Origin of the sequence: Bradyrhizobium sp. JR4.3 (assembly GCF_040547695.1) — a bacterium.
In the GTDB taxonomy this organism is placed as follows: Bacteria; Pseudomonadota; Alphaproteobacteria; order Rhizobiales; family Xanthobacteraceae; genus Bradyrhizobium; species Bradyrhizobium canariense.
The window spans coordinates 281,071-390,251 of the sequence record NZ_JBEPQF010000003.1 but is presented as its reverse complement, the minus strand read 5'-3'; the positions used below and the strand labels follow the sequence as shown (position 1 = coordinate 390,251).

Here is a 109,181-nt window from a genome sequence, read left to right as displayed (position 1 = left end):
CTTGAAGACGCTCTTCAACAATCAACCGATTGTGCGGATTTCATCGGCTGCTGGGCCGATCAAGCCGCGAATGGAAGGGTGGAGCGGCGCCCTCGGATGATGCGCGAGCGGCGCGCGGCGAACTGACGCGCGCGTTCTAACATGAGGCGAGGGTCAAAAAGCAAGCATCTTGAACATCGCCCAATGAGCTCAAGATGTTAGCGTCATGGCCGCGCCCTCGCGCGATGGGGAATCCGGAATCGAGATTGCCAAGTGCTCCAGGGGAGCCCATGTCGGGTACCAGCGCTGGCGCAACAACCACAATCGCAGGTAATATAGTAGTCTATGCCGAGCCGCATCTATCTCGACTGGAATGCGACCACGCCGCTTCGTCCCGAGGCCCGAAGCGCAATGCTCGCAGCCTCCGAGCTCATCGGCAATCCCTCCTCGGTTCATGCCGAGGGGCGCGAGGCGCGACGGCTTGTCGAGGACGCGCGGGCCCTGCTTGCGACCTCCGTCGGCGCGTTGCCGCGGAACGTCGTCTTCACCTCCACGGGAACCGAAGCTAACGCGCTGGCGCTGTCGCCGGGGCTTCGGGGGCCGTCTGGCGGGCCTGTCGAGCGGCTCCTGGTCTCGGCGGTCGAGCATGCGTCGGTGCTGGCGGGCGGCCGGTTCCCGGCCGATAGGATCGGTCAGGTCAGGGTTACGCGCTCCGGCGTGATCGACCTCGACGATTTGAAGGCGCTGCTCGGCGACGGCCCGCCGGCGCTGGTCTCCATCATGGCGGCCAACAATGAGACGGGCGCGCTGCAGCCTATCGCCGAGGCCGCGGCAATCGTTCACGCGGCTGGCGGCCTCCTGCACGTCGATGCAATCCAGGCGTTTGGAAAAATCCCTTTCGATATCAAAGCTATCGGCGCAGACCTTGCGACCTTTTCTGCACACAAGATCGGCGGTCCCAAGGGTGTTGGCGCGCTGGTCGCGGCCGAGGGCGTGGCCGGGCTTGAGCCGTTGCTGCGGGGCGGCGGGCAGGAGATGAACCGGCGCGCGGGAACCGAGAATGTCGCCGGCATTGCCGGCTTCGGGGCAGCGGTGCGGGTCGCCCTTCAGGCTTTGTCGGAGGATGCAGCGCGGATGGCAAGTCTCAGAGATCGCTTGGAAAATGGCATTCGCTCCATGGCCGGCGCAACGGTCTTCTCAAGTGACGTCAAGCGGTTGCCGAATACCGTTCTGTTCACCGCCCCCGGCCTTAAGGCCGAGACCGCGGTGATCGGCTTCGACCTCGAAGGCGTCGCCGTGTCCTCAGGCTCTGCCTGTTCCTCGGGCAAGGTTCAGCCGTCCCACGTGTTGTCGGCAATGGGGTATGATCCGACCGTCGCCCAAGGAGCGGTGCGTCTTAGTCTGGGCTGGTCCACGGAGCCGGATGACATCAACAGGGCGTTAGAGGCTTGGCGAAAGCTCGGTAATACCCTACTTAAGGGATAAGCGATGAAACACGGCTTGAACGGTTCTAAGCGCGTGCTTCCCGCCAAGAAACATCGTAATAGTCGTCCGAGTTTGATGATCCACCGCGGTCCTTGAAACCGCGAGCGGAGGATAGAATGCCAGCCGTGCAAGAGACGGTCGAGCGCGTGAAGCGCATCGACGTCGATCAGTATCGTTATGGGTTTGAGACCCTGATCGAGTCCGACAAGGCCCCCAAGGGGCTGTCGGAAGAGACCGTCAAGTTCATCTCCGAGAAGAAGAACGAACCCGCCTGGATGCTCCAGTGGCGGCTCGAAGCCTATCGGCGCTGGCTGACCATGACCGAGCCGACCTGGGCGCGCGTCGATTATCCCAAGATCGACTTCCAGGACCTCTATTATTATTCGGCGCCGAAGCCGAAGAAGACGATCACCTCGCTCGACGAGATCGATCCAGAGATTCTGAAGACCTACGAGAAGCTCGGCATTCCCTTGCGGGAAGTCGCCATGCTCGAAGGCGTCGAGCCGAAGCCCGGCGAGGAAGATCCCACGCGTCGCAAGATCGCGGTCGATGCCGTCTTCGATTCGGTTTCGGTTGCGACCACCTTTAAGGCGGAGCTGAAGAAGGCCGGCGTGATCTTCATGCCGATCTCGGAGGCGATCCGCGAGCATCCCGAGCTGGTGCAGAAATATCTGGGATCCGTGGTGCCGACCTCGGACAATTTCTACGCGACGCTGAACTCGGCGGTGTTCTCCGATGGCTCGTTCGTCTACGTGCCGCCGGGCGTGCGCTGCCCGATGGAGCTGTCGACGTACTTCCGCATCAACGAGCGCAACACCGGCCAGTTCGAGCGCACGCTGATCATCGCCGACAAGGGCTCCTACGTCTCCTATCTCGAGGGCTGCACCGCGCCGCAACGCGACGAGAACCAGCTGCACGCGGCCGTGGTCGAGCTCGTCACGCATGACGACGCCGAGATCAAATATTCGACGGTGCAGAACTGGTACCCGGGCAATTCGGAAGGCAAGGGCGGCATCTACAATTTCGTCACCAAGCGTGGCGACTGCCGCGGCGACAATTCCAAAATCTCCTGGACCCAGGTCGAAACGGGTTCGGCGATCACCTGGAAGTATCCGAGCTGCATCCTGCGCGGCGACAATTCCCGTGGTGAATTCTATTCGATCGCGATCTCGAACGGCTATCAGCAGGTCGACTCGGGCACCAAGATGATCCATCTCGGCAAGAACACGTCGAGCCGCATCATCTCCAAGGGCATCGCGGCCGGCAGGTCGCAGAACACCTATCGCGGGCTCGTTACCGCGCATCGCAAGGCGACCGGCGCGCGCAACTTCACTGCCTGCGATTCGCTGCTGATCGGCGACAAATGCGGCGCGCACACCGTGCCCTACATCGAAGCCAAGAACTCGTCGGCGACGTTCGAGCACGAGGCTACCACGTCGAAGATCTCCGAGGACGTGCTGTTCTACTGCATCCAGCGCGGCCTCACGCAGGAGGAGGCGGTCGGCCTCGTGGTCAACGGCTTCGTCAAGGACGTGCTGCAGCAACTGCCGATGGAGTTCGCGGTGGAAGCGCAGAAGCTGATCTCGATCTCGCTTGAAGGATCGGTCGGCTAGCGCCGACCTCATCCTGAGGAGGCCGCGTAAGCGGCCGTCTCGAAGGATGGATACGAAAAGATTGTTGGCCTTAATCCTTCGAGACGCGCCTGCGGCGCTCCTCAGGATGAGGAGATAGATGGAAACAAGATATGGCTTTGCTCGAAGTGAAAGACCTCAAGGTTCGTGTTGAGGAACGTGAGATCCTCCACGGGCTGACGCTGACCGTGAACGAGGGCGAGATCCACGCGATCATGGGGCCGAACGGCTCCGGCAAGTCGACGCTGTCCCACGTCATCGCCGGCAAGCCGGGTTACGAGGTGACCGACGGCGAGATCCTGTTCAAGGGCGAAGACCTGCTCGCGATGGCCCCCAACGAGCGCGCCGCCAAGGGCGTGTTCCTTGCGTTCCAGTATCCGGTCGAGATCCCCGGCGTCTCCACCATGAATTTCCTGCGTACCGCACTGAACGCGCAGCGCAAGGCGCGCGGCGAGAGCGAATATTCGACGCCCGACTTTTTGAAGAAAGTCCGCGAAGTCTCGAAGTCGCTGAACATCCCGCAGGACATGCTCAAGCGCGGCGTCAATGTCGGTTTTTCCGGCGGCGAGAAGAAGCGCAACGAGGTGCTGCAGATGGCGCTGTTTGAGCCGAGCCTGTGCATCCTCGACGAGATGGATTCCGGCCTCGACATCGACGCGCTGCGCATCGCAGCCGACGGCGTCAACGCGTTGCATTCGCCCAAGCGCGCGATGGTCGTCATCACCCACTATCAGCGGCTGCTCAACTACATCGTGCCTGACGTCGTGCACGTGATGTCGAAGGGCCGTGTCGTGAAGAGCGGTGCCAAGGACCTGGCGCTGGAGCTGGAGTCGTCCGGCTACGCCCAGTACGAGGACGCGTAAGGAATTTTGCGATGAACGTTGCTGTGGCAAAGACCGGAAATGGCCGCGCGGTGAGCGATCTCTTCGCCAGCGCCGAAGGCCGTCTGCCGGGTTCGCCTTCCGTGATCGCCGTGCGCCGCGAGGCGTTCGAGACCTATGAGCGTCTCGGCCTGCCGCACCGCCGGATCGAGGAATGGAAATACACCGACCTGCGCGCGCTGGTCGGCGAGGTGTTGCCGTTGGCGGCTGCGCCCGATACGGCCGCGTTGAAGCGCGCCGCGGACGCCGTGAAGGCGCATGCCATCGCAGGCGCCCGCAAGCTGGTTCTGGTGGACGGCGTGTTCGCTGCCGATCTCTCGGACATCAAGGCGATGGCCTCCGAGGCGGGCTTTAAGACATTGCGGGAGACGCTGGAGAAGAATTCCGGTCTGTTGAAGACCGCGGCTATCGACGCGGTGATCGCGCTGAACGCGGCAATGGCGACCGATGGTGTCGTGGTTGATATCGCCGACGGCGTGCAGCTGTCCGCGCCGATCCAGATCATTCACATCGCGATCGCTGCTACGGCATCGACGTTCACCCGCTCGCAGGTCGTGGTCGGGAAAGGCGCTCGTGCCACCATCATCGAGAGCTTCGTCGCGGCCGGCGCCAAGGCCTACCAGGTCAACGATGCCGTCATCCTCGCGGTCGGCGACAACGCAGACGTCGCGCATATCCGCCTGATGGACGATTCGCCGGATGCGGTGAACATCACCTCGCAGTTCGTCACGGTCGGTGCGAACACGAAGCTCAATTTCTTCAACATGACCACCGGTGCTGCGGTCAGCCGCCTGCAAGGCTTCATCACGCTGGCGGGCGAGGGCAGCGAGCTCTCCGTTAACGGCGTGAACCTGTTGCAGAAGACCGAACATGGCGACACCACCCTGGTGGTCGACCACGCCGTGCCGAACTGCGTCAGCCGGGAAGTCTTCCGCGCCGTGATCGACGACCGTGCGCACTCGGTGTTTCAGGGCCGTATCATCGTTCGTCCCGACGCACAGAAGACCGACGGCAAGATGATGATCCGCGCGCTGCTGCTCTCGGACGAAGCGGAAGCCGACAACAAGCCCGAGCTCGAGATTTTCGCTGACGACGTCTCTTGCGGCCACGGCGCCACCGCCGGCGCGCTCGACGACAGCCTGCTGTTCTATCTGAAGGCGCGCGGCCTGCCGGAGAAGCAGGCCCAGGCGCTGCTGATCCAGGCTTTCGTCGGCGAGGCGATCGAGCAGATCGCCGACGATGATCTGCGCGAGCACGTGATCGGCATTGCCGAGCGCTGGCTGGAGCGGCGCCAATGAGCATGCATCCGGCAGTCAAGAACGGCTCTTACGACGTTGCGCGCGTGCGCGAAGATTTTCCGGCGCTGGCCATGCAGATCTACGGCAAGCCGCTGGTCTATCTCGACAACGCTGCATCTGCACAGAAGCCGAGCGCCGTGCTCGATCGCATGACGCAGGCTTATACCTCCGAATACGCCAACGTGCATCGCGGCCTGCATTACCTCGCCAATGCCGCGACCGAGGCCTATGAGGGCGGCCGCATCAAGGTGGCGCAGTTCATTAACGCGCCGCGACCTGAGGAAGTGATCTTCACCCGCAACGCGACCGAGGCGATCAACCTCGTCGCCTCGTCCTGGGGTGAGCCGAACATCAAAGAAGGCGACGAGATCGTCATCTCGATCATGGAGCACCACTCCAACATCGTGCCCTGGCATTTTCTCAGAGAACGCCATGGTGCCGTGATCAAATGGGCCCCGGTCGACGACGAGGGCAATTTCCTCATCGACGAATTCGAAAAGCTGCTGACCTCGAAGACCAGGCTGGTCGCGATCACGCAGATGTCGAACGCGCTCGGCACCATCGTTCCGGTCAAGGACGTCGTGAAGATCGCCCATGCCCGCGGCATTCCCGTGCTGGTCGACGGCAGCCAGGGCGCGGTGCATATCCCAGTCGACGTCCAGGACCTCGGCTGCGACTTCTACGTCTTCACCGGCCACAAGGTCTACGGTCCGACCGGCATCGGCGTGCTCTGGGCCAAGTACGACCACCTGGTCGCGATGCGCCCGTTTAACGGCGGCGGCGAGATGATCCGCGAGGTCTCGCGCGACGTCGTCACCTACGGCGATCCCCCGCACAAATTCGAGGCCGGCACGCCGGCGATCGTCGAGGCGGTCGGGCTTGGCGCCGCCATCGACTACGTCAATTCGATCGGCAAGGAGCGCATCGCCGCGCACGAGCACGATCTCGTCACCTACGCCCAGGACAAGCTGCGCGAGATCAACTCGCTGCGGCTGGTAGGGACGGCGCGGGGCAAGGGCCCGGTGATCTCCTTCGAGCTCAAGGGCGCGCACGCCCATGACGTCGCCACCGTGATCGACCGCCAGGGCATCGCGGTGCGCGCCGGCACCCATTGCGTGATGCCGCTTTTAGAGCGGTTCAACGTCACGGCCACATGCCGGGCGTCGTTCGGCATGTATAATACGCGAGAAGAAGTCGATCATCTGGCACAGGCGCTGTTGAAGGCGCGGGATTTGTTCGCATGAGTGACACGGCCGAAATCAAAGCCAATCCGATGGAAACCCAGTCGGCGCTGCCGCCTGAGGAGACCGAGCGTCTCACCACCGAGATCATCGCCGGGCTGAAGACCGTGTTCGACCCGGAAATCCCGGCTGACATCTACGAGCTCGGCCTGATCTACAAGGTCGAGATCAAGGACGATCGCTCGGTCGACGTGCAAATGACGCTGACGACGCCGAACTGCCCGGCTGCCGGCGAGTTGCCGACCATGGTCGAGAACGCGGTCGCCAGCGTCCCCGGCGTCGGCGTGGTCGACGTCAAGGTGGTCTGGGAGCCGGCCTGGACGCCGGAACGCATGAGCGACGAGGCCCGCCTCGTGCTCAACATGTGGTGACGCGTAACCCTGGCTTTAGATACTCGTTAGATCCTTGGCATTGAATTCGCTCGGCAACGGACCACATCATTGACATGACACAGATATCGTCGGGCTCGACACCAGCATCCACTCCGAAACCGCGGCGGCCGCGCCCACAAGTGATGCGGCTGACGGATGCTGCTGCCCAGCGCATCAACGAGCTGACCCAGCGGGCCGATTCCGAGATCGTGGGCCTGCGCGTCGGCGTCAAGAACGGCGGCTGTGCCGGTCAGTCCTACACGGTCGAATACGCCCATGATGTCCGCCCGACCGACGAGGTCGTCGAGGACAAGGGCGTCAAGATCCTGGTCGATCCGAAGGCCGTGCTGTTCCTGCTCGGCACCGAGATGGACTACAAGGCCGACAAGATGCAGGCCCAGTTCGTCTTCAACAATCCCAACCAGATCTCCGCTTGCGGCTGCGGCGAGTCGGTCGAGCTGCGCCCGGCGCAGATCGACGGGTAGTTTTTCCGTCATTGCGAGGAGCACTTGCGACGAAGCAATCCAGGCTGTCTCCGCGTCGACAGCCTGGATTGCTTCGCTTCGCTCGCAATGACGGCGGTGGTATTGGGCTGCTCGCCCCGGGAAGCCTGCCATGGACCGAGAATTCCTGATCGACCTGTTCGCCGATTTCGGCCCCGTCGCCATCCGAAAAATGTTTTCCGGCTACGGCATCTCCGCCGACGGCATCAATTTCGCGCTGTCTCTGCGTGCCGGCTTGTTCTTTCGCGCCGACGAGATGACCATCCCGGACTTTGAAGCGGAAGGCTCGAAGCCGTTCCAATACGCGACCCGCGCCAAGACCGTGGTGGTGAACTCCTATTGGGAGCTGCCCGCGCGCCTGTTCGACGATTCCGCGGAACTGGCGCAATGGGCGAGGGCCGCGCTCGCCGCCGCCCAGCGCGCCAAGGTGAAGAAGCGGCCCAAGGTCAAGAAGGCGGCGAAGAAGGTTGCGAAGAAGCCCCCGGCGAATAAACGAACAACCAAGAAGGCGGTCCGTAGGGTGGGCAAAGGCGCTTAGCGCCGTGCCCACCATCTTTCCGCGATTGCGACCTGTAATGGTGGGCACGCTTCGCTTTGCCTCACCCTACGACTTCACTCCACGGTCTTGGTCAGACCAACCCGCATGTCCGTGGCGGTGAAGACGCAGATGCCGTCGGCCAGCACGCGACCGTCGGCAATTCCGAGCACCAGCTTGCCGCGCCGGACCATCCTCATGGAGACTTCGTAGCGCACGCGTTGCGCGTTCGGCGTGACCTCGCCCGTGCACGCGACCTCGCCGACGCCGATGGCGCGGCCCTTGCCCGGGGAGCCCGACCATCCCAGCCAATAGCCGACCATCTGCCACATGGCATCCAGCCCCAGAGAGGCCGGCATCGTGGCATCGCCGCGATAGTGGCAATCGAAGAACCAATGGCCCGGCGCGATGTCGAGCTCGCCGACGATATGGCCCTTGCCGAACTCGCCGCCGTCCAGGCTGATCTCCGTGATGCGATCCATCATCAGCATCGGCGGCGCCGGTAATTGCGCATTGCCCGGGCCGAAATAGCCGCCCTCGCTCGATCTCAGCAGCTCATCCCTCGTGTAGGACGGTTGCGGCGTGTGAAAATCATGCGGGTTGGGCAAGACGACAAGTCCTCCGGATGCTCGCGGGCGGACCCCTCAAGGCGGCGAGAGAGATGTCGTTCGTCCGGTCAGAATGTCAAGCGCGGGTGGCGGTGCGTGGCTTCGGCGTCACGCCACCCGGTTGTGCGTCTCGACTGCGAATTCCGGATCGGCCTCGCAGATCACGCGGTTGCGGCCGTTGCGTTTGGCGGCGTAGAGGCAGGCATCCGCGCGTTCGATCAGCGCATCGGTGTCGTCGCCCGGCTTGAGCATGGAGACGCCGACCGAGATGGTGACGCGGCCGAGGATTTCGCCGGTGGACTTCTTCTTCAATTCCTTCGCCATCACCGCGCGGCGGATGTGATCGGCCACCGTGAGGGCCTGGCGCAGCGCGGTGTTGGGCAGCACGACCGCGAATTCCTCGCCGCCATAGCGGGCGGTGATGTCCTGGCCCTTGATGGTCTGCTTCAGCGACAGGCCGACCAGCCGCAGCACCTGGTCGCCGGTGAGATGACCGTAGGAATCGTTGAACGACTTGAAATGATCGATGTCGACCAGCAGCAGCGACAGCGGCTCACCGGAGGCGAGCGCGCCTTCCACGGCCATGTCGATCATGCGATCGAAATATTTGCGGTTGCCGAGCCCCGTCAGCGGATCGGTGAGGCTCTCTGCGCGGATCGCCTCCAGGCTCTGCTGGAGGTTGCTGATCTCGCTCTTCGACAGCGTCAGCCGGTCTTCCAGCGCCTTGTTGGTCTCGCGCATCTCGCGGGTCGAATGCAGCAGCGTCTCGACGATCGACTTGAGCTGCTCGCGGCTCTTGGCCGATGACAGCTTTTCGGTCGCGCCCGACAGGCTGGCATCGTAGGAGCCGGTCATCCCGAGCGCGTCGCCGAGTACCTTCATCACGTCGTCGATCTCGCCGATGACGCGCGCGCCGACCTTGTCGATGCGGTCGGTGGTCTTGATGTGGGAGAGGTAGGTCTCGTAGATCTGATCGAGATCGGCTTCGGTGAGCTTGCCGCTCCGCGCCAGCGTCTCGTTGATGATCTTGTTGAGTGGAGCGTTGTAGCCGGTGGCGTAGACGTACCAGATCTCGTAATTGCGGGGAATTGCCGTCTGCCGTAGCGATCGGATCTGACCGAGCGCTACCTCGGCGAACGCCATCGTGCGTTCGTGTTCGTCGAGCACCTTGACCACGGAACATACCCCACAGCGATCAGCGTGCCGGCGACCGCAGCAATACTTAAATTATGTTCGTAGGCTAACGGACGATCGTGAACGCCCCGTAAATATACGTCCACGAATGCATCCGAAAAAGTGCGCGCCAGCTTGGTTTCAACCAAAGCCGGGCGCGTATCGTGCTTCAGGCGCCGGCGGGGGAGCGAACCGGACGCAGCAGAAATGCCGGCAGATGCGAGTGGTCGCCCGGCTCGCTGTCGGCCTCGCGTTGGCGGCGCGGCTCGGGACGGCCGATCGACGGCACATGCGACGGATTGGCCTGCTGGCGCGCACCGTCACGCGGCTCGGATGCTGGCCTGGCTTCGCGCGGAGGTCTTGCCTCACGCGAAGGTCTGGCTTCACGCGAAGGTCTTGCTTCACGCGAAGGTCTTGCCTCGCGCGCGGGCTTTGCTTCGGAAGCGGGCCTTGCCTCGGGAACGGACCGTGCTTCGGCAGAAGGCTGTGCCTCGCCACGTGGTTCGCGCGGCTCATGGCTGCGTTCACGATCGCGACCGCGCTGCGGCTTGCCGCGTCCGCCGCGTGAACGTTCACGGCCGCGCTGCTCGCGCGGACGCTCGCTCGCATCGGATGCATCGGTGCGGACTTCGAAATCGCCTTCGGCGCGCGGAATGCTCTGGCCGATCAGCTTCTCGATCGCCACCATCGACTTCTGGTCGAGCGGCGTAACGAGCGAGATCGCCATGCCGGACCGGCCTGCGCGACCGGTGCGGCCGACGCGATGGACATAGTCGTCGGGATGGTGGGGAACGTCGAAATTGAAGACGTGGCTGACCTCGGGGATGTCGAGGCCGCGGGCGGCGACGTCGGACGCGACCAGGAGGGGCAGCTCGCCCTTGCGGAACTGCTCGAGTGCCGCCGTGCGGGCCGACTGGTCCATGTCGCCATGAAGCGCGCCGACGCTGAAGCCGTGCTTCTGCAGCGATTTGTGAACGACGGCGACGTCGCGTTTGCGATTGCAGAAGATGATCGCGTTCTGGAGATCCTTGGCCTCGCGCAGCAGTCGGCGAAGCAGCTCGCGCTTCTCGTGCGCCTCGCGCCCGGCCGGGACCTGGCACTGCGTAACGGTGACAGCGGTCGTGGCGGGCTTCGATACCTCGACCTTCTGCGGATTGTGCAGGAAGGTTTCGGTGATGCGCCGGATCTCCGGCGGCATGGTCGCGGTGAAGAACAGGGTCTGCCGCGTGAACGGGACGAGCTTGCAGACGCGCTCGATGTCGGGAATGAAGCCCATGTCCAGCATGCGGTCGGCTTCGTCGATGACGAGCAGCTCGACGCCGGTGAGCAGCAGGCCGCCGCGCTCCGTGTGGTCGAGCAGGCGGCCGGGAGTTGCGATCAGCACGTCGACGCCGCGCGTCAGCTTGGCATCTTGGTCGCCGAAGGAAACGCCGCCGATCAGGAGGGCGACGTTGAGTTTCTGGCCCGCGCCGTAGCGGTCGAAGTTTTCCTTCACCTGCGCCGCGAGTTCGCGGGTCGGCTCAAGGATCAGCGTGCGCGGCATGCGCGCCCGGGCGCGACCCTTTTCGAGGATGGTGAGCATCGGCAGCACGAAGGCCGCGGTCTTGCCGGTGCCGGTCTGGGCGATGCCGAGCACGTCCTTGCGAGCGAGGACGTGAGGGATCGCCTGTTCCTGAATGGGGGTGGGGGTGGTGTAACCGGTGGCCGCCACTGCGGCGAGGACTTTTTCGGATAGTCCGAGATGGGTAAAAGACATTGAGCCTCTGGTCGAAACCGCCGTTCGGAATCGAGGGTAATAAGGCTGTCGCGTTCCACCCCAAAACGGCGCGCTCTCAAAGAAGCTGGGGGTGCTGACTCACGCGAACAAAGCGCCAGGCTCAGGAATCGCTCTTCGATCTGAGCCGCGTCGCCACGGAACATAGGCGGGAATCGGCCAAAGTCAATGGAGCAGGCGCGGGAAGGCCCTAAAAAACCTGAGGTTTTCGCCCAAATAGCGGGCGAGGCTGCGGTTTTCCGCCCAATCCGGCGATCGGCCGGAACTGCCCAAACGCCGGCTAGCGCCCCTCCGGCCCCTGCGCGCGGAAGTCGCCGGGGGCCATCCCGTAGGCGGCGTTGAAGACCCGGTAATAGGTCGCGAGGCTGTCGAAGCCGCAGGAGGTCGCGATGTCGGCGATCAACCGGTCCGGGGCTTCGCGCATCAAGCGGCGGCTCTGGTTCAGGCGTTCGTCCGTCACGGTTTGCGAGAAACTCCTGGCGGCACTTTCGAACAGCATATGCAGGTGACGCACGGAGACGCCGAGCAGGTCGGCCACCATGGTCGGCGCCAGATTTGGATCTTGCAGGTGGCGCGCGATCAGGCGCCGTGCGTGCGAGAGCCGGGCGGTCCGCAGCGCGGCCTGCCCGAGGCGGCCGCTGGACCGCAGGATGCCGCGCTCGATCAACGCCAGATGGGCTAAAGCCTGGACGAGGGAAGCGGCATCGGCGGCGCCGTCGTCACCTGCGGCAACCGCACCGAGATCGGCGAAGCAGGCGCCAAGCAGGGGCGCCAGGGTGGAATCGTCGAACGTCCGGGGCGCCAGCTCGCGCATGCGCTTGTCCTGCGTGGAGAGGCCGATCACGGGAATCTTCAGGATCCGCAGGTGGAAGCCTCCTGCGCCCATCGGCGCGGTGCGATAGGGCAAGTCGGTGTGGCTGGTGGCGAAGCTGCCATTGGCGATCGTGAAGTCGCTGCCGCGCATGCCGCCGAACCAGCCGCCGCTGCCGAGCTGCTGATAGACGCAGATGCTGTCGCCCGGCGCGTGAGCGATGTCGGTCAGGCTGCGCTCGACCGTGTAGTGCGAGGCCTTCAGCTCGACGAGGCCCGCTCCGCCAAGCTGGCGCAGCGAGAATTCGCCGAAGAAGTCGGCGCGGCGTTCGCGCTCGAGTTCGGCGGTGACGCCGAACAGGCCCTTGGCGCGCACCTCGCGCCAAAAGTCGAAGCGATCGTGCGGCTCGACCTCGTCGGTGCACCAGCGATACACGGCGGCCCCTCGCTTCCAGCGGAATTGCCCACAAGAATTGATTGAGAAAAAGCAGATTCCAGCGGGATCTGCCATAGGCTAGACGACAGAACCTGAGTCCTCAGGGCTGTTGAACCAGCACTATGGCTGGGCCGACTATCACATCAGCGACGCGGTTCCCATGAACCGCTGTTCGAAGGAACCGGCGTGGGCTGTTCTTGAGGGATTTTCGATGACGCGTCGGCTTTTCAGAGTACTGGCAGCGCTTGGCCTCGCGGCCGGCCTCAGCGGTTTCGCGCTTCCCGCCTGTGCCGAGAAGCGCGTTGCGCTCGTCGTCGGCAACAACGACTACAGGAACGTTCCGAAACTGCTCAAGGCGGTCAACGACGCCCGCACCATGGGCGATACGCTAAAGCAGCTCGGCTTCTCGGTGATGGTCGCCGAAAACCAGAGCCGGCAGCAATTTTCGGAGACGCTGCTCGCGTTCGATCGGACGATCGAGCCCGGCGACACCGCGTTCTTCTTCTATGCCGGCCACGGCTTCGAAATCGCAGGCCAGAACTACCTGCTGCCGACGGACGTGCCGGCGGCCACGGAAGGGCAGGAAGAGCTGGTGCGTGACGCCTCCATCCTGGCCGATCGCATCGTCGAGCGCCTCCAGAACAAGAAGGCGCGAACCTCGATCCTGGTGTTCGACGCCTGCCGCAACAACCCGTTCGAGCGCAAGGGTACCCGCGCCGTCGCCGGTGGCGGCGGACTTGCCCCGATGGTGCAGCTGCCCGAAGGCGTGTTCTCGGTCTTCTCCGCGGGCCCGCGCCAGACCGCGCTCGACCGTCTCTCCAATGATGACGCAAATCCCAATTCGGTGTTTACGCGCACCTTCGCCAAGGAACTGCTCCAGCCCGGCGAGAACCTGGTGCAAGTGGCGCAGCGTACGCGCCGTCTCGTCAGCGAGATGGCCGACACCGTCAAGCACAGGCAGGTGCCGGTCTATTTCGATCAGATGGTCGATGACGTCTTCCTCGGCGGCGTCGCGAAGGATGCCGCCGCGCGCCCGGCCGATCCGCCGGCGCAGAAGCTCGCGGCGCTGCCACCGGTCTCGGTGCCGCGCGTGCCGAAGGAGGAGACCACCAACGCGCCGATCGCGAGCTTCTCGCGTCACAATGGCGGCTGGAGCGTGGTGTTCTCCTTTGCCGATCCGACCCTCGGCGTTTCCTGGCGCATGGCCGGCAATGGCGACTTCCGCGAAACCGGCTTCATCGATACGCTCGACCCGCGCACGCGCAAGAGAATGCCGAACCCGTCGATCGAATTGCCGCCGGACGCGCAAGCCGGCACCATCGAGGTCCGCTATGTCGACCAGTCCGGTGACATGCAGGGGCCGTTCCCGATCAGGTTCGATCCCGAAGCCGCGCTGATCCGTGACCAGCGCAAGATCCTCGACATGACCGCGACGAGCTGGCTGTCATTCCGCGAGTTCAACGGGCTGCTGGTCTACTACACGCACCTCGTGTCCTACCGCTGCGCCATCCGCGAGGTGCGCATCGGCATCGACACCGCCGTTCCGAACCAGGTCTTGAAGATGCCGGGCTGCGACATGCGCGATCCCAGCGCGATCAGCGCCGGCATGCCGCTCTACATGAAGCTCGCGCCGGCAACGCAGTTCATCTCGGTGGAGCTGACCTATCGCGACGGCAGCGTGTCGGAGATCAAGAGCTTCCGCAGCGCGAACCGCAGCAACAACTGAAGTGTCGAGCAGGCCGCGTCCGCCGTAGCTATTCGCGGCGCTTCCTGATGAAGCGCTTGACGGCCTCGATCAAGGGCGGAGTCGGCGAGAAGAACGCGCCCATCGCGATCGAGATGATGACGCGGCGCAGCAGGAACTTCTCCTACTCCTCGTACGGATAACCGTTCTGTTCGATGCGCACCGGCGCAAGCGGCGGCCTGCGCGGTGCGATCATGATCAAGACGAAAAGCACGTTGATCAGGATCCAGACGCCGAGCAGTATGAGGATTGTCTGCACTGCCATTTCCTGAATGAGTCGGAATTGGCGGCGAGGCTAACGGCCATTCACAATCGCGGCAAATGAATCTTGCTTGTTGCACTGCACAGAAACCTTGACCCGTAAATGAGGGCCCGGCCGTGAAACCCGATACCTCGCAGCATCCCCAGGGCTCTTCGTTGAAAGTGCGGTGCTGCATCGTCGGCGGCGGACCGGCCGGCATGATGCTCGGCTATCTCCTCGGGCGCGCCGGCATCGATGTTGTGGTGCTGGAGAAGCATGCGGATTTCTTCCGCGACTTCCGCGGCGACACCGTGCATCCCTCGACACTCCAGGTGATGGACGAGCTCGGCCTGATCGACGGATTTCTGAAGCTGCCGCATCAGCGCTTGCAGAAGATGGACGGCCTGTTCGGCGGTACCCCCGTTCGCATCGCCGATCTCAGCCGCCTCCGCACCAAGTACCCGTTCATCGCTTTCATGCCGCAATGGGATTTCCTGAATTTCCTGCGCGAGGCCGGCCAGCGCTTCGCTTCGCTGAAGGTGATGATGAACACGGAGGCCGTCGATCTGATCCGCCACGGCGAGACCATCGCCGGCGTGCGGGCGAACACGCCTGACGGCATCGTGGACATCGAAGCCGATCTCACCATCGCCTGTGACGGCCGGCATTCGACCGTGCGACAGCATTCCGGCCTCGAGGTCGAGGAGATCGGCGCGCCAATGGACGTGCTGTGGTTTCGCGTCGGCCGCAAGGCGAACGAGACCGAGAACGTGTTCGCGCGCGTCGAGCCCGGCAAGATGATGATCACCTTCGACCGCGGCGACTATTGGCAGTGCGCCTATGTCATCGCCAAGGGACAATACGACGCGGTGAAGGCGAGGGGATTGCAGGCGCTGCTTGACGAGGTCGTCCGCATGGCGCCGATCCTGAAGAACGGCATTGCCGACGTGAAGAGCTTCGACGATTTCAAGCTGCTGACCGTTGCGATCAACCGCCTGAAGCGCTGGACGCAGCCGGGCCTGCTTCTCATCGGCGACGCCGCCCATGCGATGTCGCCGGTCGGCGGCGTCGGCGTCAATCTCGCCGTGCAGGATGCGGTCGCGACCGCAAATTTGCTGGCGGACAAGCTGCAGCACGGCTGTCCGTCGGAGAACGAGCTCGACGCCGTGCGCCGTCGCCGCGAATTCCCGGTGAAGATGACGCAGCGAATGCAGATGATCGTGCAGAACAACATCATCAGCGGCGCCTTGCGAGGCGGCGACCGGCCGTTGAAAGTGCCGCTGATCGTGCGCCTGATCACCGCGCTGCCGTGGCTCCAGGGCATTCCGGCGCGCCTGATCGCGCTTGGCGTCCGGCCCGAGCACGTGCAGTCGAAGGCTGCGGCGGCACGGTAGCGCAAGGACCCGGTAGGGATAACGCGGCGTTAAATCGCGCTCAGGGCGTTGCCTGCGTACAACAGTTCAGATGGATTGAAGGCGCGCTGCTTGCCAATCCGGCGTCTTAACTGTCTTGATTCAAATTTGAGTAAGACCTGCGTGTGAGCGTGCACCCATCAAAGGACACGGGGTGTACCATGCGTACCAAGTTGATTGCCGCCTTCGCCTGCACGACCGCTCTGGTTTCGACGGGCGCCGCTTCCGCCGCCGATCTCGGCGCGCGCTACACGAAGGCGCCGGCCTATATGGAGTCGATGTTCAACTGGACCGGCTTCTATGTCGGCGGCCACATCGGCGGCGCATGGACCAACGAGCAGTTCATCAACAACGGGACCGGCGCGCCGTTCGGCGATCTGACCCTGGGGCAGGGCTACCGTCAGCGCAGCGCCGGCATCATGGGCGGCGCCCAGATCGGCTACAACTGGCAGGCCAACAACTACGTCTTCGGTATGGAAGGCACGATCTCCGGCCTCGACAACAAGGGCACGGTCGTGAACACGGCATTTGCTCCGGGCGGCAACGTCTTTGATTGGCGCGCCAATGTGCTTGCCACCGTCGTCGGTCGCGCGGGCTTCGCCGTGCAGAACAACCTGTTCTACATCAAAGGCGGCTATGCCGGCGTGAACAACCGTCTGTCGGTCACCGATACGGTCGGTCCGGCCACCGGTTCCGGCGGTCAAACCCATTGGGCCAACGGCTGGACCGTCGGTGCCGGCTGGGAATACGGCATCACCCGCAACTGGATCGTCGGCCTCGAATACAACTACGCAGCCTTCGCCAGCCAGACCTATCAACTTGGCGGCACGTCGGGCAACTACAGCTTCGATGCCAAGCCGCGCGACATCCAGTGGGCCGTCGTGCGCGCCAGCTACAAGTTCGACGCGCCAGTCATCGCCCGCTACTGAGTGGGTCAACGAACGACCAAGCAGCCATAAAAGACGATCACTACCCAAATTCAAAAGCCCCGGCATTGTCCGGGGCTTCTTTTTTGTGTGCAGGTTTATCGCGTACGATCTACGCCATCACCGAGAACCCGCCATCGACGGGGATCGCGGTGCCGGTGACGAAGTTAGAGGCGGACGAGGCAAGGAACACGGTAATGCCGGCGAAATCGTCGATGTCGCCCCACCGCCCCGCAGGCGTGCGTGCCAGCACCCGCTCGTGCAATCCCGATACCTGCTGCCGCGCACCGCGGGTCAGGTCAGTGTCGATCCAGCCCGGCAGGATGGCATTGACCTGGATGTTGTCGGGCGCCCATGCGTTGGCGCAGGCGCGCGTGTACTGAACGATGCCGCCCTTGCTCGCCGCGTAGGCCGTCGCGAAGCTCGCGCCGAAGATCGACATCATCGAGCCGATGTTGATCACCTTGCCGTTGCCGGACGCCTTCAGCGCCGGATAGGCCAGCTTCGAGCACAGGAAGGCGCTGGTGAGGTTGGTGTTGATCACCGTATTCCACTCGTCGAGCTCGAGCTCGTGCGGCGGCTTGCGGATGCTCATGCCGGCATTGTTGATGAGGATGTCGATGCGGCCGAGGTCCCCGACGACACGCTCGACCATCGCGGCGATGGCCGCCTTGTCGGTGACGTCGGTGGGAACACTGATCGCCTTCACGCCGCGTTGACTGAGATCGGCAACGGCGGCGGTAGATTTGGCTTCGTTGCGTCCGACCACGGCGATGTTGGCGCCGGCGTCGGCGAGGCCACGGGCCATGCCGAGCCCGATGCCGCCATTGCCTCCCGTGACGATCGCGACCTTGCCGCGGAGATCGAACCGACTGGATGTCATGCTGCTATTCCCTGGTTTCTTTTATTGGTTGCTTTGCCAGATCAGCACCAGCCCGAAGCCGGCCATGGCTGCGCCATAGCCGGCCCATTGCAACTGGTTGACCATGAAGCTCGATCGCGGCCACGCGACGGTGCCCGTGCCCTGTCCGATCCAGAGCAGCCCGACGGCAAGGGCAAACAGGCCTGCTACAAGCAGAAATCTGCGCATGCATTCCTCCCCATGGGTCCGCTTCTGTCGTGACGCGGCTTGACGATTACCGCGGCCCGAAAACTTGGCGGGAGACTAGCCGCAGCCGCGGTTGGGATACAATGGCTGCTGATGCAGGCCGCAGGGCGGATGCATGTCCACGCAAGGTCCGCTGAAGCACCGTACAACGAAAAAGCCCCGGCGATGCCGGGGCTTTGACGTCTGAAGATTAGGTCAGATCAGATCAGTACTTCGCGACGACCGGACCGGTCCAGTTGAAGCGGTAGACCAGCGAAGTCGAGATCGTCTGGTTCCAGGTGTTGGCGCGGATGTCGCGGCCCACAAGGACGTTGCCAGCATCGAACAGTTCGTTCTGGGTCTTGGCGTTGTAGAAGGCCGAGCGATATTCGGTCTTCATGAACCAGCCGGGCGACTGGATGCCGAAGATGTTCAGGTTGTTCTCGACGCCGCCGCCGACGAACCAGCCATTGCGGTTGTAGCTGTTGAGATGGATACCGGCGGGCACGCCGGCCAGGGTCATGAAGTTGGTCTGGCCGAAGTGAGCGCCCGAGTAACCGCCGTTGACGTAGGAGAGAACGTTCGGAGCGACCAGCCAGCCGAGGCGGACACCAGCGGCCCAGGAATCTTCCAGCTTCTGGTTGCCAGTGATGCCAGCGATCGGATCCTGGATGGTAGCACGGATGCTGCCGAACTGACCGTCAGCGAATACGCCGGCGACCCAGGTGCCGCTGAACTGCCAGTCGTAGCCGAGACCGACGGTGCCGAACCAGCCCGAGCCACCCTGGCGCTGATCGATCGTCAGGGGAACTGCGCCGACCGTGGTCTGCACGCGCTGGTCAGCGGCCGAGAGGCCGCCGCCGGCGCCGCCGAAGAGATAGAAGCCGGTCCAGCTGGCGACAGGCGCTGCCATCGGGGCCTTCACGTAGGGACGGGCGCCAAGGTCAGCGGCCGAGGCCGAACCGGTCATCGCGGCAACCGCGGTCAGTGCGAGCAAAATCTTCTTCATCTTAAAATCCCCAAGCTTTGGTCTGTCTGGCAGGCGCGAGCGCACTGAAGTCCGTGTCATCTGATGTCTCGGACTATACCTGCTTCTCTCCGAAATGCTGTTGCAGAGCAGGCACAGTTGCCGGGAAACGCCGCACGGCAGGGATTCCGAGTGTCGCTGTCGAAGTATGCAATAACCCTGCATTATCAAAGTGATACGCCGAATTTTGCGATTTGTATTTTGGTAACTTCTCGTTAGTGAATCCGGCTTTGTCCGAAACGGAGGCAATCCTGCATCAGCCTGACTGGGTGAGTCGTTGGCCGAGTCGCGATGCGACGAGGCAGGGAATCACCGAAATCGAGGCGGACCGTTGGCAGGATGGTCGGGCAGGATCGGCGGGCAGGATCGGCGGGAAAGAGCGGTTGTCGTCCCCAAAAACAAAAGAGCCCCGGGCTTCATGCCGGGGCTCTGGATGGGATGCGACCGGGTAGCGCCTGCGGATCAGACGTCCAGCAAATCGTCATTGGCGAATTCGGCCTTGTCCGAGATGAACGCGAAGCGCGCTTCGGCCTTGGTGCCCATCAAGCGCTCCACCGAATCCGCCGTGGTGTCGCGGTCGTCGGCGAGCAGAACCACTTTCAGCATGGTCCGCTTTGCCGGATCCATGGTGGTTTCCTTGAGCTGCGCCGGCATCATTTCGCCGAGGCCTTTGAAGCGATTGACCTCGACCTTGGCGTTGGCGTTGAACTCGCTCTTGATCAGCGCCGCCTTGTGCGCGTCATCGCGGGCGTAGACCGACTTCGTGCCGTTGGTCAGCTTGTAGAGCGGCGGTACGGCGAGGAAGAGGTGGCCTTCGTCGATCAGCCGCGGCATCTGCCGATAGAAGAAGGTGATCAGCAGCGAAGCGATGTGGGCACCGTCGACATCGGCGTCCGTCATGATGATGATGCGCTGGTAGCGCAAATCCTCTTCGCGATACTGCGCGAGCATCCCGCAGCCGATCGCCTGCACGAGGTCGGCGAGCTGCGTGTTTGCCGTCAGCTTGTCCTTGCCGGCGGACGCGACGTTGAGGATCTTGCCGCGCAGCGGCAGCACGGCCTGGGTCTTGCGGTCGCGCGCCTGCTTGGCGCTGCCGCCGGCCGAGTCACCCTCGACGATGAAGAGTTCTGAGCCTTCCAAGCCGGCATCGCTGCAATCGGCGAGCTTGCCGGGGAGGCGCAGCTTCTTGCCGGCGGTCTTGCGCGCGGTCTCCTTCTCCTGCCGGCGGCGCAGTCGCTCCTCGGCGCGGTCGACCACGAAGTCGAGCAGCCGGTTGGCCTGGTTCGGATTGCCCGACAGCCAATGGTCGAACGGATCTTTCATCGCCTGTTCGACGATGCGCTGCGCTTCGGCGGTGGCGAGACGGTCCTTGGTCTGGCCCTGGAATTCAGGCTCGCGCACGAATACCGAGAGCATCACGGCTGCGCCCACCATCACGTCTTCAGACGTAATGGACGACGCCCGCTTGCCCTGGCCGACGCGTTCGGCGTGATCCTTGAGGCCGCGCAGCAGCGCGCTGCGCAGGCCGGATTCGTGCGTGCCGCCGTCGGGCGTCGGCACGGTGTTGGTGTAGGAGGAGAGGAAGCCGTCGGCATCCGCGGTCCAGGCCACAGCCCATTCGCAGGCGCCATGCGCGCCGTTGCGGCCCGACTTGCCCGAGAAGATGTCGGGATGCACCAGCGTGTCGGCATGGATCGCGGCCGCCAGATAATCCTTGAGGCCACCGGGAAAGTGGAACGTCGCTTCCGCCGGCACGTCGTCGACGCCCTTGAGCAGTTCGGGCGCGCAATTCCAGCGGATCTCGACACCGCCGAACAGATACGCCTTCGAACGCGTCATCTTGAACAGGCGCTGCGGCTTGAACGCGGCCTTGGCACCGAAGATGTCGGTGTCCGGCTTGAAGCGCACGCGGGTTCCGCGGCGGTTGTTGATCTTGCCGAGATCCTCGAGCTTGCCCTTCGGGTGCCCGCGCTCGAACGTCATGCGATAGAGTTTCTGGCTGCGCGCGACCTCGACCTCGAGCAGCGAGGAGAGGGCGTTCACCACGGAGATGCCGACGCCGTGCAGGCCGCCCGAGGTCTCGTAGACCTTGGAGTCGAACTTGCCGCCCGAGTGCAGCGTGCACATGATGACTTCGAGCGCCGACTTCTTCGGGAATTTTGGATGCGGATCGACCGGGATGCCGCGGCCGTTGTCTGTGACCGTCAAAAAGCCGTCCGCGCTCAACTCGACTCCGATGAAGGTCGCGTGCCCCGCCAGCGCCTCGTCCATCGAGTTGTCGATAACTTCGGCGAAGAGGTGATGCAGCGCCTTCTCGTCGGTACCGCCGATATACATGCCGGGCCGGCGGCGCACCGGTTCCAGACCTTCGAGCACCTCGATGTCGGCTGCCGTGTAGTCGGCCTCGGCGCCGCCCGCGCGCGGGGCGGCCTTGGCTGCGCGGGGCTTGGGCTCATCGCCGCCGAAAAAATCGTCTTTTGCTTTGGGCTTCAACTGCTTGGACATATATCTTTATGCGCTTTGAGGGCCGCATGAGCGGCGAATCGGTTGGGCCGACTATGCCACTTCTGACCTTGAAAGGTTATCGCAGGGCGGGCCGGGCGGTGTGGTTGGGAGCCAATCCCGGCAATTTTACGCCGCAGCCCCACCAGTTCCCGGCAATGTGACGGTCCGGTCCGGTCTGGACCGGACTTTGTGACTTGATGTCACACAAGTCCTTGGCTTACCAGTCCTTTTCATCGAGCAGCACCTTCGGGCAGGGCGGAAAGGCTATTTTGAATGGAGCAGTTTGCGCACGCGCTGGCCGATTTCGTGCGCGCTCATCAGACGTGGGCAGCTCCCATCGTGTTCCTGCTCGCTTTCGGGGAGTCGCTCGCGTTCATCTCGCTGCTGATCCCGGCCTGGGGCGCGTTGGTCGCGATCGGCGCGCTGATCGGCGCGAGTGGCATCAGCTTCTATCCGGTCTGGATCGCCGGCGGCGTCGGCGCGGCGCTGGGCGACTGGGTCTCCTATTGGTTCGGCTATCGCTACAAGGAGAAGGTCGCCCAGATGTGGCCGCTCTCGCGTTACCCGGAACTCCTGCCCAAGGGTGAGGCCTTCGTGCGCAGCTGGGGCGTGCCGAGCATCTTCATCGGCCGCTTCTTCGGCCCCTTGCGTGCCTCCGTGCCGCTTGCAGCCGGCATTTTCGAGATGCCCTATTGGAGCTTCCAGGCCGCCAATTTCGTCTCGGCGCTGATCTGGTCGGCGGCGCTGCTGCTGTTCGGCGACGTGATCGCCAAGATCATGGAATGGCTCTGGCGGGTGGTGTGACAAGACGCACGGATTGGAAGGGTCGTGGAGAAACTTAAAAGTTGTTCTTTCCGAGAGTGCGGCTGGTAATTTTCACCTGCTAGTTGAGCTGCCGACCTGAGGGCCGAGCGCTCAGCATATGATCGTACGAATTTGTTCAGCTTTTCTGGCAGCATTGCTGCTCTCGTCGCCGTGCATGAAATTGCGTGCCGCCGAGTCACCGGATAGCGACGGTAGACCCGGCTGGATCGACCCGGGCTGGCGCCGAACGGTGGCCCGCGATGCCGTTAGCTTCGATGAGAACGGGCTCAGCACCGAGGTCTTCGAGTTCGAAATCAAGGCGCTCGACGAGAAGGGCGCAGCAGCCATCGCGCAGCAACGTTTTCAATACAACAGCTATTTTGACGATTTGACGTCAATCGAGCTTGCCACTCTCAAGGCAGACGGCGGCGTGGTCGCGGTGGATCAGCGCGCCATTCGCGATCAACCGGCATCGACAGATTCCTCATCGCCCTATTTCGACGAGGTGCGCGACAGGATCATCGCCTTTCCGCATGTTGCTCCCGGCGACAGCATCCGCGGGCGTCTGGTCTACAAGGCCAAGCAGCCGAGATTTCCGGGTGAGTTTGCGCGCTTTTGGAGCGAGCCGGCTAACCAGCCACCCGAGTTACTCGAAGTGACCGTTGACGGACCGGCATCCAGGCCGCTGCGGATCGCATTGCGCAACGTCGAGCACCATGAAGAGAGAGTGAACGATCGGATCATCCATCGGGTGCGTTTCCGGCAAGACGCGCCGAGACCCCGGCAGATCGACGAGGAGACTCTCGCGGGTGCAGAGCGTTTCGAGGTGAGCACGTTTGCTGACTATTCCGCTTTCGCGGCGACGCTGAACTCCCGCAACGCGCCCGTGGCGCGACCTGATGAGAGGATTACACGACTTTCGCAGGAGATCGTCGGCGACGCCATCGGCGCACGCGCGAAGATCGAGCGCATCTACAATTGGGTGGCCCGTAATATCCGCTACGTCGGCATTGGCCTCGAGGACGGCGGCTGGACGTCTCAGCCCGCCTCGGCCGTGCTTGCGTCGCGCTATGGCGACTGCAAGGCGCATGCGACACTGTTCAAGGCGCTGCTCGCCGCCCAGGGCATAGAAGCCAATCTGGTCGCGGTGAACTCGGACGCAAGGTACACGCTCACCGAAGTGGCGACGCCAAATTTTGACCACGCGATCGCTTACGTCCCGGAGATTGACCAGTACCTCGATCCGACAGCCTCTCTCTTTGCCTTCGGATCGCTGCCGCCGGAGCTTGCGGGCAAGCCGGTCCTCAACATCGACAGAGGTGTCTTGGGCCGCATCCCCATGACCGAGCCGGCGCGCTTCCGGCTGGCCGCGGAAACGGACTACGTCCTTGGCAAGGACGGGAAGCGCGAGGTCCGGTCGATCCTGTCCGGGACAGGCGTCGGTGCACAATTAGGACGCGTGGTCGCGCAGGGCTTGGATGATGCGGATCGGCGGATGGCCGCCAGCCGGCTGATCGAGCAGGCCGGCCTGACCGGCACCGGTGATTATACTTACCCCAATCCGCGCGAGCTGACGGACAACTACGCCATCACGTCAACATTTCAGATCAGCAAAGCCCTCGAAGTTGATCGGCCCACGCGCGTCAGGATGTTGCCTTTGACGGATCCAAGGCAATCGCTCTTGCGGTTGGTTGCGCGCCAGGCGAGCGGGCGGCCGTTTGTTTGTCGGCCGATGGAATACCGCGAGGCCGCTTCGCTCACGATTCCCGAAAGCACTTTCTTCTACGAAAAACCGGCGCCGGTCGTCTATTCGGCGACTTTCGAGGGCAGGACAGGCTACGGAGACGTTCACGGCCGGATTGACGTAAGTGGTACCATTGACCTCGATGGCCGAACCATTCGTTCCAACGCAGTTCTTCGCCTTACACTCGATGCGCCGGTCTGTCCGGCAGAGTTTGCTCCGGCAATCGAGAAAGGGTTCGATAAGCTTGACGAGTTCAAGTACGGGCTGATCGGCGTGACCTCGAAAGGCGGATCTTCGGTCATCGACGTCAGCGCCGACTTCAAGGACGGCGTGAGCGCATATCTTGCGCATGATTTTGAACGCGCGATGGAGCGCTTGAAGCCGCTGGCTGAAATCGGAAGCGCACGTGCGCAATTCTATCTGGGAGCGATGTACCGGAACGGAAGTGGGACTAAGCGCAATAGCGCGGAGGCCATCAAATGGTTTCGCCTGTCTGCCGAACAGGGCGATGCCTACGGCCAGGAGAATCTTGCGTACGTCTATGAGATGGGCCTGGGTACAGCTCGCGACGAGAAGCAGGCGGCCGACTGGTACGCCAAGGCAGCGGATCAGGGGAACGCTTTTAGCCAATCCCGACTTGCAGCTATGTACTGGGACGGACGCGGCGTTCCCCAAGACTTCTCTTTGGCTTTCGATCTGTTTTCGAAGGCGGCTGACCAAGGCTTGACGTTCGCGCAAACACGTCTGGGCCTCTTGCACATCAAAGGCGAAGGCGTGCCGCAGGATCTCGCCAAGGGTATATCCTTGCTGCGCAAGGCCGCTGATCAGAACGACGGGTTGGCCCAATACAATCTGGGGTGGGCGTATGAGAGCGGCACGGGCGTGCCCAAGGACACCCGGCAGGCGATCAAGTGGTACAGCAAAGCGTCCAATCTTGGAAACGGCCAGGCAAGCGCCCATTTATACGAGCTAACCCGCGCAGGTTCCTTTTGGGAGATTCTCTTCAGCCGGCTCGGCATGGCCAGGTGGTAGCGACGGCGAGTGCAGGCCAGCCGATCGAGCGCACCGGCCCCCTCTCTTGGCTACGGCAGCCCGGAATGACCGGTTCCAATACCTTGACGGCTCGCCGATATGGCCCTATAGCCCCGCGCCATGATCAACGCCGCGACCCTTTTGTTCGCCCGTCGCCGCCGCCGCTCTTTAGCGGTTTGGGCGGTCGATCGCGTTTGAGATCATCGTCTTTGCCGCTGGATCCGATCCGCGGCATTCTCTCTCCTGTCAGCGCGATCTGATCCGGCGGCCCCCAAGGAGGCCCAGCAGGAGACAACGATGTACACGCCACCCTTTTTCAAGCAAGACCGCGCCGCGAGCCTGAAATTTGCCGACACGCGCGGCTTCGGCACCGTGTGCGCCTTCGACGGCCACAAGCCGGTCGCCTCGCCAATTCCGTTCTATCTGACCTATGCCGCGGACGGCACGCCGCAGGCTGCCTTTCATATCGCCCGTCACAATCCGCTGCTAAAGCTTGCGGACGGGACGAGCTCCTGGCTGCTCGCGGTCAACGGCCCCGATGCCTACGTGTCGCCGGACTGGTACGTCTCGCCGGATCAGGTGCCGACCTGGCTGTACCAGTCGGTGCATCTCAGCGGGCCGGTGCGGCTTCTGTCGGATGACGAGCTGGCGGTGCAGATCGACACGCTCAGCGAGAAGTTCGAAAACTGGCTGTTGCCGAAGACGCCATGGACGTCGGGCAAGATGATGGCCGGCAGGCTGGAAGCGTTGAAGAAGGGAATCGTAGGGCTGGTCATGGCGGTTGAAGAGGTCGAAGGCAGCTTCAAGCTCAACCAGCACAAGTCCGACGCCGACTATACGGCGATCGCCAATGCGCTCGGCGCGCAAGCCCATGCCGACGCCAGGGAAATCTCGCAACTGATGCAGGACGTGAGGCCGGAGGCCTTCGCACCCGAAACCAACATGCTCGAAAGGAGCGCGCCATGACCTTTTCTGAAGCCAGCCTCGTTGACACCAAAAATGCCCCCAAGGCCGGCGCTGCGACAAAGCCCGCCACCGTCTTCGTCGACGGCGGCTCCGGCACCACCGGGCTCGGCATCAACGAGCGGCTGAAGCTGCAGAACGACGTGGTCGTGAAGACGATCGCCGACGACAAGCGCAAGGATCCCGCCGCGAAGAAGGCACTGATGGAGGAGGTCGACCTCGTCATCCTCTGCCTGCCGGACGATGCTGCCAGGGAAACGGTTGCGCTGATCGACAGCATGGGGCCGTCGGGGCCGAAGGTGCTGGATGCCTCGACCGCGTACCGGGTCGCGCCCGACTGGGCCTATGGCTTTCCGGAACTGACGCCGGATCAGGCTGGCAAGATCAAGGCTGCGAAGAAGGTCTCCAATCCCGGCTGCTATCCGACCGGCGCGATCGCGCTGCTGCGACCGATCGTCGATGCCGGCCTGCTGCCTGCGGACTATCCCGTCACCGTCAATGCGGTGAGCGGCTATTCCGGCGGCGGCAAGTCGATGATCGCGACTTTCGAGGACGGCAGCGCGCCGTCCTTCGAACTCTACGGCCTCGGCTTCGAACACAAGCATCTGCCGGAGATGCAGCTCTATTCGAACCTGACCCGGCGGCCGATCTTCATCCCTTCCGTCGGCAATTTCCGGCAGGGCATGCTGGTCTCGGTGCCGCTGCAGCTCGACACGCTGCCCGGCAAGCCCAGCGGCGCCGATCTCCACGCCGCGCTGGCAAAGCGTTACGCCGGCTCGAAATACGTCTCGGCGATGCCGCTTCAGAACGAAGCGACCAAGGACGGCAAGCTTGAGCCGGAAGCGCTCAACGAGACCAATATGCTCGAGCTCTACGTCTTCGCCAGCGACAAATACCACCAGGCGGTGCTGGTCGCGCGGCTCGACAATCTCGGCAAGGGTGCGTCCGGCGCGGCCGTGCAGAACATGCGACTGATGTTGGGCCTTGCCGACGAGTAGCCGATCGAGCGTTGCTCGCGAGGCCAGCCCGGCGGACGAAGCGATGCTGCAACTTTCGGCCCGGCAAGACGATCCAGTGACGCCTGAAAGGAACGCGTGATGAGCTCGAAGAAGATCGGCATTCTCGGCGCCTCCGGTTACACCGGGGCCGATGCGGTGCGCCTGTTGGCGCGGCATCCGAATGCCGAGATCGTCGCGCTCACCGCCAACACCCACGCCGGCAAGTCGATGGGCGAGGTGTTTCCGCATTTCTTCATGCTGGATTTGCCCCAACTCGTGGAATGGGAAGAGGTCGACTGGAGCAAGCTCGATGCGGTGTTCTGCGGGCTGCCGCACGGCACCACGCAGCAGATCATCGCGGCCGTGCTGAAGGCCAACCCGAAGATCAAGGTCCTCGACATGTCCGCCGATTTCCGGCTGCGCGACAAGGACACCTACGCGCAGTGGTACGGCCACGAACATCAGGCACTCGAGTTGCAGGGCGAAGCCGTTTACGGCCTGACCGAATTCTATCGGGAGAAGATTGCCGCGGCGCGGCTGGTCGCCTGTCCCGGCTGCTATCCGACGGCAGCGTTGTTGGCGCTGGTGCCGCTGGCGAAAGCAAATCTGATCGACGTCGATGACATCCTGATCGACGCCAAGTCAGGCGTCACCGGCGCCGGACGCGGCCTGAAACAGAACACGCTATTCAGCGAGGCGGGCGAGGGGATTTCGCCGTATTCGGTCGGCACGCACCGGCATGCGCCGGAGATCGAACAAGAGATCGGCGTCGCGGCGGGCGCGAGCGTGACCGTCAATTTCACGCCGCATCTCATACCGATGTCGCGGGGCGAGCTCTGCACGTCCTACGTCAAGCTCAATGGCGCGACGCCGGACGATTTGCGGGCCGCCCTCGAGAAAGCCTACGCGAACGAGCCGTTCGTGCATGTCGTCAAGAAGGGCGTGCTACCGCAGACCCAGAACGTACGCGGCTCGAACTATGTCCAGATCGGTGTCATCGCCGACCGGATCAAGAACCGCGCCATCGTGATTTCGGTGCTTGATAATCTGGTGAAGGGCTCGGCCGGTCAGGCGATCCAGAACATGAACCTGATGTTCGGATTTCCCGAGACCGCTGGACTGGAGCAGATCGCGCTGTTTCCCTGATCGGAGTGGCCGCCGTGGACCAAGGGACTCTGCAATTCTATCGGAGCAACGCCAGGTCCTATGCGGACTGGGCGAAGGCGCCCTCGACGCGGCTGCGAGGCTTTCTCGCTCTGCTGCCGTCCGGCGGCTCGATCCTCGAGCTCGGCTGTGGCGCCGGCAATCATTCGGCGGTGATGCTGGCCGAAGGTTTTTCGGTGCGCGCCACCGACGGCTCGCCTGAAATGGCCGAGATCGCGTCGCAGCGGCTCGGTCATGCCGTCGAGGCGATGCGGTTCGACCAGCTTGACGCGCACGAGGCCTATGACGGCGTCTGGGCCAGCGCCTGTCTCCTGCACGTACCGCGCGACGAACTCGCCGGCATCCTGGCGCAGATTCGTCGCGCGCTCAGGCCGTCAGGCGTGTTCTACGCCAGCTACAAGATGGGCGAGGGCGATGGCCGGGACAGTCTCGGGCGCTATTACAATTATGCGTCGCCGGAATGGCTCGAGGCGACCTACGCCAGCGCAGGTCCATGGATCACGCTGTCGTCGGACAGGAACGTGATCCAGAGCTTCGACGAGACGCCGGCGAACATGCTGCATCTCGTCGTTCGCAAGGCCTGATTTCAGACTACAAGGCCTGATCTCAAACCACCTTGAAGATCGCGACGGCCAGCACGGCCTGCGCGATGAAGCCGACGGTGAAGGCCAATGTGCGGAACACCGGGATCCCGAGCGCATAGACGATCAGATGCGCGACGCGGGACCAGAAATAGACGGCGCAAGCAAGCACCGTCCATTTCGAGGAATGGTCGATCGCGTTCAGGATCAGCACCAGCGGGGCGAACAGCACGAGGTTCTCGACGGCATTGTCATGCGCGAACATCAGACGGTTCGCCCATTCCGACTGCGGCTTGTCGGTGCGCGAGGGATTGGCCATCGCGCCACCGAGGCCGCGAATCTGGCAGCGGTTGATGGTGTAGGGAATCCAGAGGATTCCGGTCAGGACCACCGTCAGTGTCAGCCAGAACAATTCACGCGTCATAACCCGGTCCCCTCATCAATTTCTGCCGCAGGCGTGGAGCTTATACGAAAGCGCGGAAGATTCTGCTATGCGCGAACCCTGACATAGCTGCCGGGCGCGTCCTCGATCGGGGGAAACGCCTCGCTGCCGACCGTGCGGGCCGGGACTTCCTCGGGATCGAGTGCGCCCAGCCATTGCCGCCAGTCCGGCCACCACGAGCCCTTGTGCTCGACCGCGCCCTTCATCCACTCGGCGACATTGGCGGACTTCACGTTGTCGTTGGTCCAGTACTGGTATTTGTTCGAGGCGGGCGGATTGACCACGCCGGCGATGTGGCCCGAGCCGGACAATACGTATTTCACCGGACCGCCGAAGAACTGGGAGCCGTACAGCACCGATTCTGCCGGCGCGATATGGTCCTCGCGGGTTGCGAGATTGTAGATCGGCACCATGACCTTGGAGAGATCGAGCAAGGTGTTGTCCAGCACCAACGTGCCGGTCGAGAGCCGGTTCTCAAGATAGCAATTGCGCAGATAGTACGAATGGTTCGACGCGGTCATGCGCGTCGCGTCCGAATTCCAGTGCAGCAGGTCGAACGCGCTCGGCTGTTGGCCCTTGAGGTAATTGCTGATGACATAGGACCAGATCAAATCGTTGGAGCGCAGCATGTTGAAGGCCATCGCCATCTTCGAGCCTTCGAGCACGCCGGCCGCCTTCATGTCCTGCTCGAGGGATGCGATCTGCTCCTCGTCGACGAACACGAGCAAATCACCGGCATGGGTGAAGTCGACCTGTGCCGCGAAGAATGTCGCGGACGCCACACGCTGGCGGCGCTTCTCGGCGAGCCAGGCCAGCGTGGTCGCGAGCATGGTGCCGCCGACGCAATAGCCGGCGGTGTGCACCTTCATCTCGCCGGTGACCTTCTCGATCACGTCCATCGCCGTGAGCGGGCCTTCCTTCATGTAGTCTTCCCAGCTCTTGGCACCGAGCCGCTTGTCGGGATTGACCCATGAGATCACGAACACGGTGATGCCCTGATCGACGCACCACTTGATGTAGGATTTCTCCGGCTTGAGGTCGAGGATGTAGAACTTGTTGATCCAGGGCGGGATGATCAGGAGCGGCGTCCGCAGCACGTTCTCCGTCGCCGGCGCATACTGGATCAGCTGCATCATCTCGTTCTGGTAGATCACCTTGCCGGGCGTCGTCGCCATGTTCACGCCGACGACGAGATTGTCCGGATCGGACTGACGGATCTTCAGCGTGCCCTTGCCGGCGGCGATGTCCTCGGCCAGCATCTTCAGCCCGCGCGCGAGATTTTCGCCGCTGCTGGCCACCGTCGCGCGCAGCACTTCCGGATTGGTTAGCACGAAGTTGGACGGCGACATCGCGTTGGTGAGCTGCTGGACGTAGAACTCGGCCTTGCGGCGTGTCTGCGGATCGAGCCCCTCGGCGTCGCGCACAAGCTCCTGCGCAAATTTGGTAGTGAGCAGATAAAGCTGCATCACGAAATCGAAGAACTGGTTCGACTTCCATTCCGGATCGGCAAAGCGCTTGTCGCGCGGCGAGGGCGCGATCGCGGGCGGGGCGTCCTGACCGGCCATGCGGCGCGCCGCCGAGCCCCAGAGGTCGAGATAGTCCTTGGCGAGCTTGGTCTGGAGTGCGGAAGACCGCGACGTATCCGACAGCCAGTATTCGGCGACGGCGGTGAAGGTCTTGACGACCTCGGCTAGCTCGGCCGGCGGACGATCCTGCACCTCGCCGCTTTCGCGCGGCTTCAGGTACGCGGCGAGCGCCTTGCCGCCGCTCTCCATCGCCCGCGCGACATTCATCGCGAAGGCTTCCGCATCGAACTTCGTCTCGGGTTTGGGCGTATCGATCGTGGCCATACTCATGAGCAGAACAGTAACGATTCATTCCGTATTCGTCACCGCGAAGCTCGCATGTTTGGCGTTAAACACTCGCGAAGATGTGTTGCAGTGCGACAAATTTTCTTGGTTCCGTCACAATCGAGCCGCACCGCTCGGCTTGGTGGGGTATCTGGGCTATTTTCTCGCTCGCACCATTTGGGCAGCAATGGTTTGAGCTTGGGCGCGGGCTTGGGTAAGGTTGCCCGGGGCCGTGCTTTGGGACGAAGTGGGGATTTCCCTAGTGTTGGCGTTGAGGGACCTGCAAAAGTCGCGGCGGATCTGTGGCGCGCTGCTGATGGTGGCGCTCGCCCTAGGCGGCTGCTCGAGTCAGCTTGCGGATATGACGCCTTCCGATGCGCAAGCGCATCCCAGGGAGGCCGGGAGCTATCTGCCGGTGCACGATCTGCCTCCGGATCGCGATCAGGCGGTCATCCCGCCGGACCAACGCGCCAAGATCGAGGCCGAGCTTGCTGCCGCGCGCGACCGTCAGGCGGTCGCCACCAAGGACGCGAAATAGGGCCCTGCAAGGTAATCGCTGGCGCCTCCGCCTCGCCGTGCTAAAAGACCTTAGTTCAGCCGAGAGTCAGGGCGAACGACTTCAGTCAACGTCGTCGATAATTGCTCTAAGTATTTGATCTTGAGTAATTTTCGCGAAGGACGCGGGCGCCTTCCGCCTGGTCTTTATGGCCTGTCGATTCTGTCCTGACCGGTTGCCCGGAGCCGAGAGAGCCATGGAAGAGTTTTACCGCATCCGCCGCCTTCCGCCTTACGTATTCGAACAGGTCAACCGGGCCAAGGCAGCCGCGCGGAATGCCGGCGCCGACATCATCGACCTCGGCATGGGCAATCCGGACCTGCCGGCGCCGGCGCATGTGCTGGAGAAGCTGAAGGAGACGCTGGGCAAGCCGCGCACCGACCGCTACTCGGCCTCCCGCGGCATCCCCGGGCTGCGCCGGGCCCAGGCCGGCTACTACGCCCGCCGTTTCGGCGTGAAGCTCAATCCCGACACCCAGGTGGTGGCGACGCTCGGCTCCAAGGAGGGGTTTGCCAACGTGGCGCAGGCGATCACCGCGCCCGGCGACGTCATCCTCTGTCCCAATCCGAGCTACCCGATTCACGCCTTCGGCTTCTTGATGGCGGGCGGCGTGATCCGCTCGGTGCCCTCAGAGCCGACGCCGCAATTCTTCGAGGCGGTCGAGCGAGCGATCGTGCATTCGATCCCGAAGCCGCTGGCGCTCGTCGTCTGCTATCCTTCGAACCCGACCGCCTATGTTGCGAGCCTCGACTTCTACAAGGACCTGGTCGCGTTCGCGAAGAAGCACGAGATCCTGATCCTGTCCGATCTCGCTTATGCCGAGGTTTATTTCGACGAAAGCAACCCGCCGCCCTCGGTGCTCCAGGTGCCGGGCGCGATGGACGTCGCCGTCGAGTTCACCTCGATGTCGAAGACCTATTCGATGGCTGGCTGGCGCATGGGCTTCGCGGTCGGCAACGAGCGCGTGATTGCGGCACTCGGCCGCGTCAAATCCTATCTCGATTACGGTGCGTTCACGCCGATCCAGGTCGCAGCGACCGCCGCGCTGAACGGACCGGACGATTGCATCAAGGAGATGCGCGACACCTACCGCAAGCGGCGCGACGCGCTGGTGGAATCGTTCGGCCGTGCCGGCTGGGAGATCCCACCGCCGGAAGCGTCGATGTTCGCCTGGGTGCCGCTGCCGGAAGCCTTCCGCAGCGTCGGCAGCATGCAGTTCGCGACCCTGATGGTGGAGAAATCCGGTGTCGCGGTCTCGCCCGGCGTCGGCTTCGGCGAGCATGGTGAAGGATATGTCCGTATCGCCATGGTGGAAAACGAGCAACGGATCAGGCAGGCCGCGCGCGGCGTGCGCCGCTTCCTTGAAAGCGGCATCGAAACGTTGCACAACGTCGTTCCGCTCGCCACTCGGCGTTAAGTTCTCTTCCGCAGGTTTTCCAAGGCATCATGGTTGCACCCCTGAAAGTGGGCATAGCGGGGCTCGGCACCGTGGGCGCCGAAGTTGTCCGTCTGATTGAAACGCAGGCGCGCGTGCTTGCCGGCCGCAGCGGCCGCGGCATCCGCGTCGTCGCCGTCACCGCGCGCTCGAAGGCCAAGAAACGCGGCGTCGATCTGCGCGGCGTCGAGTGGGTCAAGGATCCGCTTGCCCTCGCCACGCATCCCGGCATCGACTGCTTCGTCGAGCTGATGGGGGGCTCCGGCGATCCCGCCTTGTCGGCGGTCGAGGCCGCGCTCGCTGCCGGTAAATCCGTCGTCACCGCCAACAAGGCGTTGCTGGCAAAGCACGGCCTCAAGCTGGCAAAGGCCGCCGAAAAGCACGGCGGCGCGCTGAATTTCGAGGCAGCCGTCGGCGCTGCGATCCCTGTCATCAAGACGTTACGCGAAGGCCTTGCCGGAACCGGCATCAACCGGGTCTACGGCATCCTCAACGGCACCTGCAATTACATCTTGACCCGGATGGAGCAGGAGGGCCTGTCCTTCGCCGAATGCCTGAAGGACGCGCAACGGCTCGGCTATGCCGAGGCCAATCCGTCCTTCGACGTCGACGGCCACGATACCGCGCAAAAGCTCGCCATTCTCGCCAGCCTCGCTTTCGGCACGAAAGTTGCTCAAAGCGCGGTGTATGTCGAAGGTATCTCCTCCATCGCGCCGGAAGATCTCCGTGCCGCTGACGATCTCGGTTACCGGCTCAAGCTCCTCGGCGTCGCGGTTCGCACCGCCAAGGGCATCGAGCAGCGCGTGCATCCGACCATGGTTCCGAAATCCTCGTCGATCGCACAGGTGATGGGTGTCACCAATGCGGTCACGATTGATGGCGAGGGCATCCCGCCGATCACGCTGGTCGGCCCCGGTGCCGGCGGCGCTGCGACCGCATCCGCCGTCGTGGCCGACATCGCCGACGTCGCGCGCGGCATTCGCGCCAATCCGTTCGGCCGGCCGATTTCGCAGCTGCGCGATACCAAGAAGGCGCCGATGGAGCGCCATGAGGGCGGCTACTACATCCGACTTCTGGCACGCGATTTCCCGGGCACCGCGGCTGCGATCGCGACGCGGCTTGCGGAGCAGAAGATTTCGATCGAGTCGATCGTGCAGCGCCATCCCAATGGCGGCGCTGCGCCGGCAGACGGCAAGGCGGTCCCGGTGCCCGTCATCCTCATCACCTATGCCACGCACGAGGACGCCGTGCGCCGCGCGCTCGCGGCCGTGCAGAAGGACAAGGTGATCAGTGGGCGACCCCAGGTCATCAGGATCGAGAAGAACTGAGCATGACCCGGAAAAGTGTGAAGCGGTTTTCCGGAAAGGTCATGTTCCAAGAATAAGACACGGTTCGAACGAACTGTGGGTGTTACGAGTTGATGCGACGGAGATGTCCGTCCAAAACTGTTTCGAAGGAGTGAGCCGATGTCGACCCATATTTCAGTCCCGCCGCAAGCGTTGCTCGAGCGCATTCTCACGCTGGAGATCGTGCGTGTGACGGAGCGGGCGGCGGTGTCTTCGGCGCGTCTGCGCGGGCACGGCAACGAGAAGGCGGCCGACCAGGCCGCGGTGGACGCGATGCGGCGCGAGCTCAACAAGCTCCCGATCGAGGGCACCATCGTCATTGGCGAGGGTGAGCGCGACGAGGCGCCGATGCTCTTCATCGGCGAGAAGGTCGGCATGAACGCCGGCCCGCAGGTCGACATCGCCGTCGATCCGCTCGAAGGCACCACGCTGTGCGCCAAGAACATGCCGGGCTCGATCGCCACCATGGCGATGGCCGACGGCGGCACGCTGCTGCACGCGCCCGACGTCTACATGCAGAAGCTCGCGATCGGTCCCGGCTATGACAAGGGCGTCGTCGAGCTCGATGCGACACCGGCCGAAAACGTCCACCGCCTCGCCAAGGCCAAGGGCGTCAAGCCCGACGGCATCACCGTTCTCGTGCTCGACCGGCCGCGCCATGCCAGCATCATCGAGAGCGTACGCTCGACCGGCGCCGCCGTGCGCCTGATCACCGACGGCGACGTCGCCGGCGTGATCCACTGCGCCGACCCCGACAATACCGGCGTCGACATGTATCTCGGCACCGGCGGCGCGCCGGAAGGCGTGCTCGCGGCCGTGGCGCTGCGCTGCATCGGCGGCCAGATGCAGTGCCGTCTCATCCTCGACTCCGAAGAGAAGCGCGAACGCGCCGCCAAGATGGGCGTCAACGATCCCAAGATGATCTACGGCATCGAGGACATGGCGCGCGGCGACTGCCTGTTTGCCGCCACCGGCGTCACCACGGGCTCGCTGCTGTCAGGCGTCAAATTCCGCAAGGACGGCGTGATCGAGACCGAGACGGTGGTGATGCGTTCCGTCACCGGCACCGTGCGCTACATCAAGGCCGAGCATCGCGAACTGGCGAAGTTCCATTTGGACTAGTGTCAGCGACGTCCGCCTGCGTTCGTTCGGCGAAATTAGCCGGACGTCGTCGCATACAGCACCAGGATGGACATGATCCATCGCCTGTCTACTAAGGGCTGCGCGGCGCGGCCGGCATGAACAAGAACGCATCGCGCAAGGTCAGAGCGAGTTGGAGCGCTTTTTGGAGCTCACCAACTTCCTCAGCCCAAGGCAGCAAAAAAGCCCTCGCTGACGCAATGTCTCCGCTCGCGAGCGCGCGGCGCGCATTCGTGTCCGCCTCGGCATAGGCGTCGGTCGCGAGCATTTTGGACAGCTCTTGCGATACGCCGCCATCGAGGATTTCCAGGCGAGCTTCCGATACGTAGTGATCTGGCCGCAGCTCTATCAGGTTCTCTGACTTCGCCGGATCGAAAAGCCCGACCTTGCCCAGCATGATCAGAAGCGGGTGATTTCGCGCGAGAGATGACGGAATGATCTGGTAGGTCTTGAGCCTTCCAGCTCGGTCTTGAAGAGAAAAGAACGAAATGACCGGCCCGATCCGAAAGCGCGAGTTGCGGTGGAGCACCGCAACGTGACCGATGTTCTCGTCATCGTCTTTGTACACCGTCCCGCTCTCGATGTTTTTGTCGAGGCCATTTGCAATCAAATAGGACGAAGCGTTGGCAACACGAAGCGTGACGCCGCGTTGGTCGAGTCCGTCCACCTCAAATTCGATCTCGCGTCCGATGAATGCGGACAGTCCGACCGTATAGGCTCCGACGGTCTCTCCGGAACGGAAGGGAATGATTTCCATCCACGATCCGAACGGATGATCCGGAAACGGCTCGAACGAGCGGCGTGACTGCTCGAGCCACATCTCGGGCGAGCGGCCCACATTGCCGCGCCAGACGACGCCGAGACAGCCGGGAAGTGCTTCAAGCACGGCGCCGACAAAGGCAGTCGTAAGGCGCACACTCTCGGCGAACCCAAGCGCTTTCGTTTCTGAGTTGTCTTCGGCGGAGCCCATTGTCGCGACGACGAGGTGCGCGCGGTGGCGGCCGGCGGCGTGGAAAGCCTCCGGCCATACCCAGGAGGCTCGCTGCCACAGCTGCTGATCGTAGGGCATGGGTGCGGGCATCAAGAGGATGGTCATGAGATGATCGCCGACGCGGATGAACATCGGACCGTCGGTATCGTTACTTGGTGCGACTGGGCTGCGGTCCCACCGCAAGCCAGGATGACGAACGCGTAACGTCTCGATTAAAGATGCCTCGTCCGGAAGGCGGGCATCCTCAAGCAATATACATGCAACAGGGATGGTGGTCATGACGGATGCGCTGCACCCCGACTGGTTGAGACCCGTCACTTTGTTCATCTTGCGCGTGTTTGATGTGCGGGACTAGCGCTATTGTTGCACGGAAAGGATCATGCTTTAAAGCCTTTCATCTGAGACGAAGCCAGCCGGGGCGCGGAAAATCCGCGAAGCGAAACATGACCACGACATCCGATCTCTCCGCCGTCAAAGCCCTCGTCTTCGACGTGTTCGGCACAGTCGTCGACTGGCGCACCAGCCTGATCACGGACTTCATGTGGTGGGCGAAGGGCCGCGGCATCTCCGCCGACTGGACCGCACTCGTCGACGGCTGGCGCGGCATGTACATGGCCTCGATGGATGACGTGCGCAAACATCCCGAGCGCGGCTATGTCATGCTCGATGATCTGCATCGCCGCTCGCTGGAAAAGCTGGTCGCGCAATTTTCGATTCCAGGCCTGACCGAAGCCGATCTCGATCACCTCACCAGGGGCTGGCACCGCCTGTATCCGTGGCCCGACAGTGTCGCGGGCCTGACGCGGCTGAAGACGAAATTCGTGATCTCGCCGCTGTCAAACGGCAATGTCGCGCTGCTCACCAACATGGCGAAGTTCGCAGGGCTTCCCTGGGACCTCATCATGTCGGCCGAGCTGTTCGAGCACTACAAGCCCGATCCCGAAACCTATCTCGGCGCCGCGCGCCTGCTCGGCCTCAAGCCGGAAGAGGTGATGATGGTCGCCGCCCACAACGGCGATCTCGCTGCCGCGCAGAAGAACGGGCTGAAGACGGCTTTCGTGGCGCGACCGACCGAATACGGTCCGCTCCAGAAGGTCGATTTCGAGGCCACCGGCAATTGGGACATCGTCGCCAGGGATTTTGGCGGAATCGCCGACAAGCTCGGGTGCTAAGGTGGCTGCGACTTTGCAGAGGGCCAAGGCTCAGCCTCGCAGCACGTTCCACGGGGCGAAGGCGTTGTTGACGCCCTCGAGCGCCGGTCCGAGTTGCGGCACATGCCGCAGCAGCACCGATTTCATTCCGTTGTTGTGGATCCAGTCCAGACCGAAATTGGTGTAGACTTCCGCCCGGTAGTCATCGGTGAAGAACCGGTCGCTCTTGAGACGCCGCGATGCCATCAGGATGAAAATGCGGAAGGCGGTATCGCTGAAGCCAAAACCATCCGGCAGGTCCTCGGCCAATAGTCCGACCATCAGATCAACGCGATCGACGTCGCCCTTGTAGATCGCGCGCATCTTCCTGGCCGCGCCGGGGATGCTGGTGATTTCCTCGAATGTGTTGACCCGCTTCTTGCCGACCAGTTCGCGAAACCGATTGTAGCGCGGCACGCCGCGCTCGCGATCGCGCATGATATCGATGGCGGCCACGTCCAGCAACGGCTGGCCGTCTTTCGTGAACTGGCGCAGGAAGTTGGGAAAATTGTAGAGGCGAATGGCGCCTGGATGAGCGGTGCCGAAGGAGTGGAGCAGGTTGGCGAAGCCGTGAGTCTGCATGAACTTGCGGGAGGCGGGGCCCTGCATATGGACCAAATCGCTAGGGGTAATCTCTGCGCTATCGAGCCGCCGTACATCCATCTTTTCGGGGATCAGCGGGTGCAGGCGGTACACGGCGGTGAATTCCTCCGTCATCGCGTAGGGCGCGCTGTGCTGATCCGTCGGAGAGCCGATGATACCAAAGGCGGCTTCGCTGTCCTTGCCGAGCACTGCGCGCAGCACCCGGCACGGGATCCCCGACCAGTTGGCGTGCATGCTGAAGTCCAGTGCGGGATGGCCGAGGATGCCTGGCGTCCATTCGACGGTGTGGATCTTGGCGATCAGGGCTGCGTTGATCAGGCGCGCATGCTGGAATAGCGCCTCGTCGTTCCAGGTCGGATACCGCGTCTTCAAGCCGTCGCAGATGACATTGTGCTCGCGTGCAAAGAGGTTGTGCAGCAGGCTGAGCCCCACCCACCAATTGTCATTGAAGCCGGTGAGATCGGCGCCCGGATGGACTGGATCGGCTGGAAGCATCCCATCATCGCCGACAGCGATCTTCCCATCTGCCCCGGAACGGATCTGCATCTGCCTCGCGCGGTCGCTGCCGTAGATCTGTCCGGCGTCCCACCAGTGCGAGTTGAGGTTGCGGAACGTGGGAGTCGCGCCGAGCCATGGTTCACGTGGCGTCTCGTCGCAAACGGTCCGACGGATCTTCATGCAGCCGTCGATCCGCTCATCCGCAGGCCATTCGTCGTTTGGCTTCAGCGGAATTTTGAACTCGTTTCCCGACTTAGGGGCCCCATGGCTGAACCAATTATGGGTTTCGAACTGGATCCAGGCGGCGGCCAGCAGATTGAGGCTGGTCGCGGGAATGAATTCGCGGCGCGCCAGCAATTCCTCCGAGATCACGCGCGGACTGGGTTCGAGCAGGTCGTCCAGACTGTCCGGTACACATTCGGGCAGCGCGAAATTGCGTCCGAACCGGGCGCCAGCCATCCCCATGCGCGGATGGTCGAGACTGTTGAACGAGCCGTCGGCGGAACGCCAGCGGTCATTGCCCGTGCTCCAGCGAGGCGATGTCGTGCCGTAGCCGGTATGGTGCAGATTGTGCTCACGCAGCCGGTCGCGGAACGCCGAGAGATTGGCAGCTCCGAGCAGGGTCGGCAGTTTGTCCCATGTGACAAAGAAGTTGACGGCCCGATAGACAACATCCGGGACCCATTGGAGCCGGTCACGATGGAAGACAAAACCATCGTTCTCGCGGGACATTGACGCTCCCAAACAATTCACGTCAATAAATGCGATCTGCAATTAGTAGCTGTAGTTCAATAACACCAAAATGTCCGCCTGCCAACGCCGCCGGAGACATTGCGGATTGCAATTGCTTGCCGGTCAGCCGGACAGTGGTGATCGTTCGGACGGCCCGGGCGCCGCGTGCGCCACCCGGACCTGATCCGCCGATTACAACGTCATCTGCATCGGTTCGGGATAATAGTGGAATCCTTCGCCGGCCTTGGTCGCAATTGCGGCGCGCGACAAAAGACGTCTGTTGCCGACGACCTTCGTCAGCACGATCCGACCAGTGCGATCGAATGCAATCAATGATTGTGTCGTGATTGTGTCTGCTGGCCGCGATACGGCGGGACGCATGAATCTTTTTGTGTCAGGAAGGCGTGCGCATGCCCAGGCGTTCGACGAAGCGCACGAGGTAACCATCCGGATCTTGAACGAGAAATTCCCGTTGTCCGTACTCGATAGCACCGACCCGGTACCAGGCTTCATTCGGCTGCTCGTAGAGCGGCCAGTTGTCATCGTCGAGAGCCCTCAGCATCGGATCGATGTGATCGACGGCCATCTGAAAATTGACGCCGCGTCCGAACGGGCGCTGCATTTCTGCCGTTTCCCAGCGTCCGTTCAACTCGCAGAGCATCACTTGCAGACGCCCCCGGACGAGATAGGCAAATCGCGCATCGGGGCGGTCATAAGCGATTTCGAAGCCGAGCAGGCCTCGCCAGAACGACAGGCTGTCTTGAATGCTGGTGACGCCGAGTTCGGGAACGAGATCGGCAAAGCCGCCTTGCGGCGTATTTCCGGTGCTGTCGGAGGTCGCGCGAGCGCCGGGATCGGAAAGCAGGGGCTTGGTCATTGCGGCTTGGCCTGATGGTCGTGATCGATGTGCGAGGCGGTTATGGCAGGGAAATGGTGCGACGGATAGAAGCCGAAGTGGCGAACGCCGTCTCACGCAATTCTCGGCGTGAGTTCGCTCCCTTCCGTTTCAGCAAAGCCCGCCTGCAAAACCTCTTCGCGCTTGTGGCGTAGATGCGCGCGCAGGATATGGGCGAGGCCGACGCCGTCGCGCCTCTGCAGTGCGTTCAGGATGGCATCGTGCTCCTTCACGGCGACCGCCCAGCGCTCGGGCGTCATCGGCGTGACATAACGCGCGCGCCGGATGCGCGCGGTCACCGACGCATACAGCCCTGCAAGCACCGGGTTTCCGGCCGCAGCGACGATGGCTTCGTGAATGGCGCGGTTGCCGCGATAGTACCGGATCAGGTCGCCCTCGCGATGATGATGCACCATCTCCGCATGCGCGGCGGCGATCGCGTCGATCTCGGGATCGGTGATGCGTTCGCAGGCGAGTTCGCCGGCGAGCGCTTCGAGACCCTGGCAGACCTCGAAGAGGTCGCGTATGTCCTTGTCGGTCAGTTTTGCGGCGCGCGAACCGCGATGCGGCAAAAGCTGCACGAGCCCTTCGGCGGCGAGCACCTTGAGCGCCTCGCGTAGCGGCGTGCGCGATATCTGAAGCCGCTCACACAGCTCGCGCTCGGGAATCCGCGCGCCCGGCGGGATTTCGCCGTCGAGCAGGATGGCACGGATGCGGCCGACGACTTCCTCATGGAGCATGGGTCTGAAGTCCATTTGAATGCAAAAATGAGGCTATATGCGAATTAATGCAAGTTCCAGCTTGTACATCGATCATTTTGCATTCAAAAATGTAGAAAAGCAGAAGGACATGAGGAAATGGACCAGCAGGTGGTGGCGGAAGACCTCGGTTTCGAGCGCCAGGACGGTATCGGGCGGATCACCTTCAACCGCCCGCAGGCGCGCAATGCCTTCACCTTCGCGATGTACGAGCGGCTCGCCGCGATCTGCGAGGAGATCAACGACGATCACGCGGTCAAGGTGCTGGTGCTGCGCGGGGCCGGCGACAAGGCGTTTGCCGCCGGCACCGACATCAATCAGTTCCGCGATTTCAAGTCGCCGCAGGACGCGATCGACTACGAGAACCGCATCGATCGGGTGCTGACCACGCTCGAGCAGTGCCGCGTGCCGACGATCGCGGCGATCAACGGGTTCTGCACCGGCGGCGGCGCGGGCATTGCCGCGGCCTGCGACCTCCGTATTGGCACCCAAAGCGCGAAAATCGGCTTTCCCATTGCCCGCACGCTCGGCAATTGCCTGTCGATGTCCAATGTCAGTCGTCTCACCGCGCTGATCGGCGCTGCCCGCGTCAAGGATCTCATCTTCACCGCGCGCCTCGTCGACGCGACGGAGGCGGCCAGTGTCGGGCTGCTCGGCGAGGTCGTCGAGGATCTTACCGCGCTCGACAGGCGCGCCGACGAGGTTGCCCGATTGCTTGCCAGCCACGCGCCGCTGACGCTGAATGCGACCAAACAGGCCGTGGCGCGTCTGCAAAGGCGGCTGACGCCGGACGAGGGCGAGGACCTCATCCTGATGTGCTACACGAGCCAGGATTTTCGCGAAGGGCTCGATGCTTTCCTCACCAAGCGCGCGCCGCAATGGCGCGGCCAATAGGACGCCCCGATGCAAAGCGATCGCTCGCAATCAACCTCCGGCCGTTCGGGGCCGCTTGCCGGCCTCAAGGTCATCGATCTCACCCATGTCATGGCGGGGCCGACCTGCACTTTGATGCTGGCCGACATGGGCGCCGACGTGATCAAGATCGAGAAATCGCCGAACGGTGACGACACCCGCCATTCGGTGCCGCCGAAGATTGGCGACGAGGCGGCCTCCTTCCTGATGATGAACCGCAACAAGCGTGGCATCGTGCTGGATCTGAAGACCGATGGCGGCAAGCAGGTGTTGCGGCGGCTGATCGCGGGCGCCGACGTGCTGGTCGAGAATTTTGCGCCGGGCGCCATGGAGCGCCTCGGCTTCGGCTACGACGACCTGCACAAGCAGCATCCAACGCTGATCTATTGCTCGCTGTCGGGCTTCGGCCGCACCGGACCCTACAAGCACCGCCGCGGCTTCGATCTGGTCGCCCAGGCGATGAGCGGCATCATGAGCTTTACCGGCGAACGTCCCGATGGTCCGCCCGTGAAATGCGGCCCGCCGCTGTCCGACATCACCGCCGGCCTGCTGGCGAGCATGGGCATCCTCGCGGCCTACACGCACCGTCTCAAGACCGGCGAAGGGCAGTGGGTCGAAACCTCGCTCTATGAGGCCGCGCTGGTGCAGACCTACTGGCAATCGACCATCGCGCTCGCAGCGGGCACCGCACCGCGTGCGATGGGTTCGGCCCATCCGCTCAACGCGCCGTACCAGGCCTTCGAGGCCGCGGATGGCTGGCTCGTGGTCGGCGGCGCCAACAAGAAGCACTGGCTGTTGATGCTGGAAGCGCTCGGCGCGAGCGAGCTCGCGGCCGATCCGCGTTTCATCAATGGCGCCGACCGCATGGCCAATCTGAAGGAGCTCGAAGCTGTCCTGAGCGAGCGCTTCCGCACCCGCACGCGCGCGCACTGGCTGGCGGCGCTGGACGAGAAGGGCGTGCCCTGCGGACCCGTCCACGACATGCTGGAGGCACTCAGCGATCCGCAGACGCTGGCGCGCGAGATGGTCGTCGAGGTCGAGCATTCCACGCTCGGTCCCGTGAAGACGATCGGCTTGCCGGTCAAGTTTTCGCAGACCCCAGGCAAAGTGCGCACGGGCGCGCCGGTCTACGGTGAGCATACAAGCGAGGTGCTGGTCGAGCACGGGTTCGACCAGAAGCAGATCGAAGCGCTCGAAAAAGAAGGCGCAATCGTCCTGGCATCAGGAAGACGCGAGGAACGCGTCGCCTGATCGGATGTCGAAAACAACAAGAGACAAAAATCAGCTGGAGGACATCATGGGTCGGACGTCAACACTTCTGCTCTCCGCCGCAATTGTGCTCGCCGGCACGATGCCGGCGCTCAGCGCCTGGCAGCCGCAAAAGCCGATCGAGTTCGTGGCGACCGCCGGGCCCGGCGGCGGCACCGACAATCTCGCGCGCGCGGTGCAGAACATCATCACCAAGCACAAGCTGGTGGAGCAGCCGATCGTTGTCGTCAACAAGGGGGGCGGCAGCGGCGCGGAAGGCTATGTCTACGGCAAGGCGTCCGCCGGCGATCCCTACAAGGTGATCTTCGGCACGTCGAATGCCTGGCAGCAGCCGCTCGTCTCCAAGGTCGCCTTCAACTACACCGATCTCACAGCGATCGCGGCGATGGCGCAGGACGAGTTCCTGCTCTGGGTCAAGCAGGACGCGCCCTACAAGACGGCGGGCGACTATCTGAAGGCGGCCGCCTCGGGCGAATTCAAGATGGGTGGCGCGCAGTCGAAGGATACCGACGAGGTGCTGACCCGCATGATCGAGAAAGCCGGCCACATCAAGCTGACCTACATCCCCTTCAAGAGCGGCGCAGAGACTGCCGTGCAGCTCGCCGGCGGACACCTCGACTCCCACGTCAACAATCCCAGCGAAAGTCTCGGGCAATGGCGCGGTGGAACGCAACGACCGCTTTGCGTTTTCAGCCCGAAGCGGCTGCCGCAGGGCGCCAAGGTCACCGCGACCGAAGGCTGGGGCGACGTTCCGACCTGCGTCGAGCAGGGTCTCGACATCAAGCAATATGAGCAGCCGCGGACGGTGTGGCTCCCCGGCAAGGTCACCCCGGACCAGGCCGCGTTCTATGTCGACCTCATGAAGAAGGTGCAGGCGACGCCGGACTGGAAGGACTACATCGAGAAAACCTCCCAGGTCGACACGTTCCTGACCGGCGCCGAACTCGACAAGTTCATCAAGGAGGACCTCGAGCACGTCAAGCAGGTCGCGGGCGAGCAGGGCTGGTTGGTCAAGTGAGGCGGCCGATGGCGTTCGATCGCGCAGCCGAGTTCAACCACCGTCCTCATCCTGAGGAGCCCGCCGCAGGCGGGCGTCTCGAAGGATGGCCGGGGATGGGATGTCGTCCGGAGCCGTCCTTCGAGACGCGCGCCAAAGCGCGCTCCTCAGGACGAGGACTGAGCAAACATCTGGCGCTTCGCTGGAGCGGCCCATGATCTCGCGCCGCGCCCTCGAACTTGCGACCGCCGTTCTCACCGGCAGCTTTGGTGTGGCCGTCGTCGTTTCCAGTCTCGGCAACGGCATCGGCTGGTCAAGCGCGGGCGTGGACGCCGGGACGTTTCCGTTCCTGACCGGGATCATCATCGTGCTCGGAAGTCTCTACAATCTGGTGCGCGGTTTGATGCCGGTTGCGTCACTGGCGAACGTCCCAATTGCCATCACATCGATCGAGCTACGCCGGCTTGCCGGCCTGTTCGTGCCGGCCGCGATTTTCGTGGCTGCGATCCCGTTGGCCGGGATGTACGTCGCCTCGGCGCTGTACATCTTCGCGGTGCTGGCGATCCCCAGACAACAATCCGTGCCGCGCGCGCTTGGCATGGCGGCGGCGACAGCGCTTGCGCTCTACGTCGTGTTCGAGCGCATGTTCCAGGTGAGCTTGCCGCATGGCGCGCTCGCCGCGGCATTCGGCTTCTGACGGAGAGGCCGATGGACAATCTCGGGGAACTCCTTCACGGCTTTGGCATCGCGATCACGCTGCCGCATCTGGCGCTGATGGTGATCGGCGTGCTGCTCGGCATTCTCGTCGGCGTGCTGCCTGGGCTGGGTGCTCCGAACGGGGTGTCGCTGCTGCTGCCGCTGACCTTCGGCATGCAGCCGGTCTCTGCCATCATCCTGCTCTCCAGCATGTATTGGGGCGCGTTATTCGGGGGGTCCGTGACCTCGATCCTGTTCAACATCCCGGGCGAGCCGTCGTCTGTCGCCACCACCTTCGACGGCTACCCGATGGCGCGCGACGGACGGCCGACGACGGCGCTCGCCACCGCCTTTGGCTCGGCGGCGTTCGGCGCGCTGATCGGCGTCATCCTCATCACCTTCCTCGCATCATGGGTGGCACAGGTCGCACTCGCCTTCGGGCCCGCGGAATATTTTGCAGTCTATTTCCTGGCCTTCGCCAGCTTCGTCGGCATGGGCGGGGCGGCCCCGATCAAGACCGTCGTCGCGCTGGCGATCGGCTTTGCGATCGCCGCCATCGGCATCGACACGGTCTCCGGCAGCGTGCGCCTCACCATGGGTGTCGACGAGCTCGTCAAAGGCGTGAACTTCGTCGTCGCGGTGATGGGCCTGTTCGGCATCGGCGAGCTGCTCGTCGCCGTCGAAGAAGAGTTTCATGCCCGCGCAGTCTCGTCGAAGATAGAGTGGCGCGAGGTGTTTCGTGCCGTCGTCCGCCTGCCGCGCCATAGCGTTGCGCTGCTGCGGAGCGCGGCCATCGGATGCTGGATGGGGATCACGCCGGGCGGTCCGACTGCGGCGTCGTTCATGAGCTACGGCATCGCCCGACGCTTCTCGCGCCGCGGCCGATATTTCGGCACGGGGGAGGTCGAAGGCATCATCTCGCCGGAGACGGCCGATCATGCCGCCGGCACCAGCGCGCTTTTGCCCATGCTCTCGCTCGGCATTCCCGGCTCGGCCACCGCGGCCGTCATGATGGGCGGGCTCATGATCTGGGGCCTCAATCCCGGGCCGATGCTGTTCGTCGACCAAAAGGACTTTGTCTGGGGCCTGATTGCGTCGATGTATGTCGGCAACATCGTCGCCGTTGTGCTGGTGCTGCTGACCGTGCCGGTCTTTGCGGCGCTGATGCGGATTCCCTTCGTGATCATCGCGCCGCTGATCGTGATCATCTGCGTTGTCGGCGCCTATTCGGTGTCGAACTCCTATCTCGATGTCGTCATGATGCTCGGCTTCGGAATCGTCGGCTATCTCTTCAAGAAGCTGTTCTATCCGCTGGCGCCACTCGTGCTCGCGATCGTCATCGGCGACAAGGCTGAGGACGCGTTCCGGCAGTCGATGCTGATGTCCAAGGGATCGCTCGGGATATTCTTCGCCAACAAGCTGGTGACATGCCTGATCGTGGCGGGCATCGTGCTGTTGCTGCTTCCGCTCGTGCTGCAGCTTGCGCGCTTGCTGCGCAAGCCTGCGCCGTCGATCCACGAGACGACAGTCCAGAACACAGCTCGAGAGACCGCTCGAGAGAAGGTGATCATATGACCGCAAAGCCGCTCATTGCGCTAGCAATGGGAGATCCCGCTGGCATCAGCCCGGAATTGACAGCAAAGCTCGTGGTGCAGGACGACATCCGCGCCCGCTGCCGGATCGTCGTGATCGGCGACCGCCGCATCTTCGACGATGGCGCGCGCGTTGCCGGCGTCAAGCCGGAGCTGACCATGGTGGAGCAGGGGGCCGATCTGCGCGAGGCGGTGGGCGAGACGCTGTTCGTCGATCTCGGCCACCTCGATCCCGGCGAGGTCCAGCAGGGGATCGCGAGCCTCGCCGGCGGCAAGTTCGCGCTTGCCAACTACAAGCACGCGCTCGAACTCGGCCGCGACGGCCGGGTCGATGCCGCCTGCTTTACGCCGTTCAACAAGCAGGCGATGCGGCTGGCCCGCGCCGAGTATGACGATGAGATCGCGTTCTCCGCCGAAGTGGTCGGACTCAAAACTCCCGCAAGCGAGTTCAATGTGCTGGACCGGCTCTGGAACGCCCGCGTGACGTCCCACATCCCGCTCAAGGACGTCGCCGCGCGACTGTCCGGCGAACGTATCCATCGCGCGCTCAAGCTGACTGATGCCTGCATGCGCAATGCCGGCTTCGCCCGGCCGCGCATCGCGGTCGCCGGTCTCAATCCGCATGCCGGCGACGGCGGTAATTTCGGCCGCGAGGAGATCGATGTCATCGCACCCGTGGTCGCGGCCGGCCAGCGCGAGGGCATTGCCGCCGAAGGGCCGTTCCCGGCCGACACCGTGTTCCTGCGCGCCAAAAGCGGCGCCTTCGATGCAGTGCTGACGATGTATCACGACCAGGGCCAGATCGCGATGAAGCTGATGGGCTTTGATCGCGGCGTGACGTTGCTCGGCGGCTTTCCATTTCCGATCTGCACGCCGGCGCACGGCACTGCCTACGACATCGCCGGCCAAGGCATTGCATCAGTCGGTGCCAGTCGTGCCGCGGTGTTGCTCGCCGCGGAGATGGCCGTGCGTCGCGTCGCCTGATTTCTCCGACGGGGAGGTGGGCGCCTGCTTGTGTCTGCGGTGGCCGCGCAGTTTCGGACTTTCCGGGAAGAAGTGGAAACTTCCGTCCTCGTAACGAGTTGCCGTCGCATGAACGTCTCCAATCTCGGAGTTGGAACATGGTCGACGACGACCCGCTACGAACGGCGGTGGATATTGCTTGGTCCGTTTACCGCGCCCGGCATCGCCACGTCGATGCCGCGGATAGTCGTCGCTGCCTGCTTGAGCGTCATCTGCAAGGGAGATGGAAAGCGCGCGGGAGCGATGCCGAAGAACTCACGCAATTCGGGATTGCCTTCCTCGATCGGCTTCCTGACGACGAATGTTGAGGCTCATGGAAGGGCTCGTCTGCCGGGTCGCGGCCGCAAGTGCCAGGCCGAATTGGACGCTGCTCGCGATTTCGAACCTTCTGTCCGCCGCGATCATTCTGGTCGTGCGTGCGGCGGTTTAACGGGTAGCCTCTCATGCGCATCGCTCAGATTGCTCCCCTCGCCGAAAGCGTCCCTCCGAAACTTTACGGCGGCACCGAGCGGGTAGTGGCCTGGCTGGTGGATGGGCTGGTCGAGCTCGGCCACGAGGTCACGCTGTTTGCGAGCGGCGATTCCAGGACGAATGGTGCGCTTCATCCGGTTTGGCCACGCGCGCTGCGTCTCGGGCGGAAGGGGGCGGACCCGACGGCCGCGAGCGCCATGCTGATGGAGGCGATTGCAAGGCGTGCGAAGGAGTTCGACGTGATCCACGCGCATGTCGACTGGCTGTCGTTGCCGTTGCTCAGCCGTCTCGGCGTGCCGTTCCTCACGACCATGCACGGTCGCCTCGACTTGCCTGGGCTACCCGACGTAGCCAGGCAATTCCCTGAAGCATGCTTTGTGTCGATTTCCGATCATCAGCGCCTGCCGCTTCCCGATGCGAAATGGATCGGAACCATCCAGCACGGGCTGCCGTCCAACCTGTTTCGTCCGTCCTACGAACAGGGGTCCTATTTGGCGTTTCTCGGGCGTCTCACCGCAGACAAAGGTCCGGAAGACGCCATTCGCATCGCACGTGCGGTCCAGATGCCCCTCCGCATCGCCGCGAAGGTCCCCCGCGCCGAGACAGCCTACTTCAGGAAGCACATCGAGCCCAACATCGACGGTAAGAACATCCAGCTTGTTGGTGAAGTCGATGACGCGAAGAAACAGCCCTTCCTTGCCGAAGCCGCTGCGCTGTTGTTTCCGATCGACTGGCCGGAGCCGTTTGGGCTGGTCATGATCGAAGCCATGGCATGCGGAACCCCGGTGATCGCCTATCGCTCCGGCTCTGTCCCCGAAGTCGTCGAGCACGGATTGACAGGCTTCATCGTCGAGAACGAGGAGCAGGCCGTCAGGGCAGTCGGCGAATTGGGCAAGCTGGATCGAAGGAAGGTGCGCGCCCGCTTCGAGGAGCGCTTTTCCGCGAGCCGAATGGCGAGGCAGTACGAAGACCAGTACCGCAAACTGGCTGCCGCCGCGGCTCGGGAGTTGATCACTGAACCGTCGGAAACGTGAAAGGACCCGGCGATGTCGCTCGGAAAAGCGGGGCAGATTTGCATCTTTCTGGTCTTCGCTCTGGCTGCGCCGCCGGCGTTCGCCGCGGAGATCGACGCCGCTGCCATCAAGGTCGCTGAGCCGTCGAAGAAAACCCTGTCGAACGATAAGCCGACCGCGGCGGGTGTCCGGTTGCAGGTCCTGCTGGACCGCGCGCACTTCTCGCCCGGCGAGATCGACGGCAGGTTCGGCGAGAACGCCAAAAAGGCGTTGCGGGCCTATGCCGAAGCGCGGCAGCTGCCGGTTTCGGACACCGTGACGGACGATGTCTGGACCGCGTTACGGGCGGACGACCGGCCGGTGACGATGACCTATGCCATCACCGAGCAGGACGTGGCGGGTCCTTTCCTGAAAAAGCTGCCGTCGAAGATGGAGGACATGATGGAGCTTACAAAGCTAGGCTTCACCAGTGCGCGCGAGGCCCTGGCCGAGAAATTTCACATGAGCGAGCAGCTTCTGGCCGCGCTCAACTCCGGGCGCCATTTCGATCGCGCCGGCGACACCATCGTCGTGGTGGACACATCAGGCGCAGGCGAGGGCATCTCCACCAAGGCCGACAGGATCGAGGTCGACAAGGTCAGGCAGACTGTAAAACTGTTCGACAAATCGAATGCGCTGATCGGATTTTATCCCGCGACGGTCGGCAGCGAAGAGAAGCCGTCGCCTTCAGGCACGCTCAAGGTCACGGAAGTCAGCCGAAATCCGTACTATCGCTACAATCCCGCTTATCGTTTCAAGGGCGTCCATTCCCGCAAGCCCTTCACCATCAAGCCCGGCCCGAACAATCCGGTCGGCACGGTCTGGATCAACCTGTCTGCCGAGGGCTACGGCATTCACGGCACGCCTTCGCCGGAGAAGATTTCCAAGGCGGAATCTCACGGCTGCGTGCGTCTGACCAATTGGGATGCCGAGCGCGTCGCCGGCCGTGTCTCGAAAGGCACGCCGGTGGCATTCGTGGGCAGCCCCGGATGAACGAACGCCTCGAGGTGGCAACGCCGCTCGCCGATTGTGCGCTATTTCGGGATCGGCATCGTCAGCTCCTTGTCGGCCGTATCCACCACGAAGACAGCCAGCAATTTTGCGGGTTCGGTGTCGCTGGCATTGGCGCTGACGGCATGACGGTCGCCGGGCTTTTCAGAGAAGTTCTCGCCCTTGTGAAAGACCTTGGCGGGGCCGTCATTGACCTGATTGCGGATCGCGCCTTCCAGGACAGTGGCGTAGATGAAAGCCGAGGGCGCGTGGATGTGGGCCGGTGAGGACCCTCCGGGACCATACTCGACCAGCACGCCTTTCATGCTCTTGCCCGGAACATTGGGCAGCGCCTGGTCGAACACGACCGTCACCTTGGCCGTGGGTGGCGCCGTCTCGGCGGCATGGGTCGTCAGGAATGATGCGGCATAAACAGCGGTTGCGATCAGCAATCTGCGCATGGGAATCTCCTCAAAGTCTCGCGAGCCATGTTGCGAGCGACGTTTTGCCGAGCCGCGCCTCGCCGAGAGGGTTCAGCGATGTGTCGTCGATGGGAGCGCCGTAGTACGGCGCCTTTGGGTCTCCCACCACGGGTCGAGCGTCGCCGGACGCCTTCAGGCGCCGTGCGATGAATTCGTTGAAGGGCGCCTTCTCAGGTCCTGCGATATCGATCGTGCCGTTGAGCGGCTGGCCCATCGCGACCTCCGCAAGGCGATCGGCGACGTCCTCGGCTGCGATCGGCTGAAACAATGCCGATGGAACGACGATCCGGCCCTCGGCCGCACCCATGTCACCGATGGCGCTGAGGAATTCGAAGAACTGGGTGGCGCGGACGATCGAGTAGGGGACCGGAGATGCCTTGACGATGGTCTCCTGCGCCAGCTTGGCACGAAAATAGGCGATGTCGGGCGAGCGCTCGGTCCCGACGATCGAGAGCGCCACATGATGCTTCACGGCCGCAGCCGCCTCGGTCGCAGCGAGGTTTTTGCTCGAACGCTCGAAGAATTCGAGCACGGCGGCAGGCTCCCAGGACGGCGCGTTGGCAACGTCAACCACGACATCCGCACCCGCCAGCACGGCTGCGAGGCCTTCCCCGGTCACGGCGTTCACGCCTGACTTCGGCGAAGCCGCAACAGCGTCGTGGCCTTGTTGCTTGAGCTTCGTTACGAGCTTGGATCCGATCAATCCGGTCCCGCCGATCACGACGATCTTCATGGCCTATCTCCTCGGCACGTTGCGAGCGCGAGCCTTTCAGGATCGACGGCGCCCGCGTCGCGAAAGCGATGAGGCGACTCTTACCGGGGAAATGGGGCAGGCTCTTGCCTGTAACCGGCCTGCCTTGTCCAAAAATGCTGAAGACGTCTGTCCAATCGCCGATAGATAAAGTTGCGTATCGAAATAGTCCGACGCACGGAGCGCACCGCTGACGCCGGCATCCGCCAGCGGCGCTCGCTAGATTGCAGCACGTCCGTCTCGTTGGCGTTCGGTTACAGACGGCATTCGCACCACGCAGCGGAACCCGACATGGCCGGTCGAGGTATCGACCGGCTCGGCGTGCCGCGCAGCCGGGCGATATCGGCGGCAATAGTTCGGCGCGCAAAGATGCGAGCCGCCCTTGAGGACCTTGCGCGGAATCTGGATGTCGGGGAGGCGAGGGTCGTAGCTTGTGTGCTCACCGCCGCCGCGGGGATTTTTGGGGATGCAGCAGGGCTTTGCAGCGTCGGCGGCGTGCTTCGACGACCACCAGTCGGAGGTCCACTCCCAGACGTTGCCGATCATGTCGTAGAGACCGTAGCCGTTCGGCGGGAAGGCCATGACCGGCGAGGTACGCTCGTACCCATCCTCGCCGAGATTCTGGACGGGGAAGTTGCCCTGCCAGATATTGGCCATGTGCTTGCCGCCCGGCACCAGCGCATCGCCCCAGGCGTATTCCTCCGCCTCGAGGCCGCCACGCGCGGCGAACTCCCACTCCGCCTCCGTCGGCAAGTCCTTGCCGGCCCAGTGGGCATACGCTGCCGCATCGCTAAAGGAGACGTGAACGACGGGATGGTCGTCGAGGTCCTTGATGTTGCTGCCGGGACCATAGGGATGACGCCAGTTGGCGCCGCGCAAGAATGTCCACCACTGGCTCCAATCGGTCAGATCGGTGATGCGCGGCAGCGGTGAGAACACCAGCGATCCCGCGTACAGCATCTCTGCCAGCGCGCCTGGATAATCGTTCGGATCGGGAACGATCTGCGCCTCGGTGACATGGCCGGTTGCGTTGACGAACTGCTTGAACTGTCGGTTGGTCACCGGCGTGCGGTCCATCCAGAAGCCGTCGACAGCGACGCGATGGCTCGGCGCTTCCTCCGGATAATGATGGTCGGACCCCATGCGAAAGGTTCCGCCGGGAATGAAGACCATCTCGCCGGTCTTCAAATCATCCGGCAACCACTCGCAGTGATCCAGATCCGCTCGCAACATGGTGGAAGCTCCGATACCCGCATTCCTCCCGATGCTACTGCGCTACCTCTGGCAGACTTCGACGATGGCTCCTTGCCCGGCCCATTGGACGCATTGTCTGGTCCCCCACTTTTTTGGCGCTCCGGGCAGAGGAGGACGCTGCATTGCGTCCACATCTCTTTCCTTTGCACGCACGTCTTCGAACACGCGGCAAATCCATGCCGCGTGCGCTCTGCCACCCGCAGAACGCTTCCGCTTAATATCGCTAAGGTTGCAAATGATACTCGAAGATTGGACGGCTGTGATGTGCAATTTGTGCCAGTCTGCCCGGGCAGTGAGACCTAGTGCCCCATGGCTCAGATCCTTCAGTGCAGAGGCATTTGAGAGCAAATCTTGCGACAAATTCGGCGATGACTTGCCTGAAAACGCGAAGTCAGCTTGTCGTACCCACCTCGCGTTGTAGTGGTACTTTGCTATCGCGTGCCGCAGAATTGTCGCGCTTCAGTAACACGGTACAGCCATGGGGCAATTCCTTCTGGTTGATTCGCGCAAGCTGGATGGTTTCGAAGGTCTTCAGCAGGCCGTCCACGGCTCGCATGTCGATGTGATGCAACTCGGCCGCGGTCGGTTGCGCGGAACTTTATCCCATGTCGGAATCGGCGACTTCTCGCTCAGCATTGGTGCTTTCAACGTCGGCATGCGCACGCAGCGGGTTTCCAGCGACGACAGACTGATCATCGGGATGCTGCTCGCGGCCGAAGAGCGCGTCGCCCACTGGTCGTTCGACATGCAGCTCAACGATGTGCTCGTCATTCCGCCGCGGCTCGAACATGACGGTGTTTTTCACGGCGGCTCCGCCTACGCCGCCATGCGGTTCGACCTCAACGAGGTCGCGACGCTGTTCGGCGGAGAAGCACGGCTGAGCGACCCCGACACTTGGCGCAGCCGCGGTCATTTCCGCGCGCACATCGAGACCGGCGCGATCGCCTCGCGCCGCCTGGTCCGGATCATGTCGCACCTACGCGACAACAAATATGGGCTGACGCCATCAACGGCCGATTTCTGGAAACGATCGATCGCCGAATGCATGGCTGCCAACGTCGCGTCGTCGCTGCCACCCGATGGCAACGGCTGGCTGCCTTCCGCGCGACGGCTGATTCGCAAGGTCGAGGAGTTTCTCGACGACGCGGGCACCCGTCCGGTGCACGTGTCGGAAATTTGCGCGGCGCTCGGCGTATCGCGGCGCACCCTCCACCGCGCCTTTCAGGAGGTATTCGGTCTCGGCCCGGTCACCTTCCTCAGGCACAAGCGTCTCTGCGCTGTTCATTCGATCCTGCACCAGAGCGCACCTGGCTCGACCACCGTGACAGCCGTCGCCATGCAACAGGGCTTTTACGAGCTCGGCCGGTTTTCGCAATATTACCTGGCAATGTTCGGGGAGCGTCCGTCGCAAACGCTTGGAATTGCGACGATGCAGGCCGTCGAAGACGATATCACCGGAGCCTAGCGCTCTGAGTCTGGACCGCGAACGACGCCATGATGGCATGCGTGCCGGTGTTTTGCCGGCGTGAAACGGCGAAAAAAACCGTCATGAAAACAACCAGATGGCTACTGTGCATGGGGTTGTTTTCACGGTTTTGAGTTGGATAGGCAGGCCGCCTTCAGCTTTACGCCCCGCAGACGATCACGCCATACCAGCCCAGACCCCGATAGGTCTCGTAGCCCGGGGTGGCATGGAACGCGACCAGCGTGCCCGAGCTGTCCTGATAGAAGCCGGAACGCTGGCCATTGAGCGACAGCGAGATGCGTTCGCTGAGAATGCCTTGTCCGTCGGAAGCGGCGATCACGCGAAGATTGGAATCGACCAGCAGCACGCGCGCCTTGTCGCTGTCGCCGACACGCACGCCTTGCACGATGGCGCGGGCCTGTGCCTCCCAGTCGAAATGGATGGCGAGCACCCCGATCGGCGTGCCGTTGGCCTGTCCACCGGCGCGGACGCTGGCGCAATAGGTCGCGACCTGGGCGTTGCCGAGCAGCGGCTGGTTCTCGACGTCGCCGGCGACATAGTCGTCGCCGGAGCGCAGGGTCTTGGCCTCGCGAAACCATTTGGTGTGGGCGACGTTCTGGCCGACGGCGTGAAACCGATCGGCGCGGCCGTTGGCGATGACGTTGCCATCGAGGTCGCAGAGCCAGAGGTCGAGATAGACGGTGTAGGCCCCCAAGATCACGCCGAGACGCTGCGAGGCATGGGACACGGCCGCGCCGTCGGGCGAGGCCGCGCAATCGACCAACGCGGAATCGGTCGCCCACCAGCGCACGTCGCAGGTCCGTTCATAGAGGTTGCGGTCGATCAGCTCGATGGCGTTGAGCGACAAATCGACCATGCGCTCGCCGCGCGAGCGCTGGCTCATCCGGTCGATCGAGGAGACGAGATCGCCGGTCCGTTTCGTCAATTGGCTTTCGAGCTCGCGGGCGATGGTCTCGACCTGCTGGCCGACGCCGCGGACCTCCTGCGCCACCACGGCGAAGCCTGCGCCCTGCGCGCCGGCGCGCGAGCTTTCGATCAGCGCGTTCAGTGCCAGCATCTTCATCTGGTTGGTGATCTGCTGGATCGACTTGGTCTTGTCGACCGCGATCTGGTTGACCTCCGCCGTGAGGCGGTTGATCAGCGCGGAGATGTCGGAATCATCCTCGGCGGATTCATTTGCGATCGGCTTGGCTTTGAGACCCAGCGCAGCAGACATCGGGGGCTTCCCTTGGCAATGAGGTCTGATCTGCAACGAACCCGGAACAATCACTGACAGATCGAATACAATTCTTTTTCGAAGATTCCGCCTAACGCCTGCTTAATTTGCTGTTTTGCGGAATGCTCAAATGATAGTCAGTCCGCGCAGCAAAGCGGCAATCCACCGCTTTGTGCGGCGCAGACATTGCAAATCCCGGGGGATTGCGGGCCAATCGTTCCGTCGGCCGGGCGATGCAATACCTCCGGCTCCCAGGTTCCTCAAACCGACCGCTGTTCATGACGCCGCCCGCCACCGCCTTGCCCGTCGAAGCGCCCCAGGCATTCCTGGGGGTGGCGCGCTCGCTCACCGACAAGCTCTGGCGCGACCGGCTGGATGGGCGCGGGGCGGCGAAGGCGCTTGCCATCGTGCAGCGCCACCAACTGCCCGAGCTGCTGGCGCGGGTGCTGGCGGGCCGTGGTGTCGACAGCGACGCTGTCGCAGATTTCCTCGATCCAACCATCCGCAAGCTCCTACCGGACCCGTTCACGGTGACGGAGATGGAGGCCGCCGCGAAGCGGATCGCGGATGCCGCAGGGAACGGTGAGAAGGTCGCGATCTTCGGCGATTACGATGTCGACGGCGCGACCTCGGCGGCGCTGCTGACCTGGCATCTGCGCCATTGCGGGCTCGATCCGCTGATCCACATTCCCGACCGCATCTTCGAGGGCTACGGGCCCAACACGGAAGCCGTGCGTGCGCTGGCCGAAAAGGGCGCCACGCTGCTCGTCACCGTCGATTGCGGCACCACCAGCATCGAGCCGCTCGCCGAAGCAAAACGTCTCGGCATGTCCGTCGTCGTGATCGACCATCACCAAGCCGGCACGGAGCTGCCGCTGGTCGATGCGCTGGTCAATCCGAACCGGCTCGATGATCTCTCCGGCCTCGGCCATCTCGCCGCCGTCGGCCTCGTGCTGGTGACGTTGGTCGCGGTCAATCGTGAATTACGCCAGCGCGGCTTCTGGACCGCGGAGATGCCCGAGCCGGATTTGCTCGGCATGCTGCATCACGTTGCGCTCGGCACGGTTGCCGACGTCGCGCCGCTGATCGGTCTCAACCGCGCTTTCGTCGCCAAAGGCCTGATCGCGATGCGGCGGCGCGACCATGTCGGCCACACCGCGCTGATGGACGTGGCGCGGCTCAACGGCCCGCCGGAGGCCTGGCATCTCGGATTCATGCTGGGGCCGCGCATCAATGCCGGCGGCCGCATCGGCCGCGCCGATCTCGGCGTGCGGCTGCTTCTGGAGGGTGACAGCGTCGAGGCCGCGCGGATCGCCGCCGAACTCGACCGCCTCAACAGCGAGCGCCGGATCATCGAGCAGGCGGCCGAAGCGCAGGCCGAAGCCGAGGCGCTCGCCTCGATCGGGCTCGAGGACAAGATCGGCGTGCTCGTGACGGCCTCCGAAGGCTGGCATCCCGGCGTGGTCGGTCTCGTTGCGTCCCGGTTGAAGGAGAAGTTCTCGCGGCCCGCCTTCGCGATCGCGCTGGAGCCCGGCGGCATCGGCACCGGATCCGGCCGCTCGATTGCCGGAGTCGATCTCGGCAAGGCCGTGCGCCAGGCGGTCGCCGACGGCATTCTGCTCAAGGGCGGCGGCCACGCCATGGCCGCGGGCGTCACGCTGCGCAAGGAAAAGCTCGCCGAATTTCGCGCCTACCTCGAGCATGCGTTGGCCCGCGACGTTGCCGAGGCGCGCCACGTCAACGAGCTCTACATCGACGGCGCGGTCTCCGCGCGCGCGGTGACGACCGAGCTTGCAACGACGCTCAACCGCGCCGGTCCCTTCGGCAGCGGCAATCCGGAAGTCGTGTTGGCGCTGCCGGCGCACCAGCTCGTCTATGCCGACGAGGTGGGACAGGCACATTTGAGGCTACGCTTCAAGTCGGGCGACGGCGCCATCGTCAACGGCATCGCGTTCCGTTCGATCGGACAGAAGCTCGGCAATGCGCTCGTTGCCAATCGCGGCCAGCAATTGCATGTCGCGGGATCATTGTCGCTCGATCGCTACCAAGGCGCCGAGCGTGTGCAATTCCGCGTCGTCGACGTCGCGCTACCCGACCAGGGACCATCCATGATTAGATAGGTCCGGCAAACAACAAAAAACGAATAGCAAAAAAGGGAGTGAACATGGCAGGGCAGGTTGAGGGCAAGGTCGCGCTGGTGACCGGCGGCGCCTCCGGCATCGGCGAGGCCGTCGTCGAGATGTTCGCGCGCGAGGGCGCCACCGTCATCGCCACCGACATCGACGAGCTGCGCGGCCCCGAGCTCGCCAATCGCATCACCAAGGCCGGTGGCAAGGCGATTTTCCTGGAGCAGGACGTCACCAGCGAAGAGCGCTGGATCGAGATCACAGCCAAGATCGCGAAGCGCTTTGGCCGGCTCGATATTCTCGTCTCCAACGCCGGCATCGGCATTGCCGTGCCCTCGATCGTCGACATGACGCTCAGCGATTGGCGCAAGCAGAACGCGATCAACCTCGACGGCGTCTTCCTCTCGGTCAAGCATTGCCTGCCCCTGATGCGCAAGACCGGCGGCGGCTCGATCGTCATGATGTCCTCGCTCGCGGGCCTGCGCGGCGCGCCCGGGCTGTCGGCCTATTCGGCGACCAAGGGCGGCGTGCGGCTGTTCGCAAAATCGATCGCGATGGAGTGCGCGGCGGCCTGTGACGGCATCCGCGTCAACTCCGTCCATCCCGGCATCATCGACACACCGATTTGGGGCAAGATCCCGACCGGCGCGACCGGCAACCAGGGCAATGCGCCGATCGATCCCGAGGAGCGTGCGCGCGTCGTAACGCCGCTCGGCCGCGCCGGTCAGGCTGCGGAAATTGCCTCTGGCGTGCTGTATCTGGCCTCCGATGCCTCGCGCTACGTCACCGGCAGCGAGCTCGTCATCGACGGCGGCATGAATGCCGGCGGCGTACAGCGGCGGCAATAGCCCGCCGCGCGGGCTGCGAAGGGCAGGGTGGCGCCCGCGGGGGCTGACGCGCAGGCGTCGGACCTGTACAACGCGGGCGTCTTCCGACCGACAGAGGTGTCCTTCCGCCATGGCGCACAGCCTTGACTCTTCGTCATCCACGCCAGCAACGTTTCGATCGAACCGTCCGGATCTCGCGAGCGACGCGATCCGCAGCGCGCGCGAGGATCTTGCCGCCTGCTTTAGGATGGCGGCGCGCAACGGCTTTGAGGAGGGCATCTGCAACCACTTCTCGGCCGTGGTGCCGGGCCATGACGATCTCTTCCTGGTCAACCCTTACGGCTACGCCTTCCGCGAGCTGACCGCGTCAAAACTTCTGATCTGCGACTTCCACGGCAATGTGCTCGACGGCGAGGGCGTGCCCGAGGCGACCGCGTTCTACATCCATGCCGAGATGCACAAGCGCCTGCCGCGCGCCAAGGTCGCCTTCCACACCCACATGCCCTACGCCACGGCGCTGTCGATGACCGAGGGGGATCCGCTGATCTGGGCCGGCCAGACCGCGCTCAAATTCTACGGTCGAACGGCCGTGGACCGCGACTACAACGGCCTCGCACTCGACAACCGCGAAGGCGCACGCATCGCGTCGGCCGTGGGGGATGCCGACATCATCTTCATGAAGCATCACGGCGTGATGGTGCTGGCGCCGACCATCGCGGAGGCCTGGGACGATCTTTATTATCTCGAACGCGCCGCCGAGGTGCAGGTGTTGGCGATGTCGACCGGGCGACAGGTGCTGCCGGTCGATCCCGCGATTGCGGCCGAAACCTACAGGCAGATGCGCGAGGGAGATTCCGAATCCGCGCGGCTGCATCTTGCCGCAATCCGCCGCCAGCTCGATGCGGAAGAGCCGCAGTACCGGCACTAGCGATCGCGTCGTAGCCCGGATGGAGCCATAACTAAGACCCCTGGCGCAGCTTCGCCAGCACCTTCAGCCCGCCATAGCCGTCCGCAGGCGTGATGCCCGCGCGCTGCTGAAAGTCCTTGATCGCTTTCATGGTGTCGTTGCCGACACGGCCATCGGTGCCGCCGGTATCGAAACCCGCCTTGGTCAGGCGCGTCTGCATCTCCTGCACCTCGGCGAGCGTCAATGCGCGCTCGGAGCCGGGGAATGGCTGGATGAAAGGCGGGGCGCCGAGGCAGCGGTCGCCGAGATGGCAGATCGCCAGCGCATAGTTCATCGAGGGATTGTAGCTCTTCACCGCGTTGAAATTCGGTCCCAGCAGAAATGTCGGCCCGCCTGCAACCGGCGTCCACATCTGCGCGGATGCGGAGGCTTGCGGAAACGGCTGGCCGTCGGCGCGGGTGACGCCGGCCGCCTGCCAAGCCGCATAGGTCCGGCTGCCGCTCATCTCACCGGGCGTGCGCACCTCGTAGCCCCAATGCTCGCCGCGGTGCCATTTGCCGCGATTGACGAGATATTTTGCGGTCGAGCCCAGGGCATCGTCGGGCTTGCCGAACGGCGAGACCTTGCCGTCGCCGTCATAGTCGATGCCGACATTGAGCCAGACTTCCGGCATCCATTGCGAATGCCCCATTGCGCCGGCCCAGGATCCCTGCATCTGCTCAGGCGTGCTCCAACCGTTGTCGACGATGCGCAGCGCGTTGATCAGCTCAGTTTCCCAATAGGCTTTTCGGCGCGGCTCGTTCCAGGCGAGGGCGGCGAGAGAGGGAAACACCGGCGTCATGTGGTTCTGCTGCACCAGCGGATCGCCATAGGCGGACTCGACGCCCCACAGCGCCAGCAGCGTACCGCGCTCGACGCCGAAATCGCGCTCGATGCGCGCGAGCAGCGCCTCGTTGTTCTTCAGCGCGATCTTGCCGTTGATGATGCGCCAGTCGGAGACGCGGCGATTGATGTATTGCCAGACCTGCTCGTGGAATTCGGGCTGGTTGCGCATTTGCTTGAAGACGCTCATGTCGGGCTCGACCCGCGCCATCGCGCGCTGCCATGTCGCAGCCGAGATGCCCTTGGCCATTGCACGACCGCGAAAACCCTCACGCCATTCCTCGAAGCCCGGAGGTGCGGCCAGGATGCGCGTTGGGAATGCGATGAGGGCGGCTGCGCCGAGCGTCGATCGAAGCAGAGCGCGGCGGCTGCGAGAGGATATAGAATCAGCGTGTTTCATGGATGCATTCTAGCGGGAAACATGGCGGCTGTGACCGGTTCCTGGAACTGGAGGAACAGACGCGGGCCCCGCGTTCCCCGGAACAAACTGTCGCACTCCCGCATTCCCCCAGCACCAATTTGGAGGAGAAGAAGATGAGGAAATATCTGTTTGCCGCGGCCATGGTCACCGCCATCGCTGCGCCTGCTTTTGCCGACGAAGTCGGCGTTCACGTCGGTCCGGTCGGTGCCGGCGTGACGGTCGGACAGTCTCACGAATATCGTGAGCGGGACCGCGATCGCGACCGCACCACCGTCATCAAGGAGCGTGAACCTGCCGATCGCACCACGGTGATCAAGAAGGAAGATGAATTCGGCAATCGCAGCAAGACCGTGATTCATCACGACAACGACTGATGGAGTGGGGCCCCGGCCGATGGCCGGGGCCTGCCGTCGCACGCAGTCCGTTCATCGATAATTCGGGGTGGAATGAAGATACGCGCGCATGCGGAAAGTCATGTCGTCGAACTCGACGACGGATCGCAATGGCAGATCTTTCCCGGCGATCTCGCGACCACGCTGAGCTGGAAGCCCGAAACCGACCTGCGCCTGGAGCGAAGCTGCGACCGGGTGAGTTCGCATGAGCTGGTGAATGACACCGATCAAAGCCGCGTCCGGGTGATTGCCGCGGGCGAGACCTGGCCTGATGGCGAGGTTAAGAAAGTGTTGAAGGGGAAATAGGGCGCGCGCCCGTAACGGATGTCCCGAATTTTGAGCCTGCAACTTTACGGTCGGTTTGTTTCCCTCTGTGCACAATGCGTGAATGCAGGAGCTGTTCGACATCATCCGCGCTAATCCCTGGCCGTTCGGCGCCGGGTTGTTCGTCGTCATCCTGATGATCCTGGCGGAGAACTTTGGGCGCGGTATTCAAGGCGATGGCGCCGTCAGTGACTTCTCGGATTCGGATGGTGGCGGCTGCGGCGACGGAGGAGGCGGCGACTAGGTCCCGCCAGCGGCAAGCGCGCTTCGCCTAGTCCTCCTGCAAATCGGCCGCGATGCCTGCGAGCCACCGGCGAATGCTTGCCTCGGCCTTGGCATCGAGCCCGGCGGCCAGCCGCTTCTCCAACGCGATCACCCTTTCCCGGCACGCTTTCAAAAGCGTCGCGCCGCGCGGCGTCAGTGTCCATTGCTGGATGCGGCCGTGGACGGGATGCGGCGTCATCACAATCGCACCGTCGCGTTCGAGATTGCGGATGATGACGCCGACGGTCTGGGGCGTCAGAAAGGTGAGGCGGGCAACGTCGGCGCCCGAGAGGCCCGGATAGGCGTTGAGCATGGTCAGCACCGCGAATTGCGGTGAGGTGACACCGAGATCGGCCAGCGACCGCTCCATCGTCAGACGGACCGCGGCGTGGGCTTGGCGCAGCAGATAGCCGAGATAGCCCTGCTCGCCGCGCTTGCCTTCCCCTGGGGCTGGCACGCGCACCGCCGGGGCAGACGTGGGGGCCTTCCGCCGCGGTTGCGATCTCGTGATATCGGGCGGCTTGCGCAACATGTAAGTGCTCTTATAATGTGTCAGCACTCTTACAATACCACGAGGTGAACGGCAATGTCATACGCCCGCAGCGAATACGAGGATTTCAAGAGGATCGCGCCCGACGCGTATGAGCTGGTGCTGGCGCTCGGTCAGGTCGCGGCCAAGGCCGGCCTCGACAAGCAGCTTCTCGAACTGGTCAAGCTGCGGGCATCGCAGATCAACGGCTGCGCCTTCTGCCTGCAGCATCACATCCTGCTTTCGGAGCGGATCGGCGTGCCCGTCGACAAGCTCAATTTGCTCGTGGTCTGGCGCGAGGCGCCGATCTTTTCGGTGCGGGAGCGTGCCGCGCTGGCCTGGGCCGAGGCGCTGACCTGCCTGCCCGACGGCGTCGGCGAAGACGTGTACGCCGAGGCGAGCCGTGAATTCTCCGAGACCGAGCTGACGTACCTGACCTCGGCGGTCGCCTCGATCAACATCTGGAACCGTTTCGGTGCGGCGTTTCGCTGGACGCCGGCGACGCGGCCGGTCGCAGCGAATGCGGCGGCATCCTGATTGCAACGAAGGGAGATCACGATGACAGCAATGAGTGTTTCCACCACACTGCGTCCGGCGCCATCGCGTTCGATGGCGATCGCCGTCGTCGGCGGGCTTGCCTGCGCGTTTGCGATCGGGAAGACGTTGCCGGTGACGATGGACACCATCTCCGGCGCACTCTCGCCGCTCTGCGCCACCGCCGCCGAAAGCTCGCCGCTCGACAAGGTCGAACCGATCGGCTCCTACGCGCTGCCGAACGTGCCGGGCAAGCGCGTCACGATCGTGCGCGTGTTCTACGGCCCCGGCGGGTTCTCGCGGCCGCATCGTCACGCAGGATCCGTCACCGCCTACATCACCAAAGGCGAGATCCGCTCTCAGCTCGGCGGCGGTCCGGTCGAGACGTTCGGCGTTGGCCAGTCCTTCTTCGAGCCGCCCGGCTCGACGCATCTGGTCTCGGCCAATGCCAGCACCACGGAGCCGGCGGAACTGATCGCCGTGTTTGTGGCAGACGAGGGCGCGCAGCTGACGACGTTGCTGGATTGATCCGTAGCCCGGGTGAGCGAAGCGACACCCGGGGCAGTCGTCGCGTGAGTCCCGGATGTCGCTTCGCTCATCCGGGCAACGTTACCAGCGTGCTCTCTCGTCAGCCGCCGTAGGATGCTGGATCAGGGTTGTCCGACGGGTGCTCGAACGACTTCTTCATCGACACCGGCATGGGCACGTGGAAGTTCAGGCCGCGCGGCGGCACCGGCTCCATGAACCATTTGTTGTAGATCTTCTCGATCTCCGGGCTCTTGTAGAGTTTTGCGGTCGCGCGATCGACCACCGCCTTGAACGGCGCGTCGTCCTTGCGCAGCATGATGCCGTAAGGCTCCGGATCGGAGAACGCGCCGGTGCTGATCGCGTACAGCGACGGATCCTTCGAGGAGGCGATCATCGCCGCCAGCTGGATGTCGTCCATGACGAAGGCCACGGCCCGGTCGGTCTCGACCATTAGGAACCCTTCGGGGACATCCTTCGCGTTCATCACGGTGATGTCGAGCGAGCGGGCCGCATTGGCCTTGTTGAGCTGCGTGATGTTGGTGGTGCCCGAGACGGAGACGACGGCCTTGCCCTTGAGATCGGCGATTTGGTCGAGCCTCGAAGTCTTCTTGGACACGAAGCGGCTCGCTGTGAGGAAATGCGTGTTGGTGAACCACACTTGTTTCTGGCGATCGGCGTTGTTGGTCGTCGAGCCGCATTCGAGATCGACGGTGCCGTTCGCCATCAGCGGAATGCGGCTGGACGAGGTGACCAGGTTCTCGTTGACCGCGAGCTTGTCCAGCTTCAGCTCGGCCTTGATCTCCTCGACGATCTTCATGCAGATGTCGATGGCGTAGCCGACGGTCTTCTGCTTCTCGTCGATATAGCTGAAGGGCACCGCACTGTCGCGCACGCCGAGTGTGATCGCGCCGGTGTCCTTGATCTTCTTCAAGGTCCCGCTCAATTCCTGCGCATGAGCCGGCACGCCGAGCCCGACGGCCAGAATGGCCGTTATTGTGAGACAACGCATGTGCTTCCCTTCATCCTGTTTATCCGTGGGGAGGAAAGCAATTCTGAGGCCAGACAATTTCGAGGCCAGAGAAGGCTCCGTCATAAGGAGGCCGGGCCGGTCAGGCGGTGTGCGTGCAATTCGCTGTCATAGGACCGTCATCAGACAGTTTGGTTGGCTGTCTAGATGGCGCAAGCAGCGTCAATTCTCGTCGCCGCCCGATCCCTCGCGCAGGTCCGGCTTGAGCACGTCCTCCGGCAGCGCATGTGCCACGGGCTGCGGCGTGCCGGCGATCTCCGGGCCGACCTCGCGGCCGCGGGCATGGATCAGACGCTCGTACGCCGAGACCAACGTGACGTAAGGACTGACCCAGATCCAGCCGTCGCGGGTGAACACCTGCACGTCGAAATGCAGGTGCATCGAGGTGCCGGCGGGATGATCGAGATAGTTCGAGACCACGCCGATCTTCTCACCCTCCGATACGATGCGACCATTGAGCAGGCCATCGGCGTTCAGCGCCTGCGGGTTCATATGCATGTAGCGGAAACGGATGTGCTCGGTCCGGCTGTTGATTTGCAGCGTCACGGCCTGGTCCTTGGAAGCGCGTATGACCCTCGCATCGCGCACGGCGACGATGGCGCGCTGCTTGGGATCACAGGCTTGGCGGCCTTCACCAGGCGATGGGCACTCAGCCGCGCGGATGTCCTCGCCCTGATGGCCATAACCGCCGCCGCATTGCCAGACCTCGAAACTGCGGGATTCGCAGAAATTGTCGCGCCAGGGGTAAGCGGTCGTGCTCTCCATCTTGTCGCGCTTGGCATAGGATTGCGAGTGTACGAAAGCGGGCGCCTTCTCGAGAGGAAAGCGGATCTGTGCGTAGGCCATCACGTCGGGATGGCCGCCCTGCTTGCGATAACCGGTGTTCGGGATGATGTCGCCGCTCGGCCGATAGGTGAAGTCCGGGGAACGCGCCGCGGGACGATCGAGAATGTTGGAAGCGATGTCCGTGAGCGGCCGCATGCGCTGGCCGCCCGCCACGCGCAGCGCCTTCAGGAAGCGCTCGGCGACCGGATAGGCCTCCTTGCAGGCAAGCCGCCGCGGCTTGGCGACGCTGTCGAGGCATTGGATCGACACCACATAGGCGACGCCGAAACGGGTGAAAGCGTAGCGCACATAGCCTTCCCGGATGAATTTGCGCAGGTCCGGGTAGAGCGCTGCGAGCGGTTTGACCGGCTCGCCCTTGCCGCCCGAGGGATCGGCAATGTCATAGACGAGCGCCGAACCCGTGATCTGCACCTCGACCGGTCTTGCGAAGACCCGGCTCGGCATGCCGTCTCCGGTACCAGGCTCGAACGAGAAGGTCGCGCTGTAGCCGGCGGGGCCGGCATCGAACATGTCGACGGAATTGAAGTCGGCCTGGTAGCGCGACAGCGCGACGGTCGCTGGCGCACCATTGCGCCGTGCTTCGAAATGCGCAGCAGCGTCGAACGGCAGCAGCACGGGCACGGAGCTGCGGGAGATGCCGGTGAAGAATTGCGAGGAGATCGCGTTGAGCTGCACCAGCGCCGGCATCGTGCGCGGATCATAGCGCGGCACCGAACGACGGGGCGCGAAGATGAAATCGTCCGCGACCCGGGGATGGGCGTTGATTTCGGTGCGCAGCTGATCGAGCGCCGCGCGCCAATCGACGCGCAGCGCCGTGAGCGAGGGGCTGCGGAATTCATCCGCAGTGAGCGGAGAGGCAATGAGGAGCGAAAGCGACGCCAGAAGTTGCGAGACGAAGCGGAAATTTTTCCCAACCACTGTCTCGCCCCCCGGCGGCACCTGTTGCGCTCGCTTTGGTTCCGTCAGTCCTTGGCGCGCTCGGAGTAGGAGCCGTCTTCGGTCATCACGACGATTCGGGTGCCGACGGCGATGTGCGGCGGCACCGTGGTGCGCAGGCCGTTCGAGAGCACGGCGGGCTTGTAGGACGAGGAGGCGGTCTGGCCTTTGGTCACGGGCTCGGTCTCGACCACTTCCAGCGTCACGCGCTGCGGCAGGGCGATCGATACCGGATTGGCGCCGTGCAGCGACAGCTTGACCGTCATGCTCTCCTGAAGATAGGCCGCCGCGTCGCCGATCACGTCCTTGGAGACCTGGACCTGATCATAGGTCTCCGGGTTCATGAAGTGATAGCCGTCACCATCTTCATACAGGAAGGTGTAGTTGCGCTCTTCGATCGTGGCCTTCTCGACCTGATCCGTGGTCTTGTAGCGCTCGGAGATCTTTACCCCGTCCGAGATTCGGCGCATTTCGATCTGGCTGACCGGGGTGCCCTTGCCGGGATGGATGTTCTCGGCGGTCACGACGACATATAGCTTGCCGTCTTGCTCGATCACGTTGCCCTTGCGAATAGAACTGGCGATGACTCTCAAAGCTGTATTTCCTGCTTGCTTGGCCCGGCTCGGGCCAGGACGTGGTCAAATTGATGGGGGACCTGGGGCCCCAAATCAGACCGCGGCACCCGTTTCGGGCCGCAACATACTGGTTTTGCCGTTGGATGCCAGCATTTTGCTGGCCTGCGGGACGGCCGGTTAATGGCTGGGGACAAGCCGATGTCGCCGTTCTGGTCCCCCTCGCGGCATCTCGACCGCCGGCCCTTCCTGCAGGCCAGGGGAGCAATCACCGGGGCTCTACGGGGATTTTTCGCCGAGCAGGGCTTTGTCGAGGTCGAAACCTCCGTTCTCCAGGTCTCCCCGGGCAACGAGACCCACCTGCACGCCCCCCGGACCGAGATCGTGCGACCCGACGGCAGCCGTGTGAGCCGATATTTGCGGACTTCGCCGGAATTCGCCTGCAAGAAGCTGCTGGCGGCCGGGGAGACCCGGATTTTCGAGTTCGCCCGGGTGTTCCGGGACCGCGAGCGCGGCGACCTGCATTTGCCCGAATTCACCATGCTAGAATGGTACCGGGCAGGCGCCCCCTATGACGCCATCATGGCCGACTGCGTCGTCCTCATCGGCCGCGCCGCCCAAGCGACCGGGATTGGCACCTTCGCCTTCCGCGGCCGGACCGCCGATCCCTTCGCCGAGCCTGAACTTGTGACGGTGGCCGGCGCCTTCGAGCAGTTTGCGGGAATCGACCTGCTTGCGACCATTTCCGGCGGCGAAGGCGACCGCGCCGCGCTTGCCCGGGCCGCTGCCGGCAAGGTCCGTGTGGCCGAGGACGACACCTGGTCCGACATCTTCAGCAAGGTTCTGGTCGAGCATGTCGAGCCGCATCTGGGGCAGGGCCGTTTGACCATTCTGTTCGAATACCCATCTCCAGAGGCGGCACTGGCGCGCGTGAAGGCAGGCGATCCCCGCGTTGCCGAGCGGTTCGAGGTCTATGCCTGCGGTGTCGAGCTCGCCAACGGTTTTGGCGAACTGACCGACGCCGAGGAGCAGCGCAAGCGCTTCACGCAATCCATGGTGGAGAAGCAACGCCGCTACGGCGAAGCCTATCCTCTGGACGCGGACTTTCTGGCCGCGGTCGCGGCGATGCCGGAGGCGAGCGGCGTCGCGCTCGGTTTCGACCGGCTGGTGATGCTGGCGAGCGGCGCATCGCGAATTGATCAGGTGGTCTGGACGCCACCTGCAGATGAAACGTTAAGCGAGACATGATGAAGAGCAATCTTGCGCGCACATTGCGCGAGCCGGCCGAACTTGTTGCCGAGCAGCTGGTATCAGCCACAGCGCTGCCGGTGCTCGATCGCGTTGCCGCACGCTATGCGGTTGCGATCACGCCGGCGCTGGTCGATCTGATCGACAGGTCCGATCCCGACGATCCCATCGCGCGGCAATTCGTTCCGACTGCCGCGGAGCTCGAGATGCAGCCGGGCGAGAACGCAGATCCGATCGGCGATCATCCGTACTCGCCGGTTCCCGGGATCGTGCATCGCTATCCCGACCGTGTGCTGTTCAAGCTCGTTCACGTCTGCGCGGTCTATTGCCGCTTCTGCTTCCGCCGCGAGATGGTTGGACCCGGCAAGGAGAACGCGCTCTCGGACGGCGCCTATCGCGCCGCGATCGACTACATCCGATCGCACAGCGAGATCTGGGAGGTGATCCTGACCGGGGGCGATCCCCTGATGTTGTCGCCGCGGCGGATGAGCGAGATCATGGCGGATCTTGCCGGAATCGATCACGTCAAGATCATCCGCCTTCACACCCGCGTGCCCGTGGCCGAGCCCGCGCGCATCAGCGAGGAGATGGTCGGGGCGCTCAAGGTCGAAGGCGCCACCACCTGGGTGGCGCTGCATGCCAACCATGCGCGCGAACTGACGGGGCCCGCGCGTGCCGCCTGCGCGCGGCTGGTCGATGCCGGAATTCCCATGGTAAGCCAGTCCGTGCTTTTGCGCGGCGTCAATGACAACCCGACCGCTCTGTCGGATTTGATGCGAGCTTTCGTCGAATGCCGGATCAAGCCCTATTATCTGCATCACGGCGATCTCGCGCCCGGCACGGCGCATCTGCGAACGACGCTCGCCGAGGGGCAGGATTTGATGCGGCAGCTGCGCGGACGGGTGTCGGGACTGTGTCAGCCCGACTATGTCATCGACATTCCCGGCGGCGCCGGCAAGTCGCCGGTGGGACCGAATTACGTGTTGCCGATGCAAAATACCGCACCTGATGCGGGTGATGCGGCATCGGAAACGCGCTATCGTATCGTGGATTATTGCGGCGACGTTCACCTCTATCCGCCCGAGACCTGATTGGTCGTGATGGAGATTCTGGCTCGAGGAATGGAGGGAGAGACATGAAGAAGATCATGGTGGCAGTATCGCTCGCGGTCTTGCTCGGCGGCGCGGCGGTCGCGCAGACCGGCGGCACGAAGGGATCGACATCGGGCGGCGCGGCGTCCGGATCGCTGCCGCAGGCACCCGTGGGCCATCGCCAGCCGCGCGTCGGCGACGTGCCCAGCGAGAAGAACCTGAGCGACCCGAACGATCCCCTCAGCAAGGAAAATCAGGCGCTCGACAAGAAGATCAAGAGCATCTGCCGCGGCTGCTAGGCGCCGGAGCAGCGGGCAGGGTGCGACAGCCTCACCCCGCCCGCGATCGTTCGGTCAGGCGGAGCGCTCGTGCAGCCCTGCGCGTTTGGTGTTGCGCCGGATCTCGACCGCGTCAGCGAGCTGCTTGAGCACGGTTGCCGTGGTCGCCCAGTCGATGCATCCGTCCGTGATGCTCTGGCCATAGGTGAGCGGCTTCCCCGCCACAACGTCCTGGCGTCCGGCGACGAGATTGCTCTCGACCATCACCCCCATGATGCGGTTCTCGCCGCCGGAAATCTGGCCGGCGATGTCGGCTGTCACGAGCGGCTGGTTTTCCGGCTTCTTGCTCGAATTGGCGTGGCTCGCATCGACCATCACGAGCGGTGCGACGCTCGCTTTCGCCAGATCGTTGCAGGCCGCTGCGACGCTTGCCGCATCGTAATTCGGCGTGCTGCCGCCGCGCAGGATGATGTGACAATCCTCGTTGCCCGCGGTTGAGGCGATCGCCGAGCGGCCGAGCTTGGTCACCGCCATGAAATGATGCGAATTCGAGGCCGACTTCACCGCGTCCGCCGCGATGCGCACATTGCCGTCGGTGCCGTTCTTGAACCCCACAGGGCAGGACAGCCCCGAGGCCAGCTCGCGATGGATCTGGCTTTCGGTCGTGCGCGCGCCGATCGCGGCCCAGGACACGAGGTCCGCAATGTATTGCGGCGTCGTCATGTCGAGGAATTCGGTGCCGGCGGGCAGGCCGAGATTATTCACGGCCGAGAGCACGTTGCGCGCCAGCCGCAGGCCCTTGTTGATGTCGAAGCTGCCGTCCAGATCAGGATCGTTGATCAGGCCCTTCCAGCCGACCGTGGTGCGTGGCTTCTCGAAATAGACCCGCATCACGATTTCAAGTTGATCGGCAAGCTCTTCGCGCAAGCTCGCGAGGCGCTCGGCGTATTCGAGCGCGGCCCTGGGATCATGCACCGAGCAGGGGCCGACCACGACCAGAAGCCGGTCGTCCTGGCCATTGAGGATCGCGTGGATGGCGTTGCGTGCCGCCATCACCACGCGCGTCGCGGTGAGCGTACGCGGGACTTCCCGCATCACCTCTTCAGGCGTGCTCAGTTCTTTCAGTTCGCGGATACGAAGATCGTCGGTCGTGCTCAGCACGGCGGGCTCCTTGTCATTTTGAGACCCTGCCGGCCAATAAAAAAGCCGCCAGGTCTGGCGGCTGTTCGGACTAGATGCTGCAATTTGTCAGATTGAGCGTGATCCTCCCACCGCCAGCGAGCTGTCGTAGCTAAAATACCAATAAAAGCTGGTGGTGACGGTGATCATGGCCAGTCATATAGCGCGCGATCGGCGGGTTGTCACCCCCTAAGCGAGGTGAGGGTCACGGGGCGCCTCAACTGTTGCTTTTGCGCGCCGCCAGCGCCATGCCGATCAGCGTGGCGCCACCGAACAGCAAGTTGATCCCGACGAGGATGCCGATCGCCCATTCGGCCGAGCTCGGCAATCCCGTGATCACCATGAACGAGATCGCGATGTCGACGAGGCCCGAGATCAGGAGCCACGACCAGCGGCCGCCCGGCTCGCGGCGATGCTCCAGCGCGTACATGATGGTGGCGATGCCCTCGGCGAGGAAATAGGCGCCGAGCACGATGGTCAGCGTCAGCACGGCCTGCACCGGTCGCGCCAGCAGCAGCATGCCTGCGAGCACCGCGAGCGCGGCCGAGATCAGCGACCACCAGAAGCCCGGCGTGCTGCGCGCCCAATAGGTGGCGATCAATCCGCCGATGCCGCTGATCAGGAACATCCAGCCGAGGAAGATCGCAATCGCAAGGCTTGCGAGCGGCGGCAGGATCAACGCGGCAACGCCGAGCACTGCAAGCAGGATGCCTTCGAACAGGAAGGCCTTCCAATGTGCCTTGACCGTCCGGCTCATGGCGGATTGCAGCCGGGAAAAATCCTCAGGCGATGTCATGGGCGGGCTCCGGGTCGACAGGTGTGTGCTCGATCCAGTCTAGTACGTGCACACCGCGCTTGCCATCCCGCGGCTCAGCCGCCGCCGTGCGCCGACGAAAAACCTTCGCCGCTGGTGCGGATGCGGTTGCGCCCGAGAACATAGATCGCGGTCGTGACGATCAGAAGTGCGAGGCCGAGCAGGATCGAGACCAGGCCGATCGGGATCAGGGCCAGGGTCAGATTGCGCTCGGGGTTGATGAGCCAGTGATGGATCGAGGTCAGCACGAAGGCGAGCCCGAGAAAGCCGACGCCGCCGCCCGCGAGCAGCAGCGCCCACATCCGGCGGAGCTGGCTGAGGCGCTCGCGCGCGACCTCGGTCCGGGGCGCGTGATGGCGCGCGACGCGCCGCACCAGGCGGATGGCGAAGGCGATCGAGCTGAAGCCGATCAGCAGGCTCGCGCCGCCCAACCACATCCGCAGCGTCGGATCGAGATCCGGCATGCGCTGGAGTGTGAGCAGCGGGAAGTCGAACGCCGAATGCAGGGCGAGCGGGCCTGCGAAGATCAGCAGCCGGCTGGAGAGACGGGCCCAGTCGCGATGATGGCGGTTCGCACCCAGCGCCGTGCCGGCGCGCGCGATGGTCAGATAGGCGCCGGCGATGATGCCGAGTGCGCCGTGGAACGGCACGGTCAGCACGCTGCGCAAGGCGGCCAGCGAGCGCCACATCTCGGCGTGCTGGACGAGATAGGCGAGGTTCTCGTAGGCAGCGAAGCCCAGGCCGACCGCGGCGCCATAGACCACGGTGTCCATCGGATTGGCGAATGTCCGCCGCTTGGTCGAGGCGACCAGCACGATGGCGATCACCTTGACCGCTTCCTCCGGCAGCGCGACGCCGAAGATCGAATGCATGGCCAGCGCCGCCCACGGGTTGTCCGGGGCCGCGACCATTTTGGCGAAAGGGGCGCGGGCCAGGCCCAGCAGCGAAATGCTGGCCGCGCCGAGCAGGAACGCGGTCCAGACCTGGGCCGGCGGTCCCGGGCGTTCCTCGGCGGCGATGACAAGCCACAGCATCAGCAGCGCCGGGGCGATGGCGGCCGTTCCGATGACGGTGGGTAACGCTTCAATCAGGTACATCGGCGCCGAAAATAGGTTCCCTTGAGCTGCTTATCCACATTGTCCGATGCGACCTTGTGTCATGCGCTCGCTGTCGCGTCGCTTAACAAGCGTGACAGCCTACGTTCATCAGGACGGTCGCCGAGGTGTAGAATATGGAGCGCAATCAATCGCATGACAGAATCACCTCGTCATCCCTGACAACGGTCGCGCGCCTGTCATCGGATCGCGATTGGTAAGTCAGATCAAGGCAATGTGCAGGTTTCTTCGATTCACGATGAACGTGTCGCCGCGGCAAGTCCAGAGCCGGGATTGCCCCGTCCGGGCTACGCACGTCCGGCCGACGGCCTAGTCACGCCTGGTCGCGCGGGATGGCGGCGCGGTCCGGCGGGCCCGGAGTTGCTCCACCTCCCAGAAGGCGCGGATAAGGCACGTGCCAAGGCAGAGCACGATGATCAACAGCAGGAAGGCCTGGTCGACGGCGGGGATGTGAGTCATGGCATTGATAAAGCAACCGCTATGCCACCGCGTTCCTTCCCCGGCCTGCACCACGTGCAGGGCTGCCGCTCCCAAGCCCGCTTTGACTCAATGCGTGGTGAACGGCGGCGGTGCGTCGGGCGCCACGTCGAAGGCGCCGAGATGGAATTCCTCGCCGATGGACGCGTCCCGCTCGGATTGCTGCACCATCAGCGTGAACGCTGCCTGCGGGTATTGCTTCCAGATATCGAGATCGCCGGCGGTGATGGTGAGCCAGCCGAAGGTGTACATGTAGCGACCCGGCTCGGTGACCCGGCCGACCTTGTCCCAGGTGATCTTATCGACCGTGATCTTGTCGACTGCCATTCGGTCCCCCGATCGCAAGTCTGCAAATGATGCCCGGCACGAGGCGCGGACCTTCAAAAGCTTATCTCGAAATAGGGCTGCGATAGGGCGGCGAGGCCGGCGGATCAGGCCGATTGCAGCATGGGCGAGCGGACGATCAGCCGGACGACGTCGTCCCGCGACTGCTTTTCCGCGAATTTGACAGCAAAGCCGTTTTCGAATTTGCGAATCACGCGCCCGACACAAGCGCCGACCGCAAGCGGAGTTCCCACTGGCGGATCGTATTCGCAGGATATGGCGACTCCGGCCGTGGAGACGTCGATGATGAAGCAGGCATGGGTGTTGCCGTCGGCGAGCGTCAGGAAGGTGTGCGCGACCTGCGGAACGAAGCGCGCGTCATTCCGCAGCTCCTGGACACTGGCGTCCTTCTGCTTCTTCTCGAGCCAGGTCAGCTTTTCCGACATCCAGGCGCGCCGGGCTCGCGTCATGTCGAGCTCCATCAGGAAGCCCGATTTCAGCGTCGCGCTGATGGTGCATTGGAATTCGCCAAAGTCCTGGAAGTAGGAGGTCACGCGCTCGCCGACTTTGCCGACCACGGGAACGTCGACCATCATGCGGAACGGCGAGACGCGGCTGGTGCGGCAGGCGAAGGTCCGGAGCTTGCCCTCGCAATCGTACCAACGCGGCAGCGAGTAGCTGCCACTCACGGTGACTTGCACGGCACGCTGTCTGAGGAATTCTGCGACGGACATGGGCGCCAATCGTGGTTCGGAGGGTTTCCGTAGTTCCACGGTAGCAATCAAATTCTAAGCAAATGATACCGGCGCTCACGAGCAGGGGTAAATTTTTGGTAAACATGCCGATCGGAACGGGCGGCATAGCGCCGCGATTATCAGGCCTGCGACCTCACGATCGCGTCATCCGAGGAGCACCAGCAGAGCCAGCACGCCAATGGCCATGATGAGCTTGATCGTCGCGCAGGCCAGGCTGCTCGGTCTCCTCTCAAATCCGAACCACGGCAATGCATGCTGCATCGCGCGCGTTGCGACTGCTTCGATGACGGCGAACAAAAGAGCGATTCCGGCGAGGAAGGACCATGATGCGTCCGGCAGCATCCATGTCGAGAGCGACGCGGGGACGGACGCTTTCAACGATGCCAGCAGCGCGAACCATCCGAACAGGGACACGAAGCCCTTGATGATGTCGGGCCCGATCGTGCCGGGCTCGAGGCGGATGCCGATCTTTCCAAGCGCGAGTTCGATGCGCTCGCCATCGCTGAAGAAGAGGAAGGCGCCGAGGTAGAGCGGAACGCGCGATTGAAACAGGAGCGCGATGATGCCGAACAGCACGGCGTAGCCGTACGCGTCACCGAGAATGTTCGTGCCGGCCGTATGCGACGGCGCAGCCGTGGCCCGAGGCAGCGATCTGGCGCGCGCCATGTGCTCCAGCATTCTGGCGCGGCGTTCCGGCGCGTAGGCTGCCGTGCGGTGGATCCATGGCGGCGGCGCCGGCGAGGCAATCCCGGCCTGGTCGTCCGAGGGAGATTTCTGCTGCGCCATGGGCCTGCATATCCGGTTCCGTCAGGACATTGGTCGGAGGCGAGGGGCAGGCAGGTTCATGCGGGGCGGCAGATTTCGCCGCGTCATCCAAACGGCCGGATGATGGCGCTCCCTAGCGGAATCGAACCGCTCTCTCCACCGTGAAAGGGTGGCGTCCTAACCGATAGACGAAGGGAGCAAACCCAGGGCCCCGCCGCTTTTCGCGGCACGGCCGCTGGCCGCCCGAGTCATGCCCTGCGGCTGCAGCGGGCGAACCTATAATGGCCTTTGGCGCCCTGGGCAAGCCGTTCGGGAACGGTCTTTTGGCACCGGTGGATAGCCTCCCACCCCGGATCGGTCGGGGGCGAATTCAACGGTTTCTTAGGTTCCCTGAGCTAGCGCTGGACTGGGAGAATTTGAGCCGATGCCACCGCCCAAGAAGCGCGCAGCCCGCAAGTCGCTGTCGCAGCATGCCTGGATCACACTCGACGGCGGGTTCGCGGCGCGGCAATGCCTGGTCCAGGACATCTCCGCCACGGGCGCCAAGATCACGCTGGACGAGGATGCGAGCCAGCTCCCGGGCGTGATCCGGATGGCATTCGCACGCGATGCGCGGACCGGGCGGAGCTGTCAGGTGGTGTGGCGCCGCGGCAAATCGGCCGGCATCAAGTTCATCTGATCCCCGGGGAATCGACCCCGATGGCGCGCGGCGCCTGTCCGGGCTAGAACGGCCCGCATGCGTGCGCCGCTCCTCATCCTGATCTCGTTGCTGACCATGTCCGCGGCCGCGGCGGAAGCCTTGCGTCTGCCGCCTGCGGAGCGTCCACAGGCCGGCAAGGCCTTGCCGCTCAAGGGTGCCGGCGGGAGCGCGAAAGCGGGCTCCTGCGCCGCCTATGGCCGCGGCTTCCATCTGGTCGAGAGCACCGGCACTTGCGTGAAGATCGGCGGCTCGATCAGCATCGAGACCACGGTCAGGCGCTGACGTTCATGCCGCCGGATATCATGCGGCCCGAGATCATCGTCCCGTTCGTGATGTATTGCGCGCTGCTGTGGTGGATCGGCCGCGGCCTGAGTTGGACCGCGCGGCTGGCCACCGCGGCCGTGACGCTCGTGCTGATTTTCTGCGTGCTGCTGTTCGAGCGCGGCTGGCCTTAACAAAAAACGCGAAAACAACCCCATGCACAGTAGCCGCCACCTCCCGGCGGCGCGCGGCGAAGTGCCGATTCATCGTGCTCTCAACGGAGTTTAAGCCGCGTCACCGCTCACGACATCGGCGGTGCCACAAATTGCGCAAAACCGGGCCGTTTGCCGAGTTCGGCGAGCCAGCGCGTCAGATGCGGCTGCGCGGGCCGGGTGATGCCTTCGACGCCGAGCCAGCGCCGCGCATAGGCGCCAACTGCGATGTCGGCGAGCGTGAACGCATCGCCGTCCATGAACGGGCGCGTGGAGAGCAGGCGGTCGGCGATGGCCCAGACCTCGGCGGCGGCATCGGCATTCTTCTGCAGCTGGATCATGTCGCGCTCGGCGGGCGGCGTGCGCACGAGGCCCCAGAACACCGGACGGTCGACCGGCTGCACCATCGACAGCGTCCAGTCGAGCCAGCGGTCGACGCTGGCGCGCAGCTTCGGCGCCTCGGGATAGATTTGCGTGCAGCGCCCGTGCGCAAGGCAGAGATAGCGCATGATCGAATTGGATTCCCACAGCGTGAAGTCGCCCTCGACCAGCGTCGGGATCCGCGCATTGGGGTTCATCGCGAGATAGTCGGCCTCGCGGGTCTTGCCGAAAGCCATGCCGGCGTCGATGCGCTCGTAAGCCAGGCCGAGCTCGGTGAGGCACCACAGCACTTTCTGCACGTTGACCGAATTGGCGCGGCCCCAGATCGTCAGCTTTTGGTCCGGCACATCATCCTCCCCGGGGTTTTCTTGGTGTCGTAGCCCGGATGGAGCGAAGCGCAATCCGGGGTGCTTCGGCAGCATCAATCCCGGATGACGCGTGCGCTCCATCCGACAAGCGCGGGTGATAGCGGAATCCACTGCGGCGAGCGACGCGCGATTGCGCCGATCCTCTCATGCAAAAAGGTCCGCACGCAAAAAGCTCCGCCTGAGGCGGAGCTTTCATTGCAAGGTCAAGCTGGTCAGGCGATCAGCGGCCGAAGAACAGCCACAACAAGATGATCACCGGGATCGGCACACCGAGCATCCATAACAAAATTCCGCGTCCCATCGCGTCCTCCTCCAATTGCATTGTCGAAGAGAGAACGCTGGCGGCACGGGCTTGTTCCAGCGGCGAGCCTACCAATGGCCGGTGTTGGGCATCGACGACCACGGCTCCTGCGGCGGCTTTGGGTCGCCCTTCTGCAAGATCTCGATCGAGTGCAGATCCGGCGAGCGGACGAAGGCCATGTTGCCGTCGCGCGGCGGACGGTTGATGGTGACGCCGGCCTTCATCAGCTTCTCGCAGGTGGCGTAGATGTCGTCGACCTCATAGGCGAGATGGCCGAAGAAGCGATCCTCGCCGTATTTTTCCTCGTCCCAATTCCAGGTGAGCTCGACCAGCGGCGCGCCGCGGCTCGAGGGCTGCTTCTTGAGCGCCTCGAGATCGTCCGACGAGCATAGGAACACCAGCGTGAAACGCCCCTTGTCGTTCTCGATCCGCCGCACCTCCTTCAGCCCCAGCGCATCCTGGTAAAACTTCAACGCGACATCGAGATTGCGCACGCGCAGCATGGTGTGGAGGTATCGCATGGTTGTTGCTCCCTGGGCGGATGGGGTTTTGCTTTGGGCCGGAACGGCGGGGAGGGGATAGCAGGAAAGTGGAGGGAGGGGCAGGGCCAAAGCCACCGGCGGGTGCACGGCTGCGTGAGGGGCGGAACGGTTTCTGAAGTAAAAACAAGCCGAGCGTGAACCGAAGCCAGCGCAGCTAGCAGGACGACGGTGGCGAATAAATTCAATGCACTATGGCAGCCCCACGCCGGTATGACGACGCGTTCTACGCGAGCGCACGTCCGAGAGGCCATCCAGCTTCAAAGGGCGGTTAAGGACGGCGCCGGGAAAAAAGAACAAGCAGATCATCCGTTTCGAGGCACACGGAGCAAAATGCCTCCGAGCCGAAGAATTTCGTCGTTCGAGCGAACGTACGACGTGCCTCTGCCCCTGCGACTAATCGCAATGTCAATACTCTGCCTCTCGATTTGGTAGCCTCGAGCTCGCAGTTCGATCAGAACGGCGAGGCAATCCTTACTGATCTCGTGGCCGTCGGGCAGCGGCGTGACGGCAGCTAGCCAACTAAGCGCTGCTGCCTCTTCGGCTTCGCGCGCTTCAAACGCGGCCTCTTCAACCAAACGGCTGACGATGTTGGCAAGATATGCTCGATCTTCGTTCAACGCAAAAAATGCCTGCCCGAGTCTATCGACCCAAAATGAGCCAAATGGCATGAGCTTCGTCGCAGCATCTCGGATTTCGTCGTCGAAGCGAACAAGAGCTTCCCAGCGAGTCATTTTGGAGCAGTCTTACAGGTTTCAAAGAGGGCTATCTCTCTTTCCGATTTTAGCCGACTTAGTCAGAGTTGCAAAAGCTAAGATTTCTTGGGTTTGGCGGCTATACGGTCTCCAGTCATGCCAGAAATCATCGCTGTGCGAGAATTTCCCTTGGAATTACGGTGACAGTGCACTAAATTGACGTAGCGCGATTTTCAGCACATATTGCGGCATGGCTCGTCTTGCTCGTGTCGTCATCCCCGGTCACCCCCACCATGTCACCCAGCGCGGCAATGGCCGGGCGCGCACGTTCTTCGACGACGCCGACTATGCGCTCTATCGCGATCTGCTCGCGGCGAATTGCCAGGCGGCCGATGTCGAGGTGTGGGCCTGGTGCCTGATGCCGAACCACGTCCATCTGGTGCTGGTGCCGTCCGATCCTGACGGTCTGCGCCGCGCGATGGCCCGCGTGCATCGAAGCTATGCCGGCACCGTTCAGGCGCGTCGCAAGCGCACCGGCCATTTCTGGCAGGGCCGGTTTGGCGCCGTCGCGATGGACGAGCATCATCTTGCGGCCGCGCTGCGCTATGTCTCGCTCAACCCTGTGCGCGCGCGCCTGGTGAAGCGGGCGCAGGATTGGCGGTGGTCGAGTGCGCGCGCCCATTTGCGCGGGCGGGACGATGGCCTCACCGCGCTCGCGCCGGTCCGCGATCGCTTCCCGAACTTTGCCGATTTACTGGCAGCCGAGCCGGAGGCGGATCTGTTCGGCGCGCTGCGGTCGGCGGAGAGCATCGGCCGCCCGCTCGGCGACGACCGCTTTATGGCCCGAGTCGAGCGCCAGACCGGGCGGGTGCTCAAGCCAGCCAAGCGCGGGCCGAAGCCATCCGCGGCAGAGGACGGATGAGCTCAGCTATTTGAGTGCACTGTCACCGTAATACACTGTCACCGTAATACAAGAGGCTTTGGAGGCTCGGTACCTCGTCGGATGTGGGAGGAGATGAAGGCGCTGAAGCAGAAGCGAGAGGCATTTGCTTCAAAAGAACGTCTAAAACCTTCTGTACAACCGTTGGCTGTGTCGCTAAATTGTGCTTCTTTTTGATTGGAGGGGGCAATGGGTTTGAGGATTTTGGTACTCTCAGGAGGGCTTTCGGTTGCGTTTGCCAGTTCGGTGTTCGCGCAGAATGGCAAGGGCGTTCCTGATGACATCATGATCAATTCCCTGCGTTGTGAGGCAGGAAAGATCGGCAGGAAATTGCAAGCTGCGAACCTGCCGCTCGACAAAAAGATGGCTGTCACTTGGAAGGACAGCCAGACCAATAACGGTATTTTCGGTGCGGGATTCAAAATTCCGATATTCGATATCGGCCTCTCGGGGGATCTGACAAGAGAAGAGCTGAACGAGACCAGCTCTGATGGAATTACGTTTAACCTTCACCCCGACAACTACGCTGTATGTACAGGATTCAAGAAGCGGATTATTCCGGAAGGCGTTGGCGTCTATCATTGTATCGGCGAGCAAAAATACGCAACCTTTGCCTACGCGCTCGAAAACAAGGCTGGCTCAGTAGGCTGCCACTATAAAATATCGCTAGTGAAAAAGATCAGTGGTAGTGCCAAGATCCCTGTTTGGGGGCCAGTGGAATTCGGACCGAGTGGCTCCTATGGAGATACAGCTGGGTACGACATGGCTGTAGCAGCGCCGCCAAAGTAGGAGCGCTAGCGCCTGTCATGCCCTCGAACCTCTATTGAACGGCAGCTTGCAAAAGCTAGGCTGCCTTTCACGGAGGCGGGCGCATGGCATCAAGAATCGTAAGCGATTCTAAATCTCTTTCCTTGCTCCGCAACATGAGGACTAAGCGGCGAAGGACGCGAGGAGACGCGAGCTTGAGGAGACTGCGGTGACAATCGGCTCAATTTGGCGCGCCCAAAGATTGTGCATTACCTGAGCGCGAGGCCTCTTTGCTCGCCCGGTCCGACCTTGGGGGATTCAATGCGTTTTAGAACGGCACTTTTGGTTGCTTCACTCGTGGCGCCGTGGTGTGCGGCTCCGGACACGGCAAGGGCTGCGGGCAGCATGACGCTCTGCCTGCAGGCTGGCTTCTCGCAAGCCTGCTGCAAAGCCGAGGAAGCGAAGGGCGGTTTCAACGGTGACGGTGCCGATGCCACTGCGCGCCGCTGGAATAGTCTTGCTATGTGCAAGAGCGGGAGTGCGCAGAAGATCAAGCGCTAGAAGACGAGCCCCTTCACGCGAAGCACCTCCACAGCGCTAACCGGGCCCTCAGAACGGTGATCCAAAACCGCGGAATTTGGCCACCTCACTCACGGGTGGACAGGCTTGTTTAGCCGTTGGCAGATGAACTCCTCGCGGAGATGACGCGACTAACCGCCATGGCCAATATTCTAGGCGAGCTTCTGTTCGCACTGATCCGCTCGATTGTTGCTGGATGGGCGTATGCGCTCTGGGTCAAACTGGCGACATGGCTCGAGCCGAGGATCCAACGGCGTTGGGTGAAGGTTGCCGTAGGAGGTCTCCTCGGCCTGGCAGCCTTTTTCATGATTCCGATACTGATTGGGCTGTTGGGCCTTTGAAGACCATGAAATCCGTTCTCATCGTCGCCTTGGCAATCGGGGCGCTCGTTTCGACGGTGCTGCTCGTCATGGAGCAGCTCACCGACTACTCCATCGCCGTGATGGCATGGGAGATGCCGGGCATATCCGCAGCTTACCTTTTCTGGGGAGCTGTCGGCAGTTCCGTTTTCCTGGGCGTCGCCATCACTTGGGCCGTGAATGCCATCGTTTACGGGGCGCCCGCCTTCGTCGTCCTTACGGTCTTCAAGCTGGCAATTCGCGGTTCGCCGAAGTGACCTGACAATGACGGTGATGCCAGATATTTACTTCTCGAGCCCGGCCTTCTGCCGCATCGTATCGATTAGCTCTGAGGCCTCTGCCTTGGTCAGATCCTTCTTGGGCAGCTCCTTGTGGGCCTGCTCGGCGAGGGTCTTGAGGTAAGATTCCTGGGCACCGGTCATCGGGTCGTCGCCGGAGACCCAATCCTTCGGATCCTTTTGGGTGTTGTCCGCGGTGTTGTCAGCCATCTTGTTGTCAGTCACGGCGATCTCTCCTTTTCAGGTTCAATGCCGGCTGACGCCTTTTGTTCCTTATTTGTTCGTGACTCGCTCATGACGCAGCAAGGGTCGCACTTGCCCGGATTCAGCGTCGGGAGTGATCAAGGAACGGCCGGCAGCGATCGGCGTCTGCGCATCACACTTATCTTGCGACTTGCCTTGCGTCCCCAATCGAGGATCGGTGTCTCAACGGCGACGTGCAAGGCGGCGGCGAGACCGATGGAGAGCAGGATGCCGGCGATGATTGTCCCGACGATCGACAGACGCCACAGTCCGTCAAAGCTGGCGATCCATTTCACCACCAGATAATGGACGATATACAGCGCGTACGAAATCTTGCCGAGCCATTGCAGGACCGGTGAGAAGGATCGTCCTTCGGTCTCGGCAGCGATCACAGCATGGATCAGCAATCCCGCACCTACGCCATAGGTCAGGACGCGCGCGAACTGTGCGTCGATCGCGCCGTGCACGAAAATCCAGTACCAGCCGGCCACGAACAGGCCCGCGGAAACGGCTGGGAAGTGGCGCGAAAAGCGCAATCGTCCGCTTCTCTGGAGATAGGCGATGACAACGCCGGCACCGAATTCCAGCACCAGCGGATGAAAGTAGATCCCGAACTCAAGGCCGAAGACGAGAGCAAGAATGACCAGGCCGAATCCGGCGAACAAGATCTCGAACAGCCGGTCCGGCTTGATCGCCAAGACGACCGCGACGGCGACATAGAAGTGCAGTTCGAAAGCCAGCGACCACGCCGGCCCGAGGTACCAATTCGGATATGTCCATGCGAAGATGGTTCCGAGGTCGAGAGCGGGGCGGTCGCCCGGCGCAAGCGCGATCCAGGAAGAGCTGACAAACGCCGCCAGCAACACCAGCCAATAGAGCGGAAAAATTCGGAGGGCCCGTCTGAAAGCGAAATCCAGCGGGTTGTGTTGTGCCGTCGCCGTGGTCGCGATGATGAAGCCGGAGATCACGAAGAAGATGTCGACGCCGCTCGCGAGAATCGTCAGCGCGCCCTCGGCGAGCTCCGGCCCGACCATATCGGGTCGCGCACTGATTGCGTGTCCACAGACCACCGACAGCGCAGCGACCCCGCGCATCGCCTGTACACCCGCGAAGATCCGCACAAAGCCCCGCCACGCTTATTGATACGCAATCTAGGCGAGAAACCCATTAAGGAACAGTTGCGCTGATGCGATAGAAAGGCTGCTGGAGCGAGCGCCCCATCCTTCGAGGCGACCGCTTCGCGGCCTCCTCAGGATGAGGCTCAGCTGCATCCATCCGCGTTGAAATGCTGGCGCATACTCATCCCTCGTCCTGAGGGCCTGCCGCAGGCGGGCGTCTCGAAGGATGGCCGCAGTCGAGCTTCCAGCCACATGTTTGTTCATATGCGATACTCCGCACGCGACGGCGCGTGAATCGAAAAACCGCCCCCGATTGCCGGAGGCGGTTCTCGAAAATCTGGCCAGGGAATTATCGCGAACCGATATTCACTTCGCGCGAAACGCCCTAGTGACCGGTGCCGGGCTTGGTCGTCTTTGGCGGCTTGCCGTCTTCGATCCGGCCTTCGTTGCGCAAGTCACGACCTTCCTGAGCCTTCTTCTGGCTCTCGCGGGATTTGCCGTGTTCGTTCATCTCCTCTTTGATGAATCCGGCGCCTTCCTTCACTTTACCTTCAACGCTCATGACGATCTCCCTTGCTGGAGATGGGGCAACTCGCGGCGAGACCTGACCGTTCCGGTGCGCGCACGATTGTGAGGCGTGCATTCGCGACAGGTTCCAAAAAGATCCGCGTCATGAAATGGCCGCGCCGCCTTGTGGGAAGCGACGCGGCCGGGAAGCAAGCCGTACAGGAAACCGGCTTACTTCATGTTGCTGCGGGTCCTGGTGCCGCCCTGGTCGCTGCCGGGGCCGGAGCCGCCTTGGCCGGAGGCGTCGGGCCTCACCATTCCGCCCTTGCTCATGCCGTCATGGCTCATGCCGGTGGTGCCGCTCCTCATCGTGCCCTTGTCCGTGTTGGTCATACCGGGCTTCTGAATGTTGTCGGTCTGCGCGGCGGGGCCGGTCTGGTTCTGCGCAAAGGCGGAGCCGCACATGAGGCCGAGGGCGGCGGTCGCAATGATGAGCTTCTTCATCTCAAACTCCTGGTTGGTTGTGTGGGCCAACGGGAGCGCAGAAACCGTGTTCCTAAAACAAGGTGTTCCGGAGTGCAAAAATTCTCGTCTGCAACGAGGATACTTTCGGTTCTGATTGACTCAGAACCGCTCCAGATTGTTGTGACGCGTTTTCTTCGCGCGAACTTGAAAACGCCCTACGCCGCAAGCCGCTGGTCGGTCGGGCCCGTCAGGTGCTTGAGCACTTCCGCATGCTCCAGATCGGGAACCGCGATGGCCGTGTGGCTGTAGCTCGCATGGGTTCGTGATTTTGCAATCTGGTCCAGGATCTCGCCGCCCTTGATGACGTGGAGGCCCATGCCCTCTCCGGACGGGAAGATCGCGAGCACCACGTCATAAGCCGTGATGACGGCGCGAAGCGCTTCGGCCTTGTCTTCGGCAATTTCGACGAACACGCGAACATCGGCCGCGAGTTCACGCAGCTCGTTAAAATCCAGCACTGTGGGTACTCCAACGCAACGATACTGAGAGGAGCTTGGAGGCGTTAGGTTACTGAAGTCTCAACGGCCTATGCCCAGCCACAGGTTTATCGACCAGGCGCCCCCGTCAGGCCGATAGACGCGCGGGCGTTGCCGCCTGCTCGGCGATGCGCCGGCACGGGAAGGACATCTGGAGCGGGGAGGGACGAAGCGCGCCTCGTACCCATACGGGCGTCACGCGATACACGCGTGACTTATGCGCGCTTTACTTGGCGTATCCCTGGGAGCGGAGCCACGCGATCTTGCGGTCGCCGTTGATCCAGTCGTCGGCGTCTGCCTTGCTGGTGAAGCCCTTGATTTCGCGCTGTTCGCTGTCCGGGTAATCCGCCAGGATTTTCCAGTCGTTGTCTGCAATGCGGACGGTTTTGAAGGTCACTTTTGTTTTTGCCATGCCGCATTATGCAGGAGATGGCCGGAAAAGAGAACCTGCCTTGTGACGGTCACCGGCGTGGCCCGGGCGCAGACCTCGGGGGCCAGCCTGATCGGCTTTGCGCGGCCAGGTCCCCGAAAAGGCGAAAGCCCCGCCTGGGGGAAGCGGGGCTCTCTGATGGGGGTGAAGCTTGGGGACTTCAAAGAGTTAGACGCCTCCGGGAGAAAATGGTTCAACGCGAAAACGGCGAAGGCTGCGGCATCTTTCCCACGGCGTCCGGCCCCCCGCAGAACCCCTGCTTGCGTTTTGGGCGTCGATGGGTTCTAAGCCCCGTCACTTCATGAAAGTTGGCATGAATCAGAAGCGCGTTGCGCGGTTGGACCGCGTCCTGAGCAAAGCCTGCTCGCGCGCACAGAAGGAAATTCAGACATGGCGAAGATGACCAAGACTCAGTTGATTGATGCAATTGCCGAGGGCACGCAGCTGTCGAAGAACGACGTGAAGTCGGTCATCGAGTACATGGCGACCGTTGGCTACAAGGAGCTCAACGAGTCCGGCGAGTTCGTCATTCCCGGCTTCGTGAAGATGTCGGTGGTGAACAAGCCGGCGACAGAAGCCCGCATGGGCGTCAATCCCTTCACCAAGGAGCCGATGCAGTTCGCGGCGAAACCGGCGAGCAAGTCGGTGAAGGCCTCGCCGCTGAAGGTGGCCAAGGACTCCGTCTAAGGGCTCGCTAAGGGTTCGCATTTTCGTTGCGGCGGCTCCTTTTCGTGGAGTGCTGCCGCGGAGCGCTGCAATGACCGCTTGCTTGTGCTGAACCAATAAGGAACTCTGGGCGATCGTCAGGCTTTGCTTCCGAGAGGGAGAAATCACATGACCGGTCTCAGCGAAGTAGAGATTCGAAATCGGGCCTATCACCTCTGGAAGGAGGCCGGCGAGCCTGCGGGCACGATGGACACCTTCTGGTACGAGGCCGAAAAGGAGCTTCTCGCCGAGCGGACCAAGCAAGGCGAAGTGCCGCCCGGCATGACCGACAATCTGCCGGTCTGACTGCGCTGGTCTAAGAGGCGAGCGTCGACAGTTCTCAAAGCAGCCACCCGGCGTAACGCCCGGGTGGCTGCTTTGCTGTTCGGGCCACCGCTCTCAAAGAAAAACCCCGGGCTTAGGGACCGGGGTTCTTCAAGCTGGCCGGCCGCGTCGCGACGCGCCGCCAGCACCACTGAATTCGACCTGACAACGCAGACCGGGAAAATTCGTTCCGGCCGCTAGTCCGGCGACACGGACACGTCGATGATTGCCGGCGTATCGACCTGGCGCTCGCGCCAGACGACGAGATCGCATTTGGGATTGAGCCACTGATATTCGGAGCCGCGCGCCTTCAGGTGCGCGAGCGCTGCATCATGTGCGGCGGTCCGGTCCGGCGCTTCGACCATGATCTCCACGGTCTCCTCGATCTGACGCACCACCTCGACGGCGTAGAATTTTCTGGTCACGGTCCCTCGCTCCGGAATGACTAACGGGGAGGGCGATGGCGCGTTCCCCAAAAGAAAAACCCCGCGCTTTCGCGCGGGGTCTTCTTGGCTGGCGGCAATGGGATTTCAGCGCCTGGCCGCCGGCCGCGTTCTCGAACTTAAGGTTGAAAACCCAAAAAGCAACCGCGCCGGCGCGCGGAAGGCTCGAGGCGATGTGCCCAATGAATTTCGGGGGGAGGGCTGGACTTTTTGTTCTTATTTTGTTCTAGTGGGGCATCTCTTTTGGTTTGGCAGCGACATTGATTTGGAGGTGTCCATGACTGTCGAGAAACAACGCGAAGTGATCAGGCTCTGGAATCAACTCAGGAAACTCGACGGCCCGGCCGCGGAAGAACTCCGCATCCAGATCCTGGAATGCTTTTCGGAGAAGGATCTGTCGGGGAAGGACACGGCGAAGCGAGCGGCGTGATGAGCGTCGCACTACGTTGATGATAACGGGCCATCTTCCCCACCTTCACCGATCGTTAGGAATCGTTTTGCGCTGATTTCTCGACTCCGATTCGTTCCTTGCGAACGAAATGGAATCGGATGCAGAACAAGCCGTGCCTTCTGTGTCGATGCGGGACACGCGCTTCCTAACCAAGCCAGCGTGATGCTTCGCACGGTCCCTCCCGCGTGTCCTCGCTACGAGATGAGATGAGGCGAGGGAGACACGACATGGATGCGTGCTGGTTTCTTGAGATGTTCGCCGAGATCGCGAAAGTGTTTTGGTATGATCGGCATCCGCGCTTGCGCAAAGGCAGGCCGTCGGTGCCGCAGGTGTCGCCGCGGTCGAAATCCGAAGACGCGATGTGAGTGCGCGATCGTTGGCGACTGCGCTCGTTTGTGTGCAAACGAAATGTTGAGACTTGCTTAGCGTCGATTTCTGCGATTCCGATTCGTTCTTCGAGAACGAAAGGCGGGCGAAGCTGGAACAATGCCGGATGGCGGATCGCCAGAAGCTCCGCAGCCTCGGCTTTCGCGCGGCTTGAGGCGGCTCGCCGACTTCTGGAGACGCTTCGCGAACTCCTAACGGAAGCTTGCCGCGAAGCCGATAACCCTATTCGGTTAGGTTAAAAGCGCGATCGCGTTGCGCTTGCCGCTGCTTGGGATAGGTGTGTCTGGCGACGTCTGGAAACGACTTTGCCAACAAGCAATTTTGCCAAGAACGAATTTATGACACCTTTTTCAGAACCGAGCTTTTATCAGGGCGACCGCCACACCTATCGGCGCGTTGCCATCGTCGGCACGCTCTTCTGTCTGGCTTTCGTGGTGATCAGCGTCTCGCTGCGGCCACAGCTCGAGGAGACGCGTGTCGCGGTCAAAGCCGACAGGCTGATGCGGACGGCGGGCCAGCCACCGCACACGAATTAACGGTCCTCGCCGGAGATCTGATGGTCGGCGCAATTGCCTGGGCAGGCGGTGCCCCGCGAGGCGAGCGCCACGAAGCCGGCATAGCCGGACAGGTTGAGCAGGACTTCGAGCCAAACGGGCATGTCGGCCTCTTTTCTCCCTGAAGGCTACGCCAACGTGCGCGCGAAGCGCATGTTCCCGGACAAGAAGGCGCCGCGCCTCAAAGCGGGGTGGTGGGGTCGAGCCGCCGGCCGAGGACGCCTACGGACTCGCTCGACGGCTGCTCCTTAAGGAACTCGGCAATAGCCCGCGCCAGTTCGCCGTCGCTCATCGGCGTCGATGGCGGGCGCAGCGTGCCGACACCGAAACTGCGGACGATCTCGTCGTAATGCTGATCGCCGGATTTGGGAACGAGCCTCCGGATACGGGCCAGCAGCGTGGATATCGGCACTTTAGCCTCCTAGGCGCTCCCCGCTGGCAGCAATTGGGCTGCGTTGCCAATTTGCTGTCCGTGAAACTGAAAACCCCGCCAGCATTGGTGATGCTGACGGGGTCTTCGTGCTGTTGCCTCAACCGGATGGCAGAGGCATCCGCACTTGCACAAACAATTCGCGGAACGCGCGCCTGTTCCATGCGTGGCCGGATTTATTCCGAGCTCGGTTCCACAAGCTTGCGCGCAACCATCGCAACGCGCCGGCGTTGTCCATCCGAGATACGAAGGAGGAGATTCATGATGAGGAAGACACTGGCAGTTCTGGCTACCGTTGCAGCCGTCGGCCTGACCGCGGTTGCGGCGCCTGCGCCCGCCGAGGCGCGCGGCCGCGGTATCGGTCCGGGCCTCGCATTCGGCCTCGCCGCCGGCGCCATCACCGCGGGCGCCGTCGCCGCGTCGCATCCTTACGGCTATGGCTACGGCTACGGCCCGGGTTATGGCTACTATGGCGGCCCGGCCTATGCTTACGGCCCCGGTCCGTACGCCTATTACGGCGATGGACCGTACTACCGCCGCCACCATTATTACCGTCACTGGTAACGCCTGAACAAATGAAAAGCCCGGAGCAATGCTCCGGGCTTTTTTCATGCTCGGTGATCTGGTGTCGTTACGGCCAGAGCGAGGGCCGTTCCACCTTGCGCGCGTTGTCGAGCGTCGACACGAAATATTCTTCACGTTCGCGCTTGAATTTTTCCTGCGTGGCACGGAAGGCGGCGACACGGGCGGCGATCTCTTCGCGTTCGCGGATTTTGCGTTGTTCGTCCTCGGTCATGTCAAATCCCCTCTGCACGTGAGTATGTGTCCTACTGAACTCAAGCACTGCCGCCGCAATCACGTTGAGTCGCGTCAACACATGCATTGGCGCTTCTGATTGGGGCGTCAATGGGGAGGAGGCATTGCAGGATTGTGATAAGCGAGGGTCGGAAAAAATTGCCGACCGTGCCTTGCGCGGCAGTGGATAACAGCGTCAATAATCTTGTCGCTTGCGCATGTTGCAGCTAGCGCAAAAACAAATCACCAACCGATCAGCAGAACCAATCGGCCAAACCAATCGGCAAAGCAAAACGGGAGGCCGCGTTGATTGCATCGGATCTTCGCAGCGGCGTCGAGCGTCTCGGCGACATGATCGCCGAAGCCAAACGGATCGTGCCGTTCACCGGCGCCGGCATCTCGACCGAATGCGGCATCCCCGACTTCCGCTCGCCGGGCGGAATTTGGACGCGCAACCGCCCGATCCCGTTCGACGAGTTCGTCGCCAGCCAGGAGGCGCGCGACGAATCCTGGCGCCGGCGCTTCGCGATGGAGGAGGTCTTTGCGGCGGCCAGGCCCGGCCGCGGCCATCGCGCGCTCGCCTCACTCTACCGCGCCGGCAAGGTTCTCGCGATCATCACCCAGAACATCGACAATCTGCACCAGGCCTCCGGCGTCGCGAGCGACCACGTCATTGAACTTCACGGCAACACCACGTATGCGCGCTGCATCGGATGCGGGCAGGCCTATCCGCTTGATTGGGTGAAGCGCCGCTTCGACGAGGAGGGCGCCGCGCCCAACTGTCCCGTGTGCGACGAGCCGGTGAAGACCGCCACGATCTCCTTCGGCCAGACGATGCCCGAGGATGAAATGCAGCGCGCCACCGCGCTGTCGCAAGACTGCGACCTCTTCATCGCGATCGGTTCCTCGCTGGTGGTATGGCCGGCCGCGGGCTTTCCGATGATGGCGAAGGAAGCAGGTGCACGCCTGGTAATCATCAATCGCGAGTCCACCGAGCAGGACGACGTCGCCGATCTCGTGATCCGCCACGACATCGGCGAAACGCTCGGGCCCTTTGTCGGTAATTGAGGCAGCAATTTGATTCGCGGCTGTGCAAGCTGTTCATAGGTTCCGGCGAATCTCTTTTTTGTCTATGCGTCGCAACCGGGAGTGTTATCTTTTGAGTCGAAAGATTCGCGTCGCGTCGAGTTGAGAAGATTCTCTAAAGACGCGTGATTCGGCGCCGCCATTCAGGCGGGTTGCATGGCATGTGTGGGGTCCGGGGTTATGGGGTCGTCCGACGGATTTGAGTCCAAGAAGGTCGGAGTTCCCGCGGTGGGTGAACACGGCGGTGGCGGTGGCGGTCGCGACAGCGCTCTCAGTCCATTCACCGGACTTGGTGAGAGCAGCGCCAACCTCGTCGAGGTTCACGGCGTCATCAAATGGTTCGACGCCTCGAAGGGCTACGGCTTCATCGTTCCCGACAATGGCTGGCCCGACGTGCTCCTGCACGTTACCGTGCTTAGGCGCGATGGCTTCCAGACCGCCTACGAGGGCGCCCGCATCGTCGTCGAGTGCATCCAGCGGGCCAAGGGCTACCAGGCGTTCCGCGTCGTCTCGATGGACGAGTCGACTGCGATCCATCCGGCGCAGATGCTGCCGCCGCGCACCCATGTCACGGTGACGGCGACCAGCGGGCTGGAGCGGGCCCAGGTCAAATGGTTCAACCGGCTGCGCGGTTTCGGCTTCCTGACCTGCGGCGAGGGCACGCCCGACATCTTCGTGCACATGGAGACGCTGCGCCGCTTCGGCATGACCGAGTTGCGGCCCGGCCAGTATGTGCTGGTCCGCTTCGGGCCCGGCTCCAAGGGCATGATGGCGGCAGAGATCCATCCCGAGACGGGATCGCCGGTCTCGTCCCACTAATTCCATTCCAGCGATCGTGAGCAGAGGCGCGCTGGCTGACCGGCGCGCCTCTGGCTTTTCCGGCGATCGCCACGTAAGGACTGGTCCAGTCCCACGCCTCGAGAGCCATCCATGAATTTCGATCGAAAGGCCGTCTTCGCCGTTGCGAAGGGCTGGCTCGCCGCCATCCTCGTCATCGCCGGCTGTGCCGTCGCGAGCGCCCCCGTCCGCGCCGCCAGTTTCCAGCCGCTCGAGATCGTCACCAAAAACGGCGTGCAGGTGTTCTCGGTCGAGATCGCGACGACCGAGGAGGAGAAGCAGACCGGCCTGATGTACCGCAAGGAACTGGCGGACGGCAAAGGCATGCTGTTCGACTTCAATCCTGAGCAGGAGGTGTCGATGTGGATGAAGAACACCTATGTCTCGCTCGACATGATCTTCATTCGCGCCGATGGCCGAATCCTGCGCATCGCCGAAAATACCGAGCCGATGTCGACAAAAATCATCTCATCCAGGGGGCCCGCGCGGGCTGTTCTGGAGGTGGTGGCAGGGACGGCGCAGAAATATGGCATCCGCGCCGGCGACCGCGTCGGCCACCCGCTGTTCGGCAGCAAGTAGGCGGGTAAGGGGCTATTGGCAGGGCTATTGCCCCCGTCCTGAGGTCTTTTGGGAAGCTTGCTGGTGCCGTTGGAAGGCTTGCTGGCGCTTTGGGAAGCGTGTATCGACGGGGCTCGCCGGACATTCGGGGTATAGCGCAGCCTGGTAGCGCGGCAGTTTTGGGTACTGCAGGTCGTTGGTTCGAATCCAGCTGCCCCGACCAGTCCGGAGGTGGGTCGGAACCGCACCAGAGAACAACAGCCCGTCGGCGAGGCGCCAGGCGATCCAGGCGAGAGCGCAGCAGCCGAGCATGGTGCGCGTTCAGTGCCGATGCCCGGAGCTGCCAAAGCCCTCCAAACCCTCGGCGCTCATTCCCTGCCCAACGCGACTTCTGCACGATTTTTCAAGCCATTGGGCAGATCGGGCGGTGCGGAAATCGTAAAACTTTGTCGAACCTTTTGTCGTCGCCATGCACATATAGGTGTTGGGGGATTTCAGCGCCCAATGCCTAACGGGCGCCGCCAAGCGATGATATTCCGCTTGCGCGGCGTTACGCTTTTCCGACCATCAGTTCGTCGCGTACCAGCCGAACGGAAACGGCAGGAACGGCCAGGCCAGCTGATTGTCGTTGGCGGCCTTCCGCGGGTCTTGCTCCGGCGTCTTCGCGGGCAGAGCAGGCGGCGTCGAACGCAGCGCCAAGCGCAGACATGCACATTGCAAATTCATCGTGGTGGCCCCCGCCCATTAATAGTTTTCAAAAATTTGCGTCAGCCTGGAAATAACCGCACGTCCTCAAAACGACGCGCTCATTCTCAAATCGCACACAGTCTAGGAAAATCGGCGACCGCTTTCAACCGGTCTTGCCGCGCGCGCACAGGAAGTAAGGTTGATCGGTTAGGTTAAGGACGAGCGGTTGTTGCGGCCGTCTTCGTGACTGTTATCAGATCGGTCCGGCTCGCGACGGCTGCCTGAAATTCGTGCTCACATGATATCACAGTTCGTCGCAGTGCTCGTATCCTGTGAGTTCTGCATCATGTCTTTCGATCGCAACGTCCGAACCATCGGTGCGCAGGCGAGCTGGACCGAGATCTGGCATCTCTGGACCGTGTTCGTGCCGCGCCGCTCGATCAACGGGCAGCTGGTTTACGGCAAGGTCTGGCGCCGCCACGACGGCCGCGACTGGATCTACAAGAAATTCACCGAGTACGACAGCGAAGCGGCAGCCTGAAGCGGCGTCGCTGTCGTCCGGCGCGGTATCGCTGCCCCCTCAAGCGGCCTTTGCCGCGGCAGGCTTGGGCGGCGGCGGCTTCAGCGGCTTGTCCTGCCTCTTCGACCAGGAGATGTAATAGGCCACTGTCGTCATGATCGCGATGCCGGCGACGCTGACGAAGATCTGCGCGAACAGCGAGCCCGAGCTCATCGACAGCTCGAAATGACCGACGAAGGACAGGAACACGCCGACGCAGAACACGGCGAGCGACTGCTGGCCGCACACGATGATGGGATCGAACCCTTTCCATTCAAGGCCCGGCCAGTCCTTCGGCACGAAGCGGATCACCAGGATCACGATCACGACGAAGTGGATGAAGCGGTAGGGCGCAAGGTTGGTCTTGTCGTTCGGGTTGAACGCCGAGAACAGCCATTCCGGGAACATGCCGCCGAGGGTCGGGAAACGGCCAGCCATGGTCATGACCAGCGCAAACAGCATGTAACCGAGACAGAGCCAGAGCGTGACCGGCGCATTGATCAGCGCCATCGAGCGCCGCGCGCCGCCCATGGCGCACCAGGCGCCGAACACGAACAGCACCTGCCAGCAATACGGGTTGAAGTACCACTGTCCGGCCGGATAGGCATTCAGGTTCAAGCCGAAATGGCGCGCGGTCAGCCAAAGCACGATGGACAATGCCATCGTCAGGTCCGGCTTGCGCAGCATGAACCACAGCACCGGCGGAAACAGCCCCATCAGCACAATGTAGAGTGGCAGCACGTCGAGATTGAGCGGCTTGAAGCGCAGGAACAGGCCCTGGCGCAGCGTCTCGGTGGCGTTGTCGACCAGGCCCGCGACGTTGAACTCGTTGATCATCTCGGAATCGCCGAAGCGCAGCGCCAGATAGCTGATCGAGGCGATGTAGATCACGAACAGGATGATGTGGGCGACGTAGAGCTGCCAGACCCGCTTGGTCAGCCTCGTGGCGCCGACCAGGAAGCCGCGCTCGAGCATCATCCGTGCATAGACGAAGGAGGCGGTGTAGCCGGAGATGAAGACGAACAGATCGGCGGCGTCGGAAAAGCCGTAATTGCGGGTGGTGATCCAGTTCACCACGTTGTCGGGGATATGGTCGAGGAAGATGGCCCAGTTCGCAATACCGCGAAACAGGTCGAGCCTGAGGTCACGGCCCTTTTCGGGGAGCGTGGCGTTGATGTTCAGGAAGGACATGCGACGGGAGCTTTCGGAGGGGACGGACAGGTGGGCGTCAACGAAGCAGGGCCGCTGGGCGAGATCCCGGCGCGGAAGGCGGGTACGCAATTGTCACGATGCAGCATAATGATTATACCCGTCGGCGAGGCATCCCGGGGGCCGGAATCACCGATCAGTTCCCAAAAGATGTCTCTATACTATGCCCGCGGTTTCCACCAACTGCTACCGTGACGCATCGAAATCGAACGAAAAGACGAACAAGAGGCCTGGACCATCCATGACCGCACGCATTTTCAAGCCCGCCAAGAACGCGATGCAATCCGGCCGGTCCAAGACCAAGGAATGGCAGCTCGACTATGAGCCCGAGCAGCCGCGCGCGGTCGAGCCGCTGATGGGCTGGACCTCGTCCGGCGACATGAAGCAGCAGATCACGCTGCACTTCCACAGCAAGGAAGAGGCGGTCGCCTATTGCGAGCGCAAGGGCATCGCCTACCAGGTGATCGAGCCAAAGGAATCGGTGCGCCGTCCGGTCGCCTATGCGGACAATTTCTCGTTCCGCCGCGGCGAGCCTTGGACGCATTGAAGGCGGGCCACGCGTCGAGACTCTCGCCATGCCCGGGTTTGCCCCGGGCACCCTTCTTTTAGCCCCCGCGTAAAAGCCCGCGGCTGGCCGGAATAAGCCCGGGCAACCACGCGGGTTCTTCCCATCGTCCTGCCCTTGGCAGCCATTCCGCTCCGTGCTTCGCTGCCGCGCAAGACAGGCTCATGGCGAGGTGGGGGTATGGCCGGGCGTGACCAGCTCGACGGCGTCGATCTGAAAATACTCTCCGAGTTGCAGCAGGACGGGCGGGTTCGCAACAATGAGCTGGCGCTGCGCGTCGGGGTGTCCGGGCCCAACTGCGTCAGGCGGTTGAAATCGCTGTTCAGCCGCGGCGTGATCCGGGCGGTGCGCGCCGTCATCGACGAGCGGCTGCTCGGCTACGAGGTGGTGTCGTTCGTCTCGATCCAGCTCGGCAGCCAGGCCCAGCCGGTGCTGGCGGCGTTCGAGAGCTCGATCGCCGCGATCCCGCGCATCCAGCAGTGCTGGCGGATTTCGGGCGACACCGACTATCTTCTCAAATGCGTGGCGCCGAGCGTCGAGAGCATGCGCCAGCAGCTCCTGCATTTCGCCGCGATGCCGAACGTGAAGAACGTCCGCAGCTTCCCGGTGCTGGGCGTAGCGAAGGACGTGCCGCTGCCGTTGCAGGAGATCGCGGCGGCAGGATAGTTCGGCGGCAACTGTCCCAGAACGTAGCTCGCACAACGACATCCAAACGTCTGAAGGCGCGGGGGTTATTCCCTTGCCGGGATAGAAGTTCGGATAAGGCGGATAAAAAGATAAGTAACTCACCTAACTGTGACATGTGATTTGGGAAGTCCTGCAATGCGCCGAGCCGTGATTGCCGGTTCCTGGCGCCGGCCTACATGCGAGGTGTGAACCTCAGCCTGCATCGCATGCCGAGGCCTCTTTTGTGGGACCCTGAAGCAGGAAAAGACAACATGACCTCGATCTCGAAGACGTTCGTCGCATCCGCTGCGACGCTTTTTGCATCTGCGTTTCTCATGATGACCGCGCCGGCTACCCAGGCAGAAGACTACTGCATCACCAATGGCGCCCAGGCCGCGCATGGCTGCGGCTATCCGACGATGGAGGCCTGCCGGGCGGCGGCCGGCGGCATCGGCGGCTCGTGCTCGCAGAGCGGCGGCGCGAAGACGTCGACAGACGCGCTGGCCTTCCAGCCGAAGCAGACGCACTCGCGCACCAAGCTGCGCCCGGGCGGGCAGACCAACTCGAACTGATCGAGACCGGTTTCGAAATGTTGCGGCCTCCGAGTTGGATCTCGGAGGCCGCAACGGCACGACAGCCCGCGCGTCAGCGATACCGGCCGCGGAACTCGCGCGGCGAGGTACCGGTCCAGCTGCGGAAGGCGCGGGAAAAGCTCTTTTCGTTGCTGAATCCGGCGATCTCCGCGATCCGCTTGATCGGGCTGCGACCGCGCATCAGCTCCTGCTTGGCGAGCTCGAATTTTGCCTCTTCCTTGAGATCGCGCAATGAGGTCGCCTCCTCGCGCAGGCGCCGATGCATGGTGCGGGTGGAGAGCGCGAGCTCGCTTGCGACATCCTCGGCTCCGAGACTGCGTCCGCGCGCATTGCGGAGCACGCGGCGAACGCGCTCGACCAGCAGCCGGTCGCGCCGATAGGGCAGCACGGTCAGCCGCAGCGCGCCCTTGAGCATGTTGTCGAGGTCCGCCGCGCTACGGGTGAGCGGTAGCGACAGATAATGCTTGTCGAAGGTGATGGAAGCACGGTCCGCATCGAAGCGGATGTTTCGGCAAAAGATGGTGGGATAGACCGAGACATGGCCGGGCTCGGCGTACGGGAATTCCGCGGCGCGGAGCGCGATCCTGGAATCCACGGCCCAGCAGGAAAAGCCAAGAACATAGCGAAGCAGGGTGACCAGGCAGAATTCGCGTAGAGATCCAAGGTCGCGCAGTTCACGGATGGACACGACTGCGGTCTCCTTGCCGACCGCGAGATCGAGCAGCACGTCCTCGGTGAGCAGACGATGGTGCCGGCACCAGCGCTTGAGCGCGACCTCCAGCGTCGGGGCGGTGATCGAGGCGCGGCACAGCATGCCGTAGGTGCCGAAGGGCAGCCGGCGCGAGAACCAGCCGAGCGCCTCGTCATCGAGCTCGCGCATGGCATGGCCCGCCAGCGCCTCGAACTGGCCGGCCGTGACCCGTCCACCCGGAGAATTGACAAGGTCTGGCGTTACCTGACCCCGGCTCAGCGCCTCGGTCGGATCGCGGCCGTAACGTTCGTAAGCGGCAACGACCCCGCGGACGAAGGCGGCTGGGGTCACGGCGCGGCGCGGGATCGCGGTTGCGACTTGAAAAGGCATCGGAAATCCTCTGGGAAAATCCTCGCCAAGTTTGGCGGAAAATGCAACCTTTTCGACCGCAGAAGGGCCCCGATGCCGCTAGGTTCGGTCCCCAAAAGACGGAGGAATCGCCTTGAATATTCCGAGCATCGATTTCGATCTGGGCGAAGATATCGGCATGCTGCGCGACACGCTGCGCGCCTTCGTGGAGGCGGAGATTGCCCCACGTGCCGCCGATATCGAGAAAGCCAATCTGTTCCCGGCGGACCTCTGGAAGCGCCTCGGCGACCTCGGCCTGCTCGGCATGACCGCGCCGGAGCAATATGGCGGCTCCAACATGGGCTATCTCGCCCATATCGTCGCGATGGAGGAGATTTCGCGCGGCTCGGCCGCGGTCGGTCTCTCCTACGGTGCCCATTCCAATCTCTGCGTCAACCAGATCCGCCGTAACGGCAGTGATGCGCAGCGCGAGCGTTATCTGCCGAAGTTGATCTCCGGCGAGTATGTCGGCGCGCTCGCGATGTCCGAGCCCGGCGCCGGCTCCGACGTTGTGTCCATGAAACTGCGCGCCGACAAGCGCGGCGACCGCTACGTGCTCAACGGCTCGAAGATGTGGATCACCAATGGCGGCGATGCCGACGTGCTGGTGGTCTATGCCAAGACCGATCCGGAAGCGGGCCCGCGCGGCATGACCGCCTTCCTGGTCGAGAAGGGGGCCAAGGGCTTCACCCACGGCCAGCATCTCGACAAGCTCGGCATGCGCGGCTCCAACACCTATCCACTGTTCTTCGACGAATGCGAGGTGCCGGAGGAGAACGTGCTTGGCAAGGTCGGCGAGGGCGTCAGGGTGCTGATGTCCGGCCTCGACTATGAGCGCACGGTCCTCTCCGGCGGCCCGCTCGGGATCATGGCGGCCTGCATGGACGCGGTGGTGCCCTACATGCACGAGCGCAAGCAGTTCGGCCAGCCGATCGGCGACTTCCAGCTCATGCAGGGCAAGCTCGCCGACATGTACGCGACCTGGCAGGCCACGCGCGCCTATGTCTATGCGGTGGGGCGTGCCTGCGACCGCGCCGATCACGCACGCAGCTTGCGCAAGGATGCGGCGGCTGCGATCCTCTATTCCGCGGAGAAGGCGACGTGGATGGCGGGCGAGGCGATCCAGGCGCTTGGCGGGGTCGGCTACACCTCCGAATTTCCGGTCGGACGGCTCTGGCGCGACGCCAAGCTCTACGAGATCGGCGCGGGGACTTCCGAGGTCCGCCGCATGCTGATCGGCCGCGAATTGATGGCTGAGACGGCTTAAAACCTTCACGCAATTGGAATCAACATGCCGCTCCATTCCAGCATCGATACGTCTTCGTCGGACTTTGCGCGCAATTCCGAGGCCATGCGCACCCTCGTCGCGGATCTGCGCGAAAAGCTGAGCCAGGTCGCCGGCGGCGGCGGCGAGGTCTCGCGCAACCGCCACACGTCACGCGGCAAGATGCTGGCGCGGGAGCGCGTCGACCTCTTGGTCGATCCCGGCACCGCGTTCATGGAGCTGTCGCCGCTCGCGGCCTATGGCCTCTATGGCGGCGACGTGCATTCGGCCAGCGTTGTCACCGGGGTCGGGCGCATCGCGGGTCGCGAATGCGTGATCGTTGCCAACGATGCCACCATCAAGGGCGGCACCTATTATCCCATGACCGTGAAGAAGCATCTGCGCGCGCAGGACGTGGCGCGGCAGAACAGTCTTCCCTGCGTCTATATGGTCGATTCCGGCGGCGCCTTCCTGCCGCTGCAGGACGAGATCTTTCCCGACGAGCGGCACTTTGGCCGCATCTTCTACAACCAGGCGCAGATGTCGTCGCAAGGCATCCCGCAGATTGCGATCGTGATGGGCTCCTGCACGGCGGGCGGCGCCTATGTCCCCGCGATGTCGGACGAGAGCATCATCGTGCGCAATCAAGGCACCATCTTCCTCGGCGGGCCGCCGCTGGTGAAAGCGGCCACGGGTGAAGTGGTGACCGCGGAAGAGCTCGGCGGCGCCGACGTGCATTCGCGGCAGTCGGGTGTGACCGATCACTACGCTCAGAACGACGCGCACGCGATCGGCATTGCCCGCCGCATCGTCGGCACGCTGAAGCCATCCGTGCGACCGAACCTCAACATGCATCCGGCGCGTGATCCCTTGTTTGCGGCGGAGGAGATCTACGGCGTGGTGCCCGTCGACGGGCGCAAGCCGTTCGACGTGCGCGACATCATTGCGCGCGTGGTTGATGGCTCCGAATTCGACGAGTTCAAGAAGCTCTACGGCACGACGCTGGTGTGCGGCTTCGCTCACATCTGGGGTTTTCCGGTCGGCATCATCGCCAATAACGGCATTCTCTTCAGTGAAAGTTCGCTGAAGGGGGCGCATTTCATCGAGCTGTGCTGCCAGCGCGGCATTCCGCTGGTGTTTTTGCAGAACATCACCGGCTTCATGGTCGGCAAGAAATACGAGGCCGGCGGCATCGCGCGTGACGGCGCCAAGCTGGTGACGGCGGTCGCGACGGCGTCGGTGCCGAAATTCACCGTCGTGATCGGCGGCTCCTATGGCGCCGGCAATTACGGCATGTGCGGTCGCGCCTACTCACCGCGCTTCCTCTGGATGTGGCCGAACGCCCGCATCTCGGTGATGGGCGGCGAGCAGGCCTCGATGGTGCTGAGCCAGGTCCGCCGCGACAATATCGAGGCCAAGGGCGACAGCTGGTCGAAAGAAGACGAAGATAAATTCCGCGAGCCGATCCGCGCGCAATATGAGAGCCAGGGTCATCCATATTATGCGACCGCGCGTCTTTGGGACGACGGCGTGATCGATCCGGCCGACACCCGCCTTGTGCTCGGTCTTGGCCTCTCGGCGGCGTCGAATGCGCCGATCGAGCCGACGAAATTCGGCCTGTTCAGGATGTGATGCGATGGACCGCTCAAAGCTCTACCGCCGTTTTCGCACCCTCCTGATCGCCAACCGCGGCGAGATCGCCTGCCGCGTGATCCGCACCGCGCGCGCCATGGGCCTGCGCACCGTCGCGGTCTATTCCGAGGCCGACCGCGACGCGATGCATGTCGCGCTCGCCGACGAGGCCGTACTGCTCGGACCCGCACGCGCTCGCGACAGCTATCTCAATGTCGAGCGGCTGATCGGGGCCGCGCGAAAGACCGGCGCGGAGGCGGTCCATCCCGGCTACGGCTTCCTATCTGAGAACGCCGAGTTTGCGCAGGCGTGCTTCGACGCCGGCCTGGTCTTCGTCGGCCCGACCGCCGCGATGATGACCGCGATGGGCTCGAAGTCCGGCTCCAAGACGCTGATGGAGAAGGCCGGCGTACCGCTGGTGCCCGGCTATCACGGCGAGGCCCAGGACGATGCGACGCTGGCGAAGGCGGCCGAGAAAGTCGGTTTCCCCATTCTGGTAAAGGCGTCCGCCGGCGGCGGCGGCCGTGGCATGCGCATCGTTCGCTCCGTGGATGAACTTGCGCCTGCAATCGTCAGCGCGAAGCGGGAAGCAAAAGCCGCGTTCGGCGACGACCGCATGCTGATCGAAAAATACGTCGATAACCCCCGCCATATCGAGGTGCAGATCATCGGCGATAGCCATGGCAATCTGCTCTCGCTGTTCGAGCGCGAATGCACGTTGCAGCGGCGGCACCAGAAGGTGATCGAGGAGGCGCCGTCGCCGACGCTCAATGCGGCCCAGCGCGAGACGGTCTGCGCCGCTGCGCGAAAGGCGGCCGGAGCCGTCAACTATGTCGGCGCCGGCACCATCGAGTTCGTCTCCGACGGCAAGGACGTGTTCTTCATCGAGATGAACACGCGCCTTCAGGTCGAGCATCCCGTGACCGAGCTGATCACCGGGATCGATCTGGTCGAGTGGCAGTTGCGGGTCGCCTTCGGCGAGGCGCTGCCGCTCAAACAAGATCAGATCAAGCTCAACGGACATGCGGTTGAGGCTCGGGTCTACGCGGAGAACCCGACCAAGAACTTCATGCCCTCGGTCGGCAAGATCTCGACCTGGCGGTTGCCCGCGGAAACCGGCGGCCTGCGCATCGACGCTGGCTATCGCGAGGGCGACGCCGTCTCGCCGTACTACGATGCGATGCTAGCGAAGATGATCGCCTGGGCGCCGACGCGTGATGTCGCGATCGAGCGGCTGAACCGCGGGCTTGAGGACTCAGACGTTCGCGGCATCGTCAGCAACATCCCGTTCCTGTCGGCGCTGATGACGCATCCGAAGGTGAGGGCGAACGCGATCGACACCGGCTTCATCGAGCGCGAGCTGGCGGTCCTGACGCAGGCACCGCCGGCGCCCGGCGAGCTCGAGCTCTGCGCCGCGGTGGCCGCTGTGATCAACAACGACCGGCAGGCTGCGCAGGCGGACGCGAATTCGCCCTGGCAAACCTTTGGCTGGATGCCGGTCGGCCGCCGCCAGCGCAACTTTACGTTCCGCGTTGGCCACGGACCCGAGCAGAAGGTTGTGCTGAACTACGGCAGCGGCCCGTCCACACTGGTGATCGGCGAACGCGAGCTTGCGTTTGCGATTGCGCCGCGGGACGGCGGCTTCGATCTGACCCTCGACGGCGTCAAATCGTCGGTCGCGGCCGTGATCGACGGCCATGAGCTGTATTTGCGCACGCGCAACGGCCGCTTCGACCTGCATTGGGTCGATCCGTTCGGCGGTGAGACCGAGGAGCAGGCCGGCGCGGACAAGATCGCAGCGCCCTTGCCGGGCACCGTCGTCGCCGTGCTGGCGGAGGAGGGGGCCAAGCTCGAGAAGGGCGCGCCGATCCTGACGCTGGAAGTGATGAAGATGGAGCAGACGCTGCGCGCGCCCTATGCCGGCGTGCTGAAGTCGATCAGATGCAAGGTCGGCGACATCGTCCAGGAGGGCATCGAGCTCGCCGTGGTCGAGCCTTCCGGAGAATGAGATGAGCGACCCCGTCCGCATCATCGAAATGGGGCCACGCGACGGCCTGCAGAACGAGAAGACGGCGGTCAGCGTCGAGGCCCGGATCGCCTTCATCGAGGCGCTGGTCGCGGCTGGCCTCAATACGGTCGAGGTCGGCGCCTTCGTCTCGCCCAAGGCGATCCCGCAGATGGCGAGCTCGGATGCCGTGCTGCGCGGCGTCAGCCATTTGACCGGTGCCGAATTCCACGTGCTGGTGCCGAACGAAAAGGGCTATGACGCCGCGTGCGCCGCGGGCGCCAAGATCGTCTCGGTGTTCGCCGCGGCTTCCGAAGGCTTTTCGCGGGCCAACATCAATTGCACGGTCGCGGAGTCCATCGAACGGTTCAAGCCGGTGCTGGCGCGCGCCAAGGCTGATGGTGTCAAGGTGCGCGGCTATATCTCCTGCGTGCTCGGCTGCCCCTTCGACGGCGAGATCAAGCCGAAAGCCGTCGCCGATCTCGCCACCTCGCTGTGGGAGCTCGGCTGCTACGAGATCTCGCTCGGCGACACCATCGGGGTCGGCACGCCTGATAAGGCGAAAGAAATGCTGCGCGCGGTCAGCGCCAACATCCCGCCCGCCAATCTCGCGATGCATTTCCACGACACCTACGGCCAGGCGCTCGCCAATCTGTATGCCGGCCTGGAGGAGGGCGTCCGCGTCATCGACGCCGCCGCGGGCGGCCTCGGCGGCTGCCCCTACGCGCCGGGCGCGACCGGCAACGTCGCGACCGAGGACGTCGTCTACATGCTCGAGGGCATGGGAATCAGGACCGGCGTTGATATGGAGAAGCTGCTGGCTGTCACGAACGAGATGAGTCGCGTGCTCGGCAAACCGCCCGTGAGCCGCGTGGCGTCCGCACTGAATGCAAGGAAGAAGCGGGCAGCTTCGTAGGGTGGGCAAAGGCGCATAGCGCCGTGCCCACCATCTTTCCACGATTTCGATCTCAGTGGTGGGCACGCTTCGCTTTGCCCACCCTACGTGCGCTCAGGCTGCCTTCAACCCAACATCGGGCAGGCGCGGCCGGCTCTTGAGCGCCTTGGCCATCATCGCCTCGACCTCGGCCTTCTCCTGCGGCAGCAGCGCGAGGCGGGGCGGGCGGGTCAGCGCGGTGCCGCGGCCCATGATGTGCTCGCACAGCTTGATGCACTGGACGAGGTCCGGGCGTGCGTCGAGATGCAAGAGCGGCATGAACCATTCGTAGAGCGGCATCGCCTCGGCATAGCGTCCGGCCTTGGCCAGGCGAAACAGCGTCTCGCCCTCGCGCGGAAAGGCGTTCGACATGCCGGACACCCACCCCACGGCACCCATGGCGATGCTCTCGACGATGACGTCGTCGAGGCCGGCGAACAGCACGAAGCGATCGCCGACCATGTTCCTGGTGTCGATGAAGCGTCTTGTGTCGCCGGAGGAATCCTTGAAGCAGACGACGGTCTCGACGTCGGCGAGCGTGGCCAGGATGTCGGGGGTGACGTCGTTCTTGTAGATCGGCGGATTGTTGTAGAGCATCACCGGCAGGTCCGTCGCGGTGGCGACGGCGCGGAAATGCGCGGCGGTCTCGTGCGGCTTGGACGAATAGACCAGGGCCGGCATCACCATCACGCCGTCGATGCCGACGCGCGCGGCCTCCTTCGCGGTTTCGACTGCGAAGGCCGTGGTGAATTCGGCGATGCCGCACAGCACGGGCACGCGGCCGGCCGCAACGGATTTCGCCGTCTCCATGATAGCGACCTTCTCCTTGCGCTCCAGCGAGGTGTTCTCGCCGACCGAGCCGCAGACGATCAGGCCGGAGACGCCATCACGGATCAGTCCGTCCATCACCTTCGCGGTCGCGTCGATGTCGAGCGAGAGATCGTCGTGGAATTGCGTGGTGACGGCCGGGAAGACGCCCTCCCAGGAAACGCGGCGGCTCATGATTTGACTCCGAGTGGATTTGGCCGGCGGGGGGCTGGATCCGCCGGGGTTCTTGGAAGGGGATGGCGGTTGGGGTCAGAGCGTGGCGCCGACCTTGCGCAGCTCGGTGAGGACGGGCGCCTTCGGCAGCCAGATCTTGTCGAACTCGGCAATGACGGCTTCGGTATCGCCGGCCGGCACCTGGCGGATCGGGATCGGGGCATTGCGGAAATTCTCGATCAGCGCGGGCTCGTTGGAGGCCAATTCGTCGATCTGCGCGTCCAGGGTCGACTTGACGGTCTTGGCGATCAGCTCGCGGTCGGCGGCGGGGAGCGACTGCCAGACCCGGCCCGAGACCACTGCGGCCATCGGCATGAAGACGGCGTTCATCTGCAGGATCACCTTCGACACCTTGTCGAAGCGCTGGTTCCAGGAGAATTCGAGATCGGCCTCGAGGCCGTCGACCTGGCCGTTCGCCATCGCGTCGAACACCTGCGGCGTCGGGATCGGCGTTGGCGCGGCGCCGAGCGAGGAATAGAAGTCGCGATAGACGGGGGTCGGATTGATGCGCAGCTTCATGCCCTTGATGTCGGCGAGCGAAGTCAGGTCCTTCGAGGAGAATACCGCCCGCATGCCGGTGATGCCCCAGCCGAGCCCGATCGTTCCGGTCTCCTGCGGCAGCACCTCGAACAGCTTCACCGCCGCCGGATGCCGTACGAATTTCGCCACTGCGGGCGTCGAGCGGACGATGTAGGGCGCATTGATCGCTGCAACGTGCGGCACGCGCGAGCCGAGCTCTGCGGCCTGGATGAAGCCCATGTCGAGCGCGCCGGACTGCAACTGTTGCATCATCGCGGGCTCGTTGCCGAGCTGGCCGGAGTGAAACACGGTCAGGGTCAGGCGGCCGTTGGTCGCCGCCTTGAGATCTTCACCGAATTTGAGCGCAGCCTTGTTCCAGGAATGGCCGTTCGGCGTAATCAGGCCGAGACGGAATTCCTTGGCTTGGGCGAGCGCCAGCGACGGCGCAAACACCGATGCGGCGGCGCTGGCAGCGAGAAAGCGGCGGCGTGAAAGCGGCATGGTCGGGCTTCCTTTTGGACGGGCCTATTTGATCAGGATCAGCGAGAGTGACGGATAGAGCGAGAGCAGCACCAGCAGGACGCAGGAGATGACGAAGAACGGCAGCGTCACCATGAACATCTTGCCGGGCTTGGCGCCGGTGACAGCGGCCGCGACGAAGAAGCAGAGCCCGACCGGCGGCGACAACAGGCCGAGCACGAGGTTGATCACCACCACGACGCCGAAATGCCTGGGATCGATGTGATAGACGTCGGTTGCAACAGGCAGCAAGATCGGCACCGTCATGATCAGGCCGGGAATGCCGTCGATGACGGTGCCGATCACCAGCAGGATGACATTGCAGATCAGCATGAAGCTGATCGGGTCCTTGGCGGCCGTCTGGATCCAGGCGGCGGTTTCCTGCGGCACCTTGCCGAAGATCAGCACCCAGGAGAACACCGCCGCGGCGGCCACCAGGAACAGCACGATCGCCGAATAGATCGCGCTGCGCAGCATCATCTGCGGCAACTGCGAGAATTCGAACTCCCTGGTCCAGAACTTTCCGACCAGGGCTGCGGCAACGGCGCCGACGGCGGCGGATTCCGTGGCGTTAGCGAGGCCGCCGAGGATGGTGCCGACGATGACGATCGGGATCAGCAGGGTGGGCGAGGTCCGCAGGATCGTCGCCACGCGCTGCCGCGGCGTCTGATAGTCGGCGCGCGGATAGTTGTAGACGTATCCCATCAGCGCAATGACGACACAAAACATCACCGTGAGGATCACGCCGGGCACGATGCCGGCGATCAGCATGTCGCTGACCGAGACCTGCGCGAGCACGCTGTAGACCACGAACATCACCGAGGGCGGAATGATCGGACCGAGCATGCCGCCATAAGCGGTCAAGCCTGCCGCGAAGGTCTTGTCGTAGCCCTTCTTCTCCATCTCCGGCACCATGATCTGGGCCATGATCGCGACCTGTGCGGTCGCTGACCCCAGGATCGAGGAGATGAACATGTTGGCGAGGATGTTGACATAGGCGAGCCCGCCCTTGAGCGAGCCGACGAAGGCCATCGCCATGTCGACGATGCGCCGCGTGATGCCGCCGCCGTTCATGATCTCGCCGATCAGGATGAAGAGCGGGATCGCGATCAGGCCGTAGCTGTCGACGCCGCCGAACAGCTGCAGCGGATAGGACTGGAACAGCACCGGATTGCCGGACGCCGCGATGTAGACCAGGCCGGCGAGACACAGGCAGAGACCGATCGGCACGCCGACCAGCATGATCGCGAGGAAGGCTGCCGACGTGATCATCAGTTGACCCCGTCGAGCTCGGAGAGCGCAAAGCCCTTCGGTGGCGTGCGCGGGACCAGTTCGAGATCTTCCAGCAAATTGGCGAGACCATGCACGGTCATCGAGACCGCGAAAATAGGCAGCGTCAGATAGAGCACCCAGGTCGGCCAGTTCAGCGTCTGGGTATGCTCCGTGTAGAGGAAATTGAAGGTCTCGGCTGCCAGCTTGCGCCCGTCGAAACCGGCGCGGGCAAGGCCAATCGGGTCCATCCAGAGCGCGCAGGTGACAATCAGGGCGAGGCCGAACACGACGACGAGGCCGGTCGAGATCACCTTCGCGATCTTCTGGGCGCGGGGCGAGAGACGTTCCGTCAGCATCGTCACCGCGAAATCGAGCCGCAGCCGCGTCATCGCGGAGGCGCCGACGAAGGTCAGCCAGACCACGCAATAGACCGCGGATTCGTCGATCCAGTAGATCGGGAAATGCGAGTAGCGGGTGACGACGTTGACCAGGATCAGGGCGGTGAGCAGGTACATCAGGCCCATCAATGCGATCCGCTCGACGGCGAGCAGGGCGCAGGAGGCGCGGACGACCATGCGTCGAACGCTGAACGCGCGCGTGGCCGGCATCGTCTGCTCGATCATGAAGAGGCCCCATTGCCCGCAAGATTTGTCGTGCGATGGCCGAATGTATAATTTATACATTTTGGCTGTCAAATGGAATCGCGGATTGCGTCGAAGGCGTGCACGCGCTTTTTGCGGGGACGCGATGACCTCAACATGCAAGACAGGGACCGTTCCGGCCGGCCGAGTCGGAGAGGAACGGAAGATCGGATGAAACTGCCTCTGAAGCATCGCACCCTGTCGGCTGCGATCGTCGACCAGCTCCGGCAAGCAATCCTCGACGGGACCTATCCGGCCGGATCGCAACTGCGCCAGGATGCGCTCGGCGAGGCCTATGGCGTCAGCCGTATCCCCGTGCGCGAGGCGCTGTTTCAGCTCGAAGCGGAAGGCCTGGTGCGGATCGTTCCGCAGAAGGGCGCCATCGTCTCCGAGCTGTCACTGGACGAGATCAACGACGTCTTCGACCTGCGCCGGATCCTGGAGCCGCGGCTGCTGGCGCACTCGGCTCCCCGGTTCACGGCGGAGGATTTCGCAGGGCTCGACGACATCCACAAAAGCTTCGAGAAGGCGATCAAGGCCCGCAACGTCAGCGAATGGGGGCAGCTCAATGCCGACTTCCACATGGCGCTCTACATCCACGCGCCGCAGCCCCGCACCCGGGCGATCGTGCTGTCACTGCTCCAGACCAGCGACCGCTACACGCGGCTTCAGCTCTCCAACACCAAGGCGATGGGCACGGCGGAGAAGGAGCATGCCCATCTGATCGCGCTCTGCCGCGCGCAGAAGGTCGAGGAGGCCTGCCGGTTTTTGGAGCGTCACATCGAAGCCGTGCGCAAGGATCTGTTGCAGGTGGTGGGTGGCGGCGCGATCGCGCCGAAGTCGCGGCGGAAGCGCGAGTCGTAATCGACGCGCTGGTAGGGTGGGCAAAGCGAAGCGTGCCCACCACTTTTCGCGGAAGCACAGAGAGGTGGTGGGCACGGCGCTGCGCGCCTTTGCCCACCCTACAGCACTTGCGATTGCCGCTACCTGCTCCCGTCCGGCCCCATCACCAGGTCCGGCAGTGCGGTCGAGATGCCCGGCACAAAGCACAGCAGCAGCACCGCGAGCATCATCAAGAGCACGAAAGGAAGCGTGCCCCAGATCACCTCGCGCAGGGGAATGTCCGGCGCGACGTTGCGGATGACGAAGATGTTGAGCCCGACGGGTGGATGGATCAGTCCCATCTCCATCACGATGGTCATGACGACGCCGAACCAGATGATGTCGAAATTGGCGGCACGGAGCGGCGGCAGGATGATCGGCGCGGTCATGAGAATAATCGAGACCGGCGGCAGGAAGAAGCCGAGCACGACGACCATGACGAGGATCGCGAACAAGAGGCCCCAGCGCGGCAGATGCATCGCGACGACGGATTCGGCGGCCGATTGCGAGATGTGCAGATAGCTCATCACGTAGGAATAGAGCAGCGACATGCCGATGATCATCATCAGCATGGTCGATTCCCGGATCGTCGATTTCAGGATCGGGGCGAGGTCGCTCGGCCGCCACACGCTGTAGATCGCCGCGATCAGCGCCAGCGCCAGGAGACCGCCGAGGCCGGCAGTCTCCGACGGCGTGGCGTAGCCGCCATAGAGCGCGATCATGACGCCGGTGAGCAGCAGCACGAAGGGGATTACGCGTGGCAGCACGCTGAAGCGTTCCGCAAGCGTGTACTCGTCGCGGGCGAGGATCGCAGCTTCCGGCCCGCCGTTCTTGTAGATCGCTTCGGCCGCGGCGTATTCCTGGCGGAAGCGGATCACGGCGTAGACGCCGAACAGCGAGACCAGCAGCAGGCCGGGCCCGATGCCGGCGAGGAACAGCCGTCCCAGCGATTTTTCGGCGGCGACCGCAAACAGGATCATGGTGATCGACGGCGGGAGCAGAATGCCGAGCGTGCCGCCGGCGGCGATGATGCCCGCGGCAAAACCACCGGAATAGCCGCGCTTGCGCATCTCGGGGATGCCAGCCGAGCCGATTGCCGAGCAGGTCGCGGGCGAGGAGCCCGCCATCGCCGCAAACAGCGCGCAGGCAAACACATTGGCGACGCCGAGGCCGCCGGGGACGCGGTGCAGCCAGGCGTGCAGAGCCGAATAGAGATCCTGGCCCGCGCGAGACTTGCCGATCGCGGCGCCCTTCAGGATGAAGAGCGGGATCGACAGCAGCGTGATCGAGGCCATTTCCTCGTAGACGTTCTGCGTCACCGTATCGAGAGAGGCGGCGGGCATGTAGATGCCCATGAACACGACCGCGACCGCGCCGAGCGCGAACGCAATCGGCATGCCCGAAAACATCACGACCAGCGTCGCAATTCCGTATGCGAGGCCGATACCGAAAACGCTCATGAACGCCTGGCTCCAGCGAAAGGCAGCGCAAGCTGCACGAAGATCTGGACGCAGAGCAGGCTCATGCCGAACGCCATCAGCGAATAGGGGATGGCCAGCGGCGGCGACCACATCGAGTTCGAGACCTGGCCGTCGACATAGGCTTCATGCGCCAGCGTCCACGACTTCCAGGCGAAGAAAGCGCAGAACAGAAGCGTCACGGCGTCGACCAGCCACAGCCTGATCCGGTTCGCCAGCGGCGAGAGCAGGCCGACGAAGGCCTCGATGCCGATGTGACCGCGGTTCTGCTGTACGTAGGCGGCGGTCATGAAGGTGGCGCCGACCAGCAGGAACACCGCAGCCTCGTCCTGCCAGTAATTGGCGGCCTTGAACAAGGCGCGGCTGAGCACGCTGTAGCTCAGGATGGCGCAGGCGGCGATCAGCGCAATCGCGGCGAACACGACGATGATGTTGTTGAGGATGGCGAGACCGCGATCGATCGCCGCCGCAAGGCCAGTCCTTGCGGCAGCGTTGGCCTGGTCGTCACGATCCGGAAGCGGACCGTGGCTCATGCGGCGACGTCGGTCGCGAGCTTGAGCAGGTTGGCCGAGGTCGCGGTCTTGGCGCCGTAGTCTTTCCATGCGGTGTCGCGGGCGATGTCGCGCCACTTGCCGACGGTCGCGGC

122 protein-coding genes and 2 tRNA genes (1 of these 124 running past the window's edge) are annotated in these 109,181 nt (G+C 63.3%); 69 read left to right on the top strand and 55 right to left on the bottom strand.

The features are described from left to right. Positions 1-324 precede the first annotated feature (324 nt). From ABIB91_RS07855 to ABIB91_RS07820, 8 genes are all read left to right on the top strand, one after another. Positions 325-1,464, top strand: coding sequence for a cysteine desulfurase family protein (locus tag ABIB91_RS07855; protein ID WP_354167665.1), 1,140 nt, complete (start codon positions 325-327; stop codon positions 1,462-1,464). A gap of 116 nt (positions 1,465-1,580) precedes the next feature. Then, entirely contained in the window at positions 1,581-3,077 is a 1,497-nt protein-coding gene (gene sufB / locus ABIB91_RS07850) for a Fe-S cluster assembly protein SufB (protein WP_354167668.1), read from the top strand. A gap of 131 nt (positions 3,078-3,208) precedes the next feature. Further along, complete coding sequence (sufC, locus tag ABIB91_RS07845) at positions 3,209-3,958, top strand: Fe-S cluster assembly ATPase SufC (protein WP_027517718.1); 750 nt, start codon at positions 3,209-3,211, stop codon at positions 3,956-3,958. A gap of 11 nt (positions 3,959-3,969) precedes the next feature. Continuing rightward, positions 3,970-5,274, top strand: coding sequence for a Fe-S cluster assembly protein SufD (gene sufD, locus ABIB91_RS07840; protein WP_354167671.1), 1,305 nt, complete (start codon positions 3,970-3,972; stop codon positions 5,272-5,274). After that, positions 5,271-6,518, top strand: coding sequence for a cysteine desulfurase (locus ABIB91_RS07835; protein ID WP_354167674.1), 1,248 nt, complete (start codon positions 5,271-5,273; stop codon positions 6,516-6,518). The genes sufD and ABIB91_RS07835 overlap by 4 nt, the downstream gene beginning before the upstream one ends. Then, the gene (locus tag ABIB91_RS07830) at positions 6,515-6,886 is read left to right on the top strand and encodes an SUF system Fe-S cluster assembly protein (protein WP_007591551.1); all 372 of its coding nucleotides are present in this window, start codon (positions 6,515-6,517) and stop codon (positions 6,884-6,886) included. Before ABIB91_RS07835 ends, ABIB91_RS07830 begins: the two co-directional genes overlap by 4 nt. A gap of 74 nt (positions 6,887-6,960) precedes the next feature. Then, the gene (locus ABIB91_RS07825; RefSeq protein ID WP_081747958.1) at positions 6,961-7,371 is read left to right on the top strand and encodes a HesB/IscA family protein; all 411 of its coding nucleotides are present in this window, start codon (positions 6,961-6,963) and stop codon (positions 7,369-7,371) included. 130 nt (positions 7,372-7,501) lie between these two features. After that, complete coding sequence (locus ABIB91_RS07820) at positions 7,502-7,927, top strand: TfoX/Sxy family protein (RefSeq protein ID WP_354167678.1); 426 nt, start codon at positions 7,502-7,504, stop codon at positions 7,925-7,927. Between the two features lie 74 nt (positions 7,928-8,001). Here ABIB91_RS07820 and fabA read toward each other — a convergent pair whose 3' ends face one another. The 4 genes from fabA to ABIB91_RS07800 all read right to left on the bottom strand — a co-directional run bounded on the left by fabA (position 8,002) and on the right by ABIB91_RS07800 (position 12,725). Then, positions 8,002-8,532 carry a bifunctional 3-hydroxydecanoyl-ACP dehydratase/trans-2-decenoyl-ACP isomerase gene (fabA, locus tag ABIB91_RS07815; RefSeq protein WP_354128165.1) on the bottom strand — a complete coding sequence of 177 codons (531 nt, stop codon included), beginning with the start codon at positions 8,530-8,532 and terminating at the stop codon, positions 8,002-8,004. A gap of 108 nt (positions 8,533-8,640) precedes the next feature. Next, complete coding sequence (locus ABIB91_RS07810) at positions 8,641-9,708, bottom strand: GGDEF domain-containing protein (protein ID WP_354128166.1); 1,068 nt, start codon at positions 9,706-9,708, stop codon at positions 8,641-8,643. Positions 9,709-9,874: 166 nt separating this feature from the next. Further along, complete coding sequence (locus tag ABIB91_RS07805) at positions 9,875-11,461, bottom strand: DEAD/DEAH box helicase (RefSeq protein WP_007591547.1); 1,587 nt, start codon at positions 11,459-11,461, stop codon at positions 9,875-9,877. Between the two features lie 298 nt (positions 11,462-11,759). Then, positions 11,760-12,725: a helix-turn-helix transcriptional regulator gene (locus ABIB91_RS07800; RefSeq protein ID WP_354167683.1), complete on the bottom strand. Its 966-nt coding sequence runs from the start codon at positions 12,723-12,725 to the stop codon at positions 11,760-11,762. 211 nt (positions 12,726-12,936) lie between these two features. Here ABIB91_RS07800 and ABIB91_RS07795 point away from each other — a divergent pair, with 211 nt between their 5' ends. Then, positions 12,937-14,451 (top strand): caspase family protein, encoded by a 1,515-nt coding sequence (locus ABIB91_RS07795; protein WP_007591545.1) that lies wholly within the window; start codon positions 12,937-12,939, stop codon positions 14,449-14,451. A 142-nt stretch (positions 14,452-14,593) separates the two neighbouring features. On the opposite strand, the gene ABIB91_RS07790 is transcribed toward ABIB91_RS07795, so the two are convergent. Then, positions 14,594-14,728 (bottom strand): hypothetical protein, encoded by a 135-nt coding sequence (locus tag ABIB91_RS07790; protein ID WP_007591544.1) that lies wholly within the window; start codon positions 14,726-14,728, stop codon positions 14,594-14,596. A 119-nt stretch (positions 14,729-14,847) separates the two neighbouring features. On the opposite strand from ABIB91_RS07790, the gene ABIB91_RS07785 reads away from it, so the two are divergent. Next, positions 14,848-16,104, top strand: coding sequence for an FAD-dependent oxidoreductase (locus ABIB91_RS07785; RefSeq protein WP_354167688.1), 1,257 nt, complete (start codon positions 14,848-14,850; stop codon positions 16,102-16,104). A 179-nt stretch (positions 16,105-16,283) separates the two neighbouring features. Continuing rightward, the gene (locus tag ABIB91_RS07780) at positions 16,284-17,051 is read left to right on the top strand and encodes an outer membrane protein (protein ID WP_007591542.1); all 768 of its coding nucleotides are present in this window, start codon (positions 16,284-16,286) and stop codon (positions 17,049-17,051) included. 109 nt (positions 17,052-17,160) lie between these two features. Here ABIB91_RS07780 and ABIB91_RS07775 read toward each other — a convergent pair whose 3' ends face one another. The 4 genes from ABIB91_RS07775 to parE all read right to left on the bottom strand — a co-directional run bounded on the left by ABIB91_RS07775 (position 17,161) and on the right by parE (position 21,667). After that, positions 17,161-17,931 (bottom strand): SDR family NAD(P)-dependent oxidoreductase, encoded by a 771-nt coding sequence (locus ABIB91_RS07775; protein WP_007591541.1) that lies wholly within the window; start codon positions 17,929-17,931, stop codon positions 17,161-17,163. A 21-nt stretch (positions 17,932-17,952) separates the two neighbouring features. Further along, a complete protein-coding gene (locus ABIB91_RS07770; protein ID WP_007591540.1) occupies positions 17,953-18,138 on the bottom strand; it encodes a hypothetical protein in 186 nt (61 codons plus the stop codon). Between the two features lie 223 nt (positions 18,139-18,361). After that, entirely contained in the window at positions 18,362-19,144 is a 783-nt protein-coding gene (locus ABIB91_RS07765; protein WP_007591537.1) for an outer membrane protein, read from the bottom strand. A gap of 480 nt (positions 19,145-19,624) precedes the next feature. After that, positions 19,625-21,667, bottom strand: coding sequence for a DNA topoisomerase IV subunit B (gene parE / locus ABIB91_RS07760; RefSeq protein ID WP_018454437.1), 2,043 nt, complete (start codon positions 21,665-21,667; stop codon positions 19,625-19,627). Positions 21,668-21,940: 273 nt separating this feature from the next. Between parE and ABIB91_RS07755 the strand changes: the two genes are divergently transcribed. The 6 genes from ABIB91_RS07755 to ABIB91_RS07730 all read left to right on the top strand — a co-directional run bounded on the left by ABIB91_RS07755 (position 21,941) and on the right by ABIB91_RS07730 (position 28,956). Continuing rightward, on the top strand, positions 21,941-22,471 hold the full coding sequence (locus ABIB91_RS07755; RefSeq protein ID WP_354167694.1) for a DedA family protein: 531 nt from the start codon (positions 21,941-21,943) through the stop codon (positions 22,469-22,471). 118 nt (positions 22,472-22,589) lie between these two features. Beyond that, positions 22,590-25,247, top strand: a complete 2,658-nt coding sequence (locus ABIB91_RS07750) for a DUF3857 domain-containing protein (protein ID WP_354167696.1) — start codon at positions 22,590-22,592, stop codon at positions 25,245-25,247. 297 nt (positions 25,248-25,544) lie between these two features. Further along, a complete protein-coding gene (locus ABIB91_RS07745) occupies positions 25,545-26,213 on the top strand; it encodes an FMN-binding negative transcriptional regulator (RefSeq protein ID WP_354167699.1) in 669 nt (222 codons plus the stop codon). Further along, positions 26,210-27,208, top strand: a complete 999-nt coding sequence (argC, locus tag ABIB91_RS07740) for an N-acetyl-gamma-glutamyl-phosphate reductase (RefSeq protein WP_354167702.1) — start codon at positions 26,210-26,212, stop codon at positions 27,206-27,208. Before ABIB91_RS07745 ends, argC (ABIB91_RS07740) begins: the two co-directional genes overlap by 4 nt. 99 nt (positions 27,209-27,307) lie before the next feature. Next, positions 27,308-28,354 carry an N-acetyl-gamma-glutamyl-phosphate reductase gene (gene argC / locus ABIB91_RS07735; RefSeq protein ID WP_007591529.1) on the top strand — a complete coding sequence of 349 codons (1,047 nt, stop codon included), beginning with the start codon at positions 27,308-27,310 and terminating at the stop codon, positions 28,352-28,354. A 14-nt stretch (positions 28,355-28,368) separates the two neighbouring features. Further along, complete coding sequence (locus ABIB91_RS07730) at positions 28,369-28,956, top strand: class I SAM-dependent methyltransferase (protein ID WP_007591528.1); 588 nt, start codon at positions 28,369-28,371, stop codon at positions 28,954-28,956. Positions 28,957-28,978: 22 nt separating this feature from the next. On the opposite strand, the gene ABIB91_RS07725 is transcribed toward ABIB91_RS07730, so the two are convergent. Further along, positions 28,979-29,377, bottom strand: a complete 399-nt coding sequence (locus ABIB91_RS07725; protein WP_354167706.1) for an MAPEG family protein — start codon at positions 29,375-29,377, stop codon at positions 28,979-28,981. A 65-nt stretch (positions 29,378-29,442) separates the two neighbouring features. After that, a complete protein-coding gene (locus ABIB91_RS07720; protein ID WP_007591526.1) occupies positions 29,443-31,251 on the bottom strand; it encodes a PHA/PHB synthase family protein in 1,809 nt (602 codons plus the stop codon). A 256-nt stretch (positions 31,252-31,507) separates the two neighbouring features. On the opposite strand from ABIB91_RS07720, the gene ABIB91_RS07715 reads away from it, so the two are divergent. The 4 genes from ABIB91_RS07715 to glpX all read left to right on the top strand — a co-directional run bounded on the left by ABIB91_RS07715 (position 31,508) and on the right by glpX (position 35,704). After that, entirely contained in the window at positions 31,508-31,783 is a 276-nt protein-coding gene (locus tag ABIB91_RS07715) for a hypothetical protein (protein WP_035992760.1), read from the top strand. A gap of 214 nt (positions 31,784-31,997) precedes the next feature. Further along, positions 31,998-33,218 carry an LL-diaminopimelate aminotransferase gene (locus tag ABIB91_RS07710; RefSeq protein ID WP_018454429.1) on the top strand — a complete coding sequence of 407 codons (1,221 nt, stop codon included), beginning with the start codon at positions 31,998-32,000 and terminating at the stop codon, positions 33,216-33,218. A gap of 29 nt (positions 33,219-33,247) precedes the next feature. After that, positions 33,248-34,564, top strand: a complete 1,317-nt coding sequence (locus ABIB91_RS07705) for a homoserine dehydrogenase (protein ID WP_007591523.1) — start codon at positions 33,248-33,250, stop codon at positions 34,562-34,564. A gap of 138 nt (positions 34,565-34,702) precedes the next feature. Continuing rightward, positions 34,703-35,704: a class II fructose-bisphosphatase gene (glpX, locus tag ABIB91_RS07700; RefSeq protein WP_007591522.1), complete on the top strand. Its 1,002-nt coding sequence runs from the start codon at positions 34,703-34,705 to the stop codon at positions 35,702-35,704. 91 nt (positions 35,705-35,795) lie between these two features. Here glpX and ABIB91_RS07695 read toward each other — a convergent pair whose 3' ends face one another. Next, positions 35,796-36,845 carry a hypothetical protein gene (locus ABIB91_RS07695; protein ID WP_354167711.1) on the bottom strand — a complete coding sequence of 350 codons (1,050 nt, stop codon included), beginning with the start codon at positions 36,843-36,845 and terminating at the stop codon, positions 35,796-35,798. A 311-nt stretch (positions 36,846-37,156) separates the two neighbouring features. Here ABIB91_RS07695 and ABIB91_RS07690 point away from each other — a divergent pair, with 311 nt between their 5' ends. Continuing rightward, a complete protein-coding gene (locus tag ABIB91_RS07690) occupies positions 37,157-37,885 on the top strand; it encodes a haloacid dehalogenase type II (RefSeq protein WP_219680299.1) in 729 nt (242 codons plus the stop codon). Positions 37,886-37,915: 30 nt separating this feature from the next. Here ABIB91_RS07690 and ABIB91_RS07685 read toward each other — a convergent pair whose 3' ends face one another. The 4 genes from ABIB91_RS07685 to ABIB91_RS07670 all read right to left on the bottom strand — a co-directional run bounded on the left by ABIB91_RS07685 (position 37,916) and on the right by ABIB91_RS07670 (position 41,371). After that, positions 37,916-39,736 (bottom strand): peroxidase family protein, encoded by a 1,821-nt coding sequence (locus ABIB91_RS07685; RefSeq protein WP_354167715.1) that lies wholly within the window; start codon positions 39,734-39,736, stop codon positions 37,916-37,918. 192 nt (positions 39,737-39,928) lie between these two features. Then, entirely contained in the window at positions 39,929-40,069 is a 141-nt protein-coding gene (locus ABIB91_RS07680) for a hypothetical protein (RefSeq protein WP_354167718.1), read from the bottom strand. A 61-nt stretch (positions 40,070-40,130) separates the two neighbouring features. After that, positions 40,131-40,613 (bottom strand): bleomycin resistance protein, encoded by a 483-nt coding sequence (locus tag ABIB91_RS07675; RefSeq protein WP_354167721.1) that lies wholly within the window; start codon positions 40,611-40,613, stop codon positions 40,131-40,133. Between the two features lie 92 nt (positions 40,614-40,705). Continuing rightward, positions 40,706-41,371: a GntR family transcriptional regulator gene (locus ABIB91_RS07670; protein WP_354167724.1), complete on the bottom strand. Its 666-nt coding sequence runs from the start codon at positions 41,369-41,371 to the stop codon at positions 40,706-40,708. Between the two features lie 117 nt (positions 41,372-41,488). Here ABIB91_RS07670 and ABIB91_RS07665 point away from each other — a divergent pair, with 117 nt between their 5' ends. The 9 genes from ABIB91_RS07665 to ABIB91_RS07625 all read left to right on the top strand — a co-directional run bounded on the left by ABIB91_RS07665 (position 41,489) and on the right by ABIB91_RS07625 (position 50,394). Beyond that, entirely contained in the window at positions 41,489-42,283 is a 795-nt protein-coding gene (locus ABIB91_RS07665) for an enoyl-CoA hydratase/isomerase family protein (protein WP_354167727.1), read from the top strand. Between the two features lie 9 nt (positions 42,284-42,292). Beyond that, positions 42,293-43,552, top strand: coding sequence for a CaiB/BaiF CoA transferase family protein (locus ABIB91_RS07660; RefSeq protein ID WP_354167730.1), 1,260 nt, complete (start codon positions 42,293-42,295; stop codon positions 43,550-43,552). Between the two features lie 46 nt (positions 43,553-43,598). Beyond that, on the top strand, positions 43,599-44,588 hold the full coding sequence (locus ABIB91_RS07655; RefSeq protein WP_354167733.1) for a Bug family tripartite tricarboxylate transporter substrate binding protein: 990 nt from the start codon (positions 43,599-43,601) through the stop codon (positions 44,586-44,588). 193 nt (positions 44,589-44,781) lie between these two features. Then, positions 44,782-45,264, top strand: coding sequence for a tripartite tricarboxylate transporter TctB family protein (locus tag ABIB91_RS07650; RefSeq protein WP_354167736.1), 483 nt, complete (start codon positions 44,782-44,784; stop codon positions 45,262-45,264). Between the two features lie 11 nt (positions 45,265-45,275). After that, positions 45,276-46,838 (top strand): tripartite tricarboxylate transporter permease, encoded by a 1,563-nt coding sequence (locus ABIB91_RS07645; RefSeq protein WP_354167739.1) that lies wholly within the window; start codon positions 45,276-45,278, stop codon positions 46,836-46,838. Then, positions 46,835-47,839, top strand: coding sequence for a 4-hydroxythreonine-4-phosphate dehydrogenase PdxA (locus tag ABIB91_RS07640; RefSeq protein ID WP_354167742.1), 1,005 nt, complete (start codon positions 46,835-46,837; stop codon positions 47,837-47,839). Before ABIB91_RS07645 ends, ABIB91_RS07640 begins: the two co-directional genes overlap by 4 nt. A gap of 137 nt (positions 47,840-47,976) precedes the next feature. Further along, positions 47,977-48,186, top strand: a complete 210-nt coding sequence (locus tag ABIB91_RS07635) for a hypothetical protein (RefSeq protein ID WP_007591507.1) — start codon at positions 47,977-47,979, stop codon at positions 48,184-48,186. 135 nt (positions 48,187-48,321) lie between these two features. Continuing rightward, positions 48,322-49,383 (top strand): glycosyltransferase family 4 protein, encoded by a 1,062-nt coding sequence (locus ABIB91_RS07630; protein WP_354167746.1) that lies wholly within the window; start codon positions 48,322-48,324, stop codon positions 49,381-49,383. A 12-nt stretch (positions 49,384-49,395) separates the two neighbouring features. Next, the gene (locus ABIB91_RS07625) at positions 49,396-50,394 is read left to right on the top strand and encodes a L,D-transpeptidase family protein (protein WP_219680279.1); all 999 of its coding nucleotides are present in this window, start codon (positions 49,396-49,398) and stop codon (positions 50,392-50,394) included. 41 nt (positions 50,395-50,435) lie between these two features. On the opposite strand, the gene ABIB91_RS07620 is transcribed toward ABIB91_RS07625, so the two are convergent. From ABIB91_RS07620 to ABIB91_RS07610, 3 genes are all read right to left on the bottom strand, one after another. Further along, a complete protein-coding gene (locus tag ABIB91_RS07620; protein ID WP_354167750.1) occupies positions 50,436-50,852 on the bottom strand; it encodes a cupin domain-containing protein in 417 nt (138 codons plus the stop codon). 10 nt (positions 50,853-50,862) lie between these two features. After that, the gene (locus ABIB91_RS07615) at positions 50,863-51,606 is read right to left on the bottom strand and encodes an SDR family oxidoreductase (RefSeq protein WP_354167753.1); all 744 of its coding nucleotides are present in this window, start codon (positions 51,604-51,606) and stop codon (positions 50,863-50,865) included. Positions 51,607-51,843: 237 nt separating this feature from the next. Beyond that, entirely contained in the window at positions 51,844-52,857 is a 1,014-nt protein-coding gene (locus ABIB91_RS07610; RefSeq protein WP_354167756.1) for a formylglycine-generating enzyme family protein, read from the bottom strand. Positions 52,858-53,356: 499 nt separating this feature from the next. On the opposite strand from ABIB91_RS07610, the gene ABIB91_RS07605 reads away from it, so the two are divergent. Continuing rightward, a complete protein-coding gene (locus ABIB91_RS07605; RefSeq protein WP_354167759.1) occupies positions 53,357-54,343 on the top strand; it encodes a helix-turn-helix domain-containing protein in 987 nt (328 codons plus the stop codon). A gap of 160 nt (positions 54,344-54,503) precedes the next feature. Here the strand turns inward: ABIB91_RS07605 and ABIB91_RS07600 are convergent, their stop codons facing one another. Next, the gene (locus ABIB91_RS07600) at positions 54,504-55,580 is read right to left on the bottom strand and encodes a methyl-accepting chemotaxis protein (RefSeq protein ID WP_354167762.1); all 1,077 of its coding nucleotides are present in this window, start codon (positions 55,578-55,580) and stop codon (positions 54,504-54,506) included. Between the two features lie 278 nt (positions 55,581-55,858). Here ABIB91_RS07600 and recJ point away from each other — a divergent pair, with 278 nt between their 5' ends. The 3 genes from recJ (at position 55,859) to ABIB91_RS07585 (ending at position 59,461) form a co-directional block, all read left to right on the top strand. Continuing rightward, positions 55,859-57,700, top strand: coding sequence for a single-stranded-DNA-specific exonuclease RecJ (gene recJ, locus ABIB91_RS07595; RefSeq protein ID WP_354167765.1), 1,842 nt, complete (start codon positions 55,859-55,861; stop codon positions 57,698-57,700). Positions 57,701-57,744: 44 nt separating this feature from the next. Further along, positions 57,745-58,554, top strand: coding sequence for an SDR family NAD(P)-dependent oxidoreductase (locus tag ABIB91_RS07590; protein ID WP_354167768.1), 810 nt, complete (start codon positions 57,745-57,747; stop codon positions 58,552-58,554). 109 nt (positions 58,555-58,663) lie between these two features. Next, positions 58,664-59,461: an aldolase gene (locus ABIB91_RS07585; RefSeq protein ID WP_354167771.1), complete on the top strand. Its 798-nt coding sequence runs from the start codon at positions 58,664-58,666 to the stop codon at positions 59,459-59,461. A 31-nt stretch (positions 59,462-59,492) separates the two neighbouring features. Here the strand turns inward: ABIB91_RS07585 and ABIB91_RS07580 are convergent, their stop codons facing one another. After that, positions 59,493-60,722 carry a lytic murein transglycosylase gene (locus tag ABIB91_RS07580; RefSeq protein WP_354167774.1) on the bottom strand — a complete coding sequence of 410 codons (1,230 nt, stop codon included), beginning with the start codon at positions 60,720-60,722 and terminating at the stop codon, positions 59,493-59,495. Positions 60,723-60,856: 134 nt separating this feature from the next. Between ABIB91_RS07580 and ABIB91_RS07575 the strand changes: the two genes are divergently transcribed. From ABIB91_RS07575 to ABIB91_RS07565, 3 genes are all read left to right on the top strand, one after another. Beyond that, positions 60,857-61,117 carry a hypothetical protein gene (locus ABIB91_RS07575; RefSeq protein WP_219680264.1) on the top strand — a complete coding sequence of 87 codons (261 nt, stop codon included), beginning with the start codon at positions 60,857-60,859 and terminating at the stop codon, positions 61,115-61,117. Between the two features lie 72 nt (positions 61,118-61,189). Beyond that, positions 61,190-61,441 carry a hypothetical protein gene (locus tag ABIB91_RS07570; protein WP_354160550.1) on the top strand — a complete coding sequence of 84 codons (252 nt, stop codon included), beginning with the start codon at positions 61,190-61,192 and terminating at the stop codon, positions 61,439-61,441. A gap of 82 nt (positions 61,442-61,523) precedes the next feature. Next, complete coding sequence (locus ABIB91_RS07565) at positions 61,524-61,703, top strand: hypothetical protein (protein ID WP_354160552.1); 180 nt, start codon at positions 61,524-61,526, stop codon at positions 61,701-61,703. A gap of 27 nt (positions 61,704-61,730) precedes the next feature. Here the strand turns inward: ABIB91_RS07565 and ABIB91_RS07560 are convergent, their stop codons facing one another. Continuing rightward, on the bottom strand, positions 61,731-62,255 hold the full coding sequence (locus tag ABIB91_RS07560; protein ID WP_354160554.1) for a MarR family winged helix-turn-helix transcriptional regulator: 525 nt from the start codon (positions 62,253-62,255) through the stop codon (positions 61,731-61,733). Between the two features lie 54 nt (positions 62,256-62,309). On the opposite strand from ABIB91_RS07560, the gene ABIB91_RS07555 reads away from it, so the two are divergent. Together ABIB91_RS07555 and ABIB91_RS07550 are read left to right on the top strand one after the other, a co-directional pair. After that, positions 62,310-62,789: a carboxymuconolactone decarboxylase family protein gene (locus tag ABIB91_RS07555; RefSeq protein WP_354160556.1), complete on the top strand. Its 480-nt coding sequence runs from the start codon at positions 62,310-62,312 to the stop codon at positions 62,787-62,789. 21 nt (positions 62,790-62,810) lie between these two features. After that, a complete protein-coding gene (locus ABIB91_RS07550; RefSeq protein WP_354160558.1) occupies positions 62,811-63,314 on the top strand; it encodes a cupin domain-containing protein in 504 nt (167 codons plus the stop codon). A gap of 100 nt (positions 63,315-63,414) precedes the next feature. On the opposite strand, the gene ABIB91_RS07545 is transcribed toward ABIB91_RS07550, so the two are convergent. The 3 genes from ABIB91_RS07545 to efp form a co-directional block, all read right to left on the bottom strand. Continuing rightward, positions 63,415-64,323: an amino acid ABC transporter substrate-binding protein gene (locus ABIB91_RS07545; RefSeq protein ID WP_354160560.1), complete on the bottom strand. Its 909-nt coding sequence runs from the start codon at positions 64,321-64,323 to the stop codon at positions 63,415-63,417. Positions 64,324-64,503: 180 nt separating this feature from the next. Continuing rightward, positions 64,504-66,126 (bottom strand): M23 family metallopeptidase, encoded by a 1,623-nt coding sequence (locus ABIB91_RS07540; protein ID WP_354160562.1) that lies wholly within the window; start codon positions 66,124-66,126, stop codon positions 64,504-64,506. Positions 66,127-66,149: 23 nt separating this feature from the next. After that, positions 66,150-66,716 carry an elongation factor P gene (efp, locus tag ABIB91_RS07535; RefSeq protein ID WP_007591435.1) on the bottom strand — a complete coding sequence of 189 codons (567 nt, stop codon included), beginning with the start codon at positions 66,714-66,716 and terminating at the stop codon, positions 66,150-66,152. Positions 66,717-66,878: 162 nt separating this feature from the next. Here efp and epmA point away from each other — a divergent pair, with 162 nt between their 5' ends. From epmA to ABIB91_RS07520, 3 genes are read left to right on the top strand one after another with little or no spacing between them, the layout of a single operon-like run. After that, positions 66,879-67,943, top strand: a complete 1,065-nt coding sequence (epmA, locus tag ABIB91_RS07530; protein ID WP_354160564.1) for an EF-P lysine aminoacylase EpmA — start codon at positions 66,879-66,881, stop codon at positions 67,941-67,943. Then, positions 67,940-69,034: a lysine-2,3-aminomutase-like protein gene (locus ABIB91_RS07525; protein ID WP_354160566.1), complete on the top strand. Its 1,095-nt coding sequence runs from the start codon at positions 67,940-67,942 to the stop codon at positions 69,032-69,034. The genes epmA and ABIB91_RS07525 overlap by 4 nt, the downstream gene beginning before the upstream one ends. A gap of 44 nt (positions 69,035-69,078) precedes the next feature. Next, positions 69,079-69,333: a hypothetical protein gene (locus ABIB91_RS07520; RefSeq protein ID WP_007591425.1), complete on the top strand. Its 255-nt coding sequence runs from the start codon at positions 69,079-69,081 to the stop codon at positions 69,331-69,333. Between the two features lie 54 nt (positions 69,334-69,387). Here ABIB91_RS07520 and ABIB91_RS07515 read toward each other — a convergent pair whose 3' ends face one another. The 7 genes from ABIB91_RS07515 to ABIB91_RS07485 form a co-directional block, all read right to left on the bottom strand. Beyond that, entirely contained in the window at positions 69,388-70,473 is a 1,086-nt protein-coding gene (locus tag ABIB91_RS07515; protein WP_354160568.1) for a 3-deoxy-7-phosphoheptulonate synthase, read from the bottom strand. A 235-nt stretch (positions 70,474-70,708) separates the two neighbouring features. Continuing rightward, positions 70,709-71,287: an HdeD family acid-resistance protein gene (locus ABIB91_RS07510; protein WP_354160570.1), complete on the bottom strand. Its 579-nt coding sequence runs from the start codon at positions 71,285-71,287 to the stop codon at positions 70,709-70,711. Between the two features lie 74 nt (positions 71,288-71,361). After that, the gene (locus ABIB91_RS07505) at positions 71,362-72,402 is read right to left on the bottom strand and encodes a PrsW family glutamic-type intramembrane protease (RefSeq protein WP_007591420.1); all 1,041 of its coding nucleotides are present in this window, start codon (positions 72,400-72,402) and stop codon (positions 71,362-71,364) included. Positions 72,403-72,966: 564 nt separating this feature from the next. After that, positions 72,967-73,224, bottom strand: coding sequence for a hypothetical protein (locus tag ABIB91_RS07500; RefSeq protein ID WP_354160573.1), 258 nt, complete (start codon positions 73,222-73,224; stop codon positions 72,967-72,969). 104 nt (positions 73,225-73,328) lie between these two features. Continuing rightward, positions 73,329-73,955, bottom strand: coding sequence for a pilus assembly protein PilZ (locus ABIB91_RS07495; protein ID WP_007591418.1), 627 nt, complete (start codon positions 73,953-73,955; stop codon positions 73,329-73,331). A gap of 165 nt (positions 73,956-74,120) precedes the next feature. Beyond that, positions 74,121-74,762, bottom strand: a complete 642-nt coding sequence (locus ABIB91_RS07490) for a hypothetical protein (protein ID WP_354160575.1) — start codon at positions 74,760-74,762, stop codon at positions 74,121-74,123. A gap of 103 nt (positions 74,763-74,865) precedes the next feature. Then, a tRNA-Glu gene (locus ABIB91_RS07485) sits at positions 74,866-74,940 on the bottom strand. 225 nt (positions 74,941-75,165) lie between these two features. On the opposite strand from ABIB91_RS07485, the gene ABIB91_RS07480 reads away from it, so the two are divergent. The 3 genes from ABIB91_RS07480 to ABIB91_RS07470 are packed head-to-tail and all read left to right on the top strand — an operon-like array spanning position 75,166 to position 75,896. Continuing rightward, positions 75,166-75,420 (top strand): PilZ domain-containing protein, encoded by a 255-nt coding sequence (locus tag ABIB91_RS07480; RefSeq protein WP_007591415.1) that lies wholly within the window; start codon positions 75,166-75,168, stop codon positions 75,418-75,420. A 57-nt stretch (positions 75,421-75,477) separates the two neighbouring features. Further along, positions 75,478-75,723: a hypothetical protein gene (locus tag ABIB91_RS07475; RefSeq protein ID WP_354160578.1), complete on the top strand. Its 246-nt coding sequence runs from the start codon at positions 75,478-75,480 to the stop codon at positions 75,721-75,723. Between the two features lie 5 nt (positions 75,724-75,728). Next, positions 75,729-75,896, top strand: a complete 168-nt coding sequence (locus tag ABIB91_RS07470; RefSeq protein WP_155809976.1) for a hypothetical protein — start codon at positions 75,729-75,731, stop codon at positions 75,894-75,896. A 107-nt stretch (positions 75,897-76,003) separates the two neighbouring features. On the opposite strand, the gene ABIB91_RS07465 is transcribed toward ABIB91_RS07470, so the two are convergent. The 3 genes from ABIB91_RS07465 to ABIB91_RS07455 form a co-directional block, all read right to left on the bottom strand. Next, positions 76,004-76,642, bottom strand: a complete 639-nt coding sequence (locus ABIB91_RS07465) for a glutathione S-transferase family protein (protein ID WP_354160580.1) — start codon at positions 76,640-76,642, stop codon at positions 76,004-76,006. A 390-nt stretch (positions 76,643-77,032) separates the two neighbouring features. Further along, the gene (locus ABIB91_RS07460; protein WP_354160584.1) at positions 77,033-77,485 is read right to left on the bottom strand and encodes a VOC family protein; all 453 of its coding nucleotides are present in this window, start codon (positions 77,483-77,485) and stop codon (positions 77,033-77,035) included. Positions 77,486-77,808: 323 nt separating this feature from the next. Continuing rightward, a complete protein-coding gene (locus tag ABIB91_RS07455) occupies positions 77,809-78,237 on the bottom strand; it encodes a hypothetical protein (RefSeq protein WP_354160586.1) in 429 nt (142 codons plus the stop codon). Positions 78,238-78,448: 211 nt separating this feature from the next. Between ABIB91_RS07455 and ABIB91_RS07450 the strand changes: the two genes are divergently transcribed. The 5 genes from ABIB91_RS07450 to ABIB91_RS07430 all read left to right on the top strand — a co-directional run bounded on the left by ABIB91_RS07450 (position 78,449) and on the right by ABIB91_RS07430 (position 81,080). Further along, positions 78,449-79,120 carry an REP-associated tyrosine transposase gene (locus tag ABIB91_RS07450; protein ID WP_354160588.1) on the top strand — a complete coding sequence of 224 codons (672 nt, stop codon included), beginning with the start codon at positions 78,449-78,451 and terminating at the stop codon, positions 79,118-79,120. Positions 79,121-79,327: 207 nt separating this feature from the next. Then, entirely contained in the window at positions 79,328-79,927 is a 600-nt protein-coding gene (locus tag ABIB91_RS07445) for a hypothetical protein (protein ID WP_354160590.1), read from the top strand. 279 nt (positions 79,928-80,206) lie between these two features. After that, positions 80,207-80,446 carry a hypothetical protein gene (locus tag ABIB91_RS07440; RefSeq protein ID WP_354160592.1) on the top strand — a complete coding sequence of 80 codons (240 nt, stop codon included), beginning with the start codon at positions 80,207-80,209 and terminating at the stop codon, positions 80,444-80,446. Positions 80,447-80,562: 116 nt separating this feature from the next. Next, positions 80,563-80,805, top strand: coding sequence for a hypothetical protein (locus ABIB91_RS07435; protein ID WP_354160594.1), 243 nt, complete (start codon positions 80,563-80,565; stop codon positions 80,803-80,805). Between the two features lie 5 nt (positions 80,806-80,810). After that, positions 80,811-81,080: a hypothetical protein gene (locus ABIB91_RS07430; RefSeq protein ID WP_354160596.1), complete on the top strand. Its 270-nt coding sequence runs from the start codon at positions 80,811-80,813 to the stop codon at positions 81,078-81,080. Between the two features lie 27 nt (positions 81,081-81,107). On the opposite strand, the gene ABIB91_RS07425 is transcribed toward ABIB91_RS07430, so the two are convergent. The 6 genes from ABIB91_RS07425 to ABIB91_RS07400 form a co-directional block, all read right to left on the bottom strand. Further along, positions 81,108-81,311, bottom strand: coding sequence for a DUF3072 domain-containing protein (locus tag ABIB91_RS07425; RefSeq protein WP_354160953.1), 204 nt, complete (start codon positions 81,309-81,311; stop codon positions 81,108-81,110). 131 nt (positions 81,312-81,442) lie between these two features. Continuing rightward, positions 81,443-82,465, bottom strand: coding sequence for an acyltransferase family protein (locus ABIB91_RS07420; protein ID WP_354160598.1), 1,023 nt, complete (start codon positions 82,463-82,465; stop codon positions 81,443-81,445). 382 nt (positions 82,466-82,847) lie between these two features. Further along, positions 82,848-83,024: a hypothetical protein gene (locus tag ABIB91_RS07415; protein ID WP_007591393.1), complete on the bottom strand. Its 177-nt coding sequence runs from the start codon at positions 83,022-83,024 to the stop codon at positions 82,848-82,850. Positions 83,025-83,200: 176 nt separating this feature from the next. Further along, positions 83,201-83,473 (bottom strand): hypothetical protein, encoded by a 273-nt coding sequence (locus tag ABIB91_RS07410; RefSeq protein ID WP_354160600.1) that lies wholly within the window; start codon positions 83,471-83,473, stop codon positions 83,201-83,203. Positions 83,474-83,649: 176 nt separating this feature from the next. Then, positions 83,650-83,952 carry a hypothetical protein gene (locus tag ABIB91_RS07405; RefSeq protein WP_007591380.1) on the bottom strand — a complete coding sequence of 101 codons (303 nt, stop codon included), beginning with the start codon at positions 83,950-83,952 and terminating at the stop codon, positions 83,650-83,652. A 244-nt stretch (positions 83,953-84,196) separates the two neighbouring features. Continuing rightward, positions 84,197-84,382, bottom strand: coding sequence for a hypothetical protein (locus ABIB91_RS07400; RefSeq protein WP_007591378.1), 186 nt, complete (start codon positions 84,380-84,382; stop codon positions 84,197-84,199). Positions 84,383-84,790: 408 nt separating this feature from the next. Between ABIB91_RS07400 and ABIB91_RS07395 the strand changes: the two genes are divergently transcribed. Together ABIB91_RS07395 and ABIB91_RS07390 are read left to right on the top strand one after the other, a co-directional pair. Beyond that, a complete protein-coding gene (locus ABIB91_RS07395; RefSeq protein WP_007591377.1) occupies positions 84,791-85,087 on the top strand; it encodes an HU family DNA-binding protein in 297 nt (98 codons plus the stop codon). A gap of 147 nt (positions 85,088-85,234) precedes the next feature. Then, the gene (locus ABIB91_RS07390; protein WP_106943511.1) at positions 85,235-85,411 is read left to right on the top strand and encodes a DUF2934 domain-containing protein; all 177 of its coding nucleotides are present in this window, start codon (positions 85,235-85,237) and stop codon (positions 85,409-85,411) included. A gap of 215 nt (positions 85,412-85,626) precedes the next feature. On the opposite strand, the gene ABIB91_RS07385 is transcribed toward ABIB91_RS07390, so the two are convergent. After that, a complete protein-coding gene (locus ABIB91_RS07385) occupies positions 85,627-85,854 on the bottom strand; it encodes a hypothetical protein (RefSeq protein WP_007591369.1) in 228 nt (75 codons plus the stop codon). 16 nt (positions 85,855-85,870) lie between these two features. Between ABIB91_RS07385 and ABIB91_RS07380 the strand changes: the two genes are divergently transcribed. After that, a complete protein-coding gene (locus tag ABIB91_RS07380) occupies positions 85,871-86,302 on the top strand; it encodes a hypothetical protein (RefSeq protein ID WP_354160967.1) in 432 nt (143 codons plus the stop codon). A gap of 746 nt (positions 86,303-87,048) precedes the next feature. Next, the gene (locus ABIB91_RS07375) at positions 87,049-87,246 is read left to right on the top strand and encodes a hypothetical protein (protein ID WP_007591364.1); all 198 of its coding nucleotides are present in this window, start codon (positions 87,049-87,051) and stop codon (positions 87,244-87,246) included. Here ABIB91_RS07375 and ABIB91_RS07370 read toward each other — a convergent pair. Both ABIB91_RS07370 and ABIB91_RS07365 read right to left on the bottom strand, forming a co-directional pair. Beyond that, the gene (locus tag ABIB91_RS07370) at positions 87,243-87,368 is read right to left on the bottom strand and encodes a hypothetical protein (protein WP_007591362.1); all 126 of its coding nucleotides are present in this window, start codon (positions 87,366-87,368) and stop codon (positions 87,243-87,245) included. The genes ABIB91_RS07375 and ABIB91_RS07370 overlap by 4 nt on opposite strands. 77 nt (positions 87,369-87,445) lie before the next feature. After that, positions 87,446-87,676 carry a hypothetical protein gene (locus ABIB91_RS07365; RefSeq protein ID WP_007591360.1) on the bottom strand — a complete coding sequence of 77 codons (231 nt, stop codon included), beginning with the start codon at positions 87,674-87,676 and terminating at the stop codon, positions 87,446-87,448. 282 nt (positions 87,677-87,958) lie between these two features. On the opposite strand from ABIB91_RS07365, the gene ABIB91_RS07360 reads away from it, so the two are divergent. After that, entirely contained in the window at positions 87,959-88,258 is a 300-nt protein-coding gene (locus ABIB91_RS07360; protein ID WP_035992730.1) for a hypothetical protein, read from the top strand. A 67-nt stretch (positions 88,259-88,325) separates the two neighbouring features. On the opposite strand, the gene ABIB91_RS07355 is transcribed toward ABIB91_RS07360, so the two are convergent. After that, on the bottom strand, positions 88,326-88,490 hold the full coding sequence (locus tag ABIB91_RS07355; protein WP_015686271.1) for a hypothetical protein: 165 nt from the start codon (positions 88,488-88,490) through the stop codon (positions 88,326-88,328). A 305-nt stretch (positions 88,491-88,795) separates the two neighbouring features. Between ABIB91_RS07355 and ABIB91_RS07350 the strand changes: the two genes are divergently transcribed. The 4 genes from ABIB91_RS07350 (at position 88,796) to ABIB91_RS07335 (ending at position 91,193) form a co-directional block, all read left to right on the top strand. Next, positions 88,796-89,557, top strand: a complete 762-nt coding sequence (locus tag ABIB91_RS07350; protein WP_354160604.1) for an SIR2 family NAD-dependent protein deacylase — start codon at positions 88,796-88,798, stop codon at positions 89,555-89,557. Positions 89,558-89,755: 198 nt separating this feature from the next. Further along, positions 89,756-90,394, top strand: a complete 639-nt coding sequence (locus tag ABIB91_RS07345; protein WP_354160605.1) for a cold-shock protein — start codon at positions 89,756-89,758, stop codon at positions 90,392-90,394. Positions 90,395-90,505: 111 nt separating this feature from the next. Continuing rightward, positions 90,506-90,991, top strand: a complete 486-nt coding sequence (locus tag ABIB91_RS07340; protein ID WP_007591354.1) for a DUF192 domain-containing protein — start codon at positions 90,506-90,508, stop codon at positions 90,989-90,991. A 125-nt stretch (positions 90,992-91,116) separates the two neighbouring features. Continuing rightward, positions 91,117-91,193, top strand: a tRNA-Pro gene (locus ABIB91_RS07335). Positions 91,194-91,537: 344 nt separating this feature from the next. Here the strand turns inward: ABIB91_RS07335 and ABIB91_RS07330 are convergent. Beyond that, the gene (locus tag ABIB91_RS07330) at positions 91,538-91,669 is read right to left on the bottom strand and encodes a hypothetical protein (protein WP_256375792.1); all 132 of its coding nucleotides are present in this window, start codon (positions 91,667-91,669) and stop codon (positions 91,538-91,540) included. Positions 91,670-92,003: 334 nt separating this feature from the next. On the opposite strand from ABIB91_RS07330, the gene ABIB91_RS07325 reads away from it, so the two are divergent. After that, complete coding sequence (locus tag ABIB91_RS07325) at positions 92,004-92,198, top strand: hypothetical protein (RefSeq protein ID WP_354160607.1); 195 nt, start codon at positions 92,004-92,006, stop codon at positions 92,196-92,198. Between the two features lie 39 nt (positions 92,199-92,237). Here ABIB91_RS07325 and ABIB91_RS07320 read toward each other — a convergent pair whose 3' ends face one another. Then, positions 92,238-93,407, bottom strand: a complete 1,170-nt coding sequence (locus ABIB91_RS07320; RefSeq protein ID WP_007591348.1) for an OpgC domain-containing protein — start codon at positions 93,405-93,407, stop codon at positions 92,238-92,240. A gap of 259 nt (positions 93,408-93,666) precedes the next feature. Here ABIB91_RS07320 and ABIB91_RS07315 point away from each other — a divergent pair, with 259 nt between their 5' ends. The 3 genes from ABIB91_RS07315 (at position 93,667) to ABIB91_RS07305 (ending at position 95,228) form a co-directional block, all read left to right on the top strand. Continuing rightward, positions 93,667-93,972, top strand: a complete 306-nt coding sequence (locus ABIB91_RS07315; RefSeq protein ID WP_007591346.1) for an ETC complex I subunit — start codon at positions 93,667-93,669, stop codon at positions 93,970-93,972. Between the two features lie 198 nt (positions 93,973-94,170). Further along, positions 94,171-94,656: an Lrp/AsnC family transcriptional regulator gene (locus tag ABIB91_RS07310; protein ID WP_007591345.1), complete on the top strand. Its 486-nt coding sequence runs from the start codon at positions 94,171-94,173 to the stop codon at positions 94,654-94,656. Between the two features lie 272 nt (positions 94,657-94,928). Continuing rightward, a complete protein-coding gene (locus ABIB91_RS07305; RefSeq protein ID WP_354160610.1) occupies positions 94,929-95,228 on the top strand; it encodes a DUF3551 domain-containing protein in 300 nt (99 codons plus the stop codon). 73 nt (positions 95,229-95,301) lie between these two features. On the opposite strand, the gene ABIB91_RS07300 is transcribed toward ABIB91_RS07305, so the two are convergent. Then, positions 95,302-96,330, bottom strand: a complete 1,029-nt coding sequence (locus tag ABIB91_RS07300; RefSeq protein ID WP_007591341.1) for an AraC family transcriptional regulator — start codon at positions 96,328-96,330, stop codon at positions 95,302-95,304. Positions 96,331-96,487: 157 nt separating this feature from the next. Between ABIB91_RS07300 and ABIB91_RS07295 the strand changes: the two genes are divergently transcribed. From ABIB91_RS07295 to ABIB91_RS07280, 4 genes are read left to right on the top strand one after another with little or no spacing between them, the layout of a single operon-like run. Continuing rightward, positions 96,488-97,615 carry an isovaleryl-CoA dehydrogenase gene (locus ABIB91_RS07295; protein WP_502916958.1) on the top strand — a complete coding sequence of 376 codons (1,128 nt, stop codon included), beginning with the start codon at positions 96,488-96,490 and terminating at the stop codon, positions 97,613-97,615. Positions 97,616-97,639: 24 nt separating this feature from the next. Next, positions 97,640-99,244 carry a carboxyl transferase domain-containing protein gene (locus ABIB91_RS07290; protein ID WP_354160614.1) on the top strand — a complete coding sequence of 535 codons (1,605 nt, stop codon included), beginning with the start codon at positions 97,640-97,642 and terminating at the stop codon, positions 99,242-99,244. 4 nt (positions 99,245-99,248) lie between these two features. Next, positions 99,249-101,252, top strand: coding sequence for an acetyl/propionyl/methylcrotonyl-CoA carboxylase subunit alpha (locus ABIB91_RS07285; RefSeq protein WP_354160616.1), 2,004 nt, complete (start codon positions 99,249-99,251; stop codon positions 101,250-101,252). Between the two features lies 1 nt (position 101,253). Then, positions 101,254-102,165, top strand: a complete 912-nt coding sequence (locus ABIB91_RS07280) for a hydroxymethylglutaryl-CoA lyase (RefSeq protein WP_354160618.1) — start codon at positions 101,254-101,256, stop codon at positions 102,163-102,165. Positions 102,166-102,258: 93 nt separating this feature from the next. Here the strand turns inward: ABIB91_RS07280 and ABIB91_RS07275 are convergent, their stop codons facing one another. The 4 genes from ABIB91_RS07275 to ABIB91_RS07260 all read right to left on the bottom strand — a co-directional run bounded on the left by ABIB91_RS07275 (position 102,259) and on the right by ABIB91_RS07260 (position 106,142). After that, entirely contained in the window at positions 102,259-103,185 is a 927-nt protein-coding gene (locus ABIB91_RS07275; protein WP_007591326.1) for a dihydrodipicolinate synthase family protein, read from the bottom strand. A 75-nt stretch (positions 103,186-103,260) separates the two neighbouring features. Further along, positions 103,261-104,244: a TRAP transporter substrate-binding protein gene (locus tag ABIB91_RS07270; RefSeq protein ID WP_354160620.1), complete on the bottom strand. Its 984-nt coding sequence runs from the start codon at positions 104,242-104,244 to the stop codon at positions 103,261-103,263. A 24-nt stretch (positions 104,245-104,268) separates the two neighbouring features. Next, entirely contained in the window at positions 104,269-105,534 is a 1,266-nt protein-coding gene (locus tag ABIB91_RS07265) for a TRAP transporter large permease (RefSeq protein ID WP_007591322.1), read from the bottom strand. Then, positions 105,534-106,142 (bottom strand): TRAP transporter small permease, encoded by a 609-nt coding sequence (locus ABIB91_RS07260; RefSeq protein WP_354160955.1) that lies wholly within the window; start codon positions 106,140-106,142, stop codon positions 105,534-105,536. Before ABIB91_RS07260 ends, ABIB91_RS07265 begins: the two co-directional genes overlap by 1 nt. A gap of 204 nt (positions 106,143-106,346) precedes the next feature. On the opposite strand from ABIB91_RS07260, the gene ABIB91_RS07255 reads away from it, so the two are divergent. Then, positions 106,347-107,039, top strand: a complete 693-nt coding sequence (locus tag ABIB91_RS07255) for a GntR family transcriptional regulator (protein WP_354160622.1) — start codon at positions 106,347-106,349, stop codon at positions 107,037-107,039. Between the two features lie 119 nt (positions 107,040-107,158). Here the strand turns inward: ABIB91_RS07255 and ABIB91_RS07250 are convergent, their stop codons facing one another. The 3 genes in view from ABIB91_RS07250 to ABIB91_RS07240 are tightly spaced (each overlapping or abutting the next) and all read right to left on the bottom strand, a layout consistent with a single transcriptional unit that may run on beyond the window. After that, positions 107,159-108,517 carry a TRAP transporter large permease gene (locus tag ABIB91_RS07250; RefSeq protein ID WP_007591317.1) on the bottom strand — a complete coding sequence of 453 codons (1,359 nt, stop codon included), beginning with the start codon at positions 108,515-108,517 and terminating at the stop codon, positions 107,159-107,161. Next, positions 108,514-109,068, bottom strand: coding sequence for a TRAP transporter small permease (locus ABIB91_RS07245; RefSeq protein WP_007591315.1), 555 nt, complete (start codon positions 109,066-109,068; stop codon positions 108,514-108,516). Before ABIB91_RS07245 ends, ABIB91_RS07250 begins: the two co-directional genes overlap by 4 nt. Further along, a protein-coding gene (locus ABIB91_RS07240) for a TRAP transporter substrate-binding protein (protein ID WP_007591303.1) crosses the window boundary here: on the bottom strand, positions 109,065-109,181 show its 3' end. The gene runs 906 nt beyond the window's last position; the window shows 117 of its 1,023 coding nt (coding positions 907-1,023); its start codon lies beyond the right edge, outside the window; the stop codon is at positions 109,065-109,067. Before ABIB91_RS07240 ends, ABIB91_RS07245 begins: the two co-directional genes overlap by 4 nt.

Bases quoted from the DNA above. Each gene is read 5' to 3' on its own strand.
- ABIB91_RS07370 (WP_007591362.1), bottom strand. From the start codon at position 87,368: ATGCCCGTTTGGCTCGAAGTCCTGCTCAACCTGTCCGGCTATGCCGGC.
- ABIB91_RS07545 (WP_354160560.1), bottom strand. From the start codon at position 64,323: ATGCGTTGTCTCACAATAACGGCCATTCTGGCCGTCGGGCTCGGCGTG.
- ABIB91_RS07250 (WP_007591317.1), bottom strand. From the start codon at position 108,517: ATGAGCGTTTTCGGTATCGGCCTCGCATACGGAATTGCGACGCTGGTC.
- ABIB91_RS07755 (WP_354167694.1), top strand. From the start codon at position 21,941: ATGGAGCAGTTTGCGCACGCGCTGGCCGATTTCGTGCGCGCTCATCAG.
- parE (WP_018454437.1), bottom strand. From the start codon at position 21,667: ATGTCCAAGCAGTTGAAGCCCAAAGCAAAAGACGATTTTTTCGGCGGC.
- ABIB91_RS07665 (WP_354167727.1), top strand. From the start codon at position 41,489: ATGGACCAGCAGGTGGTGGCGGAAGACCTCGGTTTCGAGCGCCAGGAC.
- ABIB91_RS07640 (WP_354167742.1), top strand. From the start codon at position 46,835: ATGACCGCAAAGCCGCTCATTGCGCTAGCAATGGGAGATCCCGCTGGC.
- ABIB91_RS07315 (WP_007591346.1), top strand. From the start codon at position 93,667: ATGACCGCACGCATTTTCAAGCCCGCCAAGAACGCGATGCAATCCGGC.
- ABIB91_RS07675 (WP_354167721.1), bottom strand. From the start codon at position 40,613: ATGACCAAGCCCCTGCTTTCCGATCCCGGCGCTCGCGCGACCTCCGAC.
- ABIB91_RS07570 (WP_354160550.1), top strand. From the start codon at position 61,190: ATGAAGATACGCGCGCATGCGGAAAGTCATGTCGTCGAACTCGACGAC.
- ABIB91_RS07425 (WP_354160953.1), bottom strand. From the start codon at position 81,311: ATGGCTGACAACACCGCGGACAACACCCAAAAGGATCCGAAGGATTGG.
- ABIB91_RS07825 (WP_081747958.1), top strand. From the start codon at position 6,961: ATGACACAGATATCGTCGGGCTCGACACCAGCATCCACTCCGAAACCG.
- ABIB91_RS07520 (WP_007591425.1), top strand. From the start codon at position 69,079: ATGAAGAAGATCATGGTGGCAGTATCGCTCGCGGTCTTGCTCGGCGGC.
- ABIB91_RS07490 (WP_354160575.1), bottom strand. From the start codon at position 74,762: ATGGCGCAGCAGAAATCTCCCTCGGACGACCAGGCCGGGATTGCCTCG.
- ABIB91_RS07780 (WP_007591542.1), top strand. From the start codon at position 16,284: ATGCGTACCAAGTTGATTGCCGCCTTCGCCTGCACGACCGCTCTGGTT.
- ABIB91_RS07625 (WP_219680279.1), top strand. From the start codon at position 49,396: ATGTCGCTCGGAAAAGCGGGGCAGATTTGCATCTTTCTGGTCTTCGCT.
- ABIB91_RS07575 (WP_219680264.1), top strand. From the start codon at position 60,857: ATGAGGAAATATCTGTTTGCCGCGGCCATGGTCACCGCCATCGCTGCG.
- ABIB91_RS07375 (WP_007591364.1), top strand. From the start codon at position 87,049: ATGACACCTTTTTCAGAACCGAGCTTTTATCAGGGCGACCGCCACACC.
- ABIB91_RS07395 (WP_007591377.1), top strand. From the start codon at position 84,791: ATGGCGAAGATGACCAAGACTCAGTTGATTGATGCAATTGCCGAGGGC.
- ABIB91_RS07560 (WP_354160554.1), bottom strand. From the start codon at position 62,255: ATGTTGCGCAAGCCGCCCGATATCACGAGATCGCAACCGCGGCGGAAG.
- ABIB91_RS07270 (WP_354160620.1), bottom strand. From the start codon at position 104,244: ATGCCGCTTTCACGCCGCCGCTTTCTCGCTGCCAGCGCCGCCGCATCG.
- ABIB91_RS07290 (WP_354160614.1), top strand. From the start codon at position 97,640: ATGCCGCTCCATTCCAGCATCGATACGTCTTCGTCGGACTTTGCGCGC.
- ABIB91_RS07605 (WP_354167759.1), top strand. From the start codon at position 53,357: ATGGGGCAATTCCTTCTGGTTGATTCGCGCAAGCTGGATGGTTTCGAA.
- glpX (WP_007591522.1), top strand. From the start codon at position 34,703: ATGTCGACCCATATTTCAGTCCCGCCGCAAGCGTTGCTCGAGCGCATT.
- ABIB91_RS07295 (WP_502916958.1), top strand. From the start codon at position 96,488: ATGCTGCGCGACACGCTGCGCGCCTTCGTGGAGGCGGAGATTGCCCCA.
- ABIB91_RS07445 (WP_354160590.1), top strand. From the start codon at position 79,328: ATGGGTTTGAGGATTTTGGTACTCTCAGGAGGGCTTTCGGTTGCGTTT.
- ABIB91_RS07835 (WP_354167674.1), top strand. From the start codon at position 5,271: ATGAGCATGCATCCGGCAGTCAAGAACGGCTCTTACGACGTTGCGCGC.
- ABIB91_RS07670 (WP_354167724.1), bottom strand. From the start codon at position 41,371: ATGCTCCATGAGGAAGTCGTCGGCCGCATCCGTGCCATCCTGCTCGAC.
- sufB (WP_354167668.1), top strand. From the start codon at position 1,581: ATGCCAGCCGTGCAAGAGACGGTCGAGCGCGTGAAGCGCATCGACGTC.
- ABIB91_RS07300 (WP_007591341.1), bottom strand. From the start codon at position 96,330: ATGCCTTTTCAAGTCGCAACCGCGATCCCGCGCCGCGCCGTGACCCCA.
- ABIB91_RS07765 (WP_007591537.1), bottom strand. From the start codon at position 19,144: ATGAAGAAGATTTTGCTCGCACTGACCGCGGTTGCCGCGATGACCGGT.
- ABIB91_RS07555 (WP_354160556.1), top strand. From the start codon at position 62,310: ATGTCATACGCCCGCAGCGAATACGAGGATTTCAAGAGGATCGCGCCC.
- ABIB91_RS07565 (WP_354160552.1), top strand. From the start codon at position 61,524: ATGCAGGAGCTGTTCGACATCATCCGCGCTAATCCCTGGCCGTTCGGC.
- ABIB91_RS07275 (WP_007591326.1), bottom strand. From the start codon at position 103,185: ATGAGCCGCCGCGTTTCCTGGGAGGGCGTCTTCCCGGCCGTCACCACG.
- ABIB91_RS07770 (WP_007591540.1), bottom strand. From the start codon at position 18,138: ATGCGCAGATTTCTGCTTGTAGCAGGCCTGTTTGCCCTTGCCGTCGGG.
- ABIB91_RS07475 (WP_354160578.1), top strand. From the start codon at position 75,478: ATGCGTGCGCCGCTCCTCATCCTGATCTCGTTGCTGACCATGTCCGCG.
- ABIB91_RS07280 (WP_354160618.1), top strand. From the start codon at position 101,254: ATGAGCGACCCCGTCCGCATCATCGAAATGGGGCCACGCGACGGCCTG.
- ABIB91_RS07430 (WP_354160596.1), top strand. From the start codon at position 80,811: ATGAAATCCGTTCTCATCGTCGCCTTGGCAATCGGGGCGCTCGTTTCG.
- ABIB91_RS07380 (WP_354160967.1), top strand. From the start codon at position 85,871: ATGACTAACGGGGAGGGCGATGGCGCGTTCCCCAAAAGAAAAACCCCG.
- ABIB91_RS07500 (WP_354160573.1), bottom strand. From the start codon at position 73,224: ATGGCAGTCGACAAGATCACGGTCGATAAGATCACCTGGGACAAGGTC.
- ABIB91_RS07600 (WP_354167762.1), bottom strand. From the start codon at position 55,580: ATGTCTGCTGCGCTGGGTCTCAAAGCCAAGCCGATCGCAAATGAATCC.
- ABIB91_RS07320 (WP_007591348.1), bottom strand. From the start codon at position 93,407: ATGTCCTTCCTGAACATCAACGCCACGCTCCCCGAAAAGGGCCGTGAC.
- ABIB91_RS07310 (WP_007591345.1), top strand. From the start codon at position 94,171: ATGGCCGGGCGTGACCAGCTCGACGGCGTCGATCTGAAAATACTCTCC.
- sufD (WP_354167671.1), top strand. From the start codon at position 3,970: ATGAACGTTGCTGTGGCAAAGACCGGAAATGGCCGCGCGGTGAGCGAT.
- ABIB91_RS07615 (WP_354167753.1), bottom strand. From the start codon at position 51,606: ATGAAGATCGTCGTGATCGGCGGGACCGGATTGATCGGATCCAAGCTC.
- ABIB91_RS07745 (WP_354167699.1), top strand. From the start codon at position 25,545: ATGTACACGCCACCCTTTTTCAAGCAAGACCGCGCCGCGAGCCTGAAA.
- ABIB91_RS07710 (WP_018454429.1), top strand. From the start codon at position 31,998: ATGGAAGAGTTTTACCGCATCCGCCGCCTTCCGCCTTACGTATTCGAA.
- ABIB91_RS07245 (WP_007591315.1), bottom strand. From the start codon at position 109,068: ATGAGCCACGGTCCGCTTCCGGATCGTGACGACCAGGCCAACGCTGCC.
- ABIB91_RS07720 (WP_007591526.1), bottom strand. From the start codon at position 31,251: ATGAGTATGGCCACGATCGATACGCCCAAACCCGAGACGAAGTTCGAT.
- ABIB91_RS07255 (WP_354160622.1), top strand. From the start codon at position 106,347: ATGAAACTGCCTCTGAAGCATCGCACCCTGTCGGCTGCGATCGTCGAC.
- ABIB91_RS07355 (WP_015686271.1), bottom strand. From the start codon at position 88,490: ATGACCGAGGACGAACAACGCAAAATCCGCGAACGCGAAGAGATCGCC.
- ABIB91_RS07525 (WP_354160566.1), top strand. From the start codon at position 67,940: ATGATGAAGAGCAATCTTGCGCGCACATTGCGCGAGCCGGCCGAACTT.
- ABIB91_RS07805 (WP_007591547.1), bottom strand. From the start codon at position 11,461: ATGTCTTTTACCCATCTCGGACTATCCGAAAAAGTCCTCGCCGCAGTG.
- ABIB91_RS07695 (WP_354167711.1), bottom strand. From the start codon at position 36,845: ATGTTCATCCGCGTCGGCGATCATCTCATGACCATCCTCTTGATGCCC.
- ABIB91_RS07630 (WP_354167746.1), top strand. From the start codon at position 48,322: ATGCGCATCGCTCAGATTGCTCCCCTCGCCGAAAGCGTCCCTCCGAAA.
- ABIB91_RS07450 (WP_354160588.1), top strand. From the start codon at position 78,449: ATGGCTCGTCTTGCTCGTGTCGTCATCCCCGGTCACCCCCACCATGTC.
- epmA (WP_354160564.1), top strand. From the start codon at position 66,879: ATGGCTGGGGACAAGCCGATGTCGCCGTTCTGGTCCCCCTCGCGGCAT.
- recJ (WP_354167765.1), top strand. From the start codon at position 55,859: ATGACGCCGCCCGCCACCGCCTTGCCCGTCGAAGCGCCCCAGGCATTC.
- ABIB91_RS07340 (WP_007591354.1), top strand. From the start codon at position 90,506: ATGAATTTCGATCGAAAGGCCGTCTTCGCCGTTGCGAAGGGCTGGCTC.
- ABIB91_RS07690 (WP_219680299.1), top strand. From the start codon at position 37,157: ATGACCACGACATCCGATCTCTCCGCCGTCAAAGCCCTCGTCTTCGAC.
- ABIB91_RS07655 (WP_354167733.1), top strand. From the start codon at position 43,599: ATGGGTCGGACGTCAACACTTCTGCTCTCCGCCGCAATTGTGCTCGCC.
- ABIB91_RS07855 (WP_354167665.1), top strand. From the start codon at position 325: ATGCCGAGCCGCATCTATCTCGACTGGAATGCGACCACGCCGCTTCGT.
- ABIB91_RS07285 (WP_354160616.1), top strand. From the start codon at position 99,249: ATGGACCGCTCAAAGCTCTACCGCCGTTTTCGCACCCTCCTGATCGCC.
- ABIB91_RS07635 (WP_007591507.1), top strand. From the start codon at position 47,977: ATGGTCGACGACGACCCGCTACGAACGGCGGTGGATATTGCTTGGTCC.
- ABIB91_RS07585 (WP_354167771.1), top strand. From the start codon at position 58,664: ATGGCGCACAGCCTTGACTCTTCGTCATCCACGCCAGCAACGTTTCGA.
- ABIB91_RS07415 (WP_007591393.1), bottom strand. From the start codon at position 83,024: ATGAGCGTTGAAGGTAAAGTGAAGGAAGGCGCCGGATTCATCAAAGAG.
- ABIB91_RS07360 (WP_035992730.1), top strand. From the start codon at position 87,959: ATGAGGAAGACACTGGCAGTTCTGGCTACCGTTGCAGCCGTCGGCCTG.
- ABIB91_RS07455 (WP_354160586.1), bottom strand. From the start codon at position 78,237: ATGACTCGCTGGGAAGCTCTTGTTCGCTTCGACGACGAAATCCGAGAT.
- ABIB91_RS07645 (WP_354167739.1), top strand. From the start codon at position 45,276: ATGGACAATCTCGGGGAACTCCTTCACGGCTTTGGCATCGCGATCACG.
- ABIB91_RS07345 (WP_354160605.1), top strand. From the start codon at position 89,756: ATGGGGTCGTCCGACGGATTTGAGTCCAAGAAGGTCGGAGTTCCCGCG.
- sufC (WP_027517718.1), top strand. From the start codon at position 3,209: ATGGCTTTGCTCGAAGTGAAAGACCTCAAGGTTCGTGTTGAGGAACGT.
- ABIB91_RS07705 (WP_007591523.1), top strand. From the start codon at position 33,248: ATGGTTGCACCCCTGAAAGTGGGCATAGCGGGGCTCGGCACCGTGGGC.
- ABIB91_RS07820 (WP_354167678.1), top strand. From the start codon at position 7,502: ATGGACCGAGAATTCCTGATCGACCTGTTCGCCGATTTCGGCCCCGTC.
- ABIB91_RS07830 (WP_007591551.1), top strand. From the start codon at position 6,515: ATGAGTGACACGGCCGAAATCAAAGCCAATCCGATGGAAACCCAGTCG.
- argC (WP_354167702.1), top strand. From the start codon at position 26,210: ATGACCTTTTCTGAAGCCAGCCTCGTTGACACCAAAAATGCCCCCAAG.
- ABIB91_RS07440 (WP_354160592.1), top strand. From the start codon at position 80,207: ATGCGTTTTAGAACGGCACTTTTGGTTGCTTCACTCGTGGCGCCGTGG.
- ABIB91_RS07260 (WP_354160955.1), bottom strand. From the start codon at position 106,142: ATGCCGGCCACGCGCGCGTTCAGCGTTCGACGCATGGTCGTCCGCGCC.
- ABIB91_RS07750 (WP_354167696.1), top strand. From the start codon at position 22,590: ATGATCGTACGAATTTGTTCAGCTTTTCTGGCAGCATTGCTGCTCTCG.
- ABIB91_RS07510 (WP_354160570.1), bottom strand. From the start codon at position 71,287: ATGACATCGCCTGAGGATTTTTCCCGGCTGCAATCCGCCATGAGCCGG.
- ABIB91_RS07400 (WP_007591378.1), bottom strand. From the start codon at position 84,382: ATGGCAAAAACAAAAGTGACCTTCAAAACCGTCCGCATTGCAGACAAC.
- ABIB91_RS07580 (WP_354167774.1), bottom strand. From the start codon at position 60,722: ATGAAACACGCTGATTCTATATCCTCTCGCAGCCGCCGCGCTCTGCTT.
- ABIB91_RS07775 (WP_007591541.1), bottom strand. From the start codon at position 17,931: ATGACATCCAGTCGGTTCGATCTCCGCGGCAAGGTCGCGATCGTCACG.
- ABIB91_RS07550 (WP_354160558.1), top strand. From the start codon at position 62,811: ATGACAGCAATGAGTGTTTCCACCACACTGCGTCCGGCGCCATCGCGT.
- ABIB91_RS07495 (WP_007591418.1), bottom strand. From the start codon at position 73,955: ATGTCCGTCGCAGAATTCCTCAGACAGCGTGCCGTGCAAGTCACCGTG.
- ABIB91_RS07505 (WP_007591420.1), bottom strand. From the start codon at position 72,402: ATGTACCTGATTGAAGCGTTACCCACCGTCATCGGAACGGCCGCCATC.
- ABIB91_RS07660 (WP_354167730.1), top strand. From the start codon at position 42,293: ATGCAAAGCGATCGCTCGCAATCAACCTCCGGCCGTTCGGGGCCGCTT.
- ABIB91_RS07650 (WP_354167736.1), top strand. From the start codon at position 44,782: ATGATCTCGCGCCGCGCCCTCGAACTTGCGACCGCCGTTCTCACCGGC.
- ABIB91_RS07620 (WP_354167750.1), bottom strand. From the start codon at position 50,852: ATGCGCAGATTGCTGATCGCAACCGCTGTTTATGCCGCATCATTCCTG.
- ABIB91_RS07305 (WP_354160610.1), top strand. From the start codon at position 94,929: ATGACCTCGATCTCGAAGACGTTCGTCGCATCCGCTGCGACGCTTTTT.
- ABIB91_RS07480 (WP_007591415.1), top strand. From the start codon at position 75,166: ATGCCACCGCCCAAGAAGCGCGCAGCCCGCAAGTCGCTGTCGCAGCAT.
- ABIB91_RS07685 (WP_354167715.1), bottom strand. From the start codon at position 39,736: ATGTCCCGCGAGAACGATGGTTTTGTCTTCCATCGTGACCGGCTCCAA.
- ABIB91_RS07725 (WP_354167706.1), bottom strand. From the start codon at position 29,377: ATGACGCGTGAATTGTTCTGGCTGACACTGACGGTGGTCCTGACCGGA.
- ABIB91_RS07470 (WP_155809976.1), top strand. From the start codon at position 75,729: ATGCCGCCGGATATCATGCGGCCCGAGATCATCGTCCCGTTCGTGATG.
- ABIB91_RS07460 (WP_354160584.1), bottom strand. From the start codon at position 77,485: ATGCGATACCTCCACACCATGCTGCGCGTGCGCAATCTCGATGTCGCG.
- argC (WP_007591529.1), top strand. From the start codon at position 27,308: ATGAGCTCGAAGAAGATCGGCATTCTCGGCGCCTCCGGTTACACCGGG.
- ABIB91_RS07795 (WP_007591545.1), top strand. From the start codon at position 12,937: ATGACGCGTCGGCTTTTCAGAGTACTGGCAGCGCTTGGCCTCGCGGCC.
- ABIB91_RS07590 (WP_354167768.1), top strand. From the start codon at position 57,745: ATGGCAGGGCAGGTTGAGGGCAAGGTCGCGCTGGTGACCGGCGGCGCC.
- ABIB91_RS07325 (WP_354160607.1), top strand. From the start codon at position 92,004: ATGTCTTTCGATCGCAACGTCCGAACCATCGGTGCGCAGGCGAGCTGG.
- ABIB91_RS07265 (WP_007591322.1), bottom strand. From the start codon at position 105,534: ATGATCACGTCGGCAGCCTTCCTCGCGATCATGCTGGTCGGCGTGCCG.
- ABIB91_RS07410 (WP_354160600.1), bottom strand. From the start codon at position 83,473: ATGAAGAAGCTCATCATTGCGACCGCCGCCCTCGGCCTCATGTGCGGC.
- ABIB91_RS07390 (WP_106943511.1), top strand. From the start codon at position 85,235: ATGACCGGTCTCAGCGAAGTAGAGATTCGAAATCGGGCCTATCACCTC.
- ABIB91_RS07610 (WP_354167756.1), bottom strand. From the start codon at position 52,857: ATGTTGCGAGCGGATCTGGATCACTGCGAGTGGTTGCCGGATGATTTG.